Origin of the sequence: Rhodoplanes azumiensis (assembly GCF_042682915.1) — a bacterium.
In the GTDB taxonomy this organism is placed as follows: domain Bacteria; phylum Pseudomonadota; class Alphaproteobacteria; order Rhizobiales; family Xanthobacteraceae; genus Rhodoplanes; species Rhodoplanes azumiensis.
In genome coordinates this window covers 1-113,641 of record NZ_JBHUIW010000003.1, presented here as the reverse complement: position 1 = coordinate 113,641, position 113,641 = coordinate 1, and the positions used below count along the sequence as shown (strand labels likewise).

Here is a 113,641-nt window from a genome sequence, read left to right as displayed (position 1 = left end):
GTCGTCGCCTTCGCGGTCGTCACCGCGATCGCGCTTCTGCGGACGCGCAGCCGCGCCGCCGCCGAGCAGCAGATCGCCCGCGCGACCATCGCGGGCCTCCATTCCGACATCGACCGGCTGGCCGCGCTGCTGATGTCGGAGCCGCAGGTGCTCGTCGTCTGGACCGCCGGCTTCGGCGAGCCGGAGGTGATCGGCGAGGTGTCGTACATCGCCCCGACGCTCGCCCCGCACGACATCCTCGCCTACGACCAGTGGCTGAGCCCGGAGCTCGCCGGGGCGCTGGGCGACGCGATCGAGCGCCTGCGTGTCAAGGGCGAGGCCTTCGCGCTGCTGCTCACCACGATCCAGGGCCGGCACGTCGAGGCCGAGGGCCGCCCGATCGGCGGCTTCGCCGTGATGAAGCTGCGCAACGTCACCGGCATCAAGCGCGACCTCGCCGAGTCGAGCGTGCGTTGCCAGAAGCTGCAGAACGAGGCGGACGCCCTGCGCAGCCTGGTCGAGATGCTGCCGGCGCCGGTGTGGATGCGCGACACGGCCGGCCAGCTCGTGCTGGTCAACGCCGCCTATGCCCGCGCGGTCGAGGCGAGCGATCCGGCGACCGCGGTCGCCCGGCATGTCGAGCTGCTCGGCCGCGCCGAGCGCGACGCGATCACCCGCACGCTCGACACCGGCAGCGGCTACGCGGGCCGCGTCACCGCGATCATGGCGGGCGCCCGCCGCAGCCTCGACGTGCTGGAGCTTCCGGTCGCGCAGGGGCGCGTCGGCGTCGCCATCGACGCCACCGAGGCCGAGCGGCTGCGCAGCGAGCTCGACCACATCAAGGCCGCTCACCGCCGCACCTTCGACCACCTCGCCACCGGCGTCGCCGTGTTCGGCGCCGACCGCCGCCTGACCTTCTACAACGCCGCCTATCGGACGCTGTGGGATCTCGAGCCCGACTACCTCGCCGAGGCGCCGAGCGACTCGGCCGTGCTCGACCGCCTGCGGGCGGCGCGTCGGCTGCCCGAGCAGCAGGACTTCCGCCAGTGGAAGGCCAACCTGCACCGGGCCTACACGTCCACCGAGAGCGAGACCCACGAGTGGCACCTGCCGGACCGCCGCACGCTGCGCGTGGTCACCACGCCGAACCCGGAAGGCGGCGTCACCTATCTGTTCACCGACATCACCGAGCGGCTCGAGCTCGAGCGTCGCGCCGACGCGCTGACCCGGGTCCAGGGCGAGACGCTGGACAATCTCGCCGAGGCGGTCTCGGTCTACGGCAGCGACGGCCGCCTGCGCCTGTTCAACCCGGCCTTCGCGACCAGCTGGAAGCTCGCGCCCGAGCTGCTCGCCAGCCGCCCCCATGTCGAGAGCGTGATCGAGATGTGCCGGCCGCTCTATCGCGACGAGGCGACGTGGCACCGGCTGCGCACCGCCGTCACCGGCCTCGACAGGCGCGACACCACGAGCGGCCGCATCGAGCGCAGCGACGGCTGCGTGATGGACTTCGCCACCGTGCCGCTGCCGGACGGCGCCACGCTCGTCACGTTCCACGACGTGACCGACTCGGTGAACGTCGAGCGCGCCCTGCTCGAGCGCAACGAGGCGCTGGTCGCCGCCGACGAGCTGAAGCTCGACTTCGTCCACCACGTCTCCTACGAGCTGCGCTCGCCGCTCACCAACATCATCGGCTTCGCCCACTTCCTCGGCGACTCCTCGACCGGGCCGCTCAACGAGAAGCAGGCCGAGTATCTCGGCTACATCACCGTCTCGACCAACGCGCTGCTCGCCATCATCAACAACATCCTCGACCTGGCGACCATCGACGCCGGCGCCATGACTCTCAATCTCGGCGAGGTCGACATCCGCGCCACCATGGAGGCGGCGGCCGAAGGCGTGCAGGACCGCGTGGTGCAGAACGATCTGGTGCTGGAGCTGCGCGCCCAGCCCGGCATCGGCGCCTTCACGGCGGACGGACGGCGGCTGCGCCAGGTGCTGTTCAACCTGCTCTCCAACGCCATCGGCTTCTCGCCGCCCGGCGGGCGCGTCGTGCTGGGGGCCGAGCGCACCCCGGAGGCCGTGGTGTTCTCGGTGATGGACGAGGGCCCCGGCATCCCGCCGGAGCTGACCGACAAGGTGTTCGACTGGTTCGAGTCGGATCCGCGCGGCTCCGACCATCGCGGCGCCGGCCTCGGCCTGTCGATCGTCCGCTCCTTCGTCGAATTGCACGGCGGCACGGTGCGGATCGACAGCGCGATTGGACAGGGCACCACGGTGATGTGTATTTTCCCTCTCGTGACCACGGCGGCCCGCAGCGCCGCCGAGTGAGCGCCCCGGACGAGACTCCGGGACACACCGCGGCAGACACCCCGGACGACACACCGGAAGAGACCGACACCCGTCCATGGAACCCGTCCGGCCCGGCAGCACGCCGATCACGCTGACCCTGGCCGACGAGGAGGCGACCCACCGGTTCGCCGCCGACCTCGCCACGACCCTCGACCCCGGCGACGTCGTGATGCTCTCGGGCGACCTCGGCGCCGGCAAGACGACGCTCGCCCGCGCCCTGATCCGCCATCTCGCCGACGATCCCGAGCTCGACGTGCCGAGCCCGACCTTCACGCTCGTCCAGAGTTACGAGATGGCGCGCTTCACGCTGATGCACGCCGACTTCTACCGGCTGCAGAGCGAGGACGACCTCGCCGAGCTCGGCCTCGCCGAGATCCCGTCCGACGCCGTGGTGCTGATCGAGTGGCCGGACCGGGCGCCCGGCCTCGTCGCCGAGGATCGGCTGGAGATCGAGCTGCGGCTGCGGCCGGACGACGGCCCGGACGTGCGCGTCGCCCATGTGGTCGGGCACGGACGGCTCGCCGGCCGGGTCGAGCGCATCCTGCATCTGCGGCGCTTCCTGGAGAAGGCCGGCGTCGCCGACGCGCGGCGCGAACGCCTCGCCGGCGACGCCTCGGCCCGCTCCTACGAGCGGGTCGCGCTCGCCGACCGCACCATCCTGTTGATGAACGCGCCGCGCCGCCCGGACGGCCCGCCGATCCGCTACGGCCGCAGCTACAGCGCGATCGCCCACCTCGCCGAGGACGTGCGGGCCTTCGTCGCCGTCGCGGACGCGCTGCGCACGCTCGGCTTCTCGGCCCCCGAGGTCTATGCCGCCGACCTCGCCGAGGGCTTCGTGCTGGTCGAGGATCTGGGCGACGAGAAGGTCGTCGCCGGCGACCCGCCCGCGCCGATCGAGGAGCGCTACCGGACCGCCGTCGACCTTCTGGTCGCCCTGCACGGCCACATGCTGCTGCCGGCCGAGCTGCCGGTGACGCCCCAGCTCACCTATCGGCTGCCCGACTACGACCTCGACGCGTTCCTGATCGAGATCGAGCTGCTGCTCGACTGGTACCTGCCGCGGCTCGCCGCCGTGCCGTCGACGCCGGCGCGAAGCGCCTTCCTGTCGTTCTGGCGCGACGCGCTCAAGCCGGTGCTGGCACAGCCGTCGACCTGGGTGCTGCGCGACTTCCACTCGCCCAACCTGATCTGGCTGCCGGAGCGGAGCGGGATCGCGCGGGTCGGCGTCATCGACTTCCAGGACGCCGTGATGGGACCGGCCGCCTACGACCTCGCCTCGCTCCTGCAGGACGCTCGCGTCACCGTGCCGGAAGAGCTGGAGATCGAGCTTCTGGGCCGCTACGCCAAGGCGCGCCGGGCCAACGAGCCGGCCTTCGACGTCGGCCAGTTCGCCCGGATCTACGCGACCGTCGCGGCGCAGCGCGCGACCAAGATCCTCGGCATCTTCGCGCGGCTGGAGAAGCGCGACGGCAAGCCCCAGTACCTGCGCCACATGCCGCGCGTGATGACCTACCTGCAGCGGGCGTTGGCGCATCCCTCGCTCGCCCCGCTCAAGGCCTGGTACGGCGCCTATGTGCCGCCGCCGCCCGGCGGAGCGCGCTGACCGGCATCCCGGCGCTCCCGGCGGCAGCCGGTAAGAGCTTGGAAAGTCTGCGGCATTATAGTCGGACCCCGGCGACCTTACGGAACCGGGACGATGAACACCGAGCGCAAGGCGGGCGACCGCGTCGAGTTCGAGCACGGCTACGCCGCGCGCATCATGGGAATCGACGGCACCTGGCAGCGCGAGGTGCTGCTGGAGGACGTTTCCGACACCGAGGCGAAGCTCACCGTCTTCGGCTCGACCGAGGAGATCAACCTGGACGAGTTCTTCCTCGTCCTCTCCAACTGGGGCCACGCCCACCGCCGCTGCGAGCGGGTGTGGCTGAACGGCGACCAGATCGGCGTGCGCTTCCTCAAGAACGTCCAAAAGGCCCGCCGCGAGCGCAAGCGCCCGAAATTCGAGATGTGAACCGCCCTCCCACGGGCGGAGACCAAGGCTGCGGGGTCATCGGACCGCCATGCCGCGGCGCCACCCTCGGCGCACCCTGGGCATGCGGTCGCAGCGATTCGGTTGCTGTTGAGCCGACCGCCAGAATCGTGTGCAAGAGGAGGCTCCGAGAGGTCGCCGATGTCCGTTCCTGTCGCTGCCGCTGCCGCTTCCGCCTCCGCCGCCCCCCGCACCGCCATGGTCCTGGCCGCCGGTCTCGGCACCCGCATGCGGCCCCTCACCGACACGCTGCCGAAGCCGCTGGTGCCGGTCGGCGGCAAGCCCCTGCTCGACCACGTGCTCGACCGGCTCGACGGCGCCGGCGTCGAGACCGTGGTGGTGAACGTGCATTTCTTCGCCGGCAAGATCGAGGCGCACCTCGCCGGCCGCAGCCGTCCCCGCATCGTCGTCTCCGACGAGCGCGACACGCTGCTCGGCACCGGCGGAGGCATCGTCAAGGCGTTGCCGCTGCTCGGCGACGCGCCGTTCTTCCTGGTCAACGCCGACACGCTGTGGATCGACGGGGTGCGGGCCAATCTCGACTCGCTCGCCCGCATGTTCGATCCGGCCCGGATGGACGCGCTCTTGCTCCTCGCCGCGACCTCGACCAGCGTCGGCTATGCCGGGCGCGGCGACTACCTGATGACGGCCGACGGCCGCCTCAAGCGCCGCGCCGAGCGCGAGGTGGTGCCGTTCGTCTATTCGGGCGTCGCCCTGCTGTCGCCCGCCTTGTTCGCCGACGCGCCGGAGGGCGCCTTCCCGCTCACCACGCTGTTCGACCGCGCCGAGGCGGCCGGCCGCCTGCACGGGCTGCGGCTCGAAGGCGTGTGGATGCATGTCGGCACGCCGGAGGCGATCGCGGCCGCCGAGCGGGCGATCCTGGCGAGCGCGGCGTAGCCGGCCCTCTCGTAGCTCTTCCAGTCCGAGAGCTTTGCATAATTGCTCGGTCATCCCGGGGCGGCACGCAAGCGCCGAGCCCGGGATGACGACTCATGCAAAGCCTTCGCCTTCGCGGAGCGCGACGAAGGAAGGGGCTCGGCGCCTCAGTACAGCGGCGGCAGCTGCGCGACCTTGAACGGCCCGAGCAGCACGGCGCCGTCGGAAAAGCGCAACGGCACCTTCACGGCGCGCTTGCCCTCGAGCTCGGTCGCCGGGCCCAGCGCCTCGACCGACACGCCACCGCCCGCGGCCGGGCCACGCAGCACCGCGCCGAGTCCCGGGAGGAGCTTGTCGAGGCCGGGCGCCAGCTTCTCGCGGGTCGCCTGCGGCAGCAGCTGGTTGACGAGCTGGTCGAGGCCGAGCAGCGGCAGGAGCTTGTCGGCATTGACGACGACGAGCTGCAGCTCGCCGTCGAGCGCCCCGCGCGGCGACAGGCCGAGCATGCCGGTCCCGGTCGCCACGATGTCGCCCTGCTGCAGGCGCGCCCGGGTGATCTCCAGCCGGCCGCCGGCCGCCTGCAGGGTGCGCAGCGTCTCCTCGAGGGGCCGCGGCGCGAGCGAGGGGAGGCCGCGCAGCACCCCGACCGCGTCGAGGTCGAGCGGCACCACCCCGGCGCGACCGAGCACCGGGGCGCTCGCCTCGTCGAGCGCCAGCGCGAGGTCGAGCACCGGGTTCTGCCGGGCCGAGCCGCCGGCGATGCGGGCGTGGAACGCCGCCCGGCCGGCCTGGCCGACCAGGCCCTCGCGACCGCCGTCGAGCGACGTCGCGATCGGCCGGTCGAGCACCACGGACAGCCGCTCCGGATCGGTCGGCAGGCCGCGCAGGCTCGCCTGGGCGAGCGCCCAGTCGATCGACAGCACGGGCGCCGCCCCCACCCCGCCGATCTTGAGCGGGCCTACCGCCTCGCCGACGATCAGGGTCGGCTCCCAGATCTGCGCCACCACGGTCGCGCCCTTGGCGGCGAGCGTGGTCGGCGGCGTCACCGAGCGCAGCTCGGCGACCGGGTCGGTGCAGCGGAACTCGAACCGGAACGGAAAGCCGCCGACGTCCGGATCGGCGCAGGTGTAGACGCGGCCGAGCGACGCCTCGTTCTCCTGCCAGCCGGCCAGCACGGTGCGGGTGACCGAGGCGGCATGGAACCAGAACGCCGTCCAGCCGGCGGCGACGACCGCCACCAGGACGAGCGGCAGCGCGATCAGCCAGGGCCGGCGCTTGCGGCGCGCGGGCAGATACTCGTCTTCGACCGACCTCACGGCTGATCCTTTCGCACTGTTGGCGGCCCCGCCCCGGGCCGGCCGCCGCGACGGGCTTGCCGCGGGCCGGGGGGGCTGTTAGGCGAGCCTTGTGGCAGTCTGGTGTCAACCCGTCCGAAGCGCCGCTTCCGGGTCGCGCCGCGCCGGCGCCAGCGGGAACGAGCGTGCCCACGACCTTCGACATCGACCCGAAAGGCATCGATCACGGCGACGGCGACCTGTGGGTCTTCGGCTACGGCTCGCTGATGTGGCGGCCCGGCTTCCCCTTCGTCGCGCGCGTTCCGGCCCGCCTCAACGGCTTGCACCGGGCGCTGTGCGTCTACTCCTTCGTGCATCGCGGCACGCCGGAGAAGCCCGGGCTCGTCCTCGGCCTCGACCGTGGCGGCACGTGCCGGGGCATCGCGTTCCGGGTCGCGGCGCCGCACCGGGCCGAGACGATCGCGTATCTGCGAGCGCGCGAGCAGGTCACCCACGTCTACCTCGAGACGCTGCGGCCGGTCGTCCTGCTCGACGGGACGCCGGGCAGCGCCGAGCGACGGGTGCGGGCGCTGGTCTACGTGGTCGACCGCAGCCATCCCCAATATGCCGGCCGGCTCGATCTCGAGCAGCAGCTCCATCTGGTGCGCCAGGGGCACGGCCAGTCGGGTCCGAACCGCGATTACGTCATCGCCACGGTGCGCGAGCTGGAGGCGCAGGGCTGCCGTGACGCCGGCCTGCACGCCATCGCCCGCCGGCTCGCCGCCTCCGAGGGCCCCGCCCCTCACGACCGGCCGGCCGACACGCCTTCCGCCTGAGCCGGGCGCCCGGGCGGTGCCACACCGGCGAGCCGCCCCTGCCCTTCGGCGACCAGCCGGGCAGTCGCCGCCTCGATCGTCTCCTGCAGCCGCTCCAGGAAAGCCCGCCGCGGCAACCCGGGCGGGATCGGATCGAGCACCTCGACCAGGATGGTGCCGGGCGGCCGCAGGACGCTCCGCCGCGGCCAGTGCAGGCCGGAGTTCAGCGCGATCGGCAGGCACGGCACACCGAGCTCGCCGTAGAGCAGCGCGATGCCGGGCTTGTAGTCGGGCGGCGCGCCCGGGGCGCTGCGGGTGCCCTCGGGGAAGATCAGGATCTGGCGGCCGTCGGCGAGCAGCGACCGGGCGGCACGGCTCATCTTGACGAGCGCGGCGCGGCCGGCGGAGCGGTCGACCGGGATCATGCCGGCCTTCTTGGCGTACCAGCCGTAGAGCGGGATATGGGTCAGTTCGCGCTTGATGATGAAGCTCGGATCGTCGAACAACGGCAGGAGCGCGAAGGTCTCCCAGGCCGACTGGTGCTTGGCGGCGACCAGGAGCGCGCCCTTCGGCATCTTGTCGAGCCCGCGCCACTCGACCGCGACCCCGCAGACGACCCGCAACAGCCATACATTGGTGCGGCCCCAGGCCTTCGCCATCGCCACCATGGCACGGTGCGGCAGCAGCAGGGCCGGCGACGCCGCCAGCAGGAACGCGACGGTCGTGGCGTAGAAGGCGACCGTGAACAGGACGGAGCGGACGACGATCACGTTGCGGGTCCAGGCGGAACGGCTGCCGGCGGTCGCGGCCGGCGCTGGGCGACGTCGGTGAGATCGACCACGGGCTCGATCCGCATCCGCGCCAGCGCCACGATGTACTTCACGTATTCGGTCATGAGAAGCCGGGCGTTGGCGGCGCTCGACCACCACGGCTCGGCCCGCGCCGGCGTCACCACCGGATAGGGGATCAACGCGACCTCGGGCAGGCGGTGGCCGAGCTCGGCCATGGCGCGCGGCATGTGGTAGCTCGACGTGACGACGACCAGCGAGCGGACGCCGCGGTCGTGCGTCCAGCGCCGCGTCTCGACGGCGTTGCCGATGGTGTTGCGGGCCTCGTGGTCGAGGTCGATGCAGCAGGCGAACAGGCGCTCGAAATCGGGGACGTTGCGGGCCAGCTCGCTCGAATTGGTGGTGCGGTGGACCCCGGTGATCAGCAGCCTCCGGCCGCGCCCGGAGGCGAGCAGCTCGACCGCGTCGACCACCCGGGAGGCGCCGCCGGTGAGCGCCACGATCCCGTCGGCCGTGCCGGCCAGCACCACCTCCCGGCGCGGCACCCGGTCGGCGAAGACGACGAAGCCGACCAGGAAGGCGACGACGCCGAGGCCGCCGAGGCCGACGAGCGCGAGCAGCAGCCGGCGCATGGTGCGGCGGGCGGGGCGCGGCACACCGGCCGTCAGAGGGGTGGCCGTCAGAAGGGTGGCCGTCAGGGGGGCGGCAGGCGGGCGCGCAGCGGCGCTGCCGGACGGCCCCGGGGGGGCGCCGTCCGCGCGGTCGCGCGCCGATCGTCCGTCCTCGACTGCCATGCACTCACGTCCCGCCGCCGAGAATATCGCCAAATCCGGCGCCGGGAAGGCGTCTCCGGCGGCCGGCGAAGGAGGCTCTCCGGGGCCGGAGACGCCGTCAACGCACCTGCTTGAGGGTCGCGGCGACCACCCGGCGCGACGTGTAAGCCGTCACCACGCCGACCAGCGCGACCTGGACGAGCAGCACCAGGTAGCCGCCGAGCCCGAGCGACAGCCCGCCGAACATGGCGGCCGCGTCGGCGCCGCCGAGCCCGAACAGGCGGCCGCCGATCAGCCCGAGAGTCAGGAACAAGAGCACCGCGGCGCCGCCGCCGATCGCCCCGCCCTGCAGGCCGAGGAACAGGAAGTGCCGCATGAACTGGCCCGCCACATAGGCGTCCTTGGCGCCGATGAAGTGCAGCACCTCGACGGTCGGGCGGTTGGTCGCCATGGCGCCACGGGTCGCGAAGGCGACCGACAGCACGGTCGCGGCCGTCACCAGGGCCAGGATGGCGAGCCCGATCGCCACCACGGTGTCGGCCATGGCGCGCAGCCTTCGGGTGAAGCCGCGATGGTCGTCGAGCGTCGCGCCGGCGACCTCGGCGGCGAGCCGCGCCTTGAGGGCGGCGAGGTCGGGCGGCCGCCCCGACGCCGTCTCGACGACGATCAGGCGCGGCACCGGCAGGCTGTCGAGCGACAGGCCGGAGCCGAGCCAGGGCTCGAGCAGGCGGGCCGATTCGGCCTTGTCCTGCGCCCGCACGGCGGTGACGCCCGGCGCGGCGCGGGCGATCTCGACGGCGCGCACGACGTCGACCTCGAGGTCGCGTCCGGCCATCGGCCGCACCTGGATCGTCACCTCGCGGGCGACGTCGGCCTGCCAGTCGGAGGCCGCCCCCTTCACCAGCACCACGGCGCCGGTGGTCAGCGAGGCCAGGAACGTCATGATGGCGACGACGGCGGTCAGCGCCGTGGCGGAGATCGAGCTGCGCGGCACGATCGGCGTCTCGCGCGGCTTGCGGCGCAGGAGGCCGGCGAGCGCCGCGAAGCGGGACGGCCGCTCGGCCGTCTCGTGGCCGTGGTGGTGATCGTGGTGGTGATCGTGGTGGTGATCGTGGTGGTGATCGTGACCGCGGTCAGTCGTAGACATGGATCCGGCCCTCGTGCAGCACCAGGCGGCGCGCGTCGTACTGGTCCATCAGGCCGATGTCGTGGGTGGCGATGACCACCGAGGTGCCCGACTTGTTGAGCTCGATGAACAGGCGCAGCAGCCGCTTGGCGAGGTTGGGATCGACATTGCCGGTCGGCTCGTCGGCGAGCAGGAGCTGCGGCCGCGCGATCACGGCGCGGGCGATGGCGGCGCGCTGCTTCTCGCCGCCCGACAGGATCGGCGGCATCGCCGTCATGCGGTCGCCGAGACCGACCCAGTGCAGCAACTCCTCGACCTCGTCGCGATAGCTCGCCTCCTCGCGACCGAGCACCCGCAGCGGCAGCGCGACGTTCTCGTAGGTCGTCATGTGGTCGAGCAGGCGGAAGTCCTGGAACACGATGCCGATGCGCCGCCGCAGGACGGCGAGCGAATCCTTGTCGAGGGTGGCGACGTCGTGGTCGAACAGCGTGATCAGGCCGCGGGTCGGCCGGAGCGACAGGAACAGCAGCCGCAGCAGCGAGGTCTTGCCGGCGCCCGACGGGCCGGTGAGGAACTGGAACGAATGCGGCTCGATGCGGAAGGTGAGGTCGCGGAGAACCTCCGGACCCAGACCGTAACGCAGCCCCACGTTCTCGAACCGGACCAAGCCGTTCTCCGCTCCGTCCCGCACGATCGGGATCCCTCGCGCCGGCCGCCGCGGAGCGGCGGCGGCGCGTTGCGATTCGCACCCTTTTACTCGAAGCCGGGGCGGCCGGCACGTCCGCCCCGGTGGAACGCGGTCGCCATCCACGACCACGGTCGGCCTCCGCACGCGACCCGCGGCACGCCTCCAGACGAGTGCGCCATCACTTTGGTTTCCGGATCATTAACGAAGCGTGGGCGATAATGCGGGCGAACGGGACTGCGAAGTGTCGGCGTCATGAAAATCGTCTGCCCGCGATGCGAGGCTTGGTACGAGGTGCCGGAGGCGTCCGTCGGACGCGGCCGGGCGGTGCGTTGTGCGGAATGTCGGACCGAATGGACCGCGACCGCCGAGGATGCGGTCCGGGCCGAGGAGGCCGCGGTCCGCCGCGCGGCCGTCCGCCGCGAGGCCGAGCGCGCCACGGCGGCCGCGGCCCCCGCCTTGGCGACCGCCTCGGCCGGCGGAGCCGGCCCGGCCGGTGGAGCCGGCCCGGCCGGGTTCGACACGCCGCCGACGTCGCCGGCCGCAGCGGCCGAGGACGACGGCTGGCCCGACGATCCGATGCCGCCGAAAGCTCCGGCGGGCGCCGACCCGGAGCCCGACATGGCCTCGACCGCGGCCGTCGAGGACGCCCCCTCGGTGGTGCCCGGCCCCGATGCCTTCGCCCTGCCGGAGGGACCGACCCGCGACTGGGACGCCGAGTTCGAGGCGGCCGAGGCGCGCCGGATCGCCCGCGAGCAGGCGAAGCCGCGAACCGAGCGGCGCTTCGCGTTGCCGAAACCGAGCTGGGCCACCGTCTCGCTCGCCCTCCTGGTGGTGATCGGCGCCCTGCTGGCCTGGCGGGCCGACGTGGTGCGGGCCCTGCCGCAGACCGGCCGGCTGTTCGCCGCGGTCGGCCTGCCCGTCAATCTGCGCGGGCTGGCCTTCGACGCCGTCAAGGTCCAGACGGACGTCTCCGACACGGTGCCGGTCGTGGTGGTCGAGGGCGTCGTCGTCAACGTCTCCAAGGTGCGCATCGACGTGCCGCGGCTGCGCTTCTCGATGCGGGACGCGAACGGCGTCGAGACCCACACCTGGACGGCGCTGCCGCAGAAGCCGAGCCTGGCGCCCGGCGAGTCGCAGCCCTTCCGCACCCGCCTCGCCTCGCCGCCGGCCGACAGCCGCGAGGTGTTCGTGCGGTTCTTCAACCGGCGCGACCTCTGAGGCCGCGACCCGCGGCGCCCCGCATCGGGGCGCCGGCGAACCGCCGGCGCGGACGGCTGCCGCGGATGACCCACGGCGCGACGACTCGACGACGGCCGATCGCGCTTCGATACTGACGAATCGATTGTGACGACGAGGAACCGGTGGCCCGCATCCTGATCGCCGAAGACGAGGACACGCTCCGGACCCTGGTGGTGCGCGGCCTCACCCAGGACGGACACGAGGTGATCGCGGCCGCCGACGGCGCCGAGGCGCTCGACGTGCTCGGCCGCGAGGAGGGGCGCTTCGACCTCCTGCTCACCGACATCCGCATGCCGCTGATGGACGGCATCGCGCTCGCCCTCTCGGCGGCGCGCGACTGGCCGGATCTGATCATTCTGCTGATGACCGCCTATGCCGACCAGCGCGAGCGCGCCCACGGGCTCGAGGCGCTGATCCACGACGTGATCACCAAGCCGTTCACGCTGGCCGAGCTGCGCGTGGCGGTCGGCGAGGCGCTGGCCTCCAAGGCGCTGGCGTCCAAGGCGTTGACGTCCCGGGAGGCGCCGCCCGACCAGGCGTGAGCCGGCCGGGCGTCGTTCGATCCGCATCGGCAGGCGATCCTGATCGCCGGCGTGGTCGGAGCGGCCGACGCCGCTCACGCCGGCGCACTCACGCCGGCGCGCTCACGCCGCGGAGGCGACCCGCAGGCGCTCGTCGCCGTTCAGGAGTCGGGCGATCGCCTTCCAGAAATCCGCGACCGCGCCGGGGTCGTGCCCATGCACGCCGGCATCCGGCTTCGCAACACACGGCTCGACGCTCCACCTGGCACCGCTCCAATCGGTCCCGGGCGCGCATTGCGCCACGACCGCAGCGACCATCGTGCGGGTGACCGCGGTGGTCGGGCCCCGCCACACGGTGCCGTGGTCGGCGGTGGGAACACCGACCGTCACCCAGAAGCGACCGTCGCCCGCCGGCGTCACCGCGAGCAACACGGCTCCGACTTCCGTTTCGGTGCTTCCGACGATCGCGTGACCATCACGCAGCGACGACATCATAAGCGAGAAAATATCCACCGGACCTCCTCTCCCGTTCGAATCAGATTCGAGACCACTCGACGACAATGGCGACCGACAACGACCTATCGCTCACTCGCTCGACAGTAGCGTGACGACCGGAGCCCGAGAGAACCCGGACCTTCGGCGACACGCCGGGGAAGCGATCGCATTCCAGAGAACCGAACCGCCGTGCCGGCACGACCCCTGAGGCCTATCGACCGCCCGGCGAGCCGCTCACGGCTGCGCCACGCGACAATGCTAACGTGATCCCGGAATCGGCCATAAGCAGCACAACTACGGACACGCCGTCCGGGACGTCGTCGGTTCGCGGTCATCTGATCAGCTCGCGTCGCTCGGAAAATGCTCGTGTGCCGGGAAGATGCTCACCCGGCCTCGAAACCCCGCAGGGCCGGCACCATGCGACCGCGACTTCGGTCCGTCGGGTGAATCCCTTACGTGCGATTGCCGATCGCGCGCGATGCCCTCGCGGCGGCGCCGATCAGGCGAAGCGCCGCACCGCGACGACCTGCCCGGCTCCGGTCGCCGCGATGCGGGCGACCGCCTCGGCGACGGGCTCGGTCGCGACCGCCATGTGGTGGGCGTTGGCGTGCAGGAGCGTGGTCCGATCCCGCACCATCGCCACATGCCCTTTCCAGAAGACGAGATCGCCCCGATGCAGCGCGTCGAGGTCGGACGGCCCGTCGAGCCGGCGGCCGAGCGTCTTCTCCTGCATGTCGGTGTCGCGCGGGCAGGCGATCCCGCAGGCGGCGAACGCGACCTGCACGAGGCCCGAGCAATCGAGACCGGCGACCGTCTTGCCGCCCCAAAGATACGGCGCGCCGAGGAACTTTTCCGCGACCGCGACCGGATCGGTCTCGTCCGCGGCGACCGGCGCCAGATGGGCGAGCGGCACGAAGCCGCCCGCCGCCGTCACGGCGAAGGTGCCGTCGGTGCGCAAGACGGCGACGCGACTGCCGAAGGGCAGCCAGTCGAGCGGTGGACGACGGACCGAGGGCGCCGGCAGGACATGCGTGCGCGGCACCGTCACCCGATGGGTCGGCGGCGGCCCGGGCGGGCCGAGCGCGGTGGCCGGCACGTAGCCGACATAGCCGTCGGCCGCGAGCTGGCCCCAGGCGAAGCCGTCCTCGCCGAGGTCGTAGACGGTGACGCGCTCGCCGGCCAAGGCCTCGGTGAGCATCTCGGCGTCGGCGGCCGGCGCTTTTCGCACGGGCGCGCAGCCCGCCACCACCTCGTGGACGCGGCCCTCGACGAACCGCGCCGCCGTGACCCGCCCCTCCAGATGCTTCGCGGCGAGATCCGGCCGCGCCGGCGTCAGCCGCGGGTCGAACGGCGGTTTCGACGATGGTTGCGCCCGCGCCGCGACGGGCGCCAATGCGACAGCGGGCAGGAGCGTGAGGAGGGCGCGCCGATTCATGAGGCGGACAACTCGTAGGGTGGGCAAAGCGAAGCGTGCCCACCATTCGTCACCGCGCGGGCACGGCGCGTTCGCGCCTTTGCCCACCCGACCAGGGCTGGATCCCCGCCTTCGCGGGGACGAGCGGATCAACGGTCGCCGAGATCGCGGCGCGCATTCGTCGTCAGCCCCGCGGCGGGCGACGGCGCTCGGCGAACCAGGCCCGGTAGTCGGCCATCTTGGCGCGTTGCGACGACGACGCCCGACCCTTGCAGGTCGACGCCTCCTGGCTGCCCTCGGGGGCACCCCAGCGCAGCTCGGCGCAATCGTTGACGTTGTAGGCCATCTCCAGCGCCTTCACGCGATCGACGACGTCCTTGACCGTGAGGGTCCAGGGCGAGCCGTCGGTGCGCGGATAGGTGAATTTCCGCGACGAGAGCTCGGCCGCCAGCACGGCCTCGAGCTCGGCCTTCACGTCGGCGACGCTCTTGCCCGCCGGCATGGCGTAGCGCTCCGGCCGCCGCGCCACGCGGTCCGGATAGCCCCGCACCACGTCGATGGCGATCAGCAGGCGCAGGTCGCGCGACGGCGTCGCGAAGTCCTCCCAGGCGCCGGTCGTCTCGAAGATCGCGGCGCCGTCCGGCATGTCGGCGGACTTGCCCGTGATCTGATACTTGCGGCCGTTCTCGACCGAGGTGACGCGCGCCCGCACTTGCTCGTCGAGCGCCTGGATCGCCTCCTTCATGGCGCGCAGCGGATCGAGCTGGGACGGCGAGATCACGTCCTCCATGCGGTCGTAGAAGGCCTCGACCGACATCTTTCCCTGCTCGAGCGAGACGTCGCCGTAGTTCGGGTTCTTGGCGATCTCGCGGTTGGTCAGCCGGCGCATGCCGCCGCCTTCCAGAACCACGGGACGGAACCGCTTGAAGCCGGGGCCGCCGAGCGCGGGATCGTCGGCGAACAGGAAGTTGCCGCGCCAGAAGCGCTTGATCGCCACGGTGCCGTCCGGCTGGGCGTCGACGGCCAGCATCACGCCGGCGGCATCGCCCGACTGCGGCACCCGCTTGGCGATCACCAGGAGGTGGCCGTAGGGGTCGGCATAGATGGTGCCGGGCCGCAGCGTCTCCTCGGAGAGCGCCACCGGGTAATAGTCGGTATTGTCGTCGGCGAGGGCGGTGCGACCGGAGCCGGAATGGACACCGTCGCCGATCGACCACTTCAGATAATGCGCGAAGCCCGGCACCAGGCCGGCCGGCCGCGGTGGCGGCGACCACGGCTTCGGCGCCGGCTTGGCGCCGGGGGCCGGCGTCGCGGGCGCGGGCGGCGCGGCCGCCTGCTGGCGCAGCATGCCGAACAGCCCGGGCGACGGCGGCGGCGCGGCCGGATCGGCCGAGGCGACGAGCTCCTCCGGAGGCGGCGCGGCGCGCGGCTCCTCGCGCTGGATGTTCCACCAGGCGGGACAACGCGGCGCCTGGCCACCACCGCCGCGCGTGCATTTCGCGTAGCCGTAGGGCAGCCCCATCTTGAAGGCGAAATAGGCGCGCAGGAAGTACGGCAGGTCGGCGCAGTCGGGCCGGATCACGAGATTCGCCTGATCCTCGGCGAGGCCGAGATGGTTGAACAGCAGATTGCGCGAGCGGTCGCGCAGCACCTCGTGCAGCGCCTTCCAGGAGGGCGGCGGCGCGTCGAGGGGGGCGTCGAACAGCCGCTCGACCCAGGCCGAGAACAGGTTCTCGTTGGCCCGGGTCCAGCTCGCCCGCACCGGCCAGACGCTGCCGGCCTGTGCCTTGGGGCGCGGCGGCTCGTTCGCCTGGACCGCGACCGGGCGCGTGATGGTGGCGCAGTCGGCCGTTGTTCCGCCGGAGCCGGCGCCGTCGCGAGTCAGCGTCACCTGCCAGGTGCCGGCGGCGGGCTGCGCCACCTCGGCGACCCAGAAATACGGCGGGCCGCCGCGGCGGTCGCGCGAGCGCGCCGCGACCGTGCCGTTCGGCGCCGTGAGGGTCAGCTCGCCGTCGAGCGGCTTTTCCGACGTGAACAGGACGCGCAGCGGCGCGCCCTTCCACGGTGCCATCGGCGACGGCAGCACGGCGATCCCGGCCGCCTCGTCGCAGGCCGGCGCCCCCTGCGCCCGCGCGGCGGGGGCCGGGAGGATCAGTGCAGCGGTGGCGACCAGCGAGAACACCGTCGTGACGGCAGCGAGCCGAGTCGTGACGGCAGCGAGCCGACGGGCCGAAACCATGGAATTCCCCCTGTTTCCATGAGCGCGCGGCGGCAGAATACTGTGAAACCTATGGCTGAACGATGGCGGATTCGTCGACCACTCGTTCGCGAACAGTCATCGGCCGCTCTTTACCGCAGTGCAGCCAGTGTTACCGCAGCCGGACGCCCTTCGTCGTGAAACGCCGCGTCTTTCCGCCCACGGCGCCGGGCCGGACCGGGCGCCTCGTGCCGGCGGCCTTGCCGGTGCCGGGCGGCTGGTGGGCCGGCACGAGCTGGTCGGGGCGCGAGCCGATCAGGTCGGCCCGTCCCATCTCCTTCAGCGCCTCGCGCAGAAGCGGCCAGTTGTCGGGATCGTGATAGCGCAGGAACGCCTTGTGGAGCCGCCGCTGGCGCAGCCCGGTGATCGCCGCGACCGTCTCCGACGCGCCGCGCCGCACGCCGCGCAGCGGGTTGACGCCGGAGTGGTACATGGCCGTCGCGGTCGCCATCGGGGAGGGCAGGAAGGTCTGCACCTGATCGGCCCGGTAGCGGTTCTTCTTGAGCCACAGCGCGAGGTTCATCATGTCCTCGTCGGTCGTGCCCGGATGCGCCGCGATGAAATACGGGATCAGGTAGTACTGCTTGCCGGCCTTCTCGGCCGCCGCGTCGAACATCTCCTTGAAGCGGTCGTAGGCGCCGATGCCCGGCTTCATCATCTTGTCGAGCGGGCCGCGCTCGGTGTGCTCGGGCGCGATCTTCAGATAGCCGCCGACGTGATGCGACACCAGCTCCTGGACGTAGTCCGGGCTCGTCACCGCGAGGTCGTAGCGCACGCCCGAGGCGACCATCACCTTCTTGACGCCCTTCACCTCGCGCACCTTGCGATAGAGCCTGATCAGCTCGTCATGCGACGTGTTCAGGTTCGGGCAGATGTCGGGGAACACGCAGGACGGCTTGCGGCAGGACGCCTCGATCGCCGGATCCTTGCACGCCATGCGGTACATGTTGGCGGTCGGCCCGCCGATGTCGGAGATCACGCCGGTGAAGCCCGGTGTCCGGTCGCGGATGCGCTCGATCTCCTGCAGGATCGAGCCCTCCGAGCGGCTCTGGATGATGCGGCCCTCGTGCTCGGTGATCGAGCAGAACGTGCAGCCGCCGAAGCAGCCGCGCATGATCGTCACCGAGAATTTGATCATGTCCCACGCCGGGATTTTTGCATCGCCGTAGGAGGGATGCGGCGCCCGCGCATAGGGCAGGCCGTAGACCGCGTCCATCTCCTCGGTCGTCAGCGGAATCGGCGGCGGGTTGAGCCACAGGTCGCGGTCGCCGTGACGCTGGACGAGCGGCCGGGCGTTACCGGGATTGCTCTCCCGGTGCAGCACCCGGGAGGCCCGCGCATAGGCCTCCTTGTCCTCTTCGACCTGCTCGCAGGACGGCAACCTGATCACGACCTCGCCGCGCACCTGCCGGGCGCCCTCGTCGGCGGCGTCGAGATCGTCGGCGTGCAGTTCGGTACAGGTCTCGGGCACGCGGCGGAACAGCGCGACGCCGCGGATGTCGTCGAGGTCGCGCGGCGCCTCGCCGGCCGCCAGCCGGTGCGCGACCTCGACCACGGCGCGCTCGGCGTTGCCGTAGAGCAGCAGATCCGCCTTGGCGTCGGCCAGCACCGAGCGGCGCACCTTGTCGGACCAGTAGTCGTAATGCGCGATGCGGCGCAGCGACGCCTCGATGCCGCCGAGGACGATGGGCACGTCCTTGAACGCCTCGCGGCAGCGCTGCGCATAGACCAGCGTGCAGCGGTCCGGCCGCCGCCCGCCCTCCCCGCCCGGCGTGTAGGCGTCGTCGTGACGCAGCCGACGGTCCGCCGTGTAGCGGTTGACCATCGAGTCCATGTTGCCGCCGGTGACGCCGAAGAACACGCGCGGCTTGCCCAGCGCCTTGAACGGCTCGGCCGACTGCCAGTCGGGCTGCGCGATGATGCCGACCCGGAAACCCTGCGCCTCGAGCAGGCGACCGATGATCGCCATGCCGAAGCTCGGATGGTCGACATAGGCGTCGCCCGTGACCAGCACGATGTCGCACGCATCCCAGCCGAGCCGGTCCATCTCGGCCCGGCTCATCGGCAGGAACGGCGCCGGCCGGCTCTGCACCCGGTGGCGCGGCCAGGAGAAGAGCGGCCTGGCGGAGAGCAGCGGCCGCACGCCCTCGGGGCGGCTGGCGGTCCGGATCGGTTCGGTCGAAACGGGGGTGTTCATGCGCCCGAGGCTTAACGGCCTCGGCGGCGGAGTTCAACCGGCCGGCCGCCGCCTGACGCGATCGTGTCGCCTCGGGCCATCGCTCGACCATCGGCCGTGACCGCGCGCGTCGGCCCGACGGACGGCCGCGTCAGATCACGCCCACCGGCCACAGGACGAGACCGACGCTGAGCGGCACGCCCAGCCACCACAGGATGATCGGCATGTCAGGCCTTCGGGTCGTCTCACCCGGTCAACCGCGACGGTCCGACACCGTTCCCGACCGCCGGTACGGTGTTCCTGCGACGCTCCGTCTCGGCCGACACGCCGCGCGGCCTTGGTCAGCCCGGCAGCGCCCGCACCCCGATGCCGATGCAGACGATCAGCATCATCACCGGGAGCGCCCATCGGATCTGCCGGCGCAGCTCGATGCAGGCGGCGTGGAAGCGGCGGGTCGGGTCGGCGCAGGCGGCCGTGAGGCCGACCTCGATCATCAGCACCAGCACCAGATAGAGATAACCGAGCGAGATCATCTGGGCGACCGGCGTGTTGAGCGAGATCGCCCCCGGAAAGCTCGCCTCGAACGTGAAGCTCAGCGCCGCGAGACCCAGCAGCGAGGAGAAGATCATGGTGCCCTTGTCCTTCTCCTGCTCGCGCAGCGCCGGCGACCACAGGACGAACAGCGACACCGAGAGCACGGCGAACAGCGGCACGAAGATGCGCAGGATGTAGCGGTCGGACTGGCGCACCAGCTCGACGGTCGCGGCGAGCCGCGAGTAGCTGCGGGCGTTCCAGCCCATCGTCTCCTCGTTGGCGAAACGCAGCCGCCCCGGCCGCCACACCACGAGCGAGGACTCCTCGACGCCCGACAGCAGGCGGTCCGTCTCGGTGGTGATCAGGATCGCCTCCTGCTTGGCGTAGCGCGGCAGCGACAGCGACAGCGCGAGGTTCTGGCGATCGAACGGGAACGCGTCCATGTTCATGCGGAAACGGAAATCCGCCTCGAACCGTTCGATCAGCACGATCTCGCCGCTGGCGTAGGTCGCCACCGCGACGGTACGCGAGTCGCGTCCGCCGATCTGGTTGTCGACGACGAGGCCCGGCGTCCAGATCGAAGCGAGGTAGGAGTCGGCCTCGCCGGCGACGCGGTCGATCCGCGCCGCGCCGACCGCGATCGCGTCGAAGGCGAGTCGCGGATCGGTCCAGCGCTGGGTGATCTCGACGAAGAAGCGCCCCTCCCCGGCCGTCTCCTTCACCTCGAGCACGTTGAGGACGCGCAGCGCGACCCGCACCCGCACCGGCAGCTCGACGCCGGCCGGCAGCGCCGTGCGATCCTCCGCGGCCGCCCCGCCGCCGGACGTGATCAGCACCACCGACAGAAGCACGAGCCGCGCGAGCCACAAGGCCGCGCACGCCGGTGCGACGGCCCGCGTCGGCGCGAAACAGCACCGCGTCACGGCCGCCTCCGCGCCGTGAGCGCGATGCGCAGCAGCACGGCGAAGACGATCCAGACGAGAATGCCGCCGCACAGCGCCGCCACGACGAGCTCGGTGCGCAGCCGGCCGCGGTCGTTCGGGATCTCCTCCAGCGCGACCGTCATACCGACCAGCCGGCCCGAGAAGTCGACGAGCGGTTGGGACACCACGCTGAACGAGCGCCCGTCGATCTCGCGGGTCGTCACCTCGACGTCGCGCAGCGCCCGCATCCGGGTGCTCTTGAGGAGCGCGGCGAACCGGTCGTCGTCGGTCGACAGCGCCAGCACCAGATCGCCGAAGCGCGGCAGCTTGGGATCGAGCGCGACGCCGACCATGGCGGGCGCGATCACCACGGCGACGTCGGCATTGGTCGACGCCTTGACGAGATCGAGGATCGGCCGCAGGTCGAGCCCCACCTCCATGGTGCCGACCGGAACCTTGTCGTGCTCGACGATCGCGATGCCGCGCACGCCGAGGCCGGCGATCCCGATCTCGACGCCGGCCTGGGCCCGGCGGGCGCGGTTCGCCGCGACCACCATGGGGCGGAAGCCGGAGATGTCGTCGTCGAACGTCTCCGGCCGATGCATGCGCAGCAGATAACGAAGGTCGGTCGTGTGGAAGCCGTAGATCTGCACGCCGGCCTGACGGCTGAGATAATCGTAAGGCCCCTGAGAGAGGGCCTGCAGGCGGGCGCGGTCGCGCCGGGCAAGCGCCTCGCCGACATTCGGCCGCCGCGCCGACGTCTCCGCGAGCGACAGCGCGAACTTGCCGGCGTTGTCGAACGCGCCCGTGACGGCGCCGGCGACGAGCCGCATGCGGGTGTCGCGATCGCGCTCGGCGATGGCGTCCTGGGCGCGCATCTGCAGCAGCACCATGCCGCCGAGCACGATCGTGATCACGAGCGCCACGGCGGGCGCGACGAGGCGGACGGCATGCGACGATCGCGCGCGAGACGGAGCGACGGTCTCGGCGACCGGCGGTGCGGTGGTTTCGAGCGGCATCTTGTCCGGGTGGTTCAGCGGGGGATGGCGGGGGTCTGCACGCGCGGTCCGGCGGGTGAGCGAGGCGCTGTGCGCTTCGTGTCACTCACGGTCACGCGGGGGTTCTCGACAGAGGCATGATGCTGCCGCTTGTAGCGTCGTTCCGCGCGACGGCGCAAGCCGCTCCGGCAGGTCCGGAGCCGCGACCCGTCCCGTCCGGGCGCACGCGCCCGCAGGGCCGGGCGACGTCACTTCCACGTCATACGGGTGGGCGAAACGAAGGGGCCTTGCCAACCACGCCGGCGTGGGTATCAAGGCCGGTGTTCGCGACACCGGCCCAGCGCTTTGGTCGCGGCGACATCCCGGATCGTCGTTCCATCCGTCGGCAGGAGCCGCGCCGCGTGACACGTCCTGCGAGCAGCCTCGCCGCGATACAACAGGATCGCCCCACCTTCGGCGTATGGGACGTCGTCGCCGTCGTTCTGGTGCTGGGCGCCCTGGTGCTCGTCGCCGAGGTCGGGCGCGGCGTCGGCCTGCCGCTCGACGCGATCGACGAGACGCCGATCAGCCTCGATCCCCTCGCGCTGCCCGGCTATGCGGCCCGGACGGCGCTGCGCATGATCGTCGCGCTCGGGCTGTCGCTCCTGTTCACGTTCACCTACGCGACGCTCGCGGCGCGCAGCCGCCGCGCCGAGCTGGTGCTGGTGCCGATCCTCGACATCCTGCAGTCGGTGCCGATCCTCGGCTTCATCTCGGTCACCATCGTGTTCTTCATGTCGCTCGCGCCGGGCCGGGTGCTCGGGGCCGAGTTCGCCGCCGTGTTCGCCATCTTCACCAGCCAGGCCTGGAACATGGCGTTCTGCTTCTATCAGTCGCTGCGCACCGTGCCGTCCGACCTGATCGAGGCGTCGCGCTGCTTCCGGTTCGGCGCCTGGATGCGGTTCTGGCGGCTCGACGTGCCGTTCGCCATGCCGGCCCTGATCTGGAACATGATGATGTCGATGTCGGGGGGCTGGTTCTTCGTCGTCGCCTCGGAGGCGATCACGGTCGGCGACACCACGGTGACGTTGCCGGGGATCGGCTCCTACATCGCGGCGGCGATCGCGGCGCGCGACCTCGGCGCCATCCTGTGGGCGATCTTCGCCATGATGATCGTGATCGCGATCTTCGATCAGCTCATGTTCCGGCCGCTGGTCGCCTGGGCCGACAAGTTCCGGTTCGATCAGGAGACCGGCGCGGCGCCGTCGTCGTCCTGGGTCGTCACCATGCTGCGCAAGTCGCGCCTCGTGCGCATGGCGGCGTCGCCGGCCGCGGCGGCGATGCGGTGGAGCTACGGGCTGTCGGCGGCCCGTCAGGGGCGCGGCGCACGCCACGCGGCGGACGCACGGCGCGGCCGCCTCGCCGACGGCGTTTTCCTCGCCGTCGTGATAGCGGCGGTGGCGGCCTCGGTCTGGCAGATCGCCGCCTATGTGCTCGCGGGCCTCTCGCTCGCCGAGGTCGGGACGGCGGTTCTGCTCGGCCTCGCCACCATGGCACGGGTGTTCGTGCTGATCGCGATCGCGAGCCTCGTGTGGGTGCCGATCGGGATCCGGATCGGCCTCGCGCCGAGGGTCGCCGGCATCGTCCAGCCGATCGCCCAGTTCCTCGCCGCGTTCCCGGCCAATCTGCTGTTCCCGATCGCCGTGTCGGGCATCGTCGCGTTCCGGCTCGATCCGAACATCTGGCTGAGCCCGCTGATGATCCTGGGGACGCAGTGGTACATCCTGTTCAACGTGGTCGCCGGCGCGACCACGATTCCGACCGAGCTGCGCGACGTCGCCGCGAACCTGAAAATTCGCGGCTGGCTGTGGTGGCGCAAGGTCGCGCTGCCGGCCGTCTTTCCGTTCTACGTGACGGGCGCCATCACGGCCTCGGGTGGCTCGTGGAACGCCAGCATCGTCGCCGAGGTGGCGACGTGGGGCGACGACCGCCTGCAGGCGATCGGGCTCGGCGCCTACATCGCCGATGCGACCGCGGCCGGCGACACCCGGCGCGTCGTGCTCGGCATCGCCGTGATGAGCGCCTTCGTGGTGATCGTCAATCGCATGTTCTGGCGGCCGCTGTATCTGTGGGCGGAGCGCAAGTTCCGGCTCGGCTGACCGGCCGTCGCGCAGGCAGGAGAAGGGAGCGTCGCATGGACGACAAGGTTCGCGGCAGCGCCGTTTCACGCCCTTCCGAGCGCGCGATCCTGCTCGACGTCCAGGGCCTGCGAAAGACCTTCCCGCGCCCGGACGGCGGCGAGCTCCTGGTGCTCGACGACGTCAATCTGCGCATCCGCGACGACGAGATCGTCGGGCTGCTCGGCCGATCGGGCTCCGGCAAGTCGACCCTGCTGCGGCTGATCGCCGGGCTTTCGCAACCCGCCGGCGGGTTGGTCAGCTACATGGGCGAGCGCGTCACCGGCCCGCCGCCGGGCATCGCCATCGTGTTCCAGAGCTTCGCCCTGTTCCCCTGGCTGACCGTGCTCGAGAACGTCGAGATCGGGCTCGAGGCGCTCGGCCTGCCGTCCGCCGCGATCCGCCGACGGGCGCTCGCCGCCATCGACCTGATCGGCCTCGACGGCTTCGAATCCGCCTATCCGCGCGAGCTGTCGGGCGGCATGCGCCAGCGCGTCGGCTTCGCCCGTGCGCTCGTCGTGCATCCCAACATCCTGCTGCTCGACGAGCCGTTCTCGGCGCTGGACGTGCTGACGGCCGAGACGGTGCGCACCGATTTCCTCGAGCTGTGGTCGGACGGCAAGCTGCCGATCAAGGGCGTCGTGCTGGTCACCCACAACATCGAGGAGGCGGTGCAGATGTGCGACCGCATCCTGCTGTTCTCCACCAATCCGGGCCGGATCATCGACGAGATCACGGTCGACCTGCCGCAGCCCCGCGACCGGCTGGAGCCGAGCTTCCGCAGCCTGGTCGATCGCATCTACATCGCCATGACGGCGGGCGCCGACGCGCAGCGCCGCCTCGCCCGGGTCGACCGTTTGCCCGGTCTCGGCATCGACACGATCCTGCCCGAAGTGTCGACCAACCTGCTGTCCGGTCTCGTCGAGCGCATCGCCGGGGCGCCCTACAGCGGCCGCGCCGACCTGCCGGAGGTCGCCTCCGCCCTGCACATGGAGGTCGACGACCTGTTTCCGGTCGCCGAGACGCTGCAGATGCTGCGCTTCGTCGAGATCGAAGGCGGCGACATCAAGCTGACCGAGGCGGGCGTCGAATTCGCCAACGCCGAGACGGACATGCGCAAGCAACTGTTCGGCCGCAACCTGCTCGCCCACGTGCCGCTCGCCGGCCACATCCGCCGCGTGCTCGACGAGCGTGTCCACCACACGGCGCCGAAGGGCCGCTTCCTCGACGAACTCGAGGACCACATGACGCCCGACGTGGCCGAGCAGACGCTGCGCGCCGTGACGAGCTGGGCCCGTTATGGCGAAGCCTTCGCCTACGACGATCAGAGCCAGAGCTTCAGCCTGGAAAATCCGACCTGAGCGATCGCCGCGCCGGGACGGCGATCAGAGCGAGGAGCCGCCGAGCAGCGAGCCTGTCGAGGCGTTCATTGCGTCGACCATGCTCTGGATGCTGGTCACGGTCCGGTAGTTCTTCAGGACGTTGTCGGTGAATCCCTCGCCGAATCCGAGCACGGTCCGCTCCTCGGCGCTCATCGACGAATACTGACGGATCAGCGCGACGCTGCGGGTCGCCGGATCGCCGCCCGAACTGGTGAAGGCGGAGAGCAGCGTCGTGCGCGTGCGCTGCTCGAGCGCCTTGCGGGCCGCCCGCGCCTCGGAGATCGAGAACTGCCCGTCGGCGTTCTGGGCGACGACCGCGAGCGTGCGGTTGTCGAAGGACTCGAAGTCCACCATCCGGCCGGAGCGCGTCGCATCGAACACCAGCTCGGTGCCGGCGTCGCGGGCACGGCCGGCCTGGGCGTCGAGCGCGGCGCGGGCGCGGGCCGCGAGCGTGTCGGCCGTGGTGGTCTTGCCGGGCGACGTCGTGCCGGGCGCGGGCGCATCCAGCATGGCGCGGACAGGATCGTCGTGGTTGCTCGTGTCGGGCGCCTTGCCGAAGGTGGCCCGCGCCGCGGCGAGCCCTTCGGTGACCGCCTCGCGCCGCGCCGTCCAGCCGGCCGTCGCACGCTCCTCGGGGCTCGCCGTGTCGAGATACGCGGCGGCGGCGGCGTAGAGGCTCGCATAGTCGCCGGTGTGGCGGGCGATCACCGCATGCGGGGCGAGCGCATCCTCGAAGCGCGCCTGCAAGACGGACGCCGCGGCGTTCTTCTCGTCGGCCGTGAACAGGTCGCCGGTGCCGGCCGCGACGACGGCGAGTGTCGCCCGGTCCTGCACCGTGAAATCGACCGCCACCTGGCCGTCGACCAGGGCCGAGCCGATCCCGAGCGACGTGTATTGCTGATCGAGCCAGGCGCGCGCCGCCTGGGCTCGCGCCAGCGCCGAGCCGCCGGCGCTCGTGCCGGCGGCCGTCATGGCGGCCAGAAGCGCCTTGGCCTCGTCCGACAGCGTCAGCACGGTGGCCGAACCGCCGGACTGGATCGATGTGGCGGTCGTCCCGGTGCCGCTCGATGCGGTGGATTGGGTCGGCGCGGTGCCGGCCTTCTGTCCGTAGGAGCCGGTCGTGTAGCTCGACAACGCGCTCGTCAGACTGCTCACAGCCGACATGGGAGCCTCGGCAGAATTGTTTCTAAAGAAACAATTAAGCCGGCATGGTTAACGAAGCGTAAAGGGACGCTGGACGGCTGCGGCCGCACAACGGTTGCTCCGTCGTCCCGGGGCGGCGCGCCAGCGCCGAGCCCGGGATCCATACGCCCTGTCTTCCAGTGAGCCACCGGCACAGGGGATATGGATTCCGGGCTCGCGGACCTGAAGGTCCGCGCCCAGGAACGACGGAGGCTGCTGCGCCCTCGCGCCGCAGATCAGATCCGATAGGCCGCCAGATTGTCCGCGATTCGCTTCGCGAGCGAACGCCCTTCCTCACGCGGCGTCAGCGACCGGCCGGTGAGGCGGTGAAAAATCTGCTGATAACGAGCGGAGAGCTCGGCGACGAGCTCTGCGGGCGCATCCGGGATGATCTCGTCCTCGTAAGGATCGCAGTGATCGACGAACCAGCGACGCAAAAACTCCTTGTCGAAGTAATCGGGCTCCTGGCCGGCCGCGAAGCGCGCCTCGTAGGTGTCGGCCATCCACCAGCGCGACGAGTCGGGCGTGTGGATCTCGTCGATCAGGGTGAGGCGGCCCTCCGCGTCGAGCCCCATCTCGTACTTGGTGTCGACCAGGATCAGGCCGCGGGCCAGCGCCGTCTCCTGGCCGCGCCGGAACAGCTTCTCGGCGACGTCCTCGACCTGTTCGAGCAGCGCCTTCGACAACAGGCCGCGCTCCAGCACCTGGGTGGGCGTGATGGTCTCGTCGTGCGTGTCCTCCTTGGTGGAGGGCGTGAAGACGGGGCGCGGCAGCCGCGCGTTCTTGCGCATCCCGTCCGGCAACTTGAACGCGCCGAAGTCGCGCCGGCCGGCCTGGTAATGCGTCCAGATCGACGTCGAGGTGACGCCGGTCAGATAGCCGCGCATCACGATCTCGATCTTCAGCGGCGTGCAGCGCTTCGCCACCGTGACGTTCGGATCGGGCAACGCGATCACGTGGTTCGGCACGATGTCGCGCGTCTCGTCGCACCAGAAGGCCGCGGTGCGGTTCAGCACCTCGCCCTTGCCCGGGATGTGGGCGACGATGCGGTCGAACGACGAGTGGCGATCCGTGGTCACGAGCACCAGACGGTCCGGTTGCACGTAGATGTCGCGCACCTTGCCCTCGATGCGATGGCCCAAACCCTCGAAGTCGGTGCGGCGCAGGGTTTCCAGGGCCGAGGCATCGTCCATCATCTCGCATCCCTCCCGCGGGCGTGACGCGCGTCGGCACCGGCTGCGGGCGACGCATCGCCCGCGACGTAGCACGAGTCCGCCGGCATGCTCGCGGATTCTTTGGCGTCGTCGCCGCGGTCGGCCCAAGGGCGGTGTCGGCCGCTCGCTCAACCGCGCCCGATGTGCCGGAGCACATGGTCGGGCCCGGCCATGGTTCCGGCATCGCGCAGCCAGGCGCGCGAGACCTCCCGAATCTCGCCCGGCGTCACACCGAACTGCCGGCGGAACGCCCGCACGAAGGTGGAATCGCTGCTGAACCGCAGATCGACGGCGAGATCGATCAGCCGCTCGCGCCGCGTCCCGGGCGCGACGAGCAGCCGCAAGGCGCGCGCGAGACGCCGCTCCTGCACGTAGCGCGTCAGCCCGCCGTCGGCTTCGAACAAGCGGTAGAGGCTGGCGCGCGACAGACGGAACTGTCGGCAGAGCGATTGGGCGTCGAGCGTGTCGGTCTCGAGATGGGCCTCGATATGACGCTTGATCATCGCCAGGAGCAAATGGCGATCGGCCCGACTCGCGGTCTCCGCCACCTGCGCGGTGCTGCCGACGGCCGTGGCGACGACGTCGGCGATCGCCTCGACCGTGTCGAAGGCATCGCCTGTCTCGGGCCCGGGCTTCTGCCGCAAGGCCGCGATCTGGTCGGCCAGAAGCTGCGCGCGGCGGTCGTCGCGTGGCAACACCGACGCCGTCGCCGAATCCGGATGCACGAGCCGCGGCGCCAGAACCGCACGGGGCAGGACGAGCGTGGCGATCCGCGAGCGGGCCTGGCCCGCCTCGACCAACCAGGTCCGGTTCGGCTGAGCCATGTCGACCAGACAGATGTCGCCCGGCCGCACCGTGACGTGACGGCGCCCCGAGGCGAACTGCATCTCGCCTTCGAGGCAGAAGGAGACGAGATAATGGTCCATGTCGCCGCGGGCGATGTGGGCGGGCGTACGCACATAGCCGAGCCCGGTCGAAACGGAATCGAGGAGCAGGGCCTGACCGACCGCCGTCGCTGTCGACGAGAACTGGAAGGCGTCCGGTGGCGCCAAGCTGGTGACGTCGCACAAGTCGATCGCCGCCTCGCGCATGGCCGCGAGCGCCGACGCTCCGCGAAAATGTTCGCCCTTCGGGGGTTCTTCCAAACGAACTCTCGCCCAGTCCAAGAAGCGATGCGCCGAAACCGCGACCTCGTCGCACCCGCCGGTGTCGCACCCGCCGGTTCACGTCGTCAACCTATCACGTGCGAAGCGCCCCGACACAGCGTCCTCGCGCGGGCGGCGGGCGCAGGCCGGGCCGCTGTGGCGCGCCGGCAACATGATCGGCTCGAATCCGGAGCTGAGACACTGGGCACAGCGCGCCTCCACCCGATCGCTAGGCTGTGTTGCTCGACGTTGCTCAGAGGACTACACGTGCACCCCCGTCTCCCGCGTCTCGTCGTCTCATCCGGCCGCGCTGGTCGCTCCCTCCCGGCCGTAGTCCGCCGCCCGCGCCGCTCCCGGCGGTCCGGCCGGCGGTGGCCGCGCCTCATGGTGGTGCCGCTGGGCTGTCTCGTACTGGCGACGCCGGTCCGGGCCGGCATCGACAATTACGGCCTGCTCACCGCCGTCAATTCGAGTCCTGGCACCGTGATCGCGTTCTCGACGCTGACCAACACGACCATCGGCTCCGTCATCTCGGTCGGGGACTATCCGCAAAACGCCCTGTTCTCGCCGGATGGCCGATACGCCTATGTGACCGGCACGGCGAACGCCGTGACGGTGATCGACGTCGCCGCGGGCGCGGTCGTCAACACGATCCCGATCGGCACACGAGGTTCCGGGATGGTGATGAGCCCGGACGGCCAATACATCTATGTGGCCGGGCCGAACAATAATTCGGTCAACGTGATCGCCACGGCCACCAACCAGGTCGTCGGCTCGGCGATCCCTGTCAGCTCCGCCTTTGAGATCGCGATCTCGCCGAACGGTTCTACGCTCTATGTGACGAATTTCTACCAAAACACCGTGTCGGTCGTCGATGCGGCGAGCAGGACGGTGACCGCCACGATTGCCGTGAGCTCCGAACCGAACGCCATCGCGGTGTCGCCGGACGGCAGCAAGCTCTACGTCACGAGCGGCACCAGCACCACGACGGTCGTCTCGGTGATCGATACAGCGACTCGGAACGTGCTGACCACCATCCCGCTCGACTATTACGCCAGTGCCATCACCGTGTCCCGCGACGGCACGCGCATCTATGTGGCCGACCAAGGACAGACTGTCTATGTCATCGATGCCGCCAGCAATGCCGTCCTTACGACGCTGACCATCCCCATCAACGTGCTCGGCGTCACGACGACTCCGGACGGCTCGCGGGTCTATTTGTCCGGCGCCTTTAACGCCTATGTCCTCGATCCGGCGACCAACACGATCGTCGGAACCGTGACCACGCCGTTCAACGACAACCTCAACATCGGCACCGGCTGGATCGGCCCGAACGTCATCGTCGCGACCGGCGGCGCGGTGTCGGCCGGCAGCGACGCGGCGCTGACGGCGCTCGGCTTCGACCAGTACGTCATCTTCAACGGCGGCACCCTGAAGCTCGACGCTTCGTTCAGCACGGCGAAGACAATCTCGCTGCTGGCGCTCGGCGGCGTCGTCGACACCAACGGCTTCGACCTGACTCTGTCCGGCACGATCATCAACAACGGCATGCTGACCAAGGCCGGGCTCGGCACCCTGACGCTCACCGGCGACAACACCTATACGGGCGGCACTTTGGTTCTCGGCGGCCTGATCAACTTCAGCGCAGCGAACAACTTCGGCACCGGGCAGATCTGGCTCGACGGCGGCGGCCTGCAATGGGCGACCGGCACCACGACCGACATCTCGGGGCGGCTCGGCGCCATCGGCCCCAACGGCGGCACCTTCGACACCAACGGCAACAATGTCACGTTCGCCACCGGGCTCACCGGCACGGGCGGCATCACCAAGGCGGGCGCCGGCACGCTGGCGCTCGCCGGTGTCAGCACCTACACGGGCGCCACGCTCGTCAATGCGGGCACGCTCGCCCTGACCGGGAGCGGCAGCATCGCGGCATCGAACGGCGTCGGCATCGCGGCCGGCGCCACCTTCGACATCTCGGCCACCACGGCCGGCGCCACCATCACGACGCTGGCCGGCGTCGCCGGCAGCACCGTCGATCTCGGCGGCAAGACCCTGACGCTGTCGAACGCGTCCTCCACGTTCGCCGGCGATCTCACCGGCCCGGGCGGGCTGACGCTCGCCGCGGGCGTCGCGATGCTGACCGGCGCCAGCACCTACACGGGCGCCACCACGGTCGACGGCGGGCTGCTGTATCTCGGGTCGGGCGGCGCCATCACGGGCTCGGCCACCACGGTGAACGCCGGCGGCACGCTCGCCGGCACCGGCACGGCCGGCAGCGTCACGGTGAACTCGGGCGGCATCTTTTCGCCGGGTGCCGGGACGGCCGGCAGCTCCATGGCGGTCGCCGGCAATCTCACCTTCCAGACGGGCGCGATCTACCAGGTGCAGATCGACCCGAGCACCGCGTCACAGGCCGTGGTCACCGGCACGGCCACGCTGGCCGGCACCGTGCAGGCCTATTTCGCCGCCGGCAGCTACGTCAGCAAGAGCTACACGATCCTCACCGCCGGCAGCCGGAGCGGCACGTTCGACAGCCTGGCGACCAGCAATCTTCCGGCCGGGTTCATCGCCGTCCTCGACTATTCGGTGCCGAACAGCGTGTCGCTCGATCTCATGCTCGGGCTGGACAGCGCCACCGGCCTGTCGCGCAACCAGGCGGCCGTCGCGGCATCGCTGAGCCGCTACTTCAACGCCGGCGGGGCGCTGCCGCCCGGTTTCGTCTCCGTCGTCGGGCTCACCGGCCAGCCTCTCGCCGGGGCATTGACCCAGCTCTCCGGCGAGGCCGCGACCGGCGCGCCGCAGGGCGCGTTCCAGATGATGACGGCCTTCCTGGGCCTGATGACGGACCCGTTCGTCGACGGGCGATCCGCGTCGGGGGCCGGGCGCGACTCAGGCGCCGCCCTCGCCTTCGCGGACGGCAGCGCGCCGCCGTCGCCGGCGTCGGCTGCGTTCAAGGCGCTGGCGAAGGCGCCGCCGGCCGGACCGCGCGAGCCGCGCTGGAGCGTCTGGGGCTCGGCCTATGGCGGCTCCGGCCGGATCGACGGCGACGCCATGGTCGGCAGCCACGACCTGTCGGCCCGCGCCGCCGGCTTCGCGGCGGGCGGCGACTACCGGGTGACGCCGTTCACCACGCTGGGCTTCGCGCTCGGCGGCGGCGGCACCGGCTGGAGCCTGGCGCAGGGGCTCGGCAGCGGCAGCAGCGACGCGTTCCAGGCCGGAGCCTACGGCACGACCACGGCGGGCGTCGCCTATCTGGCGACGTCGCTGGCCTTCGCCGAGCACTGGGTGTCGACCGACCGCACGACGTTCGGCGGCAGCCGCCTCGCGGCCCGCTACGAGGCCCAGAGCTATGGCGGCCGCGCCGAGGCCGGGTGGCGGCTCGGATGGCTCGGCGTCGGGCTCGCGCCCTACGCGGCCGTGCAGGCCCAGGCGTTCGTGATGCCCGGCTTCAGCGAGGGCGATCCGAGCGGCGGCGGCTTCGGGCTCGCCTACGGGGACCGCACCGCGACCGCGTTGCGCGCCGAGGCCGGCGCGCGGCTGGAGACCGTGGCGGCCGTCCGGCCCGACGCCGCGCTGGTGTTGCGCGGAAAGCTCGCCTGGGCGCACGACCGGGTGACCGACCCGACCCTCGCCGTCACGTTCCAGGCGCTCCCCGGCGCCGGCTTCGTGGTGGAAGGCGCGACGCCGGCCCGCGACCTCGCCCTCGTCTCGGCCGGTGCCGAGCTGCGCTTCGCCAACGGCTTCGCCCTCGCGGCCAAGCTCGACGGCGAGGCGGCCGCCCACAGCCGCACCTTCGCCGGCACGGCATCGATCAGATACGCGTGGTGAGGACGCGCCGGCACGGCGCCCGGCGTGACGACGGCCGCGGCAGCGGCCCTACTCCCCGTCCGCCATGTAGGGGCGCGGCAAGGGCGGCAGCTTCTTCTGATGCGGGCGGCCGAAGTCGGGGGCGTCGGAGTCCTGGCCGATCTGCACGATTCCTCGCCGGATCGCCCGCGTCCGGGTGAACAGCTCGAACAGCGTGTCGCCGTCGCCGCGCCGGATGGCGCGGGTGAGCTTCGAGAGATCCTCGCCGAAGGTGCCGAGCATCTCCAGCACGGCGTCGCGGTTGGCCAGGAAGATGTCGCGCCACATCGTCGGGTCGGACGCGGCGATGCGGGTGAAGTCGCGGAAGCCGCCGGCCGAGAACTTCAGCACCTCGGAGCGCGTCACCTGGCCGAGCTCGTCGGCCGTGCCGACGATCGTGTAGGCGATCAGATGCGGCAAGTGGCTGGTGATGGCGAGGACCAGGTCGTGGTGCTCGGGCGTCATCGTCTCGACATTGGCGCCGATGGCGCTCCAGAAGGTGGCGAGCTTGTCGGTCGCGGCCGGGTCGGTGCCTTCGGGCGGCGTGAGGATGCACCAACGGTCGATGAACAATTCGGGAAAGCCGGCGTCGGGTCCGGAGTTCTCGGTGCCGGCGACCGGATGGGCCGGGACGAAATGGACGTGCGCCGGCAGATGCGGAGCGACGTCCTTGACCACGGCGGCCTTCACCGAGCCGACGTCGGAGATGATGGCGCCCGGCGCGAGGCGCGGCGCGATCTCGGCCGCCACGGCGCCGCACTGGCCGACCGGGATGCAGAGGATCACGAGGTCGGCGCCGTCCACGGCGGCCGCGTTGGTGTCGACCACCCGGTCGGCGATGCCGAGCTCGGCGACGCGCGCCCGCGTCGGCCCGGAGCGCGCCGTCGCCACGATGCTGCGCACGACCCCCTGGGCGCGCGCCGCCCGCGCGATGGAGGAGCCGATCAGCCCGACGCCGATCAGCGCCATGCGATTGAACAGGGGTTGGGTCATCAGTCTTGTCTCAGGCTTCGTGGTCATGGCCGGGCTCGTCCCGGCCATCCACGCTCTTGTCGAGGCCACGCCGGAACGACGTGGATGCCGGGCACGAGGCCGTGCATGACGAGTCTCGTTTCGGCGGCAGCGCCGCCGGCGCCTTGCCGCGGAGGACGAAAGCCTACCCCGCCATGAACTCGGCGAGCGCGGCGACGACGAGGCGGTTGGCCTCCTCGGAGCCGATGCTCATGCGCAGCGCGTTGGGCAGGCCGTAGCTCGCCACCGAGCGCAGCACCAGGCCGCGGCTGGTCAGGAAGGAGTCGGCCGCCTGCGCGGTTTTGCCGCCCTGCGCCGGGAAGTGGATCAGGAAGAAGTTGCCGACGCTCGGCGTCACCGTCAGCCCGAGCTTGGCGATCTCCTCGCTGAGCCACGGCAGCCAGCGGTCGTTGTGGGCGCGCGAGCGCTCGACATGCTCGGCGTCCCGCACGGCCGCGATGCCGGCCTCGATCGCCGGAGCACCGACGTTGAACGGCCCGCGCACCCGGTTGACGGCGTCGACGATGTGGGCCGGCCCATACATCCAGCCGAGCCGCAGCCCGGCGAGCGCGTAGATCTTCGAGAAGGTCCGGCACATCACGACGTTCTCGCTCTCGGCGACGAGCTCGAGCCCGGTCGAGTAGTCGTTGCGGCTCACATACTCGGCATAGGCCGCGTCGAGGACGAGCAGGATGTCGGGGCGCAGGCCGCGATGCAGCCGCTTGACCTCGTCATAGGGGATGTAGGTGCCGGTCGGGTTGTTCGGGTTGGCGAGGAAGATCACCTTGGTGCGCGGCGTCACGGCGGCGAGGATCCCGTCGACGTCGGTGGTCAGGTTCTTCTCCGGCACCGAGACGGGCTTGGCGCCCGTCCCCATGGTGGCGATCGGGTAGACCAGGAAGCCGTATTGCGAGTGGATCGCCTCGTCGCCGTCGGCGAGATAGGCCCGCGCGATCAGGTTGAGGAGGTCGTCCGAGCCGGCGCCGCAGACGATGCGGTCCGGATCGAGCCCGTAGACGGCGCCGATCGCCTCGCGCAGCCTCGTCGACGCGCCGTCCGGATAGTCCTCGAGATGCGCGGCGACGCTCTTGTAGGCCTCGATCGCCTTCGGGCTCGGGCCGAGCGGCGACTCGTTCGAGGAGAGCTTGAACACCTTGGCGACGCCGGGGGCGCCGCTCTTGCCGGGGACGTAGGCGGAAATCGACAGGACACCGGGACGCGGCTGCGGACGAACGTTGGACATCACAAGACCTTCGGCAGAATGCACGGTTCTTTCTTCCGTCATGACCGGGCTCGTCCCGGCCATCCACGTCTTCGGTCCTGCGGCGGCGATCCTGCGACGGCGGGTGTGCCAGGGCGGGCGTGCGAGGGCGGAAAGCGCGTGGATGCCCGCCTGCGCGGGCACGGCGTATCGGACTGCGGCGGACGTCAGTGCCCGGTCGGAACCAGGGCGCCGTCCGCCGAGACGGTATAGCGGGTCGCGTGGCCGCCGACCATGGCCTGGGCGCGGACCGAGGCTCCCGCTCCGATCAGGGCCGCCGTCACCTCCTCGAGGGTGCGGCCGGCCGGCACCGAGACGAGCAGGGCCGCCCCGTCGAAGGCACCGTCCGGCACCGCCACAACCTCGGCGAGCATGCCGGCCGCCTGCGCCGCCTTGAGGCTCCAGCCCGACACCCGCACGCTGTAGAGCCGGACCTCGGTGACGAGAGCGTCCGGATGCGGCCGGGCGACGGCGAAGACCGGCAGGCCCGCCGGGTGGTCGGCGCGCTCGACGAAGGGCAGCCGGGCGATGATCTTCGGGGCATCGGGCGCTTCCAGCGCCGTCCACCAGGCGCCGCCGGACGGGCTCGTCGCCGGGACGAGGCCGAGGTCGCCATGCGCCCCGTCGAGCGCCCGGAACACCCCCGGCACCCCGAGATGGCCCTCGAACGGCACCGTGAAGCCGAAATGGAACCGGGCGCTGTCGCGCATCGCCGCCTCGCCGGTGGAGAGATCGGCATGCACCCGGTACGGCGCCTGGACATAGGTGAAGGTCGCGATGATGACGCGCAGAATGCTCTCGGCCGTGTCGAGCGGCAGGATGCCGTGGTGGCGCTCGACCAGCCGGCGCATCATGTCGGCCTCGCGGGCGGGCCGGAACGCCGAGCCGGTCTCGGCCGTGCGCTTCACCTCGATCAGCCGGGCGATGATCTCGCCGCGCTCCATCAGGAGCCGGTGCATCGCCTCGTCGATGCGGTCGATCTCGGCCCGCAATGCCGGCAGCGAGACCACGGGCGACGCGACGGTGGAGGCCGCGGCGGCGACGGGCGGGGACGCGGGGGAACTGGCTTCCATGACGGCCTCCGGGGCGCGAGCTTGTCGCCCATCTCACGGATGGGGTTGATAATTTGCAGCCGGCGCGAACGCAAAGAAAACATTGACAGGGCGCCGCCCCGCCCTATGTAAGCCCCACCCGTGTCGCCCCTCGGGCGCCCGCTGGGCGTCGCAGGCCGGTTGTGCGAAGCCCGGTTTCCGACCACCATGGGCGGTTCCACCCCCGCGATGGTCGCCCCCGCGACACGACGAGAGGCCGGTTTCGACCGCGATGAGCACCACCCCCGCCAAGGCCGAGATCAAGACCGACAAGAAGCTGCCCGTGCTGGTGCGCGAGGCCGACCATCCGCGCTCGCAGCTCGCCGTGTTCGACCAGCGCCGGCCGCTGCAGCTCGACTGCGGCGTCGCTCTCACCCCGTTCCAGGTCGCCTACCAGACCTACGGCACCCTCAACGAGGACAAGAGCAACGCCGTCCTCGTGTGCCACGCCCTCACCGGCGACCAGCATGTCGCCAATGTCCATCCGGTGACCGGCAAGGGCGGCTGGTGGGACATCATGGTCGGCCCGGGCCGGCCGATCGACACCGACCGCTACTTCGTCATCTGCTCCAACGTGGTCGGCGGCTGCATGGGCTCGTCCGGCCCCTCCTCCACCAACCCGCTGACCGGCGAGCCCTACGGGCTCGACTTCCCGGTCATCACCATCAAGGACATGGTGCGGGCCCAGACCATGCTGCTCGATCATCTCGGCATCGAGTCGCTGTTCGCCGCGGTCGGCGGCTCGATGGGCGGCATGCAGGTTCTGGAGTGGTGCGCGAGCTATCCGGAGCGCGTCTTCTCGGCGCTGCCGATCGCGACCGCGCCGCGCCACTCGGCCCAGAACATCGCCTTCCACGAGGTCGGCCGCCAGGCCGTGATGGCGGATCCCGAGTGGCGCAACGGCCGGTACTTCGTCGAGGGCACCAGCCCGCGCCGCGGCCTGTCGGTCGCCCGCATGGGCGCGCACATCACCTACCTGTCCGACACGGCCCTGCACCGGAAGTTCGGCCGCCGGTTCCAGGACCGCGACAACCCGACCTTCTCGTTCGAGGCCGACTTCGAGGTGGAGAGCTATCTGCGCTACCAGGGCTCGACCTTCGTCGAGCGCTTCGACGCCAACAGCTATCTCTATCTCACCCGCGCGATGGACTATTTCGATCTCGCCGGCGACCACGGCGGGGTGCTGGCGAACGCCTTCCGGGGCACGCGCACGCGCTTCTGCGTGATCTCGTTCACGTCGGACTGGCTGTTCCCCAGCGCCGAGTCGCGCGCCGTCGTGCATGCGCTCAACGCCGGCGGGGCGCGCGTCTCGTTCGCCGAGATCGAGAGCGACAAGGGCCACGACGCCTTCCTGCTCGACGAGCCGGAGCTGTTCGCCATCGTGCGCGGCTTCCTCGACGCCGCCGGCCGCGCCCGCGGCATCGTGACGTGAGGAGATCGCGACGTGACAAAAACCCATGTCGATCGGCTCGGTGCTTACCCTCTCCCAGAGGGAGAGGGTCGACGCGCTCTTGCGCGTCGGGGTGAGGGGTTAGGGCGCCAGTTGGTGAGCGCGGCACCCCCTCACCCGGATCTCGCGCCGTTGCGCGAGATCCGACCTCTCCCCGCCGGGGAGAGGTGAAGCCCCGCCAGCCGCGAGTGCGCACCGATCAACCGGACATCGTATGAGGTTCATGCCGTGATGCTGTCCCGCGCGCCGCGCGACCTCACCATGGCCGAGACCGTCCGCGGTCCCGGCGGGGCCCGCGTCGACCTTCTGCTCGTGTCCGAGATGGTCGAGCCCGGCTCGCGCGTCCTCGACGTCGGCTGCGGCGACGGCGAGCTCCTGCGGCTCCTGGAGGCGCGCGGCGTCGACGGGCGCGGCATCGAGCTGTCGCGCGAGGGCGTCAACGAGTGCGTCGCCAAGGGCCTCGCGGTGATCCAGGGCGACGCCGACACGGATCTCGCGAGCTATCCGGACGACGCCTTCGACTACGTGATCCTGTCCCAGACCCTGCAGGCGACGCGGCGGCCGCGCGACGTGATCGAGCACATGCTGCGCATCGGCCGGCACGCCATCGTGTCGTTCCCGAACTTCGGCCACTGGCGCATCCGCCTGCAGCTCCTGCTCTACGGGCGGATGCCGCGCACCGCCAACCTGCCCGAGACGTGGTACGACACGCCCAACATCCACTTCTGCACGATCAAGGACTTCAACGACATGTGCGCGCTCACCGGCGCCCGCATGGAGAAGGCCGTGGCGCTCGACCCGTGGGGCACGGCGTTGAAGATCGACGCCCCCTGGTGGTTCTGGAACCTGTTCGGCGAGCAGGCGGTGTTTCTGCTCAGCCGCAAGCCGGGCTGACGCGACGGCCCGGCCACCGACGCGCGGCGCCTACCTACCGCCGCGGCGGGGTGCGGGCCGGCGGCGTCGCCGGCGCGGCGGCCGGTGCGGCGCCCGGGGCCGGCGGCTCGATCGAGCCGCAATTCTTGTCGACCGCGGTCTGGCGCAGCATCTTCTGCTCGGCGCGCGCCTGCGCGAGGTCGGCCGAGTAGGCGGCCGAGCTGACCACCTGTCCGCCCGGCTCCTGGTTGGCGCGGGCGATCAGGTCGGAGAGCTGCTTCTCGCGGCCGATCGCCGTGGAGAGGCGGGCGGGCAGATCCTCGCAGCGCAGATAATCGTACTTGCCGGGCGCCGCGTAGAGGATGCCGAGATCGAGATTCTGGGCGCAGCCGGCGAGCAGCGGCACGGCCGCGATCGCGGCCACCCGCAGGATCGCCGGCAGACGCGGACGCGCCGTCGCGCGGCGGCCCGCCGCCGACCGAATTGACCTAGACCGGTCCTGTCTCGCAACCCCCACGTCGGTTCGCCGCTCCGCTTTCGCCGTTCCGTCACGACCAGGTTCGTCTAGCACAAGTTTCGGGCCGGAAAAATTCTCGACCGGAAATGCGGTTACCCGCCCGATGGACCGCCGCGGCGCCGGACAGGGCCGTCCCGCAAGCCGGAAAATGGAAGCAGGTCCGGCACGTTGCTCTTTCGCCCCGGGTGTGTAAGGTCGCCGCGCCAACCCCACCGGACCGCTCCATGGCTCGTGACGTGATCGATATGACGCCGCTCCAGTCGCGCGACGACCTCGTCGCGTGGTTCGCGGCCGGCGAGAAGCCGAAGGACAAGTTCCGGATCGGCACCGAGCACGAGAAGTTCCCGTTCACCATCGCCCGCCACGAGCCGCTGCCCTACGAGGGGCCGCGCGGAATCCGCGCGCTGCTCGAAGGCATGCAGATGATCCTCGGCTGGGAGCCGATCATGGAGGGCGAGCACATCATCGGGCTCGTCGACGTGACCAAGGGCGGCGCGATCTCGCTGGAGCCCGGCGGCCAGTTCGAGCTGTCCGGCGCGCCCGAGCAGACCATCCACCAGACCTGCTCGGAGCTGCAGGCGCATCTCGCCCAGCTGCGCGAGGTGGCGGCGCCGCTCGGCATCGGCTTCCTCGGGCTGGGCATGGCGCCGACCTGGACCCGCACCGAGATCGCCGTGATGCCGAAGGGCCGCTACCGCATCATGACGAACTACATGCCGAAGGTCGGCAGGCTCGGCCTCGACATGATGTACCGGACCTGCACGGTGCAGACCAATCTCGACTTCTCCTCGGAAGCCGACATGGTCAAGAAGCTGCGCGTCTCGCTGGCGCTGCAGCCGGTCGCCACCGCGCTGTTCGCCAACTCGCCGTTCACCGAAGGAAAGCCGAACGGCTTCCTGTCGTTCCGCTCGGAGATCTGGCGCGACACCGACGCCGATCGCTCCGGCATGCTGCCCTGGGCGTTCGAGCCCGGCATGGGCTACGAGCGCTGGGTCGACTACGCGCTCGACGTGCCGATGTATTTCGTCAAGCGCGGCGACCGCTACATCGACGTCGCCGGCAAGTCCTTCCGCGACCTGCTCGCCGGCACGCTCGACGCGCTGCCGGGCGAGCGCGCAACGCTCTCCGACTGGGCCAACCACATCTCGACCATCTTCCCGGAGGTGCGGCTCAAGCGCTACCTCGAGATGCGCGGGTCCGACGCGGTGCCGTGGCGGAGCCTGCCGGCGCTGCCGGCCTTCTGGGTCGGCCTCCTCTACGACGACGCCAATCTCGACGCGTGTTGGGAGATCGTGAAGGGCTGGACGGCCGAGGAGCGGCAGAGCTTGCGCGACCAGGTGCCGCGCCTCGGCTTCAAGGCGACGATCGCCGGCCGCACCCTGCTCGACCTGGCGCGCGAGACCCTGGGGCTCGCCCGCGCGGGCCTCGCCCGGCGCGACAAGCAGGATTGGATGGGCCGCGACGAGACGCGCTTCCTCGCGCCGCTCGAGGACATCGTGGCGCGCGGCCGCACGCCGGCCGAGGAGCTGCTGGAGAAGTTCCACGGCGCCTGGGGCGGCTCGGTCGACCCGGTGTTCGCCGAGTACGCCTACTGATCGGACCGAGCGCGGACGGGGACCACCGCCATGGCGAAGGGAACGCCGGCCGTCCAGGCGCTGCAGAAGGCCGCGATCGCCTTCACGCTGCACGAGTACGACTACGATCCGGACGCGCCGCGCATCGGCCTGCAGGCCGCCGAGGCGCTCGGCTTCGCGCCGGCGCGCGTGCTCAAGACGCTGATGGCGCGTGCCGACCGCGAGCCGGTCTGCGTCGTGCTGCCGTCCGACCGCGAGGTCTCGCTGAAGAAGCTCGCCGCCGCGGCCGGCGCCAAGCACGCCGAGATGCTGCCACCGGCCGAGGCCGAGCGCATCACCGGCTATCACGTCGGAGGAATCTCGCCCTTCGGCCAAAGGAAACGCGTGCGGGTGTTCGTAGAGCAGGACGCGACCGTGCATCCGACCGTGGTGTTGAACGGCGGCCGGCGCGGCCTGCAGGTCGAGCTGAAGCCGGCCGACCTGGTCGCCCTGCTCGGTGCGACCGTGACGGCGCTCACGGCCTGAGCGGCGTGCGGGCGGCGAACGCCGCGCCCGGTTCCGCCTGTTCGGAGGTGGGATTTTGCGATAGAGCTCGCCGACCATGGTCTGGTCCACGGGCGGTCCTCGAAACGAGACGACCCACGATGACGCGAGGCACAGTGTCGGTCGAGTCCCACCGCTCCGCTCCGGTGTCCCTGCTGGCTCGCTTCGCTCTCCTCGTGATCGTCCCCCTCGCGATCGTCCCCCTCGTGGGCGTCATCGTCGCCCTGCCGACGGGATGGAGCACGGCGCAAGCCCAGGTCGGCTTCGACCGCGGCGGCGCCGCCTACACGACCTTTCCGGTGCGTAGCGCCGATCCGGCCGCCTGCGCGGCGCGTTGCGAGCGCGACGCCCGCTGCCGCGCCTGGAGCTTCGCCTATCCGACCGCGGAGGCCGGCGCCGTCTGCCGCCTCAAGGCCCAGGTGGAGACCGCCAAGGCCGATCCATGCTGCGCCTCCGGCGTCAAGGGCGCCGGCGTCACCGAGACGAACGACGGCGGCGGCGAGATCGGCATCGACCGGGCCGGCGGCGACTACCAGACACTCGATCTCGCCGCCGACGCCTCCTGGCCTGTCTGCAAGGCCGCCTGCGAAGGCGAGAGCCGCTGCCGCGCCTGGACGTTCCTGCGCGCCGGCTATGTCGGCCCGACGCCGCGCTGCTACCTCAAGACGCGCATTCCGGCGCCGCGCAAGCGCCCGTGCTGCGTCTCGGGCGTGGTGAAATAAAAGACCCGCCCTGCGATCTTGGCGCGCCTGGTGACGCTTCGTTAACGGGCCGGGCTCTAAAATTCCCGCCGAGGAGCGGACCGATGGGAATCGTCTCGTCGCAGTTCAACTGGGTGTCGACGCCGTCGGCTTACGCGCAAATGACCAACTGGCGCGCCAAGCAGAAGGCGTTCAACAGCAACGTCACGGCGAACCTCGCCGTGTTCAGCTACACGTTCGCCGACACGGCGACCACGCTCGGCTCGGGCATGGGCGAGATCGCCGCGAAGCGAGCGGCGGTGCGGATCCAGTCGGAGCTGCAGGCCAAGATCGCCAAGTCCCAGCTCGACATGACGGCCTGACAGCGGCGCGGTCGTAAATCCGGCGCTCCGGCCTCGACGCCGACGCCGTCCACAACGAGAAGGCAGGGACGCGATGAACACCACGGCAGTCGCGGGCGCCGCCGTCGGCGCACAGGCCGGCGAGACGCAGATCGCCATGACGGCGAAGATGATGAAGGTCAACGCCCAGCAGGAGAAGGACATCGCCGACATGGTGCAGGCGGCCGCCGACAACGGCGAGCGCCTCGCCAATGTCGCGGCCGGCGTCGGCCGCGCGCTCGACATCTTCGTCTAGGTCGCGGCCGAGGCGCACCTCGGCGCCGTGGACGAGCCGGGACGCGGCGAAGCGACGCGGCCCATATGTTCGATCCCGTTTCGAGACATGCATTTTTCGTCCGCCCCGGGGTTCGCGCGGGACGCGCAGCACGATCGTGGTCCCGTCACGCGATCTGTGCGATAGGAGGCCCGAAACGGGTGACGGGCCTCCGGCCATCGCGGCCGCGGCCCGGGATCGGGCCGGCTTTCGCCGGCAATCGCGCCTCGGTGTGATCCGACCGCCCTCCCCGTTCGTTCGCCGTTGTCGACCAATTCGACGCCCGGCCCGGTCCGTCGCGTCCACAAAGGATTTTCTGGGATGGCTCGTGTCCTGATCGTCGGTGCCTCCAAGGGCATCGGTTTCGAAACCACGCTTCAGGCGCTCGCCGCCGGACACCAGGTCCGGGCGTTCGCCCGCTCGGCCCCGCGGATCAAGGCCGATCCACGCCTCGAGATCGTCAAGGGCAACGCCCTGAAGGCCGCCGACCTGGACGCCGCGGTCGACGGGGTCGACGTGGTGATCCAGACGCTCGGCATCGGGCTCGGCGACATGATCGGGCCGGTCCGCCTGTTCTCCGACTCGACCCGCCACCTGATCGCGGCGATGCAGGCGCACGGGGTGCGGCGGCTGATCGCCGTCACCGGCTTCGGGGCGGGCGAGAGCCGCAGCAGCATCAACCTGCTCCAGTACGGCCCCTTCGTCCTGGTCTTCGGCCGCGCCTACGACGACAAGAGCCGGCAGGAGAAGCTGATCAAGGAGAGCGGGCTCGACTGGACGATCGCCCGCCCCGGGGTGCTGACCAACGGCCACAAGACGCGCGAGTACCGCGTTCTCGTCGACAAGAAGGAGTGGCGCAACGGGCTCGTCTCGCGCGAGGACGTGGCCGACTTCCTGGTCCGCCAGATCGACGACCGCAGCCTGATCGGCAAGGCACCCGTGCTGGTCTACTGACGGACCGAAACGGGCCACCGGCACGCGGCGGGCGAGAGCATCACCGCGCCAGCGCGGCCTTCACCAGGGCGAGCGCGTCGGGGCTCGCCCATTCGGCGGGTCCGGCCAGCGTCGCCACGGCGCAGCCCGTCGGATCGACCAGCACGGTCGCCGGCAGGCCGAAGGCACCGAGCTCGCGCAAGACCTTGCCGCTCGGATCGGCGTAATAGGCGAGCCCGTCGATCCCGACCTCCTTCAGCCAGGCGCGCGGCTTGTCGGGGTTGCGGGTGTCGACATTGACGGCCACCACCTCGAACCTGTCGCTTCCGGCCTGGCGCTGAAGGGCGTCGAGCGCCGGCATCTCCTTGCGGCAGGGCACGCACCAGGTCGCCCACAGGTTGAGGAGCACGGTGCGGCCCCGCCAGTCGGCGAGCGTCCGCTGCGTCCCCATCCCGTCCGTGAAGGCGAGGTGCTGCAGGGGGCGCGGCGTGTCGGCGACCGCCACGGCCGCGACCTCGCCCTTGGCGAGCGGCGCGAGGCGCTTGGCGAGGTCGAGCGCCGGGCCGCAGGCTGCCGCCTGCGGATTGCGTCCCAAACCCGACAGGCCGTATACCGCCCCGGCACCGACCGCCACGGCGGCGCCGAGCGCGAGGACGACGAGCGTCGCCCGCCGCGACCGGCGCGGCGCGGCGGCGGTCACGGTCTCGGGCGGGGTCGTCTCGGGATCATCGGCCATGGGGCGAACACTGCCTCGGACACTGTCGGGTCGGACACTTCAGGGACGCGGGATGAGCAACACGATGTGGGGTGGCCGGTTCGAAAGCGAGCCTGCCGCGATCATGGCCGAGATCAACGCCTCGATCGACTTCGACCGCGCGCTGTACCGGCAGGACATCGCCGCGAGCAAGGCGCATGCGGGAATGCTCGCAGATCAGGGCATCATTTCGGCGGCCGATGCCACCGCCATCGCAAGCGGGCTCGACGCCGTACTGGCCGAGATCGAGGCCGGCACGTTCGAATTCTCCCGCGCGCTCGAAGACATCCACATGAACGTCGAGGCGCGGCTGAAGACGCTGATCGGCGCGCCGGCGGGCCGCCTGCACACGGCGCGCTCGCGCAACGACCAGGTGGCGACCGACTTCAAGCTGTGGGTGCGCGACGCGATCGACGGCATCGACGCGCTGCTCGCCGACTATCAGCGGGCGCTCGCCGAGAAGGCGCTGGCGCATGCCGGAACCGTGATGCCGGGCTTCACCCATCTGCAGACCGCGCAGCCGGTCACGTTCGGCCACCACCTGCTCGCCTATGTCGAGATGGCCGGCCGCGACCGCGGCCGCTTCGCCGACGCGCGGGCGCGGCTGAACGAATGCCCGCTCGGCTCCGCGGCCCTCGCCGGCACGTCGTTCCCGCTCGATCGACACAAGACCGCGGCGGCGCTCGGATTTGCGCGCCCCACCGCGAACTCCCTGGATGCCGTCTCCGACCGCGATTTTGTTCTCGAGACGCTCGCGGCCGCGGCGATCGCGTCCGTGCACCTCTCCCGTTTCGCCGAGGAGATCGTGATCTGGACGTCGCCGCTGGTCGGCTTCCTGAAGCTCACCGATGCGTTCACGACCGGCTCGTCGATCATGCCGCAGAAGCGCAACCCCGACGCCGCCGAGCTGGTGCGGGCCAAGACCGGCCGCGTCTGCGGCTCGCTTACGGCGCTGCTGATGGTGATGAAGGGGCTGCCGCTCGCCTATCAGAAGGACATGCAGGAGGACAAGGAAGGCGCCATGGACGCGATCGCGGCGCTCGAATTGTCGCTCGTCGCCATGGCCGGCATGGTGCGCGACATGACGCCCGACACGGCGCGCATGCGGGCCGCCGCCGGCAGCGGCTACGCCACCGCGACCGATCTGGCCGACTGGCTGGTGCGGGTGCTCGGCATGCCGTTCCGCGACGCCCACCACGTCACCGGCCGGATCGTCCAGGCGGCCGAGAAGGCCGGCGTCGACATCGCCGAACTGCCGCTCGAGGCCCTGCAGGCGGTGGAGCCGCGGATCACGGCGGCCGTGTTCGAGGTGCTGACCGTCGATGCCGCGGTGAAGAGCCGCGCGAGCTACGGCGGCACGGCGCCGGACAATGTCCGGGCGCAGGCCGAAGGCTGGCTCGCCCGGCTGGACGCCGACGCGACGGCGTGAGCCGGCCCCGGACACGGCGAGGCCGGCACCCGGAGTGGTCCGCGGCCGGCCCGCGGAGCTGATCGGTCGGCGGGGGTCGGCTCCCGCCGACCGATCGGGTCGGCGGAACACCGTGATGCAAGGATCACACGGTCGCGGCGAAAAGCACATCGGCCTCCCGAAAAGGCCCGAATTTCGCCTCCACATGCTGTAGGGTCGGCCATCGTGACCGGCGTCCGCCGGTGCGCGGGCGTTTCCGCGCCGGATGGACGGCTCGTCGCACGGAGTGGGTTCGATGGGGGGCGACAGGCTCGTGAGTCGCACGCGCGTGATCAGGGTTCTGACGGTCGTGGCCATGGTCGGAGCGCTCGGCGTCGCCGGGTGCGGCCGCAAGGGCGCGCTCGAGCCGCCGCCCTCGGCCCAGGCCGCGCCGGCCGCACCGGCCGAGCAGCAGCAGGGCTGGCGCTCACCGACCATGGTGCCCGATCTCAATCCGCCGCAGCAGCCGATGACGCTGCCGCCGGCGAAGGACCGCAAGTTCCCGCTCGACCCGCTTCTCAACTGAGCGGCTTTGGCCTAAACGCTGCCGTTGCGCCTGCACGTCGCGAGACCCGCTCCGGCCGACCGGAGCGGCGCGACGACGTCATGCCGCGCCGACCCCGCTCCCGTCCGAGGCGCCCATGCACCATTTCCAGTATCGCGACGGCGTGCTGCACGCCGAGGCGGTCGATCTCGTCCGCGTCGCCGAGGCGGTCGGAACGCCGTTCTACTGCTATTCGACCGCCACGCTGACCCGGCATTACCGGGTGTTCGCCGAGGCCTTTTCCGACGTGCCGGCGACGATCTGCTACGCCATGAAGGCGAACTCCAACCAGGCCGTGATCCGCACGCTGGCGGCGCTCGGCGCCGGCGCCGACGTGGTCTCGGGCGGCGAGCTCAAGCGCGCGCTGGCCGCCGGCATCCCGCCGGAGCGGATCATGTTCTCGGGCGTCGGCAAGACGGCCGACGAGCTGGCGCTCGCCGTCGACACCGGCATCCTGTGCGTCAACGTCGAGTCCGAGCCCGAGCTGGAGCTCTTGTCCGCGATCGCCGCGGCGCGGGGCAAGCGGGCCGGCATCTCGCTGCGCGTCAACCCGGACGTCGACGCCGGCACCCACGAGAAGATCTCGACCGGCAAGGCGGAGAACAAGTTCGGCATCCCGATTTCTCGCGCCCGCGCGGTCTATGCGCGTGCGGCCGCCCTCCCCGGCGTGACGGTCGAGGGCGTCGACATGCATATCGGCAGCCAGATCACGGCGCTCGGGCCGTTCCGCGACGCCTTCGCGCTGCTCGCCGACTTCGTCCGCATGCTGCGGGCCGACGGCCACGCCATCACGCATATCGACTTCGGCGGCGGGCTCGGCATTCCCTACGACGAGAGCGACGACGAGCCGCCGCACCCCGAGGCCTATGCGGCCGTGGTGAAGGAGGCGACCCGCGATCTCGGCTGCCGGCTGCTGTTCGAGCCGGGCCGGCTCCTGGTCGGCAATGCCGGCATCCTGGTGACCCGGGTGATCTACGTGAAGCGCGGCGAGGCGAAGACCTTCGTGATCGTCGACGCCGCCATGAACGACCTGGTCCGCCCGACCCTCTACGACGCGTTTCACGCGCTGCGTCCGGTGGTCGTCCCGGCCGCGGGAGCGGCGGAGATCGTCGCCGACGTGGTCGGCCCGGTGTGCGAGTCCGGCGACTTCCTGGCGCTCGACCGCACCCTGCCCGAGCCGCAGCCGGGCGACCTGATCGCCGTGATGTCGGCCGGCGCCTACGGGGCCGTGCAGGCCGGCACCTACAACACCCGCCCGCTCGTCCCGGAGGTGCTGGTGAACGGCGCCGACTGGGCCGTGGTCCGCCCGCGCCCGTCGATCGACGACATCATCGGTCTGGACCGGATGCCGGGGTGGTTGTGACGTCGAACGGCGACGTTCTCACAGCGGATATGCGTCACTTCGCGGAGACCCCGCCGGACAGTTTCGTGCGATCGGCGAGCGTCGGCATTCCGCCGAGTCGATCGCCGATCTCGCGCCTGGCCAGACGCAGCTCGTAGAGCGCCTGCAGATTGAGCCAGAATTCCGGACTGGTGCCGAACCAGTGACCGAGCCGCAGCGCCGTATCGGCCGTGATTCCGCGCTGGCCGTTGATGATTCCGGTAATGCGGTTCACCGGCACGTCGAGCTGACGCGCCAGCTCCGCAGCCGAGATCCCGAGCCCGGACAGCTCTTCGGCGAGATGCTCGCCCGGGTGGATGGCGGTGCGTGCCATTGGACTTCGTAATGATAGTCGACGATCTCGACTTCGATCGGGCCAGGCGACCCCTCCGGCCACGCGAAGCAGATGCGCCATTGGTCGTTGATCCGGATACTGTACTGACCTTTTCAGTCGCCCTTCAGGGCTTCGAGCCGGTTCCCCGGAAGGGCCGCGAGATCGCTCAGCGCTGCCGCGGCGTCCAAGCGGTCGAGCCTGATCTCGGCTTGTCGGGCAAATCCCGAAAACTGCTTCACATGCTCGCCCTCGGCGAACCGTCTGGTCCGCTCGTCACGGTAGCTGACGATCATGACCGTACACCGGAATTACACTTTACGTAAGTCGTAACGATTTTAGGAACCCTGGGCAGGCGGCCCGGAGGACGCGCAATGATACCCCCCCCCTCGGCCCGGAACTTGCCTGACTGAGCTTCGGCAAAGCCTGACAATGGCGTGATCGGCCGCCGGGGCGGACGCATTTCGGCCGTGCCGGCGTGCCAGGAACGACCGTCGCGTGTTATAGCCGGAAGGCGACACCCCCGGAGAGCCGCTTGAGCGACCAGACCCGCGCCCCCGAAAAGCCCGCGCCCTACAAGGCCGCGCCCGACAAGCTCGCGTCCAACACGCTCACATCGCCGTCGTCGCCCGCCGCCGACGTGCTCGGCACCGCTCTGATGCGGGCCCGCTGGGTGGTGTTCTGGGAGCGCCTGTGGCCGGACCTCGCCCTCGTCGCGACCGTCCTGGGCGGCTTCGTAGCCGCCTCCTGGCTCGGCCTGTGGCTGTGGCTGCCGCCGGCCGGGCGGGCGATCGGGCTCCTCGCCTTCGCGGGCCTGCTGATCGCCGCCCTGGTGCCGCTGGTGCTGCTGCGCTTCCCGGGCCGGACGACCGGCCTCGCCCGGCTCGATCGCGATTCGGGCCTCGCCCACCGCCCGGCGACCGCCGCGACCGACAGCATCGCCACTCCGTCCGAGGATCCCTGGGCGCTGGCGCTGTGGCGCGCCCATGTCGAGCGTTCGCTCGCCACCGCCCGCGCCCTGAAGGTCGGGCTGCCGGCGCCGCGGCTCGCCGCCCGCGACCCGGTCGCGGTGCGCATGCTGGTGCTGCTGCTCGTCGCCGTGTCGTTCGTCTCGGCCGGCGGCGACCGAATGCGGCGGATCGCCGCCGCCTTCGACTGGCACAGCGCGGTCGTCCCGTCGAACTTCCGGCTCGACGCCTGGGTGTCGCCGCCCGTCTATACGGGGCGGGCGCCCGTGATCCTGCCCGGCGTCCGCCCGGGCGAGACGGCCCATGCCGGCATCCCGGCCGCCGTGACGGTGCCGGCCGGCAGCGTCCTGGTGATCCGGGCGAGCGGCCAGTCCGGGCTCGACGTCTCGGTGACGGGCGGGCTGGTCGAGGTGGCGCCCGACGCCGCCCTCAAGCCCCCGGCCGGCGCCGAGGAGCGGCGCTTCACCGTGAAGGAGCGCGGCACCGCGACCGTGCGGGGCACCGGCCACGATCTCGCCTGGAGCTTCGTCGCGACCCCCGACCGGGCGCCGACCATCGCGCTGACCAAGGATCCGGAGCCGCAGGCGCGCGGCGCCCTCCAGCTCACCTACAAGGTCGACGACGACTACGGGGTGGTCGAGGCGCGCGCCACCGTCGCCGCGAAGCCGTCGGCGGCGCAGCCCGGCGACCCCGGCCAGCCCGCGGCGACCCCGCGGCCGCTGTTCGACCCGCCCGAGACCACCTTGTCGCTGCCGCAGGCCCGCACCCGCTCGGGCGTCGGCCAGACCACCAAGGATCTCACCGAGAATCCGTGGGCCGGCGCCGAGGTGACGCTCACCCTTACGGCCAAGGACGAGGCCGGCAACGAAGGCCGCAGCGCGCCCGTCGACCTGCGCCTGCCGGAGCGGCTGTTCGTCAAGCCGCTCGCCCGCGCCCTGATCGAGCAGCGCCGCATGCTGGCGCTCGACGCGGACCGCCGCGACACCGTCGCGGTGGCGCTCGACGCGCTCGCCATCGCGCCCGATCGCTTCACGCCCGAGGCTGGAACCTATGTCGGTCTCCGCTCGATCTTCTACACGCTGGTGCGTGCCGAGAGCGACGAGCAGCTGCGCGACGTCGTGCGCGAGCTGTGGGCGATGGCGACCCAGATCGAGGACGGGACCGTCTCTGACGCCGAGCAACGGCTGCGCAACGCGCAAGACGCGCTGCGCCAAGCGCTGGAGCGCGGCGCCAGCGAGGAGGAGATCAAGAAGCTGATGGAGGAGCTGCGCGCCGCCATGCAGCAGTTCATGCAGGCGCTGGCCGAGGAGCTCCGCAAGAACCCGCAGATGGCGCGTCCGCTCGACCGCAACACGCGAGAGCTTCGCTCGCAGGATCTGCAGAGCATGCTCGACCGGCTCGAGCAGCTCGCCCGCTCCGGCGCCCGCGACGCCGCCCGCGCCCTGCTCGACCAGCTCCAGTCCATGATGGAGAACCTGCAGATGGCCCGCCCCGGCCAGCAGGGCGACATGGACGACGAGATGATGCAGGCGCTGGACGAGCTCGGCGACATGATCCGCAAGCAGCAGCAGCTGCGCGACCGCACCTTCCAGCAGGGGCAGGACCAGCGCGGGCAGCGGGGCCAGCGCGGCCGCCGCGGCCAGCCGCCGGAAGGCGAGCAGCCGGGCGATCCCAGCGACTACAGCCAGCTCCAGCAGAACCAGCAGGCGCTGCGCGACCAGCTCAAGAAGCTGATGGAGCAGCTCAAGCAGAAGGGCTTCGGTCAGCCGCAGGACGGCAAGGGCGAGCAAGGCGGCGACCAGCCGGGCGGCGATCCGTTCGGCCGCGCCGAGGAGTCGATGGGCGACGCCACCGGCGAGCTCGGCCAGGGCAATGCCGACGGCGCCGTCGACAGCCAGGGCCGCGCCCTCGACGCGCTGCGCAAAGGCGCCCAGGGGCTCGCCCAGCAGCTCCAGCAGCAGATGGGCCAAGGGCCGGGCCCCGGCCAGCCCGGCCGCGGCCAGGCCCGCGCCCAGCAGGACACCGACCCGCTCGGCCGGCCGCTGCGCGGCCGCGACTACGGCGACGACACCACGGTCAAGGTGCCGGGCGAGATCGACGTGCAGCGCGCGCGGCGGATTCTCGAGGAGCTGCGCCGGCGCTTCGCCGACCCGCTGCGGCCGCCCGTCGAGCTCGACTACATCGAGCGGCTGCTGAAGGATTTTTGAAGACCTTGCAGGGTGGGCGCGCATGCGCGCCCACCCCGTCCACCCGAACAGACCACTTTTTTCAACTGGGTGGGCAACGGCGCGACGCGCCGTCGTACACCCCGACGGCCCTATGCGGCATCGCTCCAGCGGGCCGGCGAGAATCCTACGCGCCCTCGCCCTTCCGCCGCCCGAACGCCCACACGAGAAAGATCACGGCGAGCGCCAGCGCCAGGCTGAACCACGTGATGGCGTATTGCAGGTGGTTGTCGGGCAGGTTCGGCCGCAGCAGCACGGGCCGCGGCAGGCCGCCCGGTGGCGCGGGCGTCTCGAGGTCGAGATAGAAGGCCGGCACGGCGAGCCCCCTCACGGCGGCGATCGCCGCGGGATCGCGGGCGAACCAGATGTTGCGGCCGGGATCGTCGGCGGGCGCGAAAGTCGGCCGGGTCTCGGGCCAGCGCATCAACGCGACGATCTCGACCGGGCCGGTCACCTGGCCGGCGGCGCGCGCCTCCGGCGCCTTGTCGGCATCCGGCACGAAGCCGCGGTCGACCAGCACGGTCTCGCCCCCGGCGAGCACGAGCGGCGTGAACACCCGGTAGCCGAGCCCGGTCGGCGCCGTGCGGGAGCCCGATCCGATCGCATAGACCAGCGCCTCCAGGTCGTGCCGGAACGTGCCGGAGACCCGCACGCGGCGAAACTCGTCCGCCTCCCGCGACAGGCCGGGCCACGCCGCCGGCGGCGGCAGCGGCACCGGCTCGGCGGCGAGCCGCTCGGTCAGTGTCGCGATGAGGGCGCGCTTCCACGCCATGCGCTCGAGCTGCCAGACGCCGAGCCCGATCAGGATCGCGACGCCGACCAGCGACACCAGCCCGGGCACCAGCAGGCGACGCAGCGACGAGGGCGCCGGACGCGCGGCGCAGCGCGCCGTCATGACGCGTCTTCGGGGCCGAAACGCCCCTCCGCCGCCTTGTGGCGGTACTGCAGCGCGATCATCAGGCCCTTGGACGGGCGCAGCGGCGCCAGCGTCGTGATCAGGATCAGCGGCAGCCACAGGACCGCGTGCAGCCAGAAGGGCGGCTGATAGACGATCTCGGTGATCAGCGCGGCGGCGACGACGACGAAGCCCGAGAACGACATCACGAAGAAGGCCGGGCCGTCACCGGAGTCGATGAAGGCGAGGTCGAGCCCGCACACCTCGCAGCGCGGCCGCACGGTAAGGAAGCCGGAGAACAGATGCCCCCGGCCGCAGCGCGGGCAGCGCCCGCGCAAGCCCGCCGCCAGCGGATCGGGGACGGCCGGGTGCACGGGCTGCGGCGGAGGGTCGGTGCGCTCGTCCATTCCGGTCGTCTCTCCGCCGGTCGATGCCGTCCCGGTCAATGCGCGGCCGCCGAGCCCGATCCCCACACATAGATGCAGGCGAACAGGAACAGCCACACGACGTCGACGAAGTGCCAGTACCAGGCGGCGAACTCGAAGCCGAGATGCTGGGTCGGGGTGAAGTGGCCGGCCAACGCCCGGACCAGGCAGACGATCAGGAAGATGGTGCCGATGATCACATGGGCGCCGTGGAAGCCGGTCGCCATGAAGAAGGTCGCGCCGTAGATGTTGCCCGAGAAGGCGAAGTGGGCGTGCGCGTATTCGAAGCCCTGCACCATCGTGAAGGTGAGGCCGAGCGCGACCGTGCAGATCAGGCCCCACTTGAGCCCCTCGCGGTCGCCGTGCAGCAGCGCGTGATGCGCCCAGGTGACGGTGGTGCCCGAGGTGAGCAGGATCAGCGTGTTGAGGAGCGGCAGGTGCCAGGGATCGAAGGTCTCGATGCCCTTCGGCGGCCACACGCCGCCGAGCAGCTCGGTGCGCACCACCTGGTTGGCCTGGTCGGGGAACAGCGCGACCGTGAAATAGGCCCAGAACCAGGCGACGAAGAACATCACCTCGGAGGCGATGAACAGGATCATGCCGTAGCGGTGCGAGATCTGCACCACCTTGGAGTGGAAGCCGCCGTGCTCGGCCTCCTTGATCACGTCGCGCCACCAGCCGGCCATCACGGCGAGCACGCCGACGGCCCCGACCGCGAACACCCACGGCGCCGCGGCGAACGACTTGTGCATCCAGAAGATGGCGCCGACCGCCATGACGAAGGCGGCGAGCGAGCCGAGCGCCGGCCACGGGCTCGGATCGACCAGGTGGTAGTCGTGCTGCTGCTTGGCGTGGGCCTCGGCCATGATGGTCTCCGTCGGTCGTGCGGGGGCCGCGGCGCGTCGCGCCGCGCGGATCGTCGGTCAGGAGCCGCTCGCGCGCGCCGTCGCCGGCGCACGGGTCGGATAGAACGTGTAGGACAGCGTGATGGTGTTCAGATCGTCCTGGTCGGGATCGGCGGCAAGCTTGGGATCGACGAAGAACACCACCGCCATCTCGCGGCGCTCGCCGGGCTTGAACACCTGCTCGGTGAAGCAGAAGCACTCGATCTTGGAGAAGTAGGCGCCCGTGGTGGTCGGCGCGACGTTGTAGGAGGCCGTGCCCGTCGTCTCGCGCGCCGCCAGATTGGTGACGGCGTAGTAGATCGTCACGACCTCGCCGAGCTTCACCTCGACCTTGGTCTGCTCGGGCTCGAACCGCCACGGCAACCCGCGGGCGATGTTGGCGTCGAACCGCACCGTGATACGGCGGTCGAGAATCGCCTGCGGCGCCGCGGTGGCGACCTGGGTGGTGCCGCCGAAGCCGGTGACGCGGCAGAACCAGTCGTAGAGCGGCACGGCCGCATAGGCGGCCCCGACCATCAGGCCGACGAAGACGCCGCAGGCGAGCGCGACGCCGACGTCGCGCCGCGTCGCCGCGCGCTGGCGGGCGAGATCGGACACGGGCGGGGTCGGCGTCCTCGGGGTCGTCGGGGTCACGATCTCGGAGCCTCGTCCTGACTGCTTCGATCCGACGGCGTCGGACCCGTGGTTTCGGAGCGCCGGGTTCGCCGCGCGCGTCTCACAGCGGCCGGTTCATCACGCCGGGGCCGAGCTTGACCAGCGTGACCACGTAGAACAGCAGCACCAGCCCGGCGAGCACCAGCGCGATCGCCACCGAGCGCGAGCGCTGGCGGCGCTTCTGCTCCGCCGTCAGGACGATGCCGTCGTCGCGCTGCAAGGGACGCCCGCTCATGCCGCACCCCCGAGCCAGCCGTCACCGATCCCGAGCGCGGCCGCGCCGGCCGCGATCAGCGGCGCCACCCAGCGGTCGATCAGCAGAACGGCGAAGAGCGCGAACAGATAATAGAGCGAGAAGCCGAAGAGCCGCTTGGCGAGCCGGTCGGTCGCCTGCGGATCGGTCGCCCGCCACAGTCGCACGGAGAGCCACACGATCTTCGCGCCCGCACAGGTCGCGACGAGGCCGTAGAGGATCCCGGCGCCGCCGAGCAGAGCCGGCGACACGCCGACCGGAGCGAGAACGAGGGCGTGCAGGAGGATCTGCCGCTTGGTCTCGGCGACTCCGGAGACCACCGGCAGCATCGGAACGCCGGCGCGCGCGTAATCGTCGCTGCGCCACAGCGACAGCGCCCAGAAGTGCGGCGGAGTCCAGAAGAAGATGATCAGGAAGAGGAGCACCGGCTCGAGCGACAGGCTGCCGGTGACGGCGGCCCAGCCGATCATCGGCGGCACGGCGCCGGCGGCGCCGCCGATCACGATGTTCTGCGAGGTCGCCCGCTTCAGCCACATCGAGTAGACGACCGCGTAGAACAGGATCGTGAAGGCGAGGAGCCCGGCGGCGAGCCAGCCGGCGACGAGACCGAGCACCGCGACCGAGCCGACCGACAGCGTCGCGCCGAAGGCGAGCGCCTCGTCGGGCCGCACCCGGCCGGCCGGGATCGGGCGTCGCGCCGTGCGCGACATCACCCGGTCGATGTCGGCGTCCCACCACATGTTGAGGGCGCCGGCGGCCCCCGCTCCGACCGCGATGGCGACGAGCGCCGCGAAGCCGATCACCGGATGCAGACGATCGGGGGCGACCAGCATGCCGGCGAGCGCCGTGAACACCACGAGCGACATCACCCGCGGCTTCATCAGCGCGACGTAATCCCTCACCTCGGCGACGCTCGGCTCGGGCCTGGCGACCGCGGCGAACGGCGCGCCGGCGAGCACCGGAGGTTGGCGGGACAGGTCGGCGCCGTCGGTGACGAGAGACATGCCTTGCACCTCGGGCCGCGCCACACGACACGCGCGGCGGTGGTTTGATGGGCGAGCGTCACCCGCGCACACCGGCGCGAGATCGAGAGGAGCGGCGACGCCGCCGCTCCGGACAGGCCGGTGTCAGCGGATGCGCGGCAGCACCTCGAACTGATGGAACGGCGGCGGCGACGGCAGGGTCCATTCCAGCGTCGTCGCGCCGGCGCCCCACGGATTGCCGGCCGCGTGCTCCCTGCGCTGGAAGGCGCGGACGATGCCGAAGAAGAAGATCAAGAGCGCGACGCCCGAGATGTAGGAGCCGATCGACGACACCATGTTCCAGCCCGCGAAGGCATCGGGATAGTCGGCGATCCGGCGCGGCATCCCGGCGAGCCCGAGGAAGTGCTGCGGGAAGAACAGCATGTTGACGCCGACGAAGGTGACCCAGAAGTGCAGCTTGCCGATCCACTCCTCGTACAAGTAGCCGGTGAACTTCGGGAACCAGTAGTACCAGCCGGCGAAGATGGTGAAGACGGCGCCGAGCGACAGCACGTAATGGAAGTGGGCGACGACGTAGTAGGTGTCGTGCAGCGCGCGATCGACCGAAGCGTTGGCGAGGACGACGCCCGTCACCCCGCCCACCGTGAACAGGAAGATGAAGCCGAAGGCCCACAGCATCGGGGTGCGGAACTCGATCGAGCCGCCCCACATGGTGGCGATCCAGGAGAAGATCTTGATGCCGGTCGGCACCGCGATGATCATCGTGGCGGCGACGAAATAGGCCTGCGTGCCGGTCGAGAGGCCGACCACGTACATGTGGTGGGCCCACACGATGAAGCCGATGAAGCCGATCGCCACCATGGCGTAGGCCATGCCGAGATAGCCGAACACCGGCTTCTTCGAGAAGGTCGCGACGATCTGGCTGATGATGCCGAAGCCCGGCAGGATCATGATGTAGACTTCGGGGTGGCCGAAGAACCAGAACAGATGCTGGAACAGCACCGGGTCGCCGCCGCCCTCGGGGGCGAAGAAGGTGGTGCCGAAGTTGCGGTCGGTGAGCAGCATCGTGATGGCGCCGGCCAGCACCGGCAGCGCGAGCAGCAGCAGGAACGCCGTCACCAGCACGGACCACACGAACAGCGGCATCTTGTGCAGCGTCATGCCGGGCGCGCGCATGTTCAGGATGGTGGTGATGAAGTTGATGGCGCCGAGGATCGACGAGGCGCCGGCGAGATGCAGCGACAGGATGGCGAAATCGATCGCCGGGCCGGGATGGCCGATGGTGGAGAGCGGCGCGTAGATGGTCCAGCCGGAGCCGGCGCCGGTGCCGCCCGGCTCGCCCTCGACGAACAGCGACATCAGGAGCAGCGTGAACGAGGCCGGAAGCAGCCAGAACGAGATGTTGTTCATCCGCGGGAACGCCATGTCGGGCGCCCCGATCATCAGCGGCACCAGCCAGTTGCCGAAGCCGCCGATCAGCGCCGGCATCACCATGAAGAACACCATGATGAGGCCGTGCGCCGTGGTGAACACGTTGAAGGTGTGGGCCGAGGCGAAGATCTGCATGCCCGGGCTCTGCAGCTCGAGCCGCATGCCGATCGACAGCGCGGCGCCGATCACCCCGGCGAACATCGCGAACACCAGATACATGGTGCCGATGTCCTTGTGATTGGTCGAGAAGACCCAGCGCCGCCAGCCGGTCGGATGGGCGTGGGCGTCGTGCGCGTCGTGAGCCGTTACGGTGGCGTCCATGGTGCTTCCTCGGAGGTCTCGTGAGGCGGCGCGCGACGACGCGCGCGACCGCCGGCTCAGTCGGCGACGGCCTGCGCGGCGACGGCCGGCGCGGCGGCGTCCGGCGCGGCGGCAGCGGCCGCTGCGACCGCGATCGGCGCGTCGACGGACGGCGGGACGGCGGCGAATTTCTTCTTGGCGTCCTCGACCCAGGCCGTGAAGGCCTGCTCGCTCACCACCCTCACCGCGATCGGCATGAAGGCGTGATCCTTGCCGCACAGCTCGGAGCACTGGCCGTAATAGACGCCTTCGCGCTCCGCCTTGAACCAGGTCTCGTTGAGACGGCCCGGGACGGCGTCGATCTTGATGCCGAAGGACGGCACCGCGAAGGCGTGGATCACGTCGGCGCCGGTGACCTGCACGCGCACCACCTTGCCGACCGGCACCACCATCTCGTTGTCGACGGCGAGGAGACGCGGCTGGCCGGGCTTCAGCTCGCCCTCCGGCACCATCAGCGAGTCGAACTCGAACTTGCCCTGGTCCGGATAGGCGTAGCTCCAGAACCACTGCTTGCCGGTCGCCTTCACGGTGACGTCCGCCTGCGGGGTGTTGAGCTGGACGAACATGATGCGGAAGGACGGCACCGCGATCACGACGAGGATGATCACCGGCACCACGGTCCACAGCACCTCGATCAGCGTGTTGTGCGTGGTGCGCGACGGCGTCGGGTTGGCCTTGCTGTTGAAGCGCAGCATGACGACGACGAGAAGGACGAGGACGAGCGCGACGATCGCCGTGATGATCCACAGCAGGAGGTCGTGGAACCAGACCACGTCCTTCATCACCGGCGCGGCCGGCTCCTGCATCCCGAGCTGCCAGGGCGACGGCTGACCGAGACCGGCCAGGGCCGCATCGGGACCGGCGAAGCCGCCGAACCCGATCATCGTCAGGGCGGCCAGCGCCACGCAAAGCACTCGGAGAACACCCGTCATCGTGGTCACTGCTCCTTCGTCGTCGGCGGAGGCGAGCGGCCCGTCCGGGCCGTCGTCACAACGGGGCGAAAAGCACAGATCCAAAACCGGATGAAGTCGGGAGGTTCCGCGGCGCACACAGCTCGGGCGCACTGACGGACGGCCTCGACGGCACCGGGGGTCTGCACCGCGATTGAAACTCTTCAAACCACAAATCCGCCCCACTCGCAATGTGCCTGCACGGGAGATCGCGCCGCGACGACGCAATTGCAGCACGACACCGCACCGGCTGCGCGTGCCGTGCGCGGCCGACGCCGCCGAAACCCCCGGTGCGGCCGTCGCGCCGATGACGTAACTTAGCCTCGGGACCGCGTGATTCCGTCTCGCTTGGACGATCACGACAGTCCACCGATCCTGACACGTGCGGCCGCCGACATGGTGCCGCCGCACCGTCCGCAAAGGAGCCCGCGATGGGTGCGTACTCGTTTCGACAGGCCGTCTTCGCGGCCGCGCACGTCGCTCGTTCGATGTCGCAGGTGCCGCCGGTGCGGCGCCTCGCCGGCGCCGGTCTCGGGCTCGCGGTCGCTCTTCTCGCGTGCGGTGCAGCGGTCGCCCCGGCGGCCGCGCAAGGCGCCGTGCGGTCCGTCCACGAGGACTGGCAGATCCGTTGCGAGACGCCGCCCGGCGCCCAGTCCGAGCAGTGCGCCCTGTTCCAGAGCGTGGTGGCCGAAGACCGCGCCAATGTGGGCCTCACCGTGCTGGTGCTGCGCACCGCCGACCAGAAGACCCGGCTGATGCGCGTCCAGGCGCCGCTCGGCGTGCTGCTGCCGGCCGGGCTCGGCCTCAAGGTCGACAATGTCGACGTCGGCCGCGCCGGCTTCGTGCGCTGCCTGCCGCGCGGCTGCTACGCCGAGGTCGTCCTCGACGAGACCTTGATCAAGCAGTTCCGCTCCGGCCAGACGGCGACCTTCTTCATCTTCCAGACGCCCGAGGAGGGCATCGGCTTCCCGATGAGCCTGAAGGGATTTGGAGACGGCTTCGACAAGCTGCCTTGACACCGCCGTCGTGAACCGATCATCACGCCCGGCGAGCTTTCGCGGGGCGTGATTCGGACGCGCGCGATCGGCCGGCGTGATCGGGTCGCGTGATCGGGATCTCGCGAATCGCAGGAGACGCCCATGTCCTCGTCCGCTCCGCACGCGTCCGCCCCGCCCTCCTCGGGGCGTCCCCGCCGTCGCGCCGCCGCGGTGCTCGGGGCGCTCGGCCTCGCGCTCGTCGCGGCCGACGCGGCGCTGGCGCAGGCGCCGTGTCAGAACACCGGCCGGTTCGAGGACTGGCTCGCCCGCTTCAAGCAGGAGGCCGTCCAGCAAGGCATCTCCCACCAGGCGATCGCCGCGGCGACCCCCTACCTCGTCTACGACCAGCGCATCGTGAACATCGATCGCGGCCAGAAATTCTTCGCCCAGAGCTTCCTGCAGTTCTCCGACAAGGTGCTGCCCGCCTACCGGCTGCAGAAGGGCGCCGAGCAGCTGAAGGTCCACGCCGCCCTGTTCGCCCGCGCCGAGGCGCAGTTCGGCGTGCCGGGGCCGATCATCGTCGCGTTCTGGGGCCTGGAGAGCGACTTCGGCGTCGCCATGGGCAAGGACCACGCGATCCGCTCGCTCACGACGCTGGCCTACGACTGCCGCCGCTCGGAGATGTTCCGAGGCCATCTGTTCGACGCGCTGCGCATGATCGAGCGTGGCGATCTGCGCGCCGAGGAGATGGTCGGTTCCTGGGCCGGCGAGCTCGGCCAGACCCAGATGATGCCGTCCGAGTACATGAAGCACGCCATCGACTGGGACGGCGACGGTCACCGCAACCTGTTGAAGAGCGTCCCCGACGTGATCGGCTCGAGCGCCTCGTATCTGCAGGAGCTCGGCTGGCGGCGCGGCGAGCCGTGGATGCGCGAGGTGAAGGTGCCGGCCGTCATGCCGTGGCAGGAGGCCGATCTCGCCATCCAGCATCCGCACGCCAAGTGGTCCGGATGGGGCGTGACGCTGCGCGACGGCAAGCCGCTGCCGGCCGGCGGGCCGCCCGCCTCGCTGCTGCTGCCGATGGGCCGGCTCGGGCCGGCATTTCTGGTCTATCCGAACTTCCAGGCGTACCTGAAGTGGAACGCCTCGCTGGTCTATGCGACCACGGCCGCCTATTACGCGACGCGGCTCGCCGGCGCGCCGCCCATGTATCGCGGCGCCCCCGACATCCCGGTGCTCAGCCAGGAGCAGGGCAAGGAGCTGCAGGAGCTCCTGAACCGCGCCGGCTTCGACGTCGGCACGCCGGACGGCAAGATCGGCGCCGGCACCCGCACCGCCGTCAAGCAGGCCCAGCTCAGGTTCGGCCTGCCGGCCGACTCGTATCCCACGCCCGAGCTGATCGCCCGCCTGCGCGCCGGGCGGTGAGCTCGACAAAAGCCGGCGGTTCAGCGAGTGATCTTACCCTCTCCCTATAAGAGGGCTTTACAGAATTCGTCATGCCGGGGCGCGCCGAAGCCGCGAACCCCGGAATCCAGCGGCAAATTCCACATCCTGGGCTGGATTCCGGGTTCGGCGCGGTGCGCCGCCCCGGAATGACCGAGTCATGCAACGCTCCCCGGCGGGGAGAGGTGAAGCGAGCGGCCGCGGCGTCCTCACCGCGCGACGCGCACGCGCGGGCGGCTGGTCTGGCCGTCGGTGTCGCCGGCCTGCATGGCGGTCTCGATGTCGCGGGCCGCGGTGATCACCAGCGGCGCCAGCTTGGCCCGCAGGGCGTCGTCCCAGCGCGCCTTCGGCACCAGGAAGCTGAGGCTGCCGAGCACGGCGCGGCGTGGCCCGAACACCGGTGCCGCCACGGCGGCGCGGACCTGGTCGACGTCGCCGGCCGCCGTCGTGTAGCCGGCGCGCCGGAACGCCGCGAGATGGCGGCGGAAGTCGTCCCAGGAGTGACCGAGCCCGGCCGCCGCGATCTCCTCGGCGTTCGCCGTGAACAGCGACTTGAGGGTGCGGTTGGGCAGATGCGCCAGGATGATCTTGGATGTCGCCCCGCGGAACAGCGGCATCGGCCGGCCACGCTGGAACACGATCGGCTCCTGATGACCGGTGCCAATCTCCTGGTGAACGCACATCACCCGGTCGTGGAACAGCCGGCACAGCAGAACGGCGCCGCCTTCGGCCGCCTGCTGAACGAGGTTCGCCATGATGTCGCGGGCCGCCTTCAGCATCGGATCGCAGAGCTGGATCTGGCGGTCCATCTGGATGATGGCGGGGCCGAGCGTGTAGCTGGCGCCCGACACCGGGCTGATCAGCCCGGCCTTGGTCAGCCGCTTGAAGTAGCGATAGGCCGTGGTCGCCGAGACCGCGAGCTCGCCCGCGGCATCTTCCACGGTCCATTCCGGACGTTCGACGGTAAACAGACCCAGCACGGCGAGCAGCCGGTCACCGCTGCTGGGCAATCCCCCTTCGTCCTTGGAGCGGCCCCCACCCTCGCCGCGCGCGGGAGTCGGATAAGACACGATCGTCACCCCCCGAAAACGTGTTACTTGCTCAGTGTTGACACAACCTGAAGACGATTCAAGCTTTTCTTTCAAAGATTGCAACTTTAACTTACATTTACATAAGTTGGAAACGGCTTGCTTTGATCTGGAACAGGTTTTCCTGTGGCGTCGACTCGGCGTCTTGTTGCGCCAACGGCCCGCACGGACGCCGGAAATGCGGCGCCACAATTTGGACGCGCACCCGTCCCGGGCGCCCAGTGACGGAACGTTACCGCCGTCCCGCCGTTCTGGTGAGGGCACCGCGGCCCCCTCGCGGTGCAGATCGACGAACCGAATCGGGCGACCCGCGTGCACGAGTTTACCCCTACACGACCGGAACACGACCGCGAGATTGCATCGCTGCACACGGTGGCCATGCTGGCGGCCGACCCGCCGCGCCGTCCGCCGGTCGACGATCCGACGCCGAGCCCGGCCGATCCGGGACCGCTCGACGACCCGCCGCCGACCCGCCCGAACGATCCGGTCGAGGAGCCGCCGCCGAACGAGGACGAGCCCGGCCCGATCGAGGAGCCCGCGCCGGGCCACGAGGACACGCCCGACCTCCGGATCTCGGTCGTCCAGTAGACACTTGCGTGGTCGGTCGTGGTCTTCTTCGCCTCCGCGGCGAACGCCGCCGACCTGACGGTGAGCGCGATCGTTGCGCGGGAGATCCGGGCGCTCACCATCGCGGTGTTCTCTGCGCTCGCCGCCGGGCCGGGTGGCGTCGCCGGACCGTGGCTGGTCGGCACGCTGATCGATTCGGGCTCGCGCGCGGGCGGGTTCGCGGGCTATCCGTTCGGGGCGGCCCTGATGGTCGCGGCCACCGCCGTGCACCGGCGCTGGGGTCTCGCCGCGGAGCGCCGCAGCCTCGCGGTCGTGGCGCGCCCGCTCGCGGCCGTCGATCGAACCCGCTGGAGTGACCGGATGACCCGAGCCGGAACGATGATGCCCGCCGCCGAGGCGATCGATCTCGACACGATGGCGCTCCTACTCGACATCGACGGAACGCTGCTCGACTTCGCGCCGACACCGCGCGAGGTGTGGGTGCCGCCGACGCTGCGCCGGACGCTCGGCGCTCTCCTCGCCCGCACCGACGGCGCGCTGGCGCTGGTCAGCGGCCGCGCGCTCGCCGATCTCGACCTCCTGTTCGCGCCGCTGGAACTGCCGGCGATCGGCGGCCATGGCGCCGAGCTGCGCGTCGCTGCCGGCGAGCGCTCGGACCCGGCCCGCACGCCCGCCCTCGACCCGATGGTCAAGCGCAAGCTGGCGAGCGTCGCCGAGCTCGGCCCCGGCGTGCTGATCGAGGACAAGGGCTACTCGCTCGCCCTGCACTGGCGCCTTGCCCCCGACAAGGGCGACGCCGTGATCGCGATGGTGCGGAGCATTTGCGACTCGTTCCCGGACCTGCCCCTGGAGGCGCTGCCCGGCAAGGCCGTGATCGAGGTGAAGTCGGCCACCTTCGACAAGGCGACCGCGGTCGCCGAGCTGATGCAGCGCCCGCCCTTCGCGGGACGTCGGCCCGTCTTTCTCGGCGACGACGTCACCGACGAGCGGGTCTTTCCGATCCTGCCGCCGCTCGGCGGATTCGGCTTCGCGGTCGGCCGCGACATCCCCGGGACGGCCGGATCATTCGCCGACCCCACCGCGGTCCGCGCCTGGCTCGACGGACTCTTGGAGCGAGAGACGTAACATCACCCGTCATGCCGGGCGCGGACCGTCAAGGTCGCGCCCGGAATCCATACGCCCGGCATCCGTCATCCTCGTGCCGCGCCGCGTCGATACGGGGCCGCGGCGAAATTCGGCGCCGGCTCGCGCGACGCCGGCTCACTCGGCGGCGTCGCGCTCGGCGGCGTCGCGCTCGGCCTCGCGGCGCGGCGGACAGGCCTGCTCGCCGTCGTCGGTGAGGGTCGGCCGCTCGCCGGCCGCAGCGGCGGCGGGGTCGGCCTCCTCGACCACGTCGGCCGCGATGGTCGGATCCTGCGGGTCGCGCGCGACCGGAACCAGCGTCAGGTCGTGGCTCTCCTCGATCGCGACCAGCTTCCTGGCCATCTCCCAGTGAACCTCGGCCTGCCCGTGCGGGCAGCCCTGCTCCTGCCAGATCCGAAAGGCGCGCTCGCGCACGCGCTGCTCGTGGTCGTCCATGGGGGTCTCCTGCCGCGTTTCCGCGGGCCAAAATGCGTGGGACATCATCGTCGAGCACGAAGGCTGTGCCGGTGCAGTTCCCGCACGGGCGGGAAACCCACCAGCGACGAGTGAGCTTAGACCCGCGACGCGACGGGACGACGACCTACCGTGACGGCCGCCCGCGCGCCATGCGTCGCCTCGAAGACCGCGACCGGCAGCGGCCCGAACAAGGCCTTCGCCGGAACGGTGCCGGACGGTGGCGCGACGCCGGGCCGCAGCGCGTCGGCCTTCACCGTGAAGCCGTCGAGCACCACGGCGGCATCGAGCGCTTCGGCCTCGAGCCAGCGACGGCCGCCGTCGGTGAGCGGCGCGAAGTGACGCAGCACCGCGACGATCACGGCGTCGCGCCGCCCGGTGCGGGCGTAGGCGAGCACGTGCCCGGCCTGCGGCCCCTCGACCGGCAGCGGCACGTAGCCGCCGTCGGCGAACACGGCCGGCAGGGCGCGGCGCAGCTCCAGCAGCCGGTGCGTCAGCGCGAGCTTGATCCGCCCGTCGGTCCAGGACGCCGCGAGGGCGTCCCAGCCGGGGGTCTCGCCGATCGACGCGAGGATGGAACGGCGTGCATCGAAATCGACGGCGCGGCGGTTGTCGGGATCGACCAGCGACAGATCCCACAGCTCGGTGCCCTGATAGACGTCGGGCACGCCCGGGATCGTCGTTTTGAGGCCGAGCTGGGAGAGGCTGTTCAGCGCCCCGAGCAGCGCCGTGCGGCCGGCGATCTCGGCGAAGTCGGCGAGGACGTCGGACGACGCCCCGGGATCGAGCAGGCGGGCCACGAAGGCCGTGACGGCGCCCTCGTAGGCGTCGTCCGGATTGTGCCAGCTCGTCTCCTGCTTGCCCTCGCGCAGCGCCTTCACGGCATAGGTCTGCAGCCGCTCGATCAGGCCGGCATCCGGCGCGCCATTCGTCGGCCACGCGCCGATCAGCGCCTGGTAGAGCATGTATTCGTGCGCGTCGGAGGGCGCGCGGCGCGGCTTCCTGGTGATCAGCGGCTCGTTGCGCTGGCGCCAGCGCCGCACCGCGGCCTCCCAATCGGCCGCGATCTCGGCGATCGACAGGATGCGCATGCGCGCGTCCTCGCCACGCTTGGTGTCGTGGGTCGCCGTCGCGACCATCGCATGCGGATGCGCGAGCCGCGCCTTCATGCGGTAGTCGAACTCGCCCGGCGACAGCGCCGGCAGCACCGGCTCGCCGCCGACCTCGTTGAGCGCGATCAGCCGGTGGTAGCGATAGAACGCCGTGTCCTCCAGCGCCTTCGCCGTCACCGGGCCGGTGAGCTGCTGCACCTTGGCGGAGAAGCGCCGCACCCGCGGGATGCTGTAGCCCTGGCGCCCGGGGGCGATCAGGTCGAGGGTCAGCACCTCCTGGAGGAAGTCGAGCACGCCGACGTCGGGGCCGTACCAGCGCGCGCGCGCCCGCGCGATGGTCTCGACGATGCGGGCGCGGTCCTCGGCCGAGACCTGGCCGCCGGCGCCGATGTAGGTGCGGTAGACCGGGAACTGGACGATGTAGGCCTGCAGCGCGGCGCGCAGGCGCTCGAAGGTGAAGTCGCGGCTCTTCCAATGGCCGGCCGCGATGCGGGCGAGCAGGCGGCACAGCACCGTGAACTCGGACGCCAGCATGGTGTCGAGCACCCGCAGCTTGGCGTCCTCGACGATCCGCTCGAAATCCTGCCGCTCGCCCAGAATGTCGCGATAGAGCGCGTCGAGCCGCGGCATGCCGGCGTCGTCGAGCAGCACCCGGAGGAGATCGTTGAGCACGTCGTAGCCGGTGGTGCCGGCGATGCCCGGCATGGCGGGCATCGGCTCGCCCTCGGCGAGGATCTTCTCGGCGACGATGTAGAAGGGCTGCGCCCGCGCCGGCCCGGGCCGCACGGCGCGCACGACGCGCGACAGGCGCCGCGCGTACTGCACCGGATCGAGCAGCCCGTCGACGTGATCGAGCCGCAGGCCGTGCAGGCGGCCGTCGCGGATCAGCGCCAGCACGCGGCGGTGGGCGGCGTCGAAGGTCGCGAGGTTCTCGACCTTGATGCCGGCGAGGTCGTTGATGTCGAAGAAGCGCCGGTAGTTGATCTCGGTGAAGGCGACGCGCCAATGCGCGACGCGGTAGTGCTGGCGCTCCAGCAGACGATGCAGCCGGGTCGGGTCGGCGGCACCGGGCCGATAGGCGGCGAGGCCGCGCGCGATCACGGCGGCGCCGCCCGGCACGGCGGCGAGCTCGGCCTTGAAGGCCGGCGCGTGCTCGCGGGTCGGTTCGTTCGGGTCGGGAAACCGGTTCGCCAGCGCGAGCAGCTTGCGCCCCGCATCGGTGTCGGTGGCGCCGGCCTCGGCCACCACGGTCTTCAGGATGTCGCCGTAGCGGTTCGGCCGGATCGGCAGCCGATGCTCGAAGTACCAGACCGAGAAGGAGCCTTCGGCGGCGTCGTATTTCAGCACGAGGTCGCCGTCGTCGAGCGCCTCGCCGTAGGACTTGCCGAGGATCGGGATCAGCAGGCCGCCGTGCGGGCGATAGGGCAGCGTCTCCCATTCGATGTCGAAGGAGGCGGCGTGCGGCGACCTCTGGCCCCATTCGAGCACGTCGAGCCACCAGGCATTGTCGGCATAGCCGACGCCCATGTGGTTCGGCACGAAGTCGAGGATCAGGCCGATGTCGGCCTTCTCCAGCGCCGCGGAAAGGCGGTCGAAGGCGGCGTCGCCGCCGAACTCGGGATTGAGGGCATCGTGGTCGACGATGTCGTAGCCGTGGGTCGAGCCGGCCCGCGCCTTGAGGAACGGAGAGGCGTAGAGATGGCTGACGCCGAGGCTCTTCAGATACGGCACCAGCGCCGCGGTTTCGTCGAAGCCGAGCGTGGACGAGAGCTGTAGCCGATAAGTCGCGGTCGGAACGACGGGCGGCATCGGGCCTCCTGGCACGGGCGGGACTCGCTGGGCACGGGCGGCGCGGCGCCGCCCGGAGCCGGCGCGGACGTCACGGCGTTCCCGCGAAGACGGTGACGGAGCGCGAGGGGGTCGCGAACGTCGTGCCGGGCTTCGGCGCCTCGGTCCTGGGATCGTCGGGCGCCACGGTCGCCAGCACCCGGGTCCAGGCCGCGCAATCGGGCCATGTCGGCAGCACGACATCGACCGGATGAGCGGCCGCGTTGAACAGGATCAGCAAAGGAGCACCCGAGGGATCGAGCGGCGCGAGCACGTAGGACAGGAACCGCGCTTCCGCAAAGGCCCAATCCGCGCCGTCCATCTCGGTTCCACCGGGCGTCAGCCATTTGACGTCGTACTGGTCGCCGCGGCGGCCGACCAGCCAACGCCGGCCCTGCAGCTGCGGATAGTCACGCCGCAGCGCCGTGAGCTTTTCGACCAGCGCGACGAGATCGTCGCCGTCACGGCCGAGGCCGGACCAGTCGACCCAGCCGACCTCGTTGTCCTGGCAGTACGGGTTGTTGTTGCCGCCCTGCGAGTTGCCGACCTCGTCGCCGGCCAGCATCAGGGGCACGCCCTGCGACAGGAAGAGGGTGGCGAGCAGACCGCTGCGCACGCGGCGACGGACCTCGCGGATTTCCTTGTCGGTGGTCGGCCCCTCGACGCCCCAGTTGGCGCTGATGTTGTCGTCGGAGCCGTCGCGGTTGCCCTCGCCGTTCGCCTCGTTGTGCTTGCGGGCGTAGCTGACCAGATCGGCGAGCGTGAAGCCGTCGTGCACGGTGACGTGATTGATGCTGGCGCGCGGCATGCGGCGGCGATGCCGGAAGCGGTCGGCCGAGCCGGTGACGCGCGCGGCGAGATCGCGGATCTGGTTGGCGTCGCCGCGCCAGAACGACCGCACGGTGCGGCGGAACTGGTCGTTCCATTCCGACCAGCCGGGCGGGAAGCCGCCGAGCTGATAGCCGCCGAGCCCGATGTCCCACGGCTCGGCGATCAGCTTGACGCGCGACAGCACCGGATCCTGGCCGATCGCGGCGAAGAAGCCGGAGGTCGGATCGAAGCCGTGCGGCTCGCGCCCGAGCGTCGTCGCGAGGTCGAAGCGGAAGCCGTCGACGTGGCACTGCTCGACCCAGTACCGCAACGAGTCCATCACCATCTGCAGGACGCGCGGATGGGTGAGGTTGAGCGAGTTGCCGGTGCCCGTGAAGTCCTCGTAGTAGCGCGGCGCGTTCGGCCGCAGCCAGTAGTACGAGGCGTTGTCGATGCCGCGGAACGACAGCGTCGGGCCGAGATGGTTGCCCTCGCCGGTGTGGTTGTAGACGACGTCGAGATAGACCTCGAGGCCGGCATCGTGCAGCTGGCCGACCATCGACTTGAAGTCCTCGACGCCGGTCTCCGGCGTGCCGTAGCGCGGCTCCGGCGCGAAGAAGCCGATGGTGCCGTAGCCCCAGTACTGGCGCAGCCCCTTGTCGACCAGCATGCGCTCGTCGACGAAGGCGTGCACGGGCAGAAGCTCGATCGCCGTGATGCCGAGCCGCTTGTAGTGCTCGATCATCGACGGCGCGGCGAGCCCGCGGAACGAGCCGCGCAGATGCGACGGCACGTCCTCGCGCAGCATGGTCAGCCCGCGGACATGCGCCTCGTAGATCACGGTCGAATGCCACGGCACCGCGGGCCGCGGATGGCGACCCCAGGTGAAGGCGTCGTCGACGACGACGGCCTTCGGAACCCCGCGGGCATTGTCGCGCTTGTCGAAGGAGAGATCCCCCCGGGCGCTGCGCATCCGGTACGCGAAGTGCGCGTCGCTCCACACGAAGTGCCCGGTCAGCCGCTTGGCGTAGGGATCGAGCAGCAGCTTGTGCGGATTGAAGCGGTGGCCGCGCTCCGGATCGTAGGGCCCGTAGACGCGATAGCCGTAGACCTGCCCCGGGACGACCTGGGGCAGATAGGCGTGCCAGACGTCCTCGCTCACGGCCGGCAGGACGACGCGGTCCGTCTCGCGCCGTCCGGTGTTGTCGAACAGGCAGAGCTCGATCTTCTCGGCGTTCGCCGAGAAGATCGCGAAGTTCGTTCCGCGGCCGTCGAAGGTCGCGCCGAGCGGATACGGCACGCCCGGCTCGACCTTCATGACGTCACGCCTCCGGGACCAGGACGACCCCGGCGAGCGGCGGGAGCACCAGGCTCAGCACGGCGCCGTGGTCGGTGTCCTCGGCCTGGATGCGGCCGCCGTTGCCGATGTTGCCGCCGCCGTAGATCTCGGCATCGGAGTTGAACACCTCGCGCCAGCCGCCGCCGAACGGCACCCGCAGCCGGTAGTTCTCCCGCGGCGCCGGCGTGAAGTTGACGGCGACGAGGCAGACCGAGCCCGGGTCGCGGCCGCGGCGCAGCCAGGCGAAGACGCTGTTGTCGGCGTCGTCGACGACGAGCCACTCGAAGCCGCCCGGCTCGGCATCGAGCTGATGCAGGGCCGGCAGCGTCTTGTAGAGCCGGTTGAGGTCGCGGACGAGCGACTGGATGCCGGCGTGCTCCTTGTATTCGAGGAGGTGCCAATCGAGGCTGTGGTCGTGCGTCCACTCGCGCTCCTGGGCGAACTCGCCGCCCATGAACAGGAGCTTCTTGCCCGGGTGCCCGTACATGAAGGTGTAGTAGGCGCGCAGATTGGCGAACTTCTGCCAGCGATCGCCCGGCATGCGGCCGAAGATCGAGCCCTTCCCGTGCACCACCTCGTCGTGGGACAGCGGCAGCACGAAGTTCTCGAAGAACGCGTAGAGCATTCCGAACGTGACGTCGCCGTGGTGATGCTTCCGGTAGATCGGATCCTTCGCCATGTAACGCAGGGTGTCGTGCATCCACCCCATGTTCCACTTGAAGCCGAAGCCGAGCCCACCGCTGTCGGCGGGGCGCGACACCATCGGCCAGGCGGTCGATTCCTCGGCCATCGTGGTGGCGTTGGGGAAGCGGCCGAACACCTCGGTGTTGAAGCGGCGCAGGAGGTCGATCGCCTCGAGGTTCTCGCGACCGCCGTACTTGTTGGGGATCCAGCCGCCCTCGGGGCGCGAGTAGTCGAGATAGAGCATCGAGGCGACGGCGTCGACGCGCAGGCCGTCGATCTTGTAGCGGTCCATCCAGAACAGCGCGTTGGCGACGAGGAAGTTCGCGACCTCACGGCGACCGAAATTGTAGATCAGCGTGTTCCAGTCGAGATGCCGACCCTGCATCGCGTTGGCGTGCTCGTAGAGCGCCGTGCCGTCGAACTGGGCGAGACCGTGGGCGTCGTCCGGGAAGTGCCCCGGCACCCAATCGAGGATGACGCCGACGCCGTGCTTGTGGAACGCGTCGATCATGCAGGCGAAGTCGTGCGGCGTGCCGAACCGGCTGGTCGGCGCGTAGAGGCCGGTCGGCTGGTAGCCCCACGAGGCGTCGAACGGATGCTCGGCGATCGGCAAGAGCTCGACATGGGTGAAGCCCATGTCGGCGACGTATTGCGGCAGCTGCTCGGCGAGCTCGCGATAGGTGAGCCAGGAGTTGTTGAGGTACGGATTGCGGCGCCACGAGCCGAGATGGACCTCGTAGATCGAGATCGGGGCGTCGTGCCGGTTGATGCCGGCCGGACCGGGCGTGATCTGCGGCAGGCTCGCCGGATCGACGATCACCGAGGCGGTGAGCGGGCGCACCTCGGCCGAGAAGGCGTAGGGGTCGGCCTTGAGGAGAGGCGCCGAGGTGTGCGGCCCGACGATCTCGTACTTGTACTTGTCGCCCGGCTTGGCGTCGGGAATGAAGATCTCCCAGAAGCCGTTGCCGCGCACCCGCATGGCGTGGCGGCGACCGTCCCAGAAGTTGAAGTCGCCGACGACGCTGACCCGACGCGCGTTCGGCGCGAACACGCCGAAGGCGACGCCCTGGACGCCCTCGTGCACCATCGGATGCGCGCCGAGCCGGTCGTAGATCTGCAGGTGCGTCCCCTCGCCCATCAGATAGAGGTCGAGGTCGGAGAACACCGGGCCGAACCGGTAGGGGTCGTCGAGCGCGATCGCCTCGCTCTTGCCCCATGTCGCCAGCAGCCGGTAGTCGCGGCCGTTCGACGGCACCGGGCCGGAGAACAGGCCGGCGTCGTGGATGCGCTTGAGCTCGGCCTCCTGGCCTTCCGGATAGCGGACGCGAACCTGGCGGGCGCCCGGCAGGTAGACGCGCACGATCGGCTGGCCATGATCGACATGGGGTCCGAGATAACGGAACGGATCGGCGTGATAACCGCCGATGATGGCATGGGCCTCCGCGGTGACGACCTCAGTCATGGCTGCGCGCCTTCGACCGGAAAGAGAGCCCGCGCCAGCCCGGCGAGCGGCACATGGACCCAGTCTGGACGATTGGCGAACTCATATCCCACCTCGTAAACGGCCTTTTCCACAATGAAGAAACGCAGGAGGCGGTCGGCCGCGGCCTGATCGGAAGGCCACAGCCGGCTGCCGGCCGACGTTTCGCGCATGCACATCAAGAACGCATCCGTCGCCGCATTGCGCCAGGAGTCAAGTACCTCCATGAGTCGCTGCGGTCCGTCGGCGGCTTTCTCCCGGTGACGGATCAGGGCGGACGTCGCGGCGTAGTCGAGCGAGCGCAGGAAGCCGGCAGCATCGCGGGCGGACGGCGCCTTGCGAACCCGCTCGGCGTGTGGTCGCTCGGGCTCGCCCTCGAAGTCGACGATCTGCACGTCGTCCTTGGCGATCAGAATCTGCCCCAAATGGAAATCTCCGTGATGACGGATCTTGTCCACGTCGAGCGGTCGCACGTCGCTCGACCCGGCGAGCAGGCCGGACAGGGTCGCGAGCGCCTCCTCCCGGCGACCGAGCAAGAGCTGAGCCGACGGCTGGGCCGTCGCCGGGAGGCCCGGCTGCCGCCGCGCCAGCGCGGCGAACATCGCCTCGGCGTTGCGCACGAGCTCGGACGTCCAGGTGTCGACATCCGACATGGTGACCGGCTCGGGCGCGAAGCCCGCGACATCGGGACGGCTCGCGAGGGCCAGATGCAATTCCGCGGTGCGGCGGCCGATCTGGCGGATCCGGTTGATGAAGGTGACGTCGGGAGCCGGACGCGGCTCGGTCGCGCCCGGCAGCATGGCGACGTCCTCCAGCCAGCGGTCGAGCGAGGCGGCGGTGTGCGACCAGGCATCGCCCTGATTCTCGACGAAGCGATGCAGGACGGCGACGGCCGAGCGCCGCTCGCCCTCGACGAGCTCGATGGTCCCCATCAGGGGCGGCGTGTTGGCGAAGGTGGTCGCGTCGGTGAGGAACCGCCCCATCTCGACCTCGGGGTTCACCCCGTCCGTGATGCGGCGGTAGATCTTCAACACGAAGGCGTTGTCGATCAGCGTCGTCGAGTTGGTCTGCTCGACGTCGGCCCCCCGCACCATGACGATCGGCGGCAACGTGCCGGCGGCGAACCGCTCGGTCGGCAGGAATTCGAGCGTCGCCTCGCCGTCGCCGCGGCGCGCGCCCGCGTGAATCTGGCCGACGAGGCCGGACACGGCCTCGCGGTCGGCGACCGCGTCGACCAGCGCGCCCTCGCGGTTGGTGAGCCGCACCGGAGCGAGGATCGCGGCGAGCGGATAGTCGGCGTTGCGGTCGATATGGCCCCAGCGCACCGCGAGCGGCAGCGCGTAGCGGGCGACGGCGCCGCTCGGGCCGACATGGTCGACGACGGCGAGCACCGGCGGAAACGCGCCCTCGCCGAGCGGCACGAGCCGCGACACGCGCGTCTCGCCGCCCGCCATCCCCTTGCCGGCGAACCAGCGGCGGCCGGACAGGAAGGCCGGCAGCACCTCGCGCTCCAGCGGCTGGCGCACCCTCGCCTTGCCGAGCGAGCTCCAATCGCCCTGGAGCACCAGGGTGATCCATTCGCGCGGCATGATGGTCTCCGGGCCGGGACCGCCGCTCTCCTCGGAAAGCTGGAACCAGAAGAAGCCGTAGGGCGCGAGCGTGACGGCGAACGGCCCGTCGTCGATGCGCTTGAACCGCACCCGGCCGATCATCTCGATCGGCACCCGGCCGCGCCACGCCGACAGGTCGATCTCGGCCCACTGGGCCGAGCGTGACAGATTGGCGACGCAGAGAATCACCTCGGTCTCGTGATGGCGCAGATAGGCCAGCACCGACCGGTTGGACGGCCGCAGGATGGTCATGCCGCCGCGGCCGAACACCTTGCTGGACTTACGGACCCCGATCAGCCGCTTCATCCAGTTGTAGAGCGACGAGGGCGAGCGCGCCTGCGCCTCCACGTTGACGGCCTGGTAGCCGTAGACCGGGTCCATGATGGGCGGCAGATAGAGCTTCGCCGGATCGCAGCGCGAGAAGCCGCCGTTGCGGTCGGACGTCCACTGCATCGGCGTGCGCACGCCGTTGCGATCGCCCAGATAGATGTTGTCGCCCATCCCGATCTCGTCGCCGTAGTAGACGACGGGCGTCCCCGGCAGCGACAACAGGAGGCTGTTCATCAGCTCGATCTTGCGCCGGTCGTTGTCCATGAGGGGCGCGAGGCGCCGCCGGATGCCGAGATTGATGCGCGCACGCGGATCGGCCGCGTAGGTCGACCACAGATAGTCACGCTCGGCGTCCGTCACCATCTCGAGCGTCAGCTCGTCGTGATTGCGCAGGAAGAGTGCCCACTGGCAGTTGCTCGGAATGTCCGGGGTCTGGCGCAGAATGTCGTTGATCGGGAAGCGGTCCTCCTGGGCGATCGCCATGTAGATGCGCGGCATCAGCGGGAAGTGGAACGCCATGTGGCATTCGTCGCCGTCGCCGAAATAGGCGCGCACGTCCTCGGGCCACTGGTTCGCCTCGGCGAGCAGGAAGGTGCCGGGTGCGTAGGCGTCGAGCTCGGCCCGCAGCTTCTTGATGAGGGCGTGGGTCTCGGGGAGGTTCTCGTTGATGGTCCCCTCGCGCTCGACCAGATACGGGATGGCGTCGAGGCGAAAGCCGTCGACCCCGAAGTCGAGCCAGCGGCGCATCACCTGCACCATCGCCCACAGGACACGCGGATTGTCGAAATTGAGGTCGGGCTGGTGCGAGAAGAAGCGGTGCCAGTAGTAGGCGCCGGCCTCCTGGTCCCAGGTCCAGTTGGATTTCTCGGTGTCGGTGAAGATGATCCGCGTGTCGAGGAACTTCTGGTCGGTGTCGCTCCACACGTACCAGTCACGGGCGTTCGAGCCACGGCGCGAGCGCCGCGCCCGCTTGAACCACGGATGCTGGTCGGAGGTGTGGTTGATCACCAGCTCGGTGATCACCTTCAGGCCGCGCCGGTGCGCTTCCGTCATGAAGCGCCGAAAATCCTTCATCGAGCCGAAGTCGGGATTGATGCGGCGATAGTCGGCGATATCGTAGCCGTCGTCGCGCCCCGGGCTCGGATAGAACGGCAGGAGCCACAGCGCCGTGACGCCGAGATCCTGGATGTAGTCGAGCTGGTGGGTCAGGCCGTTGAAGTCACCGATCCCGTCGTTGTTGCTGTCGAAGAACGACTTGACGTGGATCTGGTAGATCACCGCGTCCTTGTACCAGAGCGGGTCGCCGGACGGATCCGGCGCCGTCGCGGCGGCGATGTCGGACAGAAGGTTCATGGGCTTCCGAGGCTGTTGACGAAGTCGTCCGGCAATCGGGGTGCCGCGCGATCAGGCGACGCAGCGCAGGATCACGGCGGGATCGTGGTCGGCATCGATCGAGAGGCGCACCCCGCCCCATTCGATCAGCCGCCACTCGCCGGTGACGAGGTTCTCCACGGCCCGCACCGGCCGGCGCGCGCCCTCCGGGCCGATCCGCATGTCGCCGACATGCAGCCAGACGTCGTGGCGCCCGGGCGCGAGCGCGACGGCCGTCGCGACGACATTGTCGCGCCCGACCGATTCCTTCACGAAGCCGATCACGTTCGGGCTGTCGACCGGCGCGAAGGCGAAGTTCGACGTCTGCTGCAGAGCCGGGTTGGCGCGGCGAACGCCGTTGAGCATCGCGATGTAATCCTTGATGTGGCCGGGCGCGTTCCAGTCCCGCGGCCTGATCTCGTACTTGTCGGAATCGAGATACTCCTCCTTGCCGGGCGCGAGCGGCACGTGCTCCAGAAGCTCGAAGCCGGCGAACACACCATAGCTGCCCGCGAGCGTCGCGGCGAGGGCGAGGCGCGACTTGAACATCCACGGTTCCCCGCCCTGCAGATGATAGGGCAGGATGTCGGGCGTGTTGACGAAGAAATTCGGGCGAAAATACTCGCGTTCCGGATGGCGCGTCAGCTCGGCCATGTAGGCGGACAGTTCGTCCTTGCCGGTGCGCCAGGTGAAGTAGGTGTAGGACTGCGAGAAGCCGAGCTTGGCCAGCGCCTTCATCGGCTTCGGCCGGGTGAAGGCCTCGGCCAGGAAGATCAGGTCGGGGAAGCGCGCCTGCACGTCGCGAATCATCCACTCCCAGAACGGGAACGGCTTGGTGTGCGGATTGTCGACCCGGATGATGCGCACGCCCTGCTCGGCCCAGAACAGCACGACGTCGCGCAGCGCCTGCCAGAGTGCGACGCGCTCGGCGCAGTAGAAGTCGGGATTGGTGATGTCCCCGTACTTCTTCGGCGGGTTCTCGGCGGATGTCATCGAGCCGTCCGGCCGCCACCTGAACCACTCGGGATGCTGCTTGATCCACGGATGGTCGGGCGAGCACTGCGTCGCGAAGTCGAGCGCGATCTCGAGCCCGTGGCCGCGTGCCGCCGCGACCAGGCGGCGGAAATCGTCGAGCGTGCCGAGGGCGGGATGGATCGCGTCGTGGCCGCCCTCGGCGGCGCCGATCGCGTAAGGCGAGCCCGGATCGCCCGGCTCGGCCTCGAGCGCGTTGTTCTTGCCCTTGCGGTTCGTCGTGCCGATCGGGTGGATCGGCGGGAAGTACAGAACGTCGAAGCCCATCGCGGCGATGTCGGGCAGCCGCGCGACCACGCCATCGAAGGTGCCGTGACGGGCCGGATCGTCGGTCTCGTTGCGCGGGAACAGCTCGTACCAGGCGCCGGCGCGCGCTCGCGCCCGCTCGATCATCATCGGGAAGGCCTGGCTCCAGGTCAGATCGGGCCGCGGCTCGACGGCCGCGATCGCGGCGGCGAGATCGGCGGCGAGCAGCGGGCCCGCATCCTCGCCGGCATCGAACCGGTGCAGCGCCGCCTGCAGCTTACCCGCCGTGTCGCCGGCGCGCGGCAGCGCCGCCGCGACCAGGGCGCGCCCCTCCTTCAGCTCGAGCGCGATGTCCTGTCCGGCCTTCTGCTTGGCCAACGTGTCGCGCCGCCAGGTGGCGAAGCCCGAGGTCCAAGTCTCGATCGCGAACACGTGGCGGCCGAGCTCGACGGGGACGAAGGTGCCGTGCCAGCGGTCGTTCTCGACATGCAGCATCGGCGCCGTCCACCAGCCGCGCTCGCCCTCGCGCCGCCAGCGCAGCGCCGCCACCGTCACGTCGTGCCCGTCACGAAAGATGTCGGCCCACACGTCGACCGGCGCGCCGACGATCCGCTTCACCGGATACCGGCCCGCATCGACGGTCGGATAGACGTCCTCGATGACGTGGCGACGACCGTAGACGTCCGAATCGAGCGGCGTCGCGTCCAGGGCCGAGGTGAGGCGCGGATCGTGCGTCATGATCGACCATGTTCGTGTGTCGAGGCCATCGTCGTGTGTCGAGGGTCGTGTGTCGAGGGTCGTGTGCCGAGGGTCGCATGTCGAGGCTACCTGACGGCGCCACCCGACGGCGAACGAAAACGAATCAGGCGCGCCGCGGTTCCATCGCGCGGGCTCGGCGCGGCCGGCCCGCCGGACCTCGCCGCGTCCGTATGAAGCATCGAATCGCGGCTCGGTTCCAGCGCGACCCGGGCGCGCCGAAGCGCCCCGCGCGCCGACACGCCGCAGGGGCGGCCGGAACCGTCGACGACCCAAGTCGTTGTTCCCCGCGCAAATCGTCGGACCCCGGCGCAACGATGCCGGGGCGGTCATCAGGAGGATCGTCTTGGGTATCGTCGTGGTGTCCAATCGGGTGGCGCGCGCCAAGGCCGACGAGCCGATGACCGGCGGCCTGGCCGCCGCCCTGCTGCCGGCCGTGAGCGAGTCGGGTGCCATCTGGGTCGGCGCCAGCGGGCGCACCCGCGACGCCTGCGGCGGCAAGGAGCCGTTGGTCGAGGTCGAGGCGCTCGGCAAAGGCGCACTGGCGACACTCGACCTGCCGACAGAGCACTACCGCGGCTATTACGAAGGCTTCGCCAACTCGGCCCTGTGGCCGGCGCTGCACTCGCGGCCCGATCTGATCGCCACCAGCCCGCAGGACTACGCCTCCTATCGCGAGGTGAACGGCCACATGGCGCGCGCGCTGCTGCGCTTCTGTCGCGCCGATGCGACGATCTGGGTCCAGGATTATCATTTCCTGCCACTCGGTGCGGAGCTGCGCAAGCTCGACGTCAACCTGCCGATCGGCTTCTTCCTGCACACGCCGATGCCGGGCCGCGACGCCATGGTGGCGGTGCCGCATCATCGCGAGCTGATCGAGGCGATGCTCGCCTACGATCTGATCGGCTTCCAGACGATCGACTCGCAGCGCAACTTCGAAAGTTATCTGAGTCGCGAGCTCGGCCTCGCCGTGACGCGAGCCGCGGCGACCAGCACGGCCCCGCGCGGCGCCACCACGGTGCGGTCGCGCCGCGGCGAGACGCGGCTCGGCACCTTCCCGATCACCATCGACGCCGAGACGTTCGCCAGCCGCGCCACCAAGGCGGCGGCGCGTCCGGAGGTGTCGCGGCTGCGCTCCAGCCTGCACGGCGGCAGGCTGGTCGTCGGCGTCGACCGCGTCGACTACTCGAAGGGCATCCCCAACCGGCTGCGCGGCTTCGCGCATCTCCTCGACACCGAGCCGGCGCTCCGGCGCGAGGTCACGTTGATGCAGGTCGCGGTGCCGTCGCGCGGCGACATCCCGGCCTACAAGGCGCTGAGGGCCGAGATCGCCGGTCTCGTCAGCGACGTCAACGGCCGCTTCGGCGAGCCCGACTGGACGCCGATCCGCTATCTCGCCAAGGGCTACGCCCAGACCACGCTCGCGGGGTTCTACAGGACCGCTCGTGTCGGCCTGGTGACGCCCTTCGCGGACGGCATGAATCTCGTCGCCAAGGAATACGTCGCGGCCCAGAACCCGTTCGACCCGGGCGTGCTGGTGCTGTCCGAGCTCGCCGGCGCGGCGCGCGAGCTCGACGCGGCGCTGCTGGTCAATCCGCACGACACCGCGGCGATCGGCGAGGCGATCGGCGCGGCGCTGCGCATGTCGCTCGAGGAGCGCATCGCGCGCTGGCAAGCGATGATGAAGGTCTTGCGCGCGACATCGGTCCAGCTATGGTTCGACGACTTCGTTCGCACGCTCGACGACTCGGCCTACATGGCGCTGCCGATCGTCTCGCAGGTTCCCACGGTGCCGGCGGTCGGGACGCACGGCGCCGAGGCGCCGGTGGTGCGGTTCGAGCGCCACTGATCCGACCGCGACGGGTGACCGAACCGCGACGGGCGAGCACGGGACACGTCTCGCGACGTGAGTGTCGAGCGGCATGAGTGAAGGCGAGCTGAGCCGTCGCGCCGAAACCTTCGGCGTCGAGACGAGCTACTACGACGCGCGCGGCCAGTTCCGCGAGGTGAGCGACGACGCGCTCGCCGCGGTCCTCGACGTGCTGGCGCGCAGCGGGCCGCCGCTGGGCGCCGAGCCGCACATTCATGTCCGGCGCAAGGGACACATCGACCCGATCTACGGCGTCTGCGGCGACGGCACGACGTGGCGGCTGACGCGGGCCGGCCGCACCGTCGCGTCGGGCACCTGCGAGCACGGCGCCGTGGTGCTGCCGGAGAAGACCAAGATCGGCTCCTATCAGCTCCAGCTCGAGCCGCCGGGACCGCGCCCGCAGGCCGTGCTGGTGGCGCCGGAGGCGGCGTGGCAGCCCAAGGCGTTCGACAAGGGCGGCCGGGTCTGGGCGCTCGCCGTCCAGCTCTACGGCGTGCGCTCGGAGCGCAACTGGGGCATCGGCGACTTCTCGGATCTGCGCGCGCTCGTGCGCCTCGCCGGCCGGCTCGGCGCCGCCGGTGTCGCGCTCAATCCGCTGCACGCGATCGCGCTCGACGACCCCGGCGCGATCAGCCCCTACTCACCGACCTCGCGCCTCTTTCTCAACCCGCTGTATATCGACGTCGCGGCGATCCCGGAGTTTCCCGGCGCCGCGGCGGGCCTCGGCGACGACGTCGTGCGGCTGCGCGCCGCCGCCCAGGTCGACTATGCCGGCGTGATCCCGCTCAAGCTGAAGGGCCTGCGCATCGCCTTCGAGGCGTTCCGCGAGCGGGCGAGCGAGGAGCGCCGCGCCGACTTCGCCGCCTTCAAGGCCGAGCGCGGCGACTGGCTCGCCGGCTACTGCGCCTTCATGGTGCTGCGCGCCCGCCACGGCGGGCCATGGTGGAACTGGCCGGAGGAGTGGCGGGCGCCCTCGCGCGAGGCGATCGCCTCGCTCGCCGCGAGCGCCGCCGACATGGAGTTCCACGCCTTCGTGCAGTGGACGGCGGACCGCCAGCTCGCCGCCTGCAGCGCGGCGGCCGCCGAGGCCGGCATGCCGGTCGGCCTCTATCTCGACGTCGCGGTCGGGGTCGCGGCCGACAGTGCCGACGTGTGGTCGAGCCAGGGCGCCTATGTGCGCGAGCTGTCGGCCGGCGCCCCGCCCGATCTTCTCAACACGGCCGGACAGGACTGGGGCCTCGCCTCGTTCAATCCGCGCGTCCTGATGGCGACCGACTTCGCGCTGCTGCGCGAGACGCTGCGCGCCGTGATGCGCCACGCCGGCGCGATCAGGCTCGACCACGTGCTCGGCTTCAACCGGCTCTACATGGTGCCGCACGGCTTCAAGGCCGACCAGGGAACCTATGTCCGCTTCCCGCTGGAGGCCATGATGGCGGTCGTGGCGCAGGAGAGCCAGGCCGCGCACTGCATCGTGATCGGCGAGGATCTCGGCACCGTGCCGGATGGCTTCCGCGAGACGCTCGCCGGCTGGAACGTGTGGTCCTACCGGATCATGCTGTTCGAGCGCGAGTGGACGACGGACAGCTCGTTCTCGCCGCCGGCCAAGTATCCGGCGCAGGCGCTGGTGTCGTTCTCGACCCACGACCTGTCGACCTTCTCGGGCTGGATGTCGGGCCACGACCTCGACGTCAAGCACGGGCTCGGACTCGATCCGGGCGAGACCGCCGACGAGCGCCGGCAGGCGCAGACCCGGATCGCCGAGGCGCTGCGCCGCGACATCGCCGCCGAGCACCTGTCGTTCGACGGAATCGCCCGCTTCCTCGCCCGCACGCCGAGCCGGCTGATGGTGGTGGCCGCCGAGGACGCCTTCCAGGTCGCCGACCAGCCGAACGTGCCCGGCACCATCAACGAGCACCCGAACTGGCGCCAGAAGCTCCCGGTGCGGCTGGAGGACTTTTCGGCCGACCATCGCCTGACCGAGATCGCCCGGATTCTCCGCGAGGAGGGCCGCGCGTTCGGGTGAGTTATTTGGACGTCATTGCGTCCTGATAATCGAGGTCGTTCCGGTTCGCGGCGCCCTGCGCCGCGCCCGGGACACGATGCCTTTCCTCGCGCGACCCTGTTGCCGTTGCGCAATCGCCCGGTTCATCCTAGGTCCAGACCGATCGCAAGGACCGACCCCACCCGACCGAACGGAACCCCATGGCCGCGCAGACCCATCTCTTCAAGTGCCTGTCCGACAATTTCGGCGTGCTGATCCACGATCCGGCGACCGGCGCCACGGCGTCGATCGACGCGCCCGAGGCGTGGGCCGTCGACGCGGCCCTGAAGGAGACCGGCTGGACCCTCACCGACATCCTGGTGACGCATCATCACGGCGACCACACCGGCGGCGTCGCCGAGCTGAAGGAGCGGCACGGCTGCAAGGTGACGGCGCCGCGCCACGAGAAGCAGCCGATCCCGGCCGTCGACACGACCGTCGCCGAGGGCGACACGGTCAAGGTCGGCGACCTCACCGCCCGGGTGCTCGACACGCCCGGCCATACGGCCGGCCACATCGCCTACGTGTTCGACGCCGACAAGGTCGCCTTCGTCGGCGACACGCTGTTCTCGATCGGCTGCGGCCGGGTGATCGAGGGCACGCCCGAGCAGATGTGGGCCTCCCTCCTCAAGCTGCGCGCCCTGCCCGACGACACCGCGATCTATTGCGGGCACGAGTACACGCTCGCCAACATCAAGTTCGCGCAGACGATCGAGCCCGACAACGCGGCGCTGGCGGCACGCGCCGCCGAGGCGCAAAAGCAGATCGCCGCCGGCCGGCCGACGATTCCCGTGACGCTCGGCGCCGAGAAGCAGGCCAACCCGTTCCTGCGCGCCGACGTGCCCGCCGTCGCGGCCGCCGTGAAGCTCGCCGGCAAGCCCGCCGCCCAGGTCTTCGCCGAGGTGCGCGAGCGCAAGAACCGGTTCTGATCCCTTGCCGAACGCTCGGACTCTCTCCGTCACCCTGAGGTGGCCGCGCGACGCGCGGCCCTCGAAGGGCGACGGCCGCAGCGCAGAGGCCGTCCCCTTCGAGGCTCGCCCTGCGGGCGAGCACCGCGAGATGACGGGGTAAGACTGGGAAGGGATCGACCATGACCGCCGCCGAGGTGATCGCCCTGCTCGGGCTGCAGCCGCATCCCGAGGGCGGGCACTACCGCGAGACGTTCCGCGATCCGGTCGAGGTGGCGCCCGGGCGCGCCGCCTCGACCGCCATCTACTTCCTGCTGGCGAAGGGCGAGCGCTCACACTGGCACCGGGTCGACGCCGCCGAGGCGTGGCACTGGCACGCCGGCGCGCCGCTGGCGCTCGACATCGCGCCGGCCGGAGAAGCGCCCCGCACGGTCCGGCTCGGGCCGGATCTCGTCGCCGGCGAGCGGCCGCAGGCCGTGGTGCCGGCCGGCGCCTGGCAGGCCGCCGAGAGCCTCGGCGACTGGACGCTGGTCGGCTGCACGGTGGCGCCGGGCTTTCTGTTCGAGACCTTCGAGCTCGCCCCGCCGGGCTTCTCGCCGCCGGCCGGATGAGCGCAGGGAGCAATATTCCCTCGTCATTCCGGGGCACCGCGCAGCGACGAGCCCGAAATCCACGCCGACGCGCCGAGCCTGTCGCTGAATTCCGGGTTCGCGCATTCGCGCGCTCCGGAAATGACGGGCCGTCGCCTCAGTGCCCGTCGAAGGTCAAGAGCGTGCGCACCGGCACGTCGAGGGCGCGCAGCTTGTCGGCGCCACCGAGATCCGGCAGGTCGATGACGAAGCAGGCGGCCAGCACCTCGGCGCCGAGCTGGCGCATCAGCTTCACGGCGCCTTCCGCCGTGCCGCCCGTGGCGATCAGATCGTCGACCAGGATCACCCGCTCGCCGGCCACCACGGCGTCCTCGTGGACCTCCATCTCGTCGAGGCCGTATTCGAGCGAATAGGCGATGCTGACCCGCTTGTGCGGCAGCTTGCCCTTCTTGCGGATCGGCACGAAGCCGGCCGAGACCTGATGCGCCACCGCGCCCCCCAGGATGAAGCCGCGCGCCTCGATGCCGGCGACCTTGTCGATCTTCATGCCGGCCCAGGGCTGCACCAGCTCGTCGACGGTGCGGCGGAACGCGCGGGCATTGCCGAGCAGCGTGGTGATGTCGCGGAACAGGATGCCGGGCTTGGGATAATCCGGGATGGTCCGGATCGAGTTCCGGAGATCGCTCTCCAACGCGGTGCTGATGGTCATCGGACGGCCTGATGGGGGTGGGACAATGGAACTGCCGGGCGGCTCGCGCTTGCAGGGCGGCTCAGGGTGGCGAAGCATGACGCCGAACGCAACGGAGACCCCCCATGGACGAAATCACGCAGAAGACCGTCGTCGTCGATCTCCGCATCCCCTTTTTCCGGCTCGTGTTCTTTCTCGTCAAGCTCGGCCTCGCGGCAATTCCGGCCGCCCTGATCCTCGCCGCGCTCGGCTTCGTCCTCTCGGCCGTGTTCGCCGCGCTGTTCGGCGGCCACGTGGACATGTTCATGCGCCGCTGGACGCTGTGAGGCTTCGCCGGTCGTCCGGGGGCGTGCCGAAGGGCGAGCCCGGGATCCATACGCCCTGTCTCCCGTGAGCCCCGACACCGGGGCTCTGGATTCCGGGCTCGCGGATCTCACGGGTCCGCGCCCCGGACCGACGCGGGTCACCAATACTCCCGCATGAGGTCGCGCACCCAGGTCGGCTCGCGGATCACGCCGCGCGGGGCGAAGCCGGTGATGTACGGCTTGATGTCGAGGACCGGGGTGCCGTCGATGGCGTCGAGGCCGCGCACCCGGACGGTCAGCCCGTCGACCGCCACGAGCGCCACCGGCGTCACGCCGAGGCGGTTCGGCCGCGACCGCGCCGGCTGGGCGAGAATGCCGAGCCGCGGCCAGTCCTCGCGCTCGCGCGGATGGCGGGCGCCGCGCTCGACCTTGTCCTCGCCGACCTTGTGCATGTGGAAGACGACGACGACGTGGCTGAAGGAGGTCAGCCCCAGCGTCGCCTCCGGCGTCACCTGCGCCGGATCGAGCACGATGTCGGCCTCGACCGTGCCCCAGCCGTCGTCGACCGCCTCGGCCCGTCCGCCCCGCACGATCCCGATCGGCTCCAGAACGACAGACATGGTCCCTCTCTTGGTTCAGCGCCGCGCCGCCTCCCGCTTCCCGTGCGCGGGAAGCGGTGCGCGAGCTCCCTGCCCGATCTGCGATCAGCTCTTCAGCACCCGGCCCGCCACGGCGTCGAGCTTCGCCAGCAGTGCCGAGTCGCGCGCGGCCGGCGCCGTGATGAGAGCGTTGTCGAGGGCGCGGTCGGAGCCGATCGGGCACGGCTCGTGCTCGCGCGGGAAATCCTTCGCCAACCGCGCCACCAGGCGCTTCGCCTTCTCGGCGTTCTCCCCGAGCACCTTGATGATGTCCTGCACCGTGACGGCGTCGTGGTCGGGATGCCAGCAGTCGAAATCCGTCACCATGGCGACGGTCGCGTAGCAAATCTCCGCCTCGCGGGCGAGCTTGGCCTCCGGCATGTTGGTCATGCCGATCACCGAATAGCCAGCCTGCTTGTAGGTCATGCTCTCCGCATAGCTGGAGAACTGCGGCCCCTCGATGCACACGTAAGTCCCGTCGTGGACGACCGCGATGTCCTCGGCCCGCGCGGCTTCCGCGATGTGGATGCGCAGCCGCGGCGAGATCGGGTGCGCCATCGACACATGGGCGACGCAGCCGGTGCCGAAGAACGAGCTCTCGCGCTTGTAGGTGCGGTCGACGAACTGGTCGACCAGCACGAAGGTGCCGGGCGGCAGCTCCTGCTTGAACGAGCCGCAGGCCGACAGCGTGACGATGTCGGTGACACCGACGCGCTTGAGGATGTCGATGTTCGCCCGGTAGTTGATGTCGGACGGCGAGATGCGGTGGCCCTTGCCGTGGCGCGAGAGAAAGACGATCGGCAGTCCGGCGACTTCGCCCATGACGAGCGGGCCGGACGGCTCGCCCCACGGGCTCTCGACCGCCTTCTCGACGACCTTCTCCAGTCCCGGCAGGTCGTAGACGCCCGACCCCCCGATGATCCCCAGTACCGCCTTGGCCATGCTCGCCCCGATGTCCCGCGCCGATGTCCCGCGCCGATGATCGGCGCCGATGGTCCGCGCCGATGGTCGGCGCCGATGGTCGGCGTCGATGAGTCCCGCGATGTCTCGCGTCGATGTTCGTCATGTCGCCCGGGCGCGCGCGAACGGATGGCTTGCCAAGCGGCCGAGAGTGTCCGATCGAGCGGTCCGGGACCGATGGGTCGGGTTGTGGACGAAGCCCCGGCCGGCGGTCAACGTGTTTCCGGCGCGCCGCCAGAGCCGCCGAAGTCCCAGAGGTTCTTGAAGCCATGCCCCAGCGCAAGCCCGACACCATGCCCGCCGCGACCGCCGCCGGAGGATCCAAGAGCGGCGCCGGCGCGTCCAAGAGCGCGCTCGCCGGCCTGAAGGGACCGATCGTGCTGGTCGGGGCCGGCAAGATGGGTGGCGCGCTGCTCGACGGCTGGCTGCGGCTCGGGCTCGACCCGCGAAAAATCGTCGTGCTGGAGCCGCAACCGTCGCCCGAGATGGCCGCGCAGGCGATCTCGGGGCTGCGGCTCAATCCGGATCCGACCGGGCTGAAGCCCGAGGCCGTGGTGCTCGCGGTCAAGCCACAGGTGGCGCCGGCGGCGCTGCCGCCGCTGCAGGGGCTCGCCGCATCCGGCGCCGTGATGATCTCGATCATGGCCGGCAAGACGCTCGGCTTCCTCGAGCAGGTGTTCGGGCCCGGCACGGCCGCCGTGCGGGCGATGCCCAACACGCCGGCCGCCATCGGCCGCGGCATGACGGTCGCGGTCGCCAACGCCGCCGTGAGCGAGGCCGGCCGGACGCTCGCCCAGAACCTGCTCGGCGCCACCGGCAAGGTCGACTGGGTCGACGACGAGGCGCTGATCGACGCCGTCACGGCTGTGTCGGGCTCGGGACCGGCTTATGTGTTCCTCCTGGCCGAGAGCTTGGCGCGGGCGGGCGTCGCCGCCGGGCTGCCGGCCGCGCTGGCCGAGAGGATCGCCCGCGAGACGGTGGCGGGCGCCGGCGAGCTCCTGTTCCGCTCGCCCCAGGACGCCGCGACGCTGCGCCGGAACGTCACCTCGCCGGGCGGCACCACGGCGGCCGCCCTCGACGTGCTGATGGCCGCGGACGGCCTCGATCCCCTGATGGAGAAAGCGATCGCCGCCGCGACCCGCCGCTCGCGCGAGCTGGCCGGCTGACGGGCGCGGCGCTCGCAGGGTGAGACGTCGCGCCGCAGCACGCCCCTGGCACCCGTCCCTCCGGGGAATTACATGGTTCGGGAGCCATTTCGAGCCAGAGGAGCAGCCCATGGCGCGCAAGCCCGGTCCCCCCGCGAGCGACGACGGCATCGAGGACACCCCCGAGAGCGGCGGGCGACAGAGCGGCGGCGCGACCGGCCAGGCCGGCGCCGGCAAGGCCCCGGGTCGCATCGGGACGCCACGCGGAAAAGTGATCGAGGCGTTCATGGCGCTGCTCGCCGAGCAGCCCTACGAGACGATCGGCTTGCGCGACATCGCGGCCCGGGCCGGCGTCTCGCTCGCCGAGCTGCGCGGCCAGTTCTCCGGCAAGCTCGCGATCCTCGCCGCGCACATCAAGGAGATCGATCGCGAGGTTCTGAACGGCGACCAGGACGACATGTCGGACGAGCCGACCCGCGAGCGGCTGTTCGACGTGCTGATGCGGCGCTTCGAGGCGCTCGCCCCGTACAAGGGCGCGATCCGCTCGCTCCTGCAGTCGGCCCGCACCAACCCGCCGCTGGCGCTCGCGCTCAACAACTTCGCCGTCAACGCGATGCAGTGGATGCTGGCCGGCGCCGAGATCCGCGCCGCCGGCCCGACCGGGCTGATCCGCGCCCAGGGGCTGGCGCTCCTCTACGCCAACGTGATGTCGACCTTCCTGGACGACGACGAGCCGGGCCACGCCCGCACCATGGCGGCGCTCGACCGTGCGCTCGGCCGCGGCCAGCAGCTCACCGGCGTGCTCGATCGGGTGTGCGGCCTGATCCCGGGCTGCGGCAGCCGCCGGCGCCCGCGGCCGGCGCGCCCGGCCGACCTCGACGGCGACGCCGCCGTCGCGGTGTGACGGACGCGACGTGACGACGACCGGCGCGACACGCGCCGCCGTCGCCGTCGCCGTCGCCGACGAGCCGATCGCGCACCGACCCGAGGAGACGAGATGAGCCTGCCCCTGCCCGTGGACCTGTCGCTGACGACGCTTCTCATCATCGTGATCGCCGGCGGCCTCGCCGCCTGGAAGGCCGAGCACGCCGGCGTGGCGCCGGGCTTCGGCCTCGCCGGTGACGCCGTGGTCGGCATCTTCGGCGCCTTCGACGGCGTCTGGCTGCTCCAGGCGAAGGGGGGCGCGGGCCTCGGCCCGGCCGCGACCGCCGCGGCGGCCCTGATCGGCGCCGCAGTCCTGCTCGCCGTCGCCCGCTGGTTCGCGACCTGGTGGAACCGGCCGCGTCCCGCGGCGCGCCCGACCCCGGCCGTGGCGGTCGCCACCGCTCCCCGCCCCGAGCGCCCGGTCGCCCGCGCCGCCCGGGCGGGCCGGGCAGGCCGCTGACCCGGCGCATCTGATCACGACGAAAACGAAAGCTCCCCCGGACGGCCGTCCGGGGGAGCTTTCTCGTTGCGGGCAGGGTCTTGCGCGACGGGCGGAGCCGCAGCCGGCGGTCAGGCCGCCTTCATGGACGCCTCTTCGTCGTTGAGCGCCGCGAGCGTCTTCGCGTCGACCGAGGCGGTCACCAGCTTGGCGATGACGAGGTCGCCGCCGACATTGAGCGTGGTGCGGCACATGTCGAGGAAGCGATCGACGCCGAGCACGAGGCCGATGCCCTCCGGCGGGATGCCGACCTGCACCATCACGACGACGATCAGCGGCAGCGCGCCGCCCGGCACGCCGGCCGTGCCGACGCCGGCCAGCATCGACATCAGCACCACGATGACCTGCTGGCCGATGGTGAGGTCGATGCCGAACACCTGCGCCAGGAAGATCACGGTGACGCCCTCGAACAGGGCGGAGCCGTTCTGGTTCGCCGACGCCCCGATGGTGAGGACGAAACGGACGATCTTGGGCGGCAGCTTCAGGATCTCCTCGCCGCAGGCCATCGCGACCGGCAGCGTCGCGTTGGAGGACGCCGTGGTGAAGGCGTAGAGATAGACCTCCTTGCACTGGGCGAAGAAGCGGAACGGGTTGGTGCGCGCGACGCCCCAGATGAACAGGGCGTAGACGACGAAGAACTGCAGCAGGAGGCCGATGACGACGACGAGCGCGTAGTAGGCGACGTTGCCGAGGAAGCCGGCACCCATCCGGTAGGCCGTGTTGAACACGATGCCGAAGATCGCGTAGGGCGCGATCACCATGGCGAGCCCGATGATCTTCATGCAGGCCTGGAAGATCGACTCGAGCACCTGCTTGGTCGGATGGTCGTCCGACTGGATGACGCGGGAGAGCGCCCAGCCGAAGAACAGCGCGAACACCATCACGGCGACGATCTCGCCCGAGAAGGCGCGGGCGGCCGAGTCGATCGGGTTCTGCGGCAAGAGGTCGACGAAGTACTGGTACCAGGGCTTCGCCTGGGTCGCCATGGCGTTCTTCTGGATCGACAGGACGCCGGCGTTCTGGGCGAGCGCCACCTTGTCGAAGACGAGCCCGGCGCCGGGCTTCAGGATGTTGGTGATCACCACGGCGATGACGACCGAGGTGCCGCTCAAGAGGATGGTGAAGAGGAGCGACCGCCCGGCGACCTTGCCGAGGCCGGCCCCCTTGCCGAGCTCCATGGTGCCGAGCATCAGGGCCGACAGGATCAGCGGCACCACCACCATGAAGATCAGGCGCAGGAAGGTCGCGCCGACGAAGGTCATGACCTCGCTGAACGTGGTCATGACCGGGAAGTCCTTGGCCGGCAGCCAGTAATAGCCGATCAGGCCGAACGTCACGCCGAGGACGAACCCCAGCAACAACTTGTCGTGCTGCTTCATCGTGCTCTCCAATGGGTCGGGCGCGGCGAGGACGACGGCCGATGCGGGAGAGCGGATGGTCGTTCGCGTATGCCTGGCCCAAATGACGTGCACGCTGCACGGAAAACGAGCGTAGTGGCACGGATTGATTCGGACTCTGCATAGCGGACATGCAGGCTAGCCGGATCGGTGGAGATCTCGGAGCTTTAGCCCGGGTCGAGTCTGCGAAACCCGGGATCCCCACCGCACGGACCGTCCGCGATCCTTCGCCGGTGGCGCTCCGCGCGGCAGGGCCCGTCCCCGCCGTCTCTGCGCTCCGCCCGGGCCACGACCTGCGGGCTCGATGCGGGCTGCGGCATCCGGCAAGTCTCACACCGGAATTCGCACCGTCGCCCGCAACCCGCCGAGGGGTGAGTCGCCGAGCGTGATGTCGCCGCCGTGGGAGCGGACGATGTCGCGGGCGATCGCCAATCCCAGTCCAGTGCCGCCTTCGTCCTGGTTGCGGCTGTCGTCGAGGCGCAGGAACGGCTTGAAGACTTCCTCGCGCTGATGCGCCGGGATGCCGGGGCCGTCGTCGTCGACCGTGACGGTGAGCCAGCGGTGGTCGCGGTGGCCCGTGATGGCGATTTCGCCGGCATAGCGCGCCGCGTTCGACACCAGGTTGGCGAGGCAGCGGCGGAACGCATAGGGCCGCACCGTCACGACCGGGTGGCCGTGGAAGGCGACGCTGGTGCGGTGGCCGGCACGCTCGGCGTCGGCTTTCAGCTCGTCGAGGAACGCCGCCATGTCGGTCGGCTCCGCTTGCTCGCCGGAATCGCCGCGGGCGAAGGCGAGATAGGCCTCGACCATGCGGGCCATCTCGTCGACGTCCTTCTTCAACGGATCGAAGTCCGGCCCGTCGCCGAGCAGCGCCAGCTCGAGCTTGAACCGGGTCAGCACGGTGCGCAGGTCGTGCGAGACGCCGGCCAGCATCGTCGTGCGCTGCTCGATGGCGCGCTCGACGCGGCGCTTCATCTCGATGAAGGCGAGCGCGGCGCGTCGCACCTCCTGGGCGCCGCGCGGTCCGAAATTCGGCACGTCGCGGCCCTTGCCGAAGCTCTCGACCGCCTCGGTGAGTTTCAGGATCGGGCGGATCTGGTTGCGCAGGAACAGGATCGCGATGGTGATCAGGACCAGCGAGGTGCCGACCATCCACAGGAGGAAGATCTCGGAGTTCGACGCATAGGCGGCGTTGCGCCGGGCGAAGACGCGCAGCACGTTGCGGTCGAGCTGGATGCGGATCTCGACGAGCGACGAGCGCCCCACCGTGTCGATCCAGAACGGCCGGCCGATCTGCAGGCTGATCTCGCGCGACAGCGCCTGGTCCAAGAGCGAGAAGAACGGCTTCGGCCCGACCGGCGGCAGCGCCGTGCCGGGCAGCACGTCGACGACGAGGCCGAGCCGCTGCTGGGCGATGCGCCGCAGCGTCGCGTAGTCGGCGTCCTGCGGGTACGACTGGTAGATGTCGATCAGCGCCGCGATGTCCTGCGTCACGGCGGCGGAGAGGCGGCGCGTCACCGTGTTCCAGTGGCGCTCCATGAACACGAAGGCGACGACCGACTGCAGGATCACCATGGGCGCGATGATGATCAGCAGCGTGCGGGCGTAGAGCCTGGTCGGCATCACGCCCTTGAGCAGGCGGCCGAGCCGGTGCCACGGCGCGGCGAGCCGGCCGGCGGCACTGCGCATCCGCGCGAGGCCGACGTCGAGCGTCGTCATGGCACGACCGCGCGACGGCGCGAGGTTACACTCCCCAGCGGGGAGCCCGACATGTGATTTGGAGCACGGCGGCAGCGGCGCCCTCGGCTCACCTCTCCCCGGCGGGGAGAGGTCGGATCTCGCGCGATCGCGCGAGATCCGGGTGAGGGGGTGCCGCCCTCACGATGGACCCATCGGCGCCCGGCCCCCCTCACCCCGCCCCTCTCCCCCCTGGGGAGAGGGAGCCGCGCGGCGCCCGGGGCTGGGCCAGCAGACGATCGCCGTCGTTCCGGGGCGGCCCGATGGGCCGAGCCCGGAACCCTTACCCCCCGTGTGTCGCGAGCCACCAGCACCGGGGTCATGGGTTCCGGGCCCGCGCGCTTTCGCGCGCGTCCCGGACTCACAGGCTCGTGCCGGCTCCCGATCACGTCACCACCAGCCGGTAGCCGAGGCCGCGGACGGTCTGGATCAGCAGCGGATTGGCCGGATCGGTCTCGATCTTGCGGCGCAGGCGGTTGACCTGAACGTCGACGGCGCGCTCGCCCGCGGCCGCCCCGTTGCCGGCGAGCGCGAGCCGCGTGACCGTGTCGCCCGGCACGGCGGCGAGCAGGCGCAGCATCTCGCGCTCCCGATCGGTGAGGTGGACGATCTCGTCGCCCTTCTTCAGCTCGCCGCGGCCGACGTCGAACACGAACGGGCCGAAGCGCACCTGCTCGGGCGGCGCGGCCGGCGCCGGCGTCTGGGTCCGCCGCAGGATCGAGGCGACCCGCAAGGACAGCTCGCGCGGCTCGAACGGTTTCACCACGTAATCGTCGGCGCCGATCTCGAGCCCGGTGATGCGGTCCTGCTTCTCGGACCGGGCGGTGAGCATCAGGATCGGCACGCTCGACGTCGCCCGGATCGAGCGGGCGAGCTCGAAGCCGGTCTCGCCCGGCATCATCACGTCGAGAATCAGGAGATCGAAGAACAGGCCGCCGAGCTTCGCCCGGGCATCCGCGGCGGAGTCCGCCGTGGTGACGCGATAGCCCTCGGCGCTCAGATAGCGCGACAGCAGCATGCGGATGCGGCGGTCGTCGTCGACGACCAGCAGATGCGGCGCGTCGTCGGGAAGCGCCGACGGCTGATCGCTCGGCTGCGGCTCGGTCATCGCGCTCTCCCGCTCAGCGACGCTCCGGCACGCCCGTCGCCCGGTCGACGAAGTGCAGCGCCTCCTCGCGCCCGCCGGCGTCGATCATGCCGACCAGGAAGCGCCGCGCCAGCGCGTGACCCTCCGGCCCCAGCTCTGCGAGCGCCCGCCTGATCCGGCGGGTCTGCTGGGTGGCGAGCCTGAGGGCCAACGCCTCGCCCTTGGCGGTGGCGAACAGGCGGCGCTGGCGGCGGTCGGTCTCGCCCTCGCGCTGCTCGACGAAGCCGTCGTCGACGAGCTGCTTGAGCACGCGGGCGAGCGACTGCTTGGTGATGCGCAGGATGTCGAGCAGCTCGGCGACCTTGAGGCCGGGGTTGCGGGTGACGAAATGGAGCACCCGGTGGTGCGCCCGGCCGAACCCGAAGGTCGCCAGCACGCTGTCCGGGTCGGCGACGAAGTCCCTGTACGCGAAGTACAAAAGCTCGATCACGTCCCAGATGGGCGCGTCCGGCGCCACCCCCGTGCCCGCATCCATGCCGAGGGGGCGGGGCGGCGTTGCTCGGACATTTATGTCAGCCATGTTGACATATTTCGGTTTGATTGTTACTTCCATGCGCAGGTTGGCGAAACGATCGTGCTCGCCCGACCCGGTTGCCACGGTTGCCAGGCCGGTCCCGGCGCGGTCTGATGAACGCGCGAACCATATCGGGACTTCCGGCACGACGCAAAGCAACGGCACGACCCCGGCGCGCCCCGCGCGCCGAGAACACGACGACGGCGCGCGCGGCGCGTCGAGACAGGATGATCGGCGCACGCCGCGCCGACCGATGCAGGGCGCGCCCGGCGCGCCGAATTCAGGAGAGCTGCCATGGGCATTTCATTCGACAAGTTCGACGGGGTCATCTGGTACGACGGCAAGCTGGTGCCGTGGACCGAGGCGACCCTCCACGTGCTCTCCCATGGCCTTCACTATGCGAGCGCCGTGTTCGAGGGCGAGCGCTGCTACGGGGGCGAGATCTTCAAGTGCACGGCGCACTCGGAGCGGCTGCGGCGCTCCGCGAGCATCCTCGATTTCGAGATCCCGTGGTCGGTCGCCGAGATCGACGCGGCCAAGCGCCTGGTCATCGAGAAGAACGGCTTCCGCGACGCCTATGTGCGGCCGATCGCCTGGCGCGGCTCGGAGATGATGGGCGTGTCGGCGCAGACCAACACGATCCACCTCGCCATCGCGGCCTGGCAGTGGCCGAGCTACTTCAATCCGGAGGAGCGACTGAAGGGCATTCGCCTGGATCTCGCCGAGTATCGCCGGCCCGACCCGAAGACGGCGCCGTCGACCGCCAAGGCGGCCGGCCTCTACATGATCTGCACGATCAGCAAGCACCGGGCGGAGCGGCGCGGCTATGCCGACGCCATGATGCTCGACTGGCAGGGCCGCGTCGCCGAGTGCACGGGCGCCAACATCTTCTTCACCAAGGACGGCGTCATCCACACACCGACCGCCGACTGCTTCCTCGACGGTCTCACCCGCCAGACCGTGATCGAGCTGGCCAAGCGCCGCGGCATCGAGGTGGTCGAGCGCCGCATCATGCCGGACGAGCTGACCGGCTTCACCGAGTGCTTCATCACCGGCTCGGCCGCCGAGGTGACGGCGGTCGCCGAGATCGCCGACTGGCGCTTCACGCCGGGCCAGATCACCAAGCAGCTGATGGACGACTACACGGCCGAGACCCAGCCCAAGGGCGCCGCCGCCGCGGCGTGAGACGGCGTGCGCGCGCTCCCTTCACCTCTCCCCGCATGCGGGGAAAGGTCGACATTCGCGCGTCAGCGCGGATGTCGGGTGAGGGGGCGCCGCCGCGAGTCTGAGCTTTCGCGAATCTGGGCTTGCGCGAGTCTCTGCCCTACGGAAGCGCCCCCTCACCCGTCTCGCCGCTGTCGCGGCGAGCCACCTTCTCCCCGCGCGCGGGGAGAGGGATTTCGCGCTGCGCCGCTCTTGCTCAAATCTCCAGCTGTGTCCCCAGCTCCACCACCCGCTCGGTCGGGATCTTGAAGAACACGGTGGCGCGCGTCGCGTTCAGCGCCATGAAGGCGAACAGGCGCTCGCGCCACACCGCCATGCCGGGCTGCAGGCTCGGCACGATGGTGTCGCGGCTGAGGAAATAGGACGTCTTCATCGGGTCGAGCACGACGCCCTTGTCGGCGAGGCCGGCGAGCGCCGCCGGCACGTCCGGCGTCTCCATGAAGCCGAAGCGGATCAGGATCCGCCAGAAGCCGTCGCCCAGCGCCGTCACGGTGCCGCGCTCCGCCTCCGCCACATAGGGCGCATCGGCCGTCTTCACGGTCACCAGCATCACCCGCTGGTGGACGGTCTGGTTGTGCTTGACGTTGTGCAGGAGCGCGGCCGGCACGCCGTCGGACGTCGAGGTCATGAACACGGCCGTGCCCTTGGCCCGCGAGATGTCGGGCCCGAGCGAGCGCATCACGGCGTCGAGCGGCACCGACTGGCGGGAGAGCTGGTTGCGCACCAGCTCGCGGCCGCGCCGCCAGGTGGTCAGCACCGTGAACGACAGGAAGGCGATGAACAGCGAGAACCAGCCGCCCTGCGTCACCTTGATGAAGTTGGCCGAGAAGAACGCGACATCGACCGCCAGCAGGCCGCCGATCAGCACGACCACCAGGAGGCGCGGCCACTTCCACAGATACAGCATCACGAAGGCGACCAGCACGGTGTCGATCATCATGGTGCCGGTGACGGCGATGCCGTAGGCGGCGGCGAGATTGCTCGACGACTGGAAGCCGACGACCAGCGCGATGACGGCGATCACCAGCGTCCAGTTGGTGAAGGGCACGTAGATCTGACCCTTCTCGGCGCCCGAGGTGTGGACGATGGTCATGCGCGGCAGGAGGCCGAGCTGCACGGCCTGCCGCGCCACCGAGAAGGCGCCGGAGATCACGGCCTGCGAGGCGATCACGGTGGCGAGCGTCGCGAGGATGATCAGCGGTGCCACGGCCCAGTCCGGCACCAGCCTGTAGAACGGGTTCGTCACCGCGGCCGGATTGTCGAGCAGCAGCGCACCCTGCCCCAGATAGTTCAGCATCAGGGCCGGCATGACGAAGGTGAACCAGGTGAGCCGAATCGGGAAGCGGCCGAAATGGCCCATGTCGGTGTAGAGCGCTTCACCTCCGGTGACGGCCAGGACGACGGAGCCGAGGGCGAAGAAGCCGGCGAGCGGGTGGCCGGTGACGAAGGCGGCCGCGTAGCCGGGCGACAGTGCGGCGAGCACGCCCGGATGCGCCAGGATGTTGATGACGCCGAGCACGGCCAGCACGGCGAACCAGATCAGCATGATCGGGCCGAACAGCATGCCGACCGCGCCGGTGCCCTTCTTCTGCAGCAAGAACAGCCCGGCCAGCACCACGGTCGTGACCGGGACCACATAGGATTCGAGCTCGGGCGCGATCACCTCGAGGCCCTCGACGGCACTGAGCACCGAGATGGCCGGCGTGATCATGCTGTCGCCGTAGAACAGCGCCGCCGCGAAGATGCCGAGCAGCATCAGCGGGCGCGACACCCGCATGCCGCGGGTGAGGTCGGTGACCAGCGCCAGCAGCGCGAGGCTGCCGCCCTCGCCGTGGTTGTCGGCCCGCATGATGATCAGCACGTACTTGACCGTGACGAGCAGCATCACGGTCCAGAACACCAGCGACAGCACGCCGAACACGTTCTCGGGCGTGACCGGAATCGGATGGTGTCCGGCGAAGGTCTCGCGCAGGGCGTAGAGCGGGCTCGTTCCGATGTCGCCGTAGACGACGCCCAGCGCCCCGAGGAGCAGCCCGGCCAGCTTCTGCCTGTCGTCGCTCATGACGGCCCCCCGTTGCGGCCATCTGGCGCCTCTCGCAGTGCAACACCTTGACGTGCGTCAACCGCCGCCTTCGCGTTTCGGCGGGGTGCGCATAGTCCATCATTCCGGGGCGCGGACCGCAGGTCCGCGAGCCCGGAATCCATACTCCCGGTGCTGGTGGCTCACGAGAAACAGGGATATGGATCCCGGGCTCGGCGCTGGCGCGCCGCCCCGGGACGACGGAGGACGGGACAGAGCTACGGCCGTCTCCTGGCGCCCGGCGGCGCTACGTCCGCTCCGCGCCGGCCTCCCAGCGGGCCGCGGCGGTGTCGTCGGCGTCCCGGGCGGCAACCCAGCCGGTCTCGCCGGGGCGCTCCTCCTTCTTCCAGAAGGGCGCGCGGGTCTTGAGATAGTCCATCAGGAACTCGGCCGCCGCGAAGGCGTCGCCACGGTGCGACGCCGCGGTGACGACCAGCACGATGTCGTCGCCCGGCTCCATGCGGCCGAACCGGTGGATCACGGTGACGCCCATCAGCGGCCAGCGGCCCTCGGCCGCCGCGACATGGCGCTCGATCTCGGCCTCGGCCATGCCGGGATAGTGCTCGAGCGTCAGCGCCGCGACCGGCCGACCGTCGTCGGCGCCGCGGCAAATGCCCGTGAAGGTCACGACGGCGCCGATGTCGGTGCGCCCGGCGGTCAGCGCCTTCGCCTCGGCGGCGGCGTCGAAGGGCTCGCGCTGGATGCGGACGGTCATTCGGCACACCTCGGTCCGAAGGGTGGGCGCGGGCCGCCCCCGACCCTCCGCTCATTTCCCCGAAAGCGGGAATCCAGAGCGGCGAGGACGGTGCTGGCGGCTCTGGATCCCCGCCTTCGCGGGGACGAGCGGCGTTCGTCGTGTGCCCTCACCCCCCCGTCATCGGCGGGAAGAAGGCGATCTCGCGGGCACCGGCGATCGGGGTCTCGGGGCGGGCATGGGCCTGGTCGAGGGCGGCGCGGATGACGCGGCGGTTCTCGAAGGCATGGGCGTACTCCTCGCCGCGGCCGGCGAGCCAGTCCATCAGCGCCGCGACGGTCGTGACCTCGGCCGGCGGATCGACCTCCTCCTCGGCCCGTCCGATCCGCTCGCGCACCCAGGCGAAGTAGAGAACCTTCATGCTCACTCGTCGATCAGGTGATGCAGGCCGGCGCGGAAGTAGTCGTAACCGGTGTAGAGGGTCAGCAGCGCCGACACCCACAGGAGCGTCAGCCCCGTGAAGGTGACGACCGGGAATCCGAGATAGGCCGTGGAGGCGGCCCAGTCGTCTCCGGCGTCGCCGGCCAGCAGGAAGCCGATGGCGACCAGCTGGAGCACCGTCTTCCATTTGGCGAGCCGGGTCACCGGCACCGGAACCTGCAGCTCGGCCAGGTACTCGCGCAGGCCGGAGACCAGGATCTCGCGGCACAGGATGATGATGGCGGCCCACAGCGACCAGCCGTAGATGGTGTGGTCGGCCGCCAGCATCAGCAGGCAGGACGACACCAGGAGCTTGTCGGCGATCGGGTCGAGCATGCGGCCGAAGCTCGACTGCTGGCCCCAGCTGCGCGCCAGCCAGCCGTCGAAGAAGTCGGTGACGGCGGCCGTGACGTAGAGGGCGAGGGCGACCCAGCGCAGCCAGACGCCGCCTTCGAGGATGATCTGGCCGTACATGCAGGCGACGACCAGCGGCACCGCGGCGATCCGCCCGTAGGTGAGCAGATTCGGCAGCGAGTAGGGCCGGGCCGGCAGGGGGCGCGAGGTCGCGATATCCATGGGGCTGAAGATAACCTGTGGCGTCGTCCTCTAACAGCCTCCCGGGCGCAGGTCAGCCTCGGCCGGCCGAATCGTGGAAAAAATCGTAGATCCGCCGGGCCGTCTCGTCGCTGATCCCCGGCACCTGGACGAGATCGGTCGGCGCGGCGCGCTCGATCGCCTTGAGAGTGCCGAAGTGGCGCAGAAGCGCGCGCTTGCGGGCCGGCCCGACACCCGGGATCTCCTGCAGCCCGGCCTCGCGGATGTCGCGCTTGCGCCGCGCCCGGTGCGAGCCGATCGCGAACCGGTGCGCCTCGTCGCGCAGCCGCTGAATGAAATAGAGCACCGGGTCGCGCGGCGCGAGGCGGAACGGCTCCCGCCCGACCATGTGGAAGTGCTCGCGCCCGGCGTCGCGGTCCGGCCCCTTGGCGATCGAGACCAGCGGCACCCCGGTTATGCCCAGCCCCGCCAGAGTGGCGGTCGCGGCGGCGAGCTGCCCCGGCCCGCCGTCGATGATCACGAGATCCGGCCAGGGCGATTCGGCCGGGTCGGTGTCGGGATCGGGGGGCTCGCCCTCGTTCACCTCTCCCCGCGCGCGGGGGCGCGGCACTTGCCGCGCCAAAGAGGTCGGATTCGGCGCGTCCAGCGCCGAATCCGGGTGAGGGGGCGCCTCCGTATCCCCGAGAGGCCCCCTCACCCGACTCGCCTCTTCGAGGCGAGCCACCCTCTCCCCGCGCGCGGGGAGAGGGGCAACCGGCGCCGCGGTCCCATCACCAGCATTCCCGTCGTCGACCTTCGGCTCCGCGCCCGCCTCCGCCCGAGTCCCCTGCCCCAGCAGCCGCTTGAACCTTCGCTCCAGCACCTCGCGCATCATGCCGTAGTCGTCGCCGGGGGCGAGGTCGGTCGCACGGATGTTGAACTTGCGGTACTGGCTCTTGCGGAAGCCCTCCGGCCCGGCCACCACCATGACGCCGACCGGGTTCGAGCCCTGGATGTGGCTGTTGTCGTAGACCTCGACCCGGCGCGGCGTTCTCGGGAGCCCGAAGGTCTCGGCCAGGGCCTGCAGGAGGCGCTGCTGCGAGGCCGTCTCGGCGAGCTTTCGCCCCAGCGCCTCGCGGGCGTTGGACGCCGCGTGGTCGACCAGCTCCTTCTTCTCGCCGCGCCGCGGCACGCTCACCTCGACCTTGCGGCCGGCCTTGAGCGAAAGGGCTTCGGCCAGCAGGCGGCCCTCCTCGACGTCGTGCGACAGCAGCACCAGCCGCGGCACCGGCTTGTCGTCGTAGAACTGGGCCAGGAAGGCGGCGAGCACGGCCTCCGGCGAGAGGGTGCGGTCGGCCTTGGGGAAGTAGGCGCGGTTGCCCCAGTTCTGGCCGGCCCGGAAGAAGAACACCTCGACGCAGGAGAAGCCGCCCTCCTGGTGGATGGCGAAGACGTCGGCCTCCTCGACGCCGCGCGGATTGATGCCCTGGTGCGACTGCACGGCCGCCATCGCGGCGAGGCGGTCGCGCAGCACCGCGGCGCGCTCGAAATCGAGGTCGGCCGCCGCCGCCTCCATCTCGGTCGCCAGCTCCTCCTTCACGGCTCGGCTCTTGCCGGACAGGAACGCCTTCGCCTCGCCGACCAGCACGGCGTAATCGTCCCGCGAAATCTCGCCCGTGCAGGGCGCCGCGCAGCGCTTGATCTGGTGCAGGAGGCAGGGCCTCGTGCGGCTCTCGTAGACGGCATCCGTGCAGGAGCGCAGCAGGAAGGCGCGTTGCAGTGCCGTGATGGTGCGGTTGACGGCGTTGACGGCCGCGAACGGCCCGAAATACGCGCCCTTGCGGTTGCGGGCGCCGCGGTGCTTGCAGATCTGCGCCGGCAGCCCGTCCTCGGCGATGAGAATGTAGGGGAACGACTTGTCGTCGCGCAGCAACACGTTGAAGCGCGGCCGCAGGCGCTTGATCAGGTTCGCCTCGAGCAGCAGCGCCTCGGTCTCGGTGGCGGTCGAGACGAACTCCATCGCCACCGTCGCGGCGATCATCCGGGCGATGCGGGCGGACAGGCCGGTCGGCCGCGTGTAGGAGACGACGCGGCGGCGGATGTCCTTGGCCTTGCCGACATAGAGGATCTCGCCGCCCGCCCCGATCATCCGGTAGACGCCGGGCGCCGCCGGGGCCAGCTTGGCGTGCCGCGCGATCACGTCACGGCCGGCCGCCAGCGTGCCGGCATCGGCCTCGGGCAGCGCCGCCTCGCTCTCCGGGTCCGGCAGCTCGGGCAGCGTCGCCTCGGCCTCGTCGTCGGTCTCCGGGCCGGGGTCGAGATCGGGGTCGAGGTTTCGGGGGGACTTCTGCATGGGGGTCATATGGGGGCGATTCGGCCCCTCTTCGTAGCAGTCCGTGTCGGGATCAGGGCGCCTCTTCCAAGGCCGGTCATCCCGGGGCGCGGACCTGCGAGGTCCGCGAGCTCGGGATCCATACGCCCTGTGGCGGTGGCTCACGACGGACAGGGGTTATAGGTTCCGGGCTCGGCGCGGAGCCTGTGCTCGGGCGGCGCGAAGCGCCGACCCGAGTGCGCCGCCCCAGAACGACGGGAGGCCTACTCGTCCACCCCCATGGCGTCCGGGGTCTGCCAGGCGAGGCGCTGGCCGCCGTCGACCGCGATGGTCTCGCCCGTGACGCTCCTGGCGCGCGCCAGGTAGAGGACGGCGTCGGCGATCTCCTCGGGTGACGGCCCGCGGCCGAGCGGCACGGCCGCGGCCTGGCGGGCGAAGGCTTCGAGATCCTGGCGCGGGCTCGGCAGGGTCGGGCCGGGCGCGACCGCGTTGACCCGCACGGCCGGAGCGAGCGCCTGGGCGAGCGTCGTCGTCGCGGTGTGGAGCGCGCTCTTGCTCAGGCCGTAGGAGAGGAAGCGCGGGGTCGGCTTGTAGACCCGCTGGTCGACGATGTTGACGACCGACGGGTCGGCACCCCCCGGCACCTCGCCCCCCGGCGCCTGCCCGGCGAACGCCTCGGCCAGAAAGACGGGCGCTCGCAGGTTGACGGCCATGTGGAGATCGAACAGCGCCCGGTCGAGCCCGCCGATCTCGTCGCGCTCGAACGTGGAGGCGTTGTTGACGAGCAGCGTCAGCGGCCCGACCGCCGCGACGGCGGCCGGAACCAGCCGAAGCACGGCGTCGTGGTCGGCGAGGTCGGCGACCACGACCCGAGCGATGCCGCCCGCGGCGGCGATCTCGGCGCACAGCGCGTCCGCCTCGCCGGCCGATGCGCGGGCATGGATCGCGACCGCGTAGCCGTCGTCGACGAGCGCCCGGACGATCGCCCGGCCGATGCGCTGTGCCCCGCCGGTGACGAGGGCGGCCGGACAAGGGGCGGCCGGACGAGGGGCGTCAGGACGGGGCGCGGGTGACGGCTGGGTCATCGGCGAGATCACGGTTGTCCGGCGGTATCGGGCTGCGAACGGGGACGGCACTGTGCTGGCTCCCCGGCGACTTTGCAACGAGCCGCCCCGCGCCGACCGAGCGCCGCCTCGGACGTCCCTGTACGCACCTTTCCGCACGCTCGCACGAAATCTCCGCCCTTCGCGTTAACCCGCTGATAGCACTCGTAAACGGCAGGTTAAGCTTAACGGGTGGTGGCCGGGCTCGAGTAAGGAAAGGTTTACTCGAATGCCGCGATAAATCGAAACACGAAATTATCCATTTTTCGCCTTCGGCCGGTCCTCGGGGACCCACGATGGCGGGCGACAAGGACCGTCGCGGAGTCGTCCACCGGTCCGAGGCGCCGCGGTGGACGACGTGGAGGCAACGATGAAGAAGACGACCCTTTCGGCCGGACTGATCGCCGCCCTGCTGGCGACGCCGACCGGCGCGGCGGACCTCCGCTACGGCGCCCCCTACCAGCAGCCGCCCCCCTACGCCGCCCCGCAGACCTGGACCGGCGCCTATGTCGGCGTGAACCTCGGCTACCAGTTCGGCTCGGCCGCCATGAGCATGAACCCGAGCGGCTTCGCGGGCGGCCTCCAGGCCGGCTACAACTACCAGATCAACCAGTTCGTCATCGGCGCGGAGACCGACTTCCAGTTCTCGGGGGCCGAGGACACGTTCGCGGCGTACAAGTTCTCCAACCCGTGGTTCGGCACGCTGCGCGGCCGCATCGGCTGGGCGATGAGCAACGTCCTCATCTACGGCACCGGCGGCTTCGCCTACGGGGGCGGCGAGGTGGAATGGCTCGGCTGGTCGCAGTCGAAGACGCATACGGGCTGGACGGCCGGCGCCGGCATCGAGGTGGCGTTCACGCCGAACTGGAGCGCCCGCGCCGAGTATCTCTATGTCGACCTGACCAAGGAGAACTACACCATGGTCGGGCTCACCACCGACATCGAGTCGAGCATCGTCCGCTTCGGGCTGAACTATCGATTCTGACACGACGGCTTCGATCGGCGCGCGCACGCCCCCCGCTCGCCCGATGACGGAAACGCTCCGGCGCCCCGCGCCGGAGCGTTTCGCTTTTCACGCGGTCGCGGCGCACCCGCCCGCGCCCCCGAAGACGACGCGGGTGGGCGCGATCGCCCCCGCCGCCGGCGAAACGATCTTCACAAGCAAATTCCGTTCGAGAACGCCGCAGCGGCGCGCCGGCGCGATCCCCCGATCACGGGTCCGAGCGAGCGGCACGCGTCTCCGTTCTCACGTCGAGGCGTCGAACGTCGCCGCCCGCCATCTGATCAGATCGCGGGCCGGCATCGCGGGCCGGCATCGCGGACTGATCACGTCGCCGTCGGATCGGTCTCACCGCCCGGCGGCGTCGGGTCATCCGGACGGCCGATCGGATGTCGCTCCGCTTGTCATATCGTGCCGGTCGTCATTTCCGGCTAGATCGTCCGGGCATCTCGCATCCGGACACGTCGTGGCGCGGCCGGTTCCGGCCTCTCGGACGGGGCGACCCGCCCCCCGCGCACTGTCGCGACGACCCGTCGCGACGGACCCGTTCGAGCCTTCCACCGTGCGTCCCGCGATCGAAGCGTCCCGTCGCGGCCGGTCGGCGTCTCGAGGTGCTACGAGATGACCAGATTGACCGCCTTCGGGCCCTTTCCCTTCTTGTCGGGCTCGACGTCGAAGCTGATCCGCTGACCTTCGTTGAGCGACTTCAAGCCCGCCCGCTCGACCGCGGTGATGTGCACGAACACGTCGCGACCGCCGTCGTCCGGCTTGATGAAGCCGTAGCCACGCTCGCTGTTGAAGAACTTCACGGTACCTGCCATTGCCATCGAGGACACTCCCATCCCCATGCTGCTTCGTCGTCGGCCCTCGTGGCGCGACGGCGTGGCCGGACATTCACGTTTCGGAAGACGTCGGCACGTCGCCCACCGGCATCGCAGCCTCGCAGCGCGGCAACATCGCCTCGTGCTTCGGCATCACGGTCGGCACCCGCCTAGGCCACCCTCGTCTCCGGACCGGAGACTGAACGTCAGAGCCCCATCAAACTTTAACATAGAGGCGACGACGCAAAAAGAGGAAGCGGGTCTGATCTGTGAGATCCGTGTCACGTCGCGCCGATGCGGTCGAGACGTGATCCGGCGCCGGTGCCGCGTGACAGCACCGGCACCAGCCAGTCGAGCAGAACGGCGAGCTCGTCGGCGAGCCGCCAGGGCGGATTGATCACGAGGAGGCCGGTGGCGCGCAGCCCGTCGCCGTTTCCGCCGACGTCGAGCGCGATGCGCAGGAGCTTGGGAAGGCCCGCCGCAGCGAGGGTTTCGACGAGCGTCTCGGGGCCGCGGCGGTCCTTCACGGGATACCAGATCAGATAGACGCCGGTCGGCCATTTGCGCAACGCGTTCACGATGCCGTGTGCGAGACGATGAAACTCGTCCGGCTGCTCGAACGGCGGATCGATCAGTACGAGGCCGCGGCGCTCCTTCGGCGGAATATAAGCCTTCAGTGCTAGCCAGCCGTCGATCGCCACGGTCTTCGCGCGCGCATCGCGTCCGAGTGCATGTGCGAGAGCGGCGGCCGCGGTCGGCTCGAGCTCGCAGGCGACCAGGCGATCCTGCGGTCTCATCAGTTTCGCGGCGAGCAGCGGTGATCCGGGATAAAGATGCGCCCCGGCGCCGGAGAGCGCCGTCACGACCTCCAAATAAGGCGCGAGCAGATCGGCGATCGCCGGCGGCATCGCCGCGTCGCGGACCCGACCGATCCCGTCCCGCCACTCGCCGGTGCGGCTCGCCTCCGGTCCGTCGAGCGCGTAGAGGCCGGCGCCCGCATGGGTGTCGATCACCCGGAAGGCCGCGGGTTTCTCCGACAGGTGGTGAAGAATGCGGGCGAGCGTCGCGTGCTTGAGCACGTCGGCGAAATTGCCGGCATGAAAGGCGTGGCGATAGTTCATCGGGGCATCGACCGGGCGGCGAGGGACGGCGGTCGACGGCAGGGCCACGACAGCCGGGAGCGCCGCGGGCGGCGCGGTTCGCCGGCTTCTCGCACGGACGGGACGCGGTTGCCCAGCACGGCGACACCCGGCCGACCGCAGCGCCGAGCCCGGGCGTGGCGAGAGAGGCGTGACACAGGGGGCCGAGACGCGAAGCACTGCCGCGCGGGCCGACCTGTGCGGACATCGGCGGGTTCAGGTCGGAATCGTCCGGCGCAGGCCGAAGGTCTTGCGCGGCGTCACCGGCGGCCGCTTCGGCCGGGGCGGCGCCAGCGGCGCGCCGGACGCGGCGCGCGGCGTCCGCTCGGTTCGCCCCGGGTCGTCCGGCGCCGGTGCCGGCGCGGCCCGCTCACCCGCGGCGGGACGGCGGGCGATGCGGTCGCACAGCGTCTCGCCGGCCCGGATCGCGATCAGCAGCGCGGCCGGCAGCCCGACGACGTGCAGGGCGACGACCAGAAAGGCGACCAGCCGCACCTCCGGCTGGACCGCGGCGGTGAGCACGACGACCGGCGCCCAGACCGTGCTGGCGAGCACGCCGTTGGCGAGATCGGCGACCACCGGCAGATGCGTCTCGCCGACGCAGCGCCACAGGAAGAGGACGTCGAGCCCCTCCAGCCGGCAGCCCTGCTCGGGCCGCAGCAGCGCGGCGCCGTGGCCGAGGATCAGCCAGGTGATCGCCCACAGGGCGATGTAGAAGATCCCGAGGATGTACACCGCGAGCCGCGCATCGGCCTCGAGTCGCGCCCGCACGCTCGCACCTTCGGTGAGCGCGATCGGCCGACGCGGGCCGGCCGTGCACGGGGCGTCGGTGACCGTGATGGTGTCGTGCCGCATGTCTCCGTCTCCGGTGTCACCTTGGTCCGGCACGGCTCACCGGGCGGTTGGCACACGGGCGCGGAAACGGTTCATTCTGGTGCGGACAATCGGCCGCGACGCGGCAACGACGCATTCACCATGACGGGCTCCCGCGGGCCCCCTCGACGCGGGGACGCCTACCCGCCCCGTACCGGCGGCATCGACAGCCGGTCGCGCCGGCAGGCGCGGCGGTCGACCTCGGGACACGGCCGGAAGCCGAGCTCGCGGGTCATGCAGATGCGCACCTCGCTCAGCCGGTTGCGGCTGCAGCCAACCGCGATGGCGGCGCGGTCGAGTCCCGGATTGGCCTTGACGAAAGCCTCCTCGACCTCGTCCGGCGTCACCGACAGGGCGCGGTCGGGCTCGAGATAGACCTCCGGAATCTTGATCACGGCGCGCGCCTTGCGCACCGCCTCGAAATAGCCGCGCGGCCCGAGGCCGGAGCAGACGCCGTGCTTGTCCCACTGGTTGAAGACGAGGCGCGGGCTCGGCATCAGGTCGAGCATCGAGGCGACGATCTCGCGGTTCAGCCGCGGCGCCGGCACCTGGCAGTATTCCGGAAAGCCCCGCTCGTATTGCGGCCACAGCCCGTGCACGACGAACGAGAACGGCCGCTCTGCGCATTGCGGATCGGGCCGGCCGCCGTCCTCGCGGGCCGGACGGCCGTTGCGGCGCTCGGCGCTCTCCTCGCAGAACGAGGGCGACCACGACAGCGCGAGGACGTAGAAGTCGAACTGCCCGGGCTCGTTCTGCCGCCGGTCCTGTGCGGCGGCCGGCGCCACCCCGGCGCCGACGCCCCACGCCGCCGTCAGCAATGCCGTCAGCAACGCCATCGTCACGGCCGCCGCCGCGGCCCGCATCCCGCGCCCGATCATGATCAGCCCCGAGTTCCGCACACACTCTTCAAGCACGACGGAAGTCTCGATCACAGTATCAGAGTTGCAGAACGTTTCAAGAACATTCGCGCGAGCCCGACGCTCTCCCTTGCCGCCCCCGGGTTGCGGCTTTCGCCGGGACACACAAGCGGCCTCTTCCGCCCCCGTCACCTCACCCCATCGCGAACTTGCCGGCGAACAGGAGCGCCAGGACGATCACGGCCGGCGAGACGTCGCGGAAGCGGCCGGAGACGAGCTTGGCCGCCGCATAGGTGATGAAGCCGAGCCCGATGCCGGTGGCGATCGAGTAGGTCAGCGGCATCGTCACGGCGGCGACCACGGCGGGCGCGTATTCGGTGACGTCGTCCCACGAGATCTCGGCGAGCCCCTGGGTCATCAGGCAGGCGACGTAGAGCAGCGCCGCCGCCGAGGCGTAGGCCGGGATCATGCCGGCGAGCGGGGCGAAGAACAGCGCCATCAGGAACAGGATCGCGACGAACACGGCGGTGAGTCCGGTGCGGCCGCCGGCCGAGACGCCGGCCGCGCTCTCGATGTAGCTGGTCGTCGTCGAGGTGCCGATCAGCGAGCCGAACATGGCGGCGAAGGAGTCGGCGAGCAGCGCCTGCTTCATGCGCGGCAGGTGGCCCTTCTCGTCGAGCAGGCCGGCCCGGTGGGTGACGCCGATCAGCGTGCCGGCGTTGTCGAACACGTCGATGAACAGGAAGCTCAGCACGACGATGACGAAGGTCTGCTCGAAGATCGCCGAGAAGTCGAGCTGCAGGAAGGTCGGCGCCAGCGAGGGCGGCACGTCGACGATCCCGGTGAAGGTGGTGAGCCCGAACGGCAGCCCGATCAGCGTGACGATCAGGATGCCGATCAGCGTGCCGCCGAGAATGTTGCGCGAGTTCAGCGCGGCGATCAGCACGAAGCCGACGAGGCACAGGATGGCGGGGAGCTGGCGCAGGTCGCCGAGCGTCACCAGCGTCACCGGATGGGCGACGACGATCTTCGACTGCTCGAGCGCGATGATGCCGAGGAACAGCCCGACCCCGGCCGAGATGGCGAGCTTGAGGGTCTTCGGGATGGCGTTGATCACGTATTCGCGCAGCCGGAAGATCGACAGCAGGAAGAACAGCACGCCGGAGCAGAACACGGCGCCGAGCGCCTGCTGCCAGGAGTACTTGTAGGAGAGCACGACCGTGAAGGCGAAGAAGGCGTTGAGCCCCATGCCGGGGGCGAGCGCCACCGGGTAGTTGGCGTAGAGCGCCATCACCAGGGTCGACACGGCGGCGGCCAGGCACGTGGCGACGAACACGGCGCCCTTGTCCATGCCGGCATTGGCCAGGATCGTCGGATTGACGAAGACGATGTAGACCATCGTCAGGAACGTCGTGACGCCGGCGATCGCCTCGGTGCGCACCGTGGTGCCGCTCGCGGTCAGCCCGAAATAGCGGTCGAGAAAGCCCTTCGGCTCGCCGGGAGCGGGCCTGTGTGCGGCGGCAGAGCTGGTTGCGGTCTCGGTCATCTCGCGTCCCCCGTCCGGGCCGGCGCGACGACGGGCGGCGCCCTGCCCCCGTCGTCGGTTCTAGCGTTGGGTCTTGTGCTCCGCAATTGCGAGCAAGGCGCGTGCCGCATCGACTTGTGGATCGCCGGCGCACGGACCCGGACTGCGCCGTCACGCCGCGCTGTTGCGATGCGGAACAAAGGAGTAACGTGGGTCGTTGCTCGCACGCCGCGGCGGGATTCGCTCTGCGCTCCCACGCCTCGCGGCCCGGCGGCGATGCCGTCCCGTCCCGCGATGCCGGGGCGCGGCCGTGCGCCCGCCCCGCACGATTCCGGCCCGCGACCCACCCCCGGCCGCGCGCCCGCTCCGCGACAAAGTCCCTGCCGAGATTGGACGTGCGAGGTTGGACGTGATGGATCTCGATCCGGTTGTGCTCGCCCGCGTGCAGTTCGCCTTCACCATCACGTTCCACATCATCTTCCCGAGCTTCACGATCGGCCTGTCGGCCTACATCGCGACGCTGCTGCTGATCCGGCTGCGCACCGGAGACGAACGCTACGCCCGCCTCGCCCAGTTCTGGACCCGCATCTTCGCCGTGTCGTTCGCGCTCGGCGTCGTCTCCGGCATCGTGCTGTCCTATCAGTTCGGCACCAACTGGAGCCGCTTCTCGGTCGTCGTCGGCAACGTGATCGGGCCGATGCTCGGCTACGAGGTGCTGACCGCCTTCTTCCTGGAGGCGTCGTTCCTCGGCATCATGCTGTTCGGCGGTGGCGGCCGGGTGCCGCCCGTGCTGCACGCGCTCGCCGCCGTGATCGTCGCCGTCGGCACGGCGACCTCGGCGTTCTGGATCCTCTCGGCCAATTCGTGGATGCAGACGCCGGCCGGCCACGTGATGATCGACGGCATCGCCCATCCGCAGGACTGGTGGGCCATCATCTTCAACCCGAGCTTTCCCTACCGGCTCGCCCACATGGTGACGGCCGCCTATCTCACCACGGCCTTCGTGGTGCTCGCCGTCGGCGCCCGCTGGGTGCTGGCCGAGCGCCACGACGACGAGGCGCGCATCATGGTGAAGATGGCGGTCGGCATGATCGTCGTGCTCGCGCCCCTGCAGGTGTTCATCGGCGACCAGCATGGGCTCAACACACTGAAGCATCAACCGGTCAAGATCGCCGCCATGGAGGGCCACTGGGACGGCTCCAAGCCGGGCACGTTCGAGATCTTCGCCTGGCCGGACGAGAAGACCGAGACCAACCGCTTCTCGATCGGCATTCCCTACGCCTCGTCGCTGATCCTCACCCACGATCCGAACGGCCTCTTCCCCGGCCTGAAGGACTTTCCGCGCGAGGACCGCCCGCCGGTGAAGAACGTGTTCTTCGCCTTCCGGGTGATGATCGCGATCGGCTTCGCGATGGTCGCCATCGCGATCGCCGGCGCGGTGCTGTGGTGGCGTGGGCGGCTGTTCACCACCGGCTGGTATCTCAGGATCGTCGGCCACACCTGGTGGTTCGGCTTCACGGCGATCGTCGCCGGCTGGATCGTCACCGAGAGCGGCCGCCAGCCGTGGATCGCCACCGGCATCCTGCGCACCGCCGACGCCGCCTCGCCGGTGCCGGCCGGCAGCATCGCGACGACGCTGGCGCTGTTCGTGATCGTCTACGGCCTCGTCTTCTCGATGGGCATCTACATCATCAACCGCATGCTGGCGCACGGCCTCGCCCACGGCGCCGACCAGCCGCCGACCGGCACGCCGCTGCGCCCGCAATCCGCCGCGAGCGACGTCAGCCGGCGGGCGCTGTGAGGATGATCGTGACCGGGATGGTTCGTCTGGAACGCGGCGCCTGCTTCCTTCTCCCCGCACGCGGGGAGAAGGTGGCTCGCCGTACAGCGGCGAGTCGGACGAGGGGGCGCTTCCGTACAGCACGGACTCGCCTCGCTCCGACTCGCGGCGACGCCCCCTCACCCGACCTTCGCGCTGATCGCGCGAAGGTCGACCTCTCCCCGCGCAGGGAGAGGTGCAACACGCACCGGCACGATCGCACAGACGTGACCGGAACGTCCTGATCAGCACGGAGCAGCCGCCATGGACCTCGACCTTCCGATGATCTGGGCCGTCATGCTGGCGATCGCGGTCGCCCTGTATGTGGTGATGGACGGCTTCGATCTCGGCATCGGGATCCTGTTCCCGTTCGCCGAGAACGAGCGTCAGCGCGACCAGATGATGTCGTCGATCGCACCGTTCTGGGACGGCAACGAGACCTGGCTGGTGCTCGGCGGGGGCGGCCTGCTGGTCGCCTTCCCGCGCGCCTATTCGATCGTCATGCCGGCCCTCTATCTGCCGGTGATCTTCATGCTGCTGGCCCTGGTGCTGCGCGGCGTCTCGTTCGAGTTCCGGGCGCCGCACGGCAACACGACGGCGCTGTGGAGCGTCGGCTTCTTCGTCGGCTCGGCGGCGGCCGCGTTCTTCCAGGGCGTCATCCTGGGCGGCTTCGTCCAGGGGATCACGGTGGCGAACGGCGCGTTCGCCGGCGGACCGTTCGACTGGGCGACGCCGTTCGCGTTTCTGTGCGGACTCGGCGTGGCGTCGGGCTACGCGCTGCTCGGCGCCACCTGGCTGATCATGAAGACGGAAGGCCCGGTCGCCGAACGGGCGCGCGAGCAGGCGCGCGGCCTCCTGCTCCTGGTGATGGCCTTCATGGGCGCCGTGTCGCTGTGGACGCCGCTCGCCTTCGAGCGCATCGCCGCGCGCTGGTTCGCGGCGCCGGGCATCTACGTCTTGTGGATCGTGCCCGTGGTCACGGCCGCCGTCGCGCTCACCGTGTGGCGCACCACCGACCGCCACGACGTCGTGCCGTTCGTCGGCGCGATCGCGCTGTTCCTGCTCGGCTTCCTCGGCCTCGGCATCTCCACCTGGCCTTATGCGGTGCCGCCGGTGCTGACCATCTGGGAGGCCGCCGCGGCGCCCTCCAGCCAGGCCTTCATGCTGGCCGGCACCGTGATCCTGCTGCCCGTCATCCTCGCCTACGTCGCCTTCGTGTACTGGCTGTTCCGCGGCAAGGTGCGCGAAGGCGACAGCTATCATTGAGGACGGTCCGCGCGGACAGCGGGCCGAGGATTCGACTGATTTGAAGCGAGGCGCTCGTGTCGATCGTTCCCTCCCCCCTTGTGGGGGACGGACAGGGAGGGGGGTGAACCGCAAGCGCGGAATTCGTGGCTACCCCCCTCCCTGTCCGTCCCCCACAAGGGGGGAGGGAGCAGACTGGGGCCGATGCCCTCGTCAACAACATCACGTCTCGCAGTTTCTCTTCGAACAAGTTACGAACTCATCATCATCGAACAAACAACAACCCGCTCTTCGGCTCCCTCACCGCCCCGCCTGCGCCGCGCAAAACTCCTGCACGGCCGCGAGCACCGCACCGGCGATCTGGTCCTGCCGTTCGCGGCCGGCGAGTGCGACCTCCTCGGCGCGGTTGACGATGACGCCCGCTTCGAAGAGCACGGCGGGCGCGGCGTTGCCCTTCAGCACCACGAGGCCGTCGTAGCGGAACACGCCGCGCTCGCCGTCGAGCACGGCACGCCCCTCGCCCGGAATCGGCTCGGCGTGATGCAGGGTGAAGGGCAGCCCCTTGGCGACCAGCGCGGCGCCGAGGCTCTTCGCGAAGGCGAGGCTCGCGTCGTAACGCGGGTTCAACTGCGAGACGAACAGCGACCAGCCGGCGAAGCGGTCGCTGTAGTTGCGGGTCTGGCCGTCGAACGCCCACTGCCCGTAGAAGCGCGGCTGGACGTCGTCGTGATGGATCGACAGGAACAGGTCCGGCGGGCTCGCGTTGGCGATCTTGGTTCGCGCGAGGAGCTGCTTGCGGCCGCTGCCCCGCACCACGATCCGGGTCGTGCGGACGAAGCCGCCGTCGCGCAGCCGCTCCTCGATGCGCTTGGCGAGCCGCAGGTTGAAGCTGTGCTCGGTGACGCCACGGGCGCTCGTGGCACCCGGCTGATCGACCGTGTGGCCGACGTCGAGCATCACCCGGAATTTGTCGGGACGGCAGTCGGCGGCCGGCGCGACCCCGACGCCGCCGGCGAGAAGCGTCGCCGCCAGCACGGCGGCCCGAACATCCGACCCCGTCACGCCGTCACCGCCAGCGCTGGAGCTGGGCGATGCGCGACTCGTAGGACGCGGCGAGGCAGGATTCGTCGGACCCGCAGGCGGTGCGCTGCCTGATCCAGACGCGCTGCTCGTCGCGCAGCACGGTCTGGCGCTCGGGCCGCAGCCGCGCCCGCAGCTCGCGATAGAGCGTGTCGAGATCGCGGTCGAGCCGAGCGAGCCGCGGGCTGCCGCAGATGGCCCGCTCGTTCGGCCCGGTGTCGGTCGCGCAGTCGAAGCTCGGCGCCACCGGCAGCGTCGCGACGGCCGGCCCGGGCGGCTGCCGGGTCGGCTCGGCCGTCGGGACGCTCGTCACGGCCGCGGATGTCGCCGCCGTGCGCTCGCGGCGCAGCTCGTCGAGGCGGGCTCGCGCCAAGCTTCCGTAGGGCGTGCCGCCGAACTGGCGGACGAAGTCCTCCAGCACGGCGAGGCTCGTGGTGTCGCGGGTGACGGCCCACACCCGCTCGGCGTCGCCGCCGGCGGAGACGGCCGGGACCGCGGGCACGGGCGTCTCCGCGGGCGACGGCGCGGCCGAGAACTGGAACGTGCCGGCGATCGGCGACGACGACACCCACGGCTGCTGCGCCCCGGCCGTGGTCTTCTTCACGGCGAGCCCGACCTCGTTGAAGGTCTGGAAGATGTCGAGCCCGGGGCGGCGAAGCGTGGCGGCGAGCGCCGCCGTGTAGGGGCTGTTGCCGGCGCTGCCGTCGAGCGCGACGTTGCCGGGCTGGGTGGCGAAGGAGATCAGCGTGCCCTCCGGCGCCTGCATCTGGGCGAGCCCGCTCGCCGCCGAGCGCAGGCCGCGGCCGCCAAACGGGTTGTTGCGGCAGGCGTCGAGGATCACGAGGTTGAGGCGCGTGCCGGCCGCCTCCATCTGGCGCAGCACCAAGGCGGTGTCGAGCATCTGGAAGTCGATGTCCGCCTCGCGCACCGGGTTGGCGCCGACCGGCACCAGGAAGTTGGCGCCGCGCACCTGCACGCCGTGGCCGGCGTAATAGAACAGCCCGACATCGGCGCCCTGGAGGGCGGCCCCGAAGGCCTGCACGGCGGCGTCGAGCGCGCCCTTGTCGAGATCGACCTGCGGCCCGTCGCCGACCAGACGGAAGCCGAGGTCGCGCAGCGTCTGCGCCATCAGCCGGGCGTCGCGGGCCGGATTGTCGAGCGGCGAGACGTGACGGTAGGCGGCGTTGCCGACGACGAGCGCGACGCGCGTCTCGGCATGCGCGGGCACGGCCGCGACGACGGCCGCCGCCACCATCATCACCAGACCGCCGACCAGCACCGCGCCCCACCGCGCCACGGATACCTCCCCGAAGTACATAATCCGTCATTCCGGGGCGCGCCGAAGGCGCGAACCCGGAATCCAGCGGCGAGCTCGACATTCTGGGCTGGATTCCAGGTTCGGCGCTGTGCGCCGCCCCGGAATGACCGAGAAATGCAAAGCCCTCCACTGGGCAGACCACACCCCCGCACGGCCGGACCGGCCGCGAGGGTCACGGCCCGACTACACCGAAGTCGCGCAAGACGTGTCAATGGTTCGACAGCACCGGCGCCGAAACCCGAAGAGCCCTGCCGTCAGCGGTGCTTCACCGCCGCTCCGAGCCGGGCGAGCGCATCGCGAAGTCCCTCGTCGGCGACCGGCGGCAGGGCGGCGGCCGCGGCGGCGACGGCCTGCGGATCGGGACCGCGGCAGGCTTTCTTCGTCTTGCGCCGTTGCAGCGGCGCCTGACGCAGCGCCAGGCGCCCGACCGCCGGCCAGCCGAAGAACTGGTTGACCCGGCCGACGATGACGCCGGCCATGTGCTGGACCTCGATGGCGGCCGGCCCTTCCACCCGCAGCACCAGCGTGGCGGGCTCCTGCGCCGCGTCGCCGGGTGCGCCGTCGCGCCGGCGCGGCCACTCGATCTTCATCGGCTCGGCGATCGACGCGACCTCGGCCCCGACGATGTCGTCCCAATGGGTGACGATCTCGGTCGCGGCGAAGCCGCGCCGCTGGAAGGCCGGCGCCAGGGCCGGGCCGACGAGGTCGGCGAGCGGTCGGGCCCGGGATCGGGCCGGCTTGAAGGACATTGTCGGACTCGTGGGCACGGGCTCGTCGAAGCGGCGCCTGGGCCGCGGGACCGCTTGTTCGGGGCGTCGGGCTCTGCCACAGACGGGACACGCCCCGACCGGGACCAGAGACGTCGCATGACCCTAGCAGCGCCGCCCCCCGCGCGGAAGCCGTCCTCCCCCGAGCCCCCGGAAGCCGCCCGCCTCACGGCGGCGCTGCTCGGCTGGTACGACCGCCATCGCCGGGTGCTGCCGTGGCGGGCGCCGACCGGCGTCACGGCCGATCCTTACGCCGTGTGGCTCTCCGAGATCATGCTGCAGCAGACCACCGTGAAGGCGGTGGTGCCGTATTTCCAGGCGTTCACCACGGCGTTCCCGACCGTCCGCGACCTTGCCGCCGCCGATCTCGACGCGGTGCTGCGCCTGTGGGCCGGGCTCGGCTACTACGCCCGCGCCCGCAACCTGCACGCCTGCGCCAAGTGCGTGGTGGACCGGCACGGCGGCGTATTCCCGACGACCGTGGACGCGTTGCGGGCGCTGCCCGGCATCGGCGACTACACGGCGAACGCCATCGCGGCGATCGCCTTCGACGTGCCGGTGGTGCCGATCGACGGCAATGTCGAGCGGGTGCTGACCCGCCTGCACGCGCTCGAGGAGGAGCTGCCGGGCGCAAAGCCGCGGCTGCGGGCGCTCGCCGACACGCTGGAGCCGGCCGACCGGGCCGGCGACCTCGCGCAGGCCCTGATGGATCTCGGGGCGACGATCTGCACGCCGAAATCGCCGGCCTGCGTGCTGTGCCCCTGGGCCGAGCCCTGCGCGGCGCGCCGTCGCGGCGACGCCGAGACCTTTCCCCGAAAGGCGTCGAAGAAGGAGGGGCGGCTGCGCCGCGGCGCCGCCTTCGTGGCGGTGCGCCCGGACGGCGCCGTGCTGGTGCGCACGCGCCCCGAGAAGGGCCTGCTGGGCGGCATGACCGAGGTGCCGACGACGGAGTGGACGACGACGTTTGCCGAGCGCTCCGCCCGCGATCACGCGCCCGCTCTCGGCGTCGCGCGAAAGGACTGGCGGCGCGTGCCGGGCGTCGTCACGCATGTGTTCACGCATTTCCCGCTGGAGCTTTTGGTGTTCGTCGCACAGCTGGCGGCCGGCGTCGATGCGCCGGCCGGCTCGCGATGGGTCGCGCGTGGAGACGTCGCCGGCGAGGCGCTTCCCAACGTCATGCGCAAGGTGCTGGAGCACGCCGGCATCGACACGAAGCCCGGCGCGCCGTCGATGAAGCGGGCGGCCCCGAATCAGCCCAGACCATCCTCCCGAATCAGCAAACCGAAACGGAGCCCCCGATGACCCTTCAGCGTCTGCATGTCGGCCCGCGCATGAGCGCGATCGTGATCCACGGCGACACCGTCTATCTGCGCGGCCTCACCGCCGAGGAGACGGCCGGTCAGAGCCTCGCCGCGCAGACGGCGGAAATCCTCGCCGAGGTCGACCGGCTGCTCGCCGAGGCCGGCACCGACAAATCGAAGCTGATCAGCGCGACGATCTGGCTCTCCGACATCCGTACCGTCGACGAGATGAACGCGGTGTGGGACGCCTGGGTGACGCCGGGCGCGACCCCGGTGCGCGCCTGCATCGAGGCGCTGCTGCAGGGCGCCGACCTGAAGATCGAGATCCAGGTGACGGCCGCGCGGTGAGCGGAGGCGCGACCAGCCCGAGCGATGAATCGGTTTGAGCCGTCATGCCCGCGCTCGTCGCGGGCATCCACGTCTTCCTGACGTGGCGGTTCGGAAGAACGTGGATGGCCGGGACAAGCCCACGGCTGTCCGGCACGGATTGTGCTTGAAGAGGTGCACGGCATTGATTCTGCT

The 113,641-nt window shown here is 70.7% G+C and carries 96 protein-coding genes and 1 pseudogene (1 of these 97 cut by a window edge); 40 read left to right on the top strand and 57 right to left on the bottom strand.

From position 1 onward, the window contains the following. The 4 genes from ACFSOX_RS04105 to ACFSOX_RS04090 form a co-directional block, all read left to right on the top strand. A protein-coding gene (locus ACFSOX_RS04105) for a sensor histidine kinase (protein WP_378476513.1) crosses the window boundary here: on the top strand, positions 1-2,307 show its 3' portion. The gene continues 138 nt to the left of window position 1, outside the view; the window shows 2,307 of its 2,445 coding nt (coding positions 139-2,445); its start codon lies off the left edge, out of view; it ends in the stop codon at positions 2,305-2,307. Between the two features lie 76 nt (positions 2,308-2,383). After that, positions 2,384-3,931 carry a tRNA (adenosine(37)-N6)-threonylcarbamoyltransferase complex ATPase subunit type 1 TsaE gene (gene tsaE / locus ACFSOX_RS04100; protein ID WP_378476512.1) on the top strand — a complete coding sequence of 516 codons (1,548 nt, stop codon included), beginning with the start codon at positions 2,384-2,386 and terminating at the stop codon, positions 3,929-3,931. A gap of 93 nt (positions 3,932-4,024) precedes the next feature. Further along, positions 4,025-4,339 (top strand): PilZ domain-containing protein, encoded by a 315-nt coding sequence (locus ACFSOX_RS04095; protein ID WP_111357700.1) that lies wholly within the window; start codon positions 4,025-4,027, stop codon positions 4,337-4,339. 159 nt (positions 4,340-4,498) lie between these two features. Beyond that, the gene (locus ACFSOX_RS04090; RefSeq protein WP_378476511.1) at positions 4,499-5,254 is read left to right on the top strand and encodes a nucleotidyltransferase family protein; all 756 of its coding nucleotides are present in this window, start codon (positions 4,499-4,501) and stop codon (positions 5,252-5,254) included. A gap of 146 nt (positions 5,255-5,400) precedes the next feature. Here the strand turns inward: ACFSOX_RS04090 and ACFSOX_RS04085 are convergent, their stop codons facing one another. Then, positions 5,401-6,549 (bottom strand): DUF2125 domain-containing protein, encoded by a 1,149-nt coding sequence (locus tag ACFSOX_RS04085; RefSeq protein ID WP_378476510.1) that lies wholly within the window; start codon positions 6,547-6,549, stop codon positions 5,401-5,403. Positions 6,550-6,713: 164 nt separating this feature from the next. Here ACFSOX_RS04085 and ACFSOX_RS04080 point away from each other — a divergent pair, with 164 nt between their 5' ends. Further along, positions 6,714-7,343 (top strand): gamma-glutamylcyclotransferase, encoded by a 630-nt coding sequence (locus ACFSOX_RS04080; RefSeq protein ID WP_378476509.1) that lies wholly within the window; start codon positions 6,714-6,716, stop codon positions 7,341-7,343. On the opposite strand, the gene ACFSOX_RS04075 is transcribed toward ACFSOX_RS04080, so the two are convergent. From ACFSOX_RS04075 to ftsE, 4 genes are all read right to left on the bottom strand, one after another. Further along, positions 7,310-8,092 (bottom strand): lysophospholipid acyltransferase family protein, encoded by a 783-nt coding sequence (locus ACFSOX_RS04075; protein WP_378476508.1) that lies wholly within the window; start codon positions 8,090-8,092, stop codon positions 7,310-7,312. The genes ACFSOX_RS04080 and ACFSOX_RS04075 overlap by 34 nt on opposite strands. Next, positions 8,089-8,766 carry a YdcF family protein gene (locus ACFSOX_RS04070; RefSeq protein WP_378476507.1) on the bottom strand — a complete coding sequence of 226 codons (678 nt, stop codon included), beginning with the start codon at positions 8,764-8,766 and terminating at the stop codon, positions 8,089-8,091. The genes ACFSOX_RS04075 and ACFSOX_RS04070 overlap by 4 nt, the downstream gene beginning before the upstream one ends. Positions 8,767-9,001: 235 nt before the next feature. After that, complete coding sequence (locus ACFSOX_RS04065; protein WP_378476506.1) at positions 9,002-10,030, bottom strand: cell division protein FtsX; 1,029 nt, start codon at positions 10,028-10,030, stop codon at positions 9,002-9,004. Continuing rightward, positions 10,017-10,676 carry a cell division ATP-binding protein FtsE gene (gene ftsE / locus ACFSOX_RS04060; protein WP_378476505.1) on the bottom strand — a complete coding sequence of 220 codons (660 nt, stop codon included), beginning with the start codon at positions 10,674-10,676 and terminating at the stop codon, positions 10,017-10,019. Before ftsE ends, ACFSOX_RS04065 begins: the two co-directional genes overlap by 14 nt. A 273-nt stretch (positions 10,677-10,949) precedes the next feature. Here ftsE and ACFSOX_RS04055 point away from each other — a divergent pair, with 273 nt between their 5' ends. Both ACFSOX_RS04055 and ACFSOX_RS04050 read left to right on the top strand, forming a co-directional pair. Beyond that, a complete protein-coding gene (locus ACFSOX_RS04055) occupies positions 10,950-11,915 on the top strand; it encodes an MJ0042-type zinc finger domain-containing protein (RefSeq protein ID WP_378476504.1) in 966 nt (321 codons plus the stop codon). 143 nt (positions 11,916-12,058) lie between these two features. Continuing rightward, on the top strand, positions 12,059-12,478 hold the full coding sequence (locus ACFSOX_RS04050; RefSeq protein WP_378476503.1) for a response regulator: 420 nt from the start codon (positions 12,059-12,061) through the stop codon (positions 12,476-12,478). Positions 12,479-12,580: 102 nt separating this feature from the next. Here ACFSOX_RS04050 and ACFSOX_RS04045 read toward each other — a convergent pair whose 3' ends face one another. The 6 genes from ACFSOX_RS04045 to ACFSOX_RS04020 all read right to left on the bottom strand — a co-directional run bounded on the left by ACFSOX_RS04045 (position 12,581) and on the right by ACFSOX_RS04020 (position 21,275). Then, positions 12,581-12,970: a hypothetical protein gene (locus ACFSOX_RS04045; protein WP_378476502.1), complete on the bottom strand. Its 390-nt coding sequence runs from the start codon at positions 12,968-12,970 to the stop codon at positions 12,581-12,583. Between the two features lie 481 nt (positions 12,971-13,451). Beyond that, positions 13,452-14,387, bottom strand: coding sequence for a C40 family peptidase (locus ACFSOX_RS04040; RefSeq protein WP_378476501.1), 936 nt, complete (start codon positions 14,385-14,387; stop codon positions 13,452-13,454). A gap of 163 nt (positions 14,388-14,550) precedes the next feature. Further along, positions 14,551-16,605: a hypothetical protein gene (locus tag ACFSOX_RS04035; protein WP_378476500.1), complete on the bottom strand. Its 2,055-nt coding sequence runs from the start codon at positions 16,603-16,605 to the stop codon at positions 14,551-14,553. A 130-nt stretch (positions 16,606-16,735) separates the two neighbouring features. After that, a complete protein-coding gene (locus ACFSOX_RS04030; protein WP_378476499.1) occupies positions 16,736-18,820 on the bottom strand; it encodes a YgiQ family radical SAM protein in 2,085 nt (694 codons plus the stop codon). 320 nt (positions 18,821-19,140) lie between these two features. After that, the gene (locus tag ACFSOX_RS04025; protein WP_378476498.1) at positions 19,141-20,256 is read right to left on the bottom strand and encodes a ligand-gated ion channel; all 1,116 of its coding nucleotides are present in this window, start codon (positions 20,254-20,256) and stop codon (positions 19,141-19,143) included. Further along, positions 20,253-21,275, bottom strand: coding sequence for a cache domain-containing protein (locus ACFSOX_RS04020; RefSeq protein WP_378476497.1), 1,023 nt, complete (start codon positions 21,273-21,275; stop codon positions 20,253-20,255). The genes ACFSOX_RS04025 and ACFSOX_RS04020 overlap by 4 nt, the downstream gene beginning before the upstream one ends. Before the next feature lie 380 nt (positions 21,276-21,655). Here ACFSOX_RS04020 and ACFSOX_RS04015 point away from each other — a divergent pair, with 380 nt between their 5' ends. Further along, positions 21,656-23,392: an ABC transporter permease gene (locus ACFSOX_RS04015; RefSeq protein WP_378476496.1), complete on the top strand. Its 1,737-nt coding sequence runs from the start codon at positions 21,656-21,658 to the stop codon at positions 23,390-23,392. A gap of 35 nt (positions 23,393-23,427) precedes the next feature. Beyond that, the gene (locus ACFSOX_RS04010) at positions 23,428-24,771 is read left to right on the top strand and encodes an ABC transporter ATP-binding protein (RefSeq protein WP_378476495.1); all 1,344 of its coding nucleotides are present in this window, start codon (positions 23,428-23,430) and stop codon (positions 24,769-24,771) included. Between the two features lie 24 nt (positions 24,772-24,795). On the opposite strand, the gene ACFSOX_RS04005 is transcribed toward ACFSOX_RS04010, so the two are convergent. The 3 genes from ACFSOX_RS04005 to ACFSOX_RS03995 form a co-directional block, all read right to left on the bottom strand. Continuing rightward, positions 24,796-25,956 carry a hypothetical protein gene (locus ACFSOX_RS04005; protein ID WP_378476494.1) on the bottom strand — a complete coding sequence of 387 codons (1,161 nt, stop codon included), beginning with the start codon at positions 25,954-25,956 and terminating at the stop codon, positions 24,796-24,798. Positions 25,957-26,210: 254 nt separating this feature from the next. Beyond that, positions 26,211-27,149 (bottom strand): phosphoribosylaminoimidazolesuccinocarboxamide synthase, encoded by a 939-nt coding sequence (locus ACFSOX_RS04000; RefSeq protein ID WP_378476720.1) that lies wholly within the window; start codon positions 27,147-27,149, stop codon positions 26,211-26,213. Positions 27,150-27,316: 167 nt separating this feature from the next. Next, on the bottom strand, positions 27,317-28,279 hold the full coding sequence (locus ACFSOX_RS03995; protein ID WP_378476493.1) for a helix-turn-helix domain-containing protein: 963 nt from the start codon (positions 28,277-28,279) through the stop codon (positions 27,317-27,319). Positions 28,280-28,717: 438 nt separating this feature from the next. On the opposite strand from ACFSOX_RS03995, the gene ACFSOX_RS03990 reads away from it, so the two are divergent. Continuing rightward, a complete protein-coding gene (locus tag ACFSOX_RS03990; protein WP_378476492.1) occupies positions 28,718-32,164 on the top strand; it encodes an autotransporter domain-containing protein in 3,447 nt (1,148 codons plus the stop codon). Positions 32,165-32,212: 48 nt separating this feature from the next. On the opposite strand, the gene ACFSOX_RS03985 is transcribed toward ACFSOX_RS03990, so the two are convergent. The 3 genes from ACFSOX_RS03985 to ACFSOX_RS03975 all read right to left on the bottom strand — a co-directional run bounded on the left by ACFSOX_RS03985 (position 32,213) and on the right by ACFSOX_RS03975 (position 35,527). Next, entirely contained in the window at positions 32,213-33,178 is a 966-nt protein-coding gene (locus ACFSOX_RS03985) for a prephenate/arogenate dehydrogenase family protein (protein ID WP_378476719.1), read from the bottom strand. A gap of 160 nt (positions 33,179-33,338) precedes the next feature. Further along, positions 33,339-34,436 carry a histidinol-phosphate transaminase gene (gene hisC, locus ACFSOX_RS03980; protein WP_378476491.1) on the bottom strand — a complete coding sequence of 366 codons (1,098 nt, stop codon included), beginning with the start codon at positions 34,434-34,436 and terminating at the stop codon, positions 33,339-33,341. 185 nt (positions 34,437-34,621) lie between these two features. Beyond that, entirely contained in the window at positions 34,622-35,527 is a 906-nt protein-coding gene (locus tag ACFSOX_RS03975) for a chorismate mutase (RefSeq protein WP_378476490.1), read from the bottom strand. Positions 35,528-35,777: 250 nt separating this feature from the next. On the opposite strand from ACFSOX_RS03975, the gene metX reads away from it, so the two are divergent. Together metX and metW are read left to right on the top strand one after the other, a co-directional pair. Continuing rightward, positions 35,778-36,977 carry a homoserine O-acetyltransferase MetX gene (gene metX / locus ACFSOX_RS03970; protein ID WP_378476489.1) on the top strand — a complete coding sequence of 400 codons (1,200 nt, stop codon included), beginning with the start codon at positions 35,778-35,780 and terminating at the stop codon, positions 36,975-36,977. Positions 36,978-37,256: 279 nt separating this feature from the next. Further along, a complete protein-coding gene (metW, locus tag ACFSOX_RS03965; protein WP_378476718.1) occupies positions 37,257-37,889 on the top strand; it encodes a methionine biosynthesis protein MetW in 633 nt (210 codons plus the stop codon). A gap of 34 nt (positions 37,890-37,923) precedes the next feature. Here the strand turns inward: metW and ACFSOX_RS03960 are convergent, their stop codons facing one another. Continuing rightward, positions 37,924-38,292, bottom strand: coding sequence for a hypothetical protein (locus tag ACFSOX_RS03960; protein WP_378476488.1), 369 nt, complete (start codon positions 38,290-38,292; stop codon positions 37,924-37,926). A 317-nt stretch (positions 38,293-38,609) separates the two neighbouring features. On the opposite strand from ACFSOX_RS03960, the gene ACFSOX_RS03955 reads away from it, so the two are divergent. The 6 genes from ACFSOX_RS03955 to ACFSOX_RS03930 all read left to right on the top strand — a co-directional run bounded on the left by ACFSOX_RS03955 (position 38,610) and on the right by ACFSOX_RS03930 (position 42,811). Next, on the top strand, positions 38,610-39,980 hold the full coding sequence (locus ACFSOX_RS03955; protein ID WP_378476487.1) for a glutamate--cysteine ligase: 1,371 nt from the start codon (positions 38,610-38,612) through the stop codon (positions 39,978-39,980). Positions 39,981-40,010: 30 nt separating this feature from the next. Next, the gene (gene ybaK, locus ACFSOX_RS03950) at positions 40,011-40,484 is read left to right on the top strand and encodes a Cys-tRNA(Pro) deacylase (RefSeq protein WP_378476486.1); all 474 of its coding nucleotides are present in this window, start codon (positions 40,011-40,013) and stop codon (positions 40,482-40,484) included. 119 nt (positions 40,485-40,603) lie between these two features. After that, positions 40,604-41,224 (top strand): PAN domain-containing protein, encoded by a 621-nt coding sequence (locus ACFSOX_RS03945; protein ID WP_378476485.1) that lies wholly within the window; start codon positions 40,604-40,606, stop codon positions 41,222-41,224. Between the two features lie 83 nt (positions 41,225-41,307). Next, the gene (locus ACFSOX_RS03940) at positions 41,308-41,565 is read left to right on the top strand and encodes a hypothetical protein (RefSeq protein ID WP_378476484.1); all 258 of its coding nucleotides are present in this window, start codon (positions 41,308-41,310) and stop codon (positions 41,563-41,565) included. Between the two features lie 73 nt (positions 41,566-41,638). Continuing rightward, complete coding sequence (locus ACFSOX_RS03935; RefSeq protein ID WP_378476483.1) at positions 41,639-41,839, top strand: hypothetical protein; 201 nt, start codon at positions 41,639-41,641, stop codon at positions 41,837-41,839. A gap of 339 nt (positions 41,840-42,178) precedes the next feature. Next, entirely contained in the window at positions 42,179-42,811 is a 633-nt protein-coding gene (locus ACFSOX_RS03930; RefSeq protein ID WP_378476482.1) for an NAD(P)-dependent oxidoreductase, read from the top strand. Positions 42,812-42,851: 40 nt separating this feature from the next. Here ACFSOX_RS03930 and tlpA read toward each other — a convergent pair whose 3' ends face one another. Continuing rightward, positions 42,852-43,526 carry a thiol:disulfide interchange protein TlpA gene (gene tlpA / locus ACFSOX_RS03925; protein ID WP_378476481.1) on the bottom strand — a complete coding sequence of 225 codons (675 nt, stop codon included), beginning with the start codon at positions 43,524-43,526 and terminating at the stop codon, positions 42,852-42,854. 52 nt (positions 43,527-43,578) lie between these two features. Here tlpA and argH point away from each other — a divergent pair, with 52 nt between their 5' ends. The 3 genes from argH (at position 43,579) to lysA (ending at position 46,898) form a co-directional block, all read left to right on the top strand. Next, positions 43,579-44,973 carry an argininosuccinate lyase gene (argH, locus tag ACFSOX_RS03920; protein WP_378476480.1) on the top strand — a complete coding sequence of 465 codons (1,395 nt, stop codon included), beginning with the start codon at positions 43,579-43,581 and terminating at the stop codon, positions 44,971-44,973. 292 nt (positions 44,974-45,265) lie between these two features. Then, complete coding sequence (gene lptM / locus ACFSOX_RS03915) at positions 45,266-45,517, top strand: LPS translocon maturation chaperone LptM (protein ID WP_378476479.1); 252 nt, start codon at positions 45,266-45,268, stop codon at positions 45,515-45,517. Between the two features lie 115 nt (positions 45,518-45,632). Next, the gene (gene lysA, locus ACFSOX_RS03910) at positions 45,633-46,898 is read left to right on the top strand and encodes a diaminopimelate decarboxylase (protein ID WP_378476478.1); all 1,266 of its coding nucleotides are present in this window, start codon (positions 45,633-45,635) and stop codon (positions 46,896-46,898) included. Between the two features lie 34 nt (positions 46,899-46,932). Here lysA and ACFSOX_RS03905 read toward each other — a convergent pair whose 3' ends face one another. Further along, positions 46,933-47,250: a HigA family addiction module antitoxin gene (locus ACFSOX_RS03905; protein ID WP_378476477.1), complete on the bottom strand. Its 318-nt coding sequence runs from the start codon at positions 47,248-47,250 to the stop codon at positions 46,933-46,935. A gap of 11 nt (positions 47,251-47,261) precedes the next feature. Beyond that, positions 47,262-47,543 (bottom strand): annotated as a pseudogene (locus ACFSOX_RS03900) (type II toxin-antitoxin system RelE/ParE family toxin); the annotation flags it as partial. Between the two features lie 239 nt (positions 47,544-47,782). Here ACFSOX_RS03900 and ACFSOX_RS03895 point away from each other — a divergent pair. Then, a complete protein-coding gene (locus ACFSOX_RS03895; RefSeq protein WP_378476476.1) occupies positions 47,783-50,422 on the top strand; it encodes a TIGR02302 family protein in 2,640 nt (879 codons plus the stop codon). Positions 50,423-50,567: 145 nt separating this feature from the next. Here ACFSOX_RS03895 and ACFSOX_RS03890 read toward each other — a convergent pair whose 3' ends face one another. The 8 genes from ACFSOX_RS03890 to coxB all read right to left on the bottom strand — a co-directional run bounded on the left by ACFSOX_RS03890 (position 50,568) and on the right by coxB (position 57,278). Further along, positions 50,568-51,335, bottom strand: coding sequence for an SURF1 family protein (locus ACFSOX_RS03890; RefSeq protein WP_378476475.1), 768 nt, complete (start codon positions 51,333-51,335; stop codon positions 50,568-50,570). After that, positions 51,332-51,742 (bottom strand): DUF983 domain-containing protein, encoded by a 411-nt coding sequence (locus ACFSOX_RS03885; RefSeq protein ID WP_378476474.1) that lies wholly within the window; start codon positions 51,740-51,742, stop codon positions 51,332-51,334. Before ACFSOX_RS03885 ends, ACFSOX_RS03890 begins: the two co-directional genes overlap by 4 nt. Positions 51,743-51,777: 35 nt before the next feature. After that, the gene (locus tag ACFSOX_RS03880) at positions 51,778-52,626 is read right to left on the bottom strand and encodes a cytochrome c oxidase subunit 3 (protein ID WP_378476473.1); all 849 of its coding nucleotides are present in this window, start codon (positions 52,624-52,626) and stop codon (positions 51,778-51,780) included. 57 nt (positions 52,627-52,683) lie between these two features. Then, complete coding sequence (locus ACFSOX_RS03875) at positions 52,684-53,298, bottom strand: cytochrome c oxidase assembly protein (RefSeq protein WP_378476472.1); 615 nt, start codon at positions 53,296-53,298, stop codon at positions 52,684-52,686. Between the two features lie 82 nt (positions 53,299-53,380). Further along, positions 53,381-53,554, bottom strand: a complete 174-nt coding sequence (locus ACFSOX_RS03870) for a hypothetical protein (protein WP_378476471.1) — start codon at positions 53,552-53,554, stop codon at positions 53,381-53,383. After that, positions 53,551-54,576, bottom strand: a complete 1,026-nt coding sequence (locus ACFSOX_RS03865; protein WP_378476470.1) for a heme o synthase — start codon at positions 54,574-54,576, stop codon at positions 53,551-53,553. Before ACFSOX_RS03865 ends, ACFSOX_RS03870 begins: the two co-directional genes overlap by 4 nt. Before the next feature lie 123 nt (positions 54,577-54,699). Next, positions 54,700-56,307 (bottom strand): cytochrome c oxidase subunit I, encoded by a 1,608-nt coding sequence (gene ctaD / locus ACFSOX_RS03860; RefSeq protein WP_378476469.1) that lies wholly within the window; start codon positions 56,305-56,307, stop codon positions 54,700-54,702. A 56-nt stretch (positions 56,308-56,363) separates the two neighbouring features. Then, a complete protein-coding gene (gene coxB / locus ACFSOX_RS03855; RefSeq protein ID WP_378476468.1) occupies positions 56,364-57,278 on the bottom strand; it encodes a cytochrome c oxidase subunit II in 915 nt (304 codons plus the stop codon). Between the two features lie 506 nt (positions 57,279-57,784). On the opposite strand from coxB, the gene ACFSOX_RS03850 reads away from it, so the two are divergent. After that, on the top strand, positions 57,785-58,312 hold the full coding sequence (locus ACFSOX_RS03850) for an invasion associated locus B family protein (protein ID WP_378476717.1): 528 nt from the start codon (positions 57,785-57,787) through the stop codon (positions 58,310-58,312). Positions 58,313-58,435: 123 nt separating this feature from the next. Next, positions 58,436-59,698: a lytic murein transglycosylase gene (locus ACFSOX_RS03845; protein ID WP_378476467.1), complete on the top strand. Its 1,263-nt coding sequence runs from the start codon at positions 58,436-58,438 to the stop codon at positions 59,696-59,698. Between the two features lie 227 nt (positions 59,699-59,925). Here ACFSOX_RS03845 and ACFSOX_RS03840 read toward each other — a convergent pair whose 3' ends face one another. Further along, the gene (locus tag ACFSOX_RS03840) at positions 59,926-60,726 is read right to left on the bottom strand and encodes an IclR family transcriptional regulator (protein WP_378476466.1); all 801 of its coding nucleotides are present in this window, start codon (positions 60,724-60,726) and stop codon (positions 59,926-59,928) included. A 456-nt stretch (positions 60,727-61,182) separates the two neighbouring features. Here ACFSOX_RS03840 and ACFSOX_RS03835 point away from each other — a divergent pair, with 456 nt between their 5' ends. Next, positions 61,183-61,392 carry a hypothetical protein gene (locus ACFSOX_RS03835; RefSeq protein ID WP_378476465.1) on the top strand — a complete coding sequence of 70 codons (210 nt, stop codon included), beginning with the start codon at positions 61,183-61,185 and terminating at the stop codon, positions 61,390-61,392. A 60-nt stretch (positions 61,393-61,452) separates the two neighbouring features. Beyond that, positions 61,453-62,496 (top strand): trehalose-phosphatase, encoded by a 1,044-nt coding sequence (gene otsB, locus ACFSOX_RS03830; protein ID WP_378476464.1) that lies wholly within the window; start codon positions 61,453-61,455, stop codon positions 62,494-62,496. Between the two features lie 135 nt (positions 62,497-62,631). Here otsB and ACFSOX_RS03825 read toward each other — a convergent pair whose 3' ends face one another. From ACFSOX_RS03825 to ACFSOX_RS03800, 6 genes are all read right to left on the bottom strand, one after another. Continuing rightward, positions 62,632-62,949 (bottom strand): DUF2934 domain-containing protein, encoded by a 318-nt coding sequence (locus ACFSOX_RS03825; protein WP_378476463.1) that lies wholly within the window; start codon positions 62,947-62,949, stop codon positions 62,632-62,634. A 116-nt stretch (positions 62,950-63,065) separates the two neighbouring features. Next, positions 63,066-65,888 carry a malto-oligosyltrehalose synthase gene (gene treY, locus ACFSOX_RS03820; protein WP_378476462.1) on the bottom strand — a complete coding sequence of 941 codons (2,823 nt, stop codon included), beginning with the start codon at positions 65,886-65,888 and terminating at the stop codon, positions 63,066-63,068. Positions 65,889-65,958: 70 nt separating this feature from the next. Then, positions 65,959-68,034: a glycogen debranching protein GlgX gene (gene glgX / locus ACFSOX_RS03815; RefSeq protein WP_378476461.1), complete on the bottom strand. Its 2,076-nt coding sequence runs from the start codon at positions 68,032-68,034 to the stop codon at positions 65,959-65,961. A gap of 4 nt (positions 68,035-68,038) precedes the next feature. Further along, positions 68,039-70,201, bottom strand: a complete 2,163-nt coding sequence (glgB, locus tag ACFSOX_RS03810) for a 1,4-alpha-glucan branching protein GlgB (RefSeq protein WP_378476460.1) — start codon at positions 70,199-70,201, stop codon at positions 68,039-68,041. Then, positions 70,198-73,512, bottom strand: coding sequence for a maltose alpha-D-glucosyltransferase (gene treS / locus ACFSOX_RS03805; protein ID WP_378476459.1), 3,315 nt, complete (start codon positions 73,510-73,512; stop codon positions 70,198-70,200). The genes glgB and treS overlap by 4 nt, the downstream gene beginning before the upstream one ends. Before the next feature lie 51 nt (positions 73,513-73,563). Further along, positions 73,564-75,546 carry an alpha-1,4-glucan--maltose-1-phosphate maltosyltransferase gene (locus tag ACFSOX_RS03800; RefSeq protein WP_378476458.1) on the bottom strand — a complete coding sequence of 661 codons (1,983 nt, stop codon included), beginning with the start codon at positions 75,544-75,546 and terminating at the stop codon, positions 73,564-73,566. Between the two features lie 364 nt (positions 75,547-75,910). Between ACFSOX_RS03800 and ACFSOX_RS03795 the strand changes: the two genes are divergently transcribed. The 4 genes from ACFSOX_RS03795 (at position 75,911) to ACFSOX_RS03780 (ending at position 80,994) form a co-directional block, all read left to right on the top strand. After that, the gene (locus ACFSOX_RS03795) at positions 75,911-77,413 is read left to right on the top strand and encodes an alpha,alpha-trehalose-phosphate synthase (UDP-forming) (protein ID WP_378476457.1); all 1,503 of its coding nucleotides are present in this window, start codon (positions 75,911-75,913) and stop codon (positions 77,411-77,413) included. A gap of 73 nt (positions 77,414-77,486) precedes the next feature. Then, positions 77,487-79,457, top strand: coding sequence for a 4-alpha-glucanotransferase (gene malQ / locus ACFSOX_RS03790; protein WP_378476456.1), 1,971 nt, complete (start codon positions 77,487-77,489; stop codon positions 79,455-79,457). 179 nt (positions 79,458-79,636) lie between these two features. Further along, entirely contained in the window at positions 79,637-80,404 is a 768-nt protein-coding gene (gloB, locus tag ACFSOX_RS03785) for a hydroxyacylglutathione hydrolase (protein ID WP_378476455.1), read from the top strand. A gap of 161 nt (positions 80,405-80,565) precedes the next feature. Next, positions 80,566-80,994: a cupin domain-containing protein gene (locus tag ACFSOX_RS03780; protein WP_378476454.1), complete on the top strand. Its 429-nt coding sequence runs from the start codon at positions 80,566-80,568 to the stop codon at positions 80,992-80,994. A gap of 136 nt (positions 80,995-81,130) precedes the next feature. On the opposite strand, the gene ACFSOX_RS03775 is transcribed toward ACFSOX_RS03780, so the two are convergent. Continuing rightward, positions 81,131-81,682: an adenine phosphoribosyltransferase gene (locus tag ACFSOX_RS03775; protein ID WP_378476453.1), complete on the bottom strand. Its 552-nt coding sequence runs from the start codon at positions 81,680-81,682 to the stop codon at positions 81,131-81,133. Between the two features lie 104 nt (positions 81,683-81,786). Here ACFSOX_RS03775 and ACFSOX_RS03770 point away from each other — a divergent pair, with 104 nt between their 5' ends. Further along, a complete protein-coding gene (locus ACFSOX_RS03770) occupies positions 81,787-81,987 on the top strand; it encodes a hypothetical protein (RefSeq protein ID WP_378476452.1) in 201 nt (66 codons plus the stop codon). Between the two features lie 137 nt (positions 81,988-82,124). Here the strand turns inward: ACFSOX_RS03770 and ACFSOX_RS03765 are convergent, their stop codons facing one another. Together ACFSOX_RS03765 and ACFSOX_RS03760 are read right to left on the bottom strand one after the other, a co-directional pair. Continuing rightward, positions 82,125-82,586, bottom strand: coding sequence for an SAM-dependent methyltransferase (locus tag ACFSOX_RS03765; RefSeq protein WP_378476451.1), 462 nt, complete (start codon positions 82,584-82,586; stop codon positions 82,125-82,127). Between the two features lie 84 nt (positions 82,587-82,670). Then, positions 82,671-83,546, bottom strand: a complete 876-nt coding sequence (locus ACFSOX_RS03760; RefSeq protein ID WP_378476450.1) for an S-methyl-5'-thioadenosine phosphorylase — start codon at positions 83,544-83,546, stop codon at positions 82,671-82,673. A 311-nt stretch (positions 83,547-83,857) separates the two neighbouring features. On the opposite strand from ACFSOX_RS03760, the gene proC reads away from it, so the two are divergent. From proC to ACFSOX_RS03745, 3 genes are all read left to right on the top strand, one after another. After that, on the top strand, positions 83,858-84,730 hold the full coding sequence (gene proC, locus ACFSOX_RS03755) for a pyrroline-5-carboxylate reductase (protein WP_378476716.1): 873 nt from the start codon (positions 83,858-83,860) through the stop codon (positions 84,728-84,730). A gap of 109 nt (positions 84,731-84,839) precedes the next feature. After that, positions 84,840-85,613 (top strand): TetR family transcriptional regulator, encoded by a 774-nt coding sequence (locus tag ACFSOX_RS03750; RefSeq protein WP_378476449.1) that lies wholly within the window; start codon positions 84,840-84,842, stop codon positions 85,611-85,613. Between the two features lie 93 nt (positions 85,614-85,706). Beyond that, on the top strand, positions 85,707-86,093 hold the full coding sequence (locus ACFSOX_RS03745) for a GlsB/YeaQ/YmgE family stress response membrane protein (RefSeq protein ID WP_378476448.1): 387 nt from the start codon (positions 85,707-85,709) through the stop codon (positions 86,091-86,093). A 110-nt stretch (positions 86,094-86,203) separates the two neighbouring features. Here the strand turns inward: ACFSOX_RS03745 and ACFSOX_RS03740 are convergent, their stop codons facing one another. The 4 genes from ACFSOX_RS03740 to ACFSOX_RS03725 form a co-directional block, all read right to left on the bottom strand. Continuing rightward, positions 86,204-87,511 (bottom strand): dicarboxylate/amino acid:cation symporter, encoded by a 1,308-nt coding sequence (locus ACFSOX_RS03740; protein ID WP_378476447.1) that lies wholly within the window; start codon positions 87,509-87,511, stop codon positions 86,204-86,206. A 348-nt stretch (positions 87,512-87,859) separates the two neighbouring features. Beyond that, a complete protein-coding gene (locus ACFSOX_RS03735; RefSeq protein WP_378476446.1) occupies positions 87,860-89,248 on the bottom strand; it encodes an ATP-binding protein in 1,389 nt (462 codons plus the stop codon). Between the two features lie 403 nt (positions 89,249-89,651). After that, the gene (locus ACFSOX_RS03730; protein ID WP_378476445.1) at positions 89,652-90,374 is read right to left on the bottom strand and encodes a response regulator; all 723 of its coding nucleotides are present in this window, start codon (positions 90,372-90,374) and stop codon (positions 89,652-89,654) included. A 13-nt stretch (positions 90,375-90,387) separates the two neighbouring features. Then, positions 90,388-90,933 (bottom strand): MarR family winged helix-turn-helix transcriptional regulator, encoded by a 546-nt coding sequence (locus ACFSOX_RS03725; RefSeq protein WP_378476444.1) that lies wholly within the window; start codon positions 90,931-90,933, stop codon positions 90,388-90,390. 288 nt (positions 90,934-91,221) lie between these two features. On the opposite strand from ACFSOX_RS03725, the gene ACFSOX_RS03720 reads away from it, so the two are divergent. Beyond that, complete coding sequence (locus ACFSOX_RS03720) at positions 91,222-92,112, top strand: branched-chain amino acid aminotransferase (protein WP_378476443.1); 891 nt, start codon at positions 91,222-91,224, stop codon at positions 92,110-92,112. A gap of 235 nt (positions 92,113-92,347) precedes the next feature. Here the strand turns inward: ACFSOX_RS03720 and ACFSOX_RS03715 are convergent, their stop codons facing one another. The 6 genes from ACFSOX_RS03715 to ACFSOX_RS03690 form a co-directional block, all read right to left on the bottom strand. Continuing rightward, on the bottom strand, positions 92,348-94,213 hold the full coding sequence (locus tag ACFSOX_RS03715) for a potassium transporter Kup (RefSeq protein ID WP_378476442.1): 1,866 nt from the start codon (positions 94,211-94,213) through the stop codon (positions 92,348-92,350). Between the two features lie 265 nt (positions 94,214-94,478). Next, on the bottom strand, positions 94,479-94,946 hold the full coding sequence (locus tag ACFSOX_RS03710; RefSeq protein ID WP_378476441.1) for a molybdenum cofactor biosynthesis protein MoaE: 468 nt from the start codon (positions 94,944-94,946) through the stop codon (positions 94,479-94,481). A 148-nt stretch (positions 94,947-95,094) separates the two neighbouring features. Further along, entirely contained in the window at positions 95,095-95,346 is a 252-nt protein-coding gene (gene moaD / locus ACFSOX_RS03705) for a molybdopterin converting factor subunit 1 (protein ID WP_378476440.1), read from the bottom strand. 2 nt (positions 95,347-95,348) lie between these two features. Next, on the bottom strand, positions 95,349-95,981 hold the full coding sequence (gene pgsA / locus ACFSOX_RS03700) for a CDP-diacylglycerol--glycerol-3-phosphate 3-phosphatidyltransferase (RefSeq protein WP_378476439.1): 633 nt from the start codon (positions 95,979-95,981) through the stop codon (positions 95,349-95,351). A 52-nt stretch (positions 95,982-96,033) separates the two neighbouring features. Further along, positions 96,034-98,292: an excinuclease ABC subunit UvrC gene (gene uvrC / locus ACFSOX_RS03695; protein ID WP_378476438.1), complete on the bottom strand. Its 2,259-nt coding sequence runs from the start codon at positions 98,290-98,292 to the stop codon at positions 96,034-96,036. A 242-nt stretch (positions 98,293-98,534) separates the two neighbouring features. Continuing rightward, positions 98,535-99,356, bottom strand: a complete 822-nt coding sequence (locus ACFSOX_RS03690) for an SDR family oxidoreductase (protein WP_378476437.1) — start codon at positions 99,354-99,356, stop codon at positions 98,535-98,537. Between the two features lie 388 nt (positions 99,357-99,744). Here ACFSOX_RS03690 and ACFSOX_RS03685 point away from each other — a divergent pair, with 388 nt between their 5' ends. Beyond that, positions 99,745-100,359, top strand: a complete 615-nt coding sequence (locus ACFSOX_RS03685) for an outer membrane protein (protein ID WP_378476436.1) — start codon at positions 99,745-99,747, stop codon at positions 100,357-100,359. A gap of 629 nt (positions 100,360-100,988) precedes the next feature. Here the strand turns inward: ACFSOX_RS03685 and ACFSOX_RS03680 are convergent. The 5 genes from ACFSOX_RS03680 to ACFSOX_RS03660 form a co-directional block, all read right to left on the bottom strand. Next, a complete protein-coding gene (locus ACFSOX_RS03680) occupies positions 100,989-101,201 on the bottom strand; it encodes a cold-shock protein (protein ID WP_111359998.1) in 213 nt (70 codons plus the stop codon). Positions 101,202-101,476: 275 nt separating this feature from the next. Beyond that, entirely contained in the window at positions 101,477-102,316 is an 840-nt protein-coding gene (locus tag ACFSOX_RS03675) for a 23S rRNA (adenine(2030)-N(6))-methyltransferase RlmJ (RefSeq protein ID WP_378476435.1), read from the bottom strand. A 234-nt stretch (positions 102,317-102,550) separates the two neighbouring features. Next, complete coding sequence (locus ACFSOX_RS03670) at positions 102,551-103,189, bottom strand: hypothetical protein (protein ID WP_378476434.1); 639 nt, start codon at positions 103,187-103,189, stop codon at positions 102,551-102,553. A 158-nt stretch (positions 103,190-103,347) separates the two neighbouring features. Further along, positions 103,348-104,085, bottom strand: a complete 738-nt coding sequence (locus ACFSOX_RS03665) for a ribonuclease T2 family protein (protein ID WP_417716675.1) — start codon at positions 104,083-104,085, stop codon at positions 103,348-103,350. Positions 104,086-104,257: 172 nt separating this feature from the next. Continuing rightward, the gene (locus ACFSOX_RS03660) at positions 104,258-105,610 is read right to left on the bottom strand and encodes an NCS2 family permease (protein ID WP_378476433.1); all 1,353 of its coding nucleotides are present in this window, start codon (positions 105,608-105,610) and stop codon (positions 104,258-104,260) included. A 391-nt stretch (positions 105,611-106,001) separates the two neighbouring features. On the opposite strand from ACFSOX_RS03660, the gene ACFSOX_RS03655 reads away from it, so the two are divergent. Together ACFSOX_RS03655 and cydB are read left to right on the top strand one after the other, a co-directional pair. Beyond that, complete coding sequence (locus ACFSOX_RS03655; RefSeq protein ID WP_378476432.1) at positions 106,002-107,390, top strand: cytochrome ubiquinol oxidase subunit I; 1,389 nt, start codon at positions 106,002-106,004, stop codon at positions 107,388-107,390. Positions 107,391-107,672: 282 nt separating this feature from the next. Further along, a complete protein-coding gene (cydB, locus tag ACFSOX_RS03650) occupies positions 107,673-108,674 on the top strand; it encodes a cytochrome d ubiquinol oxidase subunit II (protein WP_378476431.1) in 1,002 nt (333 codons plus the stop codon). A 279-nt stretch (positions 108,675-108,953) separates the two neighbouring features. On the opposite strand, the gene ACFSOX_RS03645 is transcribed toward cydB, so the two are convergent. From ACFSOX_RS03645 to ACFSOX_RS03635, 3 genes are all read right to left on the bottom strand, one after another. Next, complete coding sequence (locus ACFSOX_RS03645) at positions 108,954-109,715, bottom strand: N-acetylmuramoyl-L-alanine amidase family protein (RefSeq protein WP_378476430.1); 762 nt, start codon at positions 109,713-109,715, stop codon at positions 108,954-108,956. A gap of 4 nt (positions 109,716-109,719) precedes the next feature. Further along, positions 109,720-110,991, bottom strand: coding sequence for a caspase family protein (locus ACFSOX_RS03640; protein ID WP_378476714.1), 1,272 nt, complete (start codon positions 110,989-110,991; stop codon positions 109,720-109,722). A 314-nt stretch (positions 110,992-111,305) separates the two neighbouring features. Next, entirely contained in the window at positions 111,306-111,800 is a 495-nt protein-coding gene (locus ACFSOX_RS03635) for a DUF721 domain-containing protein (RefSeq protein ID WP_378476429.1), read from the bottom strand. Between the two features lie 117 nt (positions 111,801-111,917). Here ACFSOX_RS03635 and mutY point away from each other — a divergent pair, with 117 nt between their 5' ends. Then, complete coding sequence (gene mutY / locus ACFSOX_RS03630; RefSeq protein ID WP_378476428.1) at positions 111,918-113,120, top strand: A/G-specific adenine glycosylase; 1,203 nt, start codon at positions 111,918-111,920, stop codon at positions 113,118-113,120. Next, positions 113,117-113,467: a RidA family protein gene (locus ACFSOX_RS03625; protein ID WP_378476427.1), complete on the top strand. Its 351-nt coding sequence runs from the start codon at positions 113,117-113,119 to the stop codon at positions 113,465-113,467. The genes mutY and ACFSOX_RS03625 overlap by 4 nt, the downstream gene beginning before the upstream one ends. Positions 113,468-113,641: the final 174 nt, after the last annotated feature.

What these genes read in the sequence shown, in the direction of transcription:
- tsaE (WP_378476512.1), top strand. Translation starts at nt 2,384, where the DNA reads ATGGAACCCGTCCGGCCCGGCAGCACGCCGATCACGCTGACCCTGGCC.
- ACFSOX_RS04095 (WP_111357700.1), top strand. Translation starts at nt 4,025, where the DNA reads ATGAACACCGAGCGCAAGGCGGGCGACCGCGTCGAGTTCGAGCACGGC.
- ACFSOX_RS04090 (WP_378476511.1), top strand. Translation starts at nt 4,499, where the DNA reads ATGTCCGTTCCTGTCGCTGCCGCTGCCGCTTCCGCCTCCGCCGCCCCC.
- ACFSOX_RS04065 (WP_378476506.1), bottom strand. Translation starts at nt 10,030, where the DNA reads ATGTCTACGACTGACCGCGGTCACGATCACCACCACGATCACCACCAC.
- ACFSOX_RS04055 (WP_378476504.1), top strand. Translation starts at nt 10,950, where the DNA reads ATGAAAATCGTCTGCCCGCGATGCGAGGCTTGGTACGAGGTGCCGGAG.
- ACFSOX_RS04040 (WP_378476501.1), bottom strand. Translation starts at nt 14,387, where the DNA reads ATGAATCGGCGCGCCCTCCTCACGCTCCTGCCCGCTGTCGCATTGGCG.
- ACFSOX_RS04035 (WP_378476500.1), bottom strand. Translation starts at nt 16,605, where the DNA reads ATGGTTTCGGCCCGTCGGCTCGCTGCCGTCACGACTCGGCTCGCTGCC.
- ACFSOX_RS04030 (WP_378476499.1), bottom strand. Translation starts at nt 18,820, where the DNA reads ATGAACACCCCCGTTTCGACCGAACCGATCCGGACCGCCAGCCGCCCC.
- ACFSOX_RS04020 (WP_378476497.1), bottom strand. Translation starts at nt 21,275, where the DNA reads ATGCCGCTCGAAACCACCGCACCGCCGGTCGCCGAGACCGTCGCTCCG.
- ACFSOX_RS04010 (WP_378476495.1), top strand. Translation starts at nt 23,428, where the DNA reads ATGGACGACAAGGTTCGCGGCAGCGCCGTTTCACGCCCTTCCGAGCGC.
- ACFSOX_RS04005 (WP_378476494.1), bottom strand. Translation starts at nt 25,956, where the DNA reads ATGTCGGCTGTGAGCAGTCTGACGAGCGCGTTGTCGAGCTACACGACC.
- ACFSOX_RS03995 (WP_378476493.1), bottom strand. Translation starts at nt 28,279, where the DNA reads ATGCGCGAGGCGGCGATCGACTTGTGCGACGTCACCAGCTTGGCGCCA.
- ACFSOX_RS03990 (WP_378476492.1), top strand. Translation starts at nt 28,718, where the DNA reads ATGGTGGTGCCGCTGGGCTGTCTCGTACTGGCGACGCCGGTCCGGGCC.
- hisC (WP_378476491.1), bottom strand. Translation starts at nt 34,436, where the DNA reads ATGTCCAACGTTCGTCCGCAGCCGCGTCCCGGTGTCCTGTCGATTTCC.
- ACFSOX_RS03975 (WP_378476490.1), bottom strand. Translation starts at nt 35,527, where the DNA reads ATGGAAGCCAGTTCCCCCGCGTCCCCGCCCGTCGCCGCCGCGGCCTCC.
- metX (WP_378476489.1), top strand. Translation starts at nt 35,778, where the DNA reads ATGAGCACCACCCCCGCCAAGGCCGAGATCAAGACCGACAAGAAGCTG.
- metW (WP_378476718.1), top strand. Translation starts at nt 37,257, where the DNA reads ATGGCCGAGACCGTCCGCGGTCCCGGCGGGGCCCGCGTCGACCTTCTG.
- ACFSOX_RS03955 (WP_378476487.1), top strand. Translation starts at nt 38,610, where the DNA reads ATGGCTCGTGACGTGATCGATATGACGCCGCTCCAGTCGCGCGACGAC.
- ybaK (WP_378476486.1), top strand. Translation starts at nt 40,011, where the DNA reads ATGGCGAAGGGAACGCCGGCCGTCCAGGCGCTGCAGAAGGCCGCGATC.
- ACFSOX_RS03945 (WP_378476485.1), top strand. Translation starts at nt 40,604, where the DNA reads ATGACGCGAGGCACAGTGTCGGTCGAGTCCCACCGCTCCGCTCCGGTG.
- ACFSOX_RS03940 (WP_378476484.1), top strand. Translation starts at nt 41,308, where the DNA reads ATGGGAATCGTCTCGTCGCAGTTCAACTGGGTGTCGACGCCGTCGGCT.
- ACFSOX_RS03935 (WP_378476483.1), top strand. Translation starts at nt 41,639, where the DNA reads ATGAACACCACGGCAGTCGCGGGCGCCGCCGTCGGCGCACAGGCCGGC.
- ACFSOX_RS03930 (WP_378476482.1), top strand. Translation starts at nt 42,179, where the DNA reads ATGGCTCGTGTCCTGATCGTCGGTGCCTCCAAGGGCATCGGTTTCGAA.
- tlpA (WP_378476481.1), bottom strand. Translation starts at nt 43,526, where the DNA reads ATGGCCGATGATCCCGAGACGACCCCGCCCGAGACCGTGACCGCCGCC.
- argH (WP_378476480.1), top strand. Translation starts at nt 43,579, where the DNA reads ATGAGCAACACGATGTGGGGTGGCCGGTTCGAAAGCGAGCCTGCCGCG.
- lysA (WP_378476478.1), top strand. Translation starts at nt 45,633, where the DNA reads ATGCACCATTTCCAGTATCGCGACGGCGTGCTGCACGCCGAGGCGGTC.
- ACFSOX_RS03905 (WP_378476477.1), bottom strand. Translation starts at nt 47,250, where the DNA reads ATGGCACGCACCGCCATCCACCCGGGCGAGCATCTCGCCGAAGAGCTG.
- ACFSOX_RS03890 (WP_378476475.1), bottom strand. Translation starts at nt 51,335, where the DNA reads ATGACGGCGCGCTGCGCCGCGCGTCCGGCGCCCTCGTCGCTGCGTCGC.
- ACFSOX_RS03885 (WP_378476474.1), bottom strand. Translation starts at nt 51,742, where the DNA reads ATGGACGAGCGCACCGACCCTCCGCCGCAGCCCGTGCACCCGGCCGTC.
- ACFSOX_RS03880 (WP_378476473.1), bottom strand. Translation starts at nt 52,626, where the DNA reads ATGGCCGAGGCCCACGCCAAGCAGCAGCACGACTACCACCTGGTCGAT.
- ACFSOX_RS03870 (WP_378476471.1), bottom strand. Translation starts at nt 53,554, where the DNA reads ATGAGCGGGCGTCCCTTGCAGCGCGACGACGGCATCGTCCTGACGGCG.
- ACFSOX_RS03865 (WP_378476470.1), bottom strand. Translation starts at nt 54,576, where the DNA reads ATGTCTCTCGTCACCGACGGCGCCGACCTGTCCCGCCAACCTCCGGTG.
- ctaD (WP_378476469.1), bottom strand. Translation starts at nt 56,307, where the DNA reads ATGGACGCCACCGTAACGGCTCACGACGCGCACGACGCCCACGCCCAT.
- coxB (WP_378476468.1), bottom strand. Translation starts at nt 57,278, where the DNA reads ATGACGGGTGTTCTCCGAGTGCTTTGCGTGGCGCTGGCCGCCCTGACG.
- ACFSOX_RS03850 (WP_378476717.1), top strand. Translation starts at nt 57,785, where the DNA reads ATGTCGCAGGTGCCGCCGGTGCGGCGCCTCGCCGGCGCCGGTCTCGGG.
- ACFSOX_RS03845 (WP_378476467.1), top strand. Translation starts at nt 58,436, where the DNA reads ATGTCCTCGTCCGCTCCGCACGCGTCCGCCCCGCCCTCCTCGGGGCGT.
- ACFSOX_RS03835 (WP_378476465.1), top strand. Translation starts at nt 61,183, where the DNA reads ATGCTGGCGGCCGACCCGCCGCGCCGTCCGCCGGTCGACGATCCGACG.
- ACFSOX_RS03825 (WP_378476463.1), bottom strand. Translation starts at nt 62,949, where the DNA reads ATGGACGACCACGAGCAGCGCGTGCGCGAGCGCGCCTTTCGGATCTGG.
- treY (WP_378476462.1), bottom strand. Translation starts at nt 65,888, where the DNA reads ATGCCGCCCGTCGTTCCGACCGCGACTTATCGGCTACAGCTCTCGTCC.
- glgX (WP_378476461.1), bottom strand. Translation starts at nt 68,034, where the DNA reads ATGAAGGTCGAGCCGGGCGTGCCGTATCCGCTCGGCGCGACCTTCGAC.
- glgB (WP_378476460.1), bottom strand. Translation starts at nt 70,201, where the DNA reads ATGACTGAGGTCGTCACCGCGGAGGCCCATGCCATCATCGGCGGTTAT.
- treS (WP_378476459.1), bottom strand. Translation starts at nt 73,512, where the DNA reads ATGAACCTTCTGTCCGACATCGCCGCCGCGACGGCGCCGGATCCGTCC.
- ACFSOX_RS03800 (WP_378476458.1), bottom strand. Translation starts at nt 75,546, where the DNA reads ATGACGCACGATCCGCGCCTCACCTCGGCCCTGGACGCGACGCCGCTC.
- malQ (WP_378476456.1), top strand. Translation starts at nt 77,487, where the DNA reads ATGAGTGAAGGCGAGCTGAGCCGTCGCGCCGAAACCTTCGGCGTCGAG.
- gloB (WP_378476455.1), top strand. Translation starts at nt 79,637, where the DNA reads ATGGCCGCGCAGACCCATCTCTTCAAGTGCCTGTCCGACAATTTCGGC.
- ACFSOX_RS03780 (WP_378476454.1), top strand. Translation starts at nt 80,566, where the DNA reads ATGACCGCCGCCGAGGTGATCGCCCTGCTCGGGCTGCAGCCGCATCCC.
- ACFSOX_RS03775 (WP_378476453.1), bottom strand. Translation starts at nt 81,682, where the DNA reads ATGACCATCAGCACCGCGTTGGAGAGCGATCTCCGGAACTCGATCCGG.
- ACFSOX_RS03770 (WP_378476452.1), top strand. Translation starts at nt 81,787, where the DNA reads ATGGACGAAATCACGCAGAAGACCGTCGTCGTCGATCTCCGCATCCCC.
- ACFSOX_RS03765 (WP_378476451.1), bottom strand. Translation starts at nt 82,586, where the DNA reads ATGTCTGTCGTTCTGGAGCCGATCGGGATCGTGCGGGGCGGACGGGCC.
- ACFSOX_RS03760 (WP_378476450.1), bottom strand. Translation starts at nt 83,546, where the DNA reads ATGGCCAAGGCGGTACTGGGGATCATCGGGGGGTCGGGCGTCTACGAC.
- proC (WP_378476716.1), top strand. Translation starts at nt 83,858, where the DNA reads ATGCCCGCCGCGACCGCCGCCGGAGGATCCAAGAGCGGCGCCGGCGCG.
- ACFSOX_RS03750 (WP_378476449.1), top strand. Translation starts at nt 84,840, where the DNA reads ATGGCGCGCAAGCCCGGTCCCCCCGCGAGCGACGACGGCATCGAGGAC.
- ACFSOX_RS03745 (WP_378476448.1), top strand. Translation starts at nt 85,707, where the DNA reads ATGAGCCTGCCCCTGCCCGTGGACCTGTCGCTGACGACGCTTCTCATC.
- ACFSOX_RS03740 (WP_378476447.1), bottom strand. Translation starts at nt 87,511, where the DNA reads ATGAAGCAGCACGACAAGTTGTTGCTGGGGTTCGTCCTCGGCGTGACG.
- ACFSOX_RS03735 (WP_378476446.1), bottom strand. Translation starts at nt 89,248, where the DNA reads ATGACGACGCTCGACGTCGGCCTCGCGCGGATGCGCAGTGCCGCCGGC.
- ACFSOX_RS03730 (WP_378476445.1), bottom strand. Translation starts at nt 90,374, where the DNA reads ATGACCGAGCCGCAGCCGAGCGATCAGCCGTCGGCGCTTCCCGACGAC.
- ACFSOX_RS03725 (WP_378476444.1), bottom strand. Translation starts at nt 90,933, where the DNA reads ATGGCTGACATAAATGTCCGAGCAACGCCGCCCCGCCCCCTCGGCATG.
- ACFSOX_RS03720 (WP_378476443.1), top strand. Translation starts at nt 91,222, where the DNA reads ATGGGCATTTCATTCGACAAGTTCGACGGGGTCATCTGGTACGACGGC.
- ACFSOX_RS03715 (WP_378476442.1), bottom strand. Translation starts at nt 94,213, where the DNA reads ATGAGCGACGACAGGCAGAAGCTGGCCGGGCTGCTCCTCGGGGCGCTG.
- ACFSOX_RS03710 (WP_378476441.1), bottom strand. Translation starts at nt 94,946, where the DNA reads ATGACCGTCCGCATCCAGCGCGAGCCCTTCGACGCCGCCGCCGAGGCG.
- moaD (WP_378476440.1), bottom strand. Translation starts at nt 95,346, where the DNA reads ATGAAGGTTCTCTACTTCGCCTGGGTGCGCGAGCGGATCGGACGGGCC.
- pgsA (WP_378476439.1), bottom strand. Translation starts at nt 95,981, where the DNA reads ATGGATATCGCGACCTCGCGCCCCCTGCCGGCCCGGCCCTACTCGCTG.
- uvrC (WP_378476438.1), bottom strand. Translation starts at nt 98,292, where the DNA reads ATGCAGAAGTCCCCCCGAAACCTCGACCCCGATCTCGACCCCGGCCCG.
- ACFSOX_RS03690 (WP_378476437.1), bottom strand. Translation starts at nt 99,356, where the DNA reads ATGACCCAGCCGTCACCCGCGCCCCGTCCTGACGCCCCTCGTCCGGCC.
- ACFSOX_RS03685 (WP_378476436.1), top strand. Translation starts at nt 99,745, where the DNA reads ATGAAGAAGACGACCCTTTCGGCCGGACTGATCGCCGCCCTGCTGGCG.
- ACFSOX_RS03680 (WP_111359998.1), bottom strand. Translation starts at nt 101,201, where the DNA reads ATGGCAATGGCAGGTACCGTGAAGTTCTTCAACAGCGAGCGTGGCTAC.
- ACFSOX_RS03675 (WP_378476435.1), bottom strand. Translation starts at nt 102,316, where the DNA reads ATGAACTATCGCCACGCCTTTCATGCCGGCAATTTCGCCGACGTGCTC.
- ACFSOX_RS03670 (WP_378476434.1), bottom strand. Translation starts at nt 103,189, where the DNA reads ATGCGGCACGACACCATCACGGTCACCGACGCCCCGTGCACGGCCGGC.
- ACFSOX_RS03665 (WP_417716675.1), bottom strand. Translation starts at nt 104,085, where the DNA reads ATGATCGGGCGCGGGATGCGGGCCGCGGCGGCGGCCGTGACGATGGCG.
- ACFSOX_RS03660 (WP_378476433.1), bottom strand. Translation starts at nt 105,610, where the DNA reads ATGACCGAGACCGCAACCAGCTCTGCCGCCGCACACAGGCCCGCTCCC.
- ACFSOX_RS03655 (WP_378476432.1), top strand. Translation starts at nt 106,002, where the DNA reads ATGGATCTCGATCCGGTTGTGCTCGCCCGCGTGCAGTTCGCCTTCACC.
- cydB (WP_378476431.1), top strand. Translation starts at nt 107,673, where the DNA reads ATGGACCTCGACCTTCCGATGATCTGGGCCGTCATGCTGGCGATCGCG.
- ACFSOX_RS03640 (WP_378476714.1), bottom strand. Translation starts at nt 110,991, where the DNA reads ATGATGGTGGCGGCGGCCGTCGTCGCGGCCGTGCCCGCGCATGCCGAG.
- ACFSOX_RS03635 (WP_378476429.1), bottom strand. Translation starts at nt 111,800, where the DNA reads ATGTCCTTCAAGCCGGCCCGATCCCGGGCCCGACCGCTCGCCGACCTC.
- mutY (WP_378476428.1), top strand. Translation starts at nt 111,918, where the DNA reads ATGACCCTAGCAGCGCCGCCCCCCGCGCGGAAGCCGTCCTCCCCCGAG.
- ACFSOX_RS03625 (WP_378476427.1), top strand. Translation starts at nt 113,117, where the DNA reads ATGACCCTTCAGCGTCTGCATGTCGGCCCGCGCATGAGCGCGATCGTG.